Source organism: Dyadobacter flavalbus (assembly GCF_006149045.1).
GTDB classification, from domain to species: Bacteria; Bacteroidota; Bacteroidia; order Cytophagales; family Spirosomataceae; genus Dyadobacter; species Dyadobacter flavalbus.
The window spans coordinates 1-93,086 of the sequence record NZ_VBSN01000024.1 but is presented as its reverse complement, the minus strand read 5'-3'; the positions used below and the strand labels follow the sequence as shown (position 1 = coordinate 93,086).

The window sequence follows — 93,086 nt, the reverse complement described above, 5'->3', positions numbered from 1 at the left end:
CCCATTCCGAACAGAGAAGTTAAGCCCGGAACCGCCGATGATACTTGGATCAAACCCGGTAAAGTAGGTAGCCGCCACAATACCATTACAAAAAGACCATCCCAATCAGATGGTCTTTTTTTTGCATCACACCACGAAGCCCATCCGTATAGCTGGGCTTCGTGCGTTAACAGACCGATAAAAGAAAAGCATAACCTTTGTCCTTGATCAACTTCTGTCCTTTGTCAGACCCGTTCGGTTGTAATGCTTCCTGTTTTTTATCCACTTAACTTTAAGTGATTTCCAAAGCCAAACGAGGGCAATTTAGCTGTTTCTTATAATTCAGCTAGTGGAAGAAATTTCAGATATATAGCTATACAGTCAGCTAGGCTCAAAAGCCTTTAAAGAAGCATAATGCCTGTTCATCATTATCGTCACTTCTTTTTAATTCATTGAAGAATAGAAATTTATATTTCCTGCCTTGTTATACTATATTGTATAATAATTTGGTTTGTGAAGATCTTTAATGCTGAAATGATTTTAGATACAGATTAAATGCCGGATTGCGGCAGATTTGTATAAAGATTATCATTAAAAGTCCTGACAAATCTTTCCTAAACTCTTAAAGTATGTTTCTTTTAACTTCTCCAAGGAAAGCTTGCTGCATTCCAAAAATGCTGTACGCCTTCATTTTTTTCTTTATTTCCTTTGCTTCCGTCGCTCAGCAAATTGATCTTCTGCTAAAAGGCGGTCATGTGATTGATCCCAAAAATAAAATTGATGCAGACATGGACGTCGGCATTACGGCCGGAAAAATCGTTCAGGTTGCAGCCAATATTCCTGCGACGGATGCGAAAAAAGTCATTGATGTAAAAGGTTTGTACGTTACGCCCGGCTTGATCGACATGCATGCGCATGTTTTTAACGGCACGGTACCGGATGCATATATAGCTAACGGAGCTATAAGTCTGCCGCCGGATGGCTTCACTTTCCGTGCCGGCATAACAACGGTTGTAGATGCCGGATCCTCGGGATGGAGAAATTTTAAAGTTTTCAAAACACAAACAATTGATCATTCCCAAACACGCGTCCTTGCATTCCTTAATATCACCGGAACGGGCATGGCAAGCCGGTACGAAGAGCAGGACCTGACGGATATGAATCCGGTTATGACAGCCAATATGATCAAAAAACTTTTCCCCAACATCATTGTCGGTATTAAGGCAGCGCATTACTGGGGCGGTTATGCGCAGGTTGAGAAAGCGGTGGAAGCCGGAAAACTGGCAGACGTGCCGGTTATGGTCGATTTTGGCGAACACAAGCCGCCGCTTTCCATTGAAAAATTGTTTAAAGATTACCTTCGCCCGGGCGATATTTTCACGCATACTTATGCATACGGCCCCACTGAGCGGGAAGTTGTTGTGGATGAAAACGGCAAGGTAAAACCGTTTGTGCTGGAAGCGCAGAAAAAGGGTTTGATATTCGATGTCGGGCATGGAGGCGGTGCCTTTTCGTGGCGGCAGGCTATTCCGTCCATGAAACAGGGGTTCAGACCGGATGTCATCAGCACGGATTTGCATACAGACAGCATGAATGGCGGGATGAAAGGTCTGGACAATGTAGTTTCCAAATTTCTGAATATCGGCATGTCGCTGCCCGATGCGATTCTTCGTGTCACCTGGAATCCGGCAATGGCTATCAAGCGGCCTGATCTTGGAAGCTTGTCTGTTGGCTCCGAAGCGGATGTAGCCGTTTTTAATCTTAGAAAAGGTGATTTCGGTTTTCTGGATACAAGAAGACTGAAAATGAAAGGAGACAAAAAACTGGAAGCAGAACTTACGCTGCGTGCCGGTAAAATTGTTTGGGACCTGAATGGAATCAGCGCAGCATCGTGGGAAACAGAAACGGCAGGCAAATAAATGAAAACATTATACGAAAATCTGCTCTGTTTCTTTTGCAAAAGAAAGCAAATTCTTGCGGCCATACTGTTTATATGTAGCAATACGGTATTTGCACAGAAATATGATCTGATTATCAAAAGCGGCCATGTAATTGATCCTGCAAATGGCATAAACCGCATCATGGATGTTGCGATCAGCAAGGGAAGTATTGCCAGAATAGCCGATGTAATTACCGATTCATCAGAAAAAGTTATCAATGCAAAAGGCTTGTACGTCAGCCCGGGCTTTATTGATATGCATACGCATGTTTTTGTAGGCATGCAGGCGGGCCTTTTTGCAAATGGCGTCAACAGTGTTTCTCCGGACGATTTTACTTTTCGTTCGGGCGTTACTACGGTTGTGGACGCAGGCACGTCCGGATGGCGAAGTTTTCCTTTATTCAAAAAACAGGTTATTGATCAATCCAAGACGAGAATTCTTGCTTTCCTGAACATTGCAGGCGATGGAATGACCGGCTCTGAACGGGAAGAAAATACCGCCGATATGCATGCGGATTCAACTGCAAAAATAATCCGGCAATTTCCTGAAATCATCGTGGGTGTGAAAATCGGGCATTACAATGGCAAGGAATGGATGCCGTTTGAAACGGCGCTGAATGCTGCTGGAAAAGTAGACAAGCCTTTGTTTGTCGAGTGCCATTTGCCGGAATATTCTCTTCAGGAACAACTTGCCAGAATGCGGCCCGGGGATATCATCACGCATACTTTTGAAAATATTCCGGAAAGAATGCCAATTATGGGTGAAGACGGCAAAGTGAGGCCGTTTGTACTGGAAGCCAGAAAAAAGGGCATTTTGTTTGATCTCGGACATGGCGGCGCAGGATTCTGGTTTGATCAGGCGGCTCCGGCAGTAAATCAGGGATTTTTTCCCAATTCATTCGGAACAGACCTGCACCGTTTCAGCATGAATTCGGCCATGAAAGATATGATGAATGTAATGTCCAAATTTATGGCACTCGGAATGACGCTTGAAGAAGTTGTCCAAACGGCAACATGGAATGCTGCCAAGGCAATCAGACATAGCGATCTGGGAAATCTGAAAGAAGGAAATCCGGCGGATCTGGTTATTTTCAGTATCAGAAAAGGTGAATTCGGATTCATGGATTCTGCCGGAAAGAGCATTCATGGAAATAAAAAACTGGAAACAGAAATGACAATAAGAGCAGGCAAAATCGTGTGGGACCTGAATGGATTAAGTGCTAAAAAACCGGAACAGTAAAATATGGCTCGTCTTTACAAACAAAAACCAAGGCTTTTGAATAAATTATTGTGCTTCGGCATCATTGCATTCCTGACAACCGGCGCACATCAGTCTGTTAAAAATATGCTTCCGGCCGGCGATCCGGATAATGGCGGACTTACAACGCCGGACGGATTCGAAACCGTTGTTGTAGCCGACAGCACCGGACTTGCCCGCCATATTGCGGTAAATTCCAATGGTGATATTTATGTAAAACTCAGATATTATGGAAATGGCCAGCAAGGCGGAACAGTGGCTTTGCGGGATACGAACAACGACGGAAAAGCAGACATTATCAGGAATTTTGGTAATTATAAAGATCACAGCAGCCTTGCCAACGGCATTACAATCCGCAACGGATACCTTTATTACAGCTCGTCGCTGGCTGTTTACCGGAGCAAACTGATTCCCGGCCAGCTTTTGCCTGATGAAAAAACAGAAATGATCCTGAAAGATGACCATGAACACGGCGCACACTGGCATATTACAAAACCCATGGCTTTCGACAGCAAAGGCAATATGTATGTACCTTTCGGAGCGCCTTCCGATGCCTGTCAGGATATGGTGAATTCTCCGGGCGGACAGCCGGGAAGCAAAGGCCAGAATCCGTGTCCCGATCTGGAAAAGCATGGCGGCGTATGGAAATTCAGTGCCGACAAGCTCGATCAGACGCAGAAAGACGGCACCTTGTTTGCGACCGGACTGAGAAGTATTGTCGGTATGAGATGGAATCCGACCGATGAAAGCCTGTATGCCGTCGTGCATGGAAGGGATAATCTGCACCTTTTATTTCCGGATCTGTTTTCATCGTGGCAAAGCGCGGTACTTCCTTCGGAGGAGTTTGTGAAGTTAGAGCAGGGTTCCAATATCGGCTGGCCGTATTATTACTATGATCAGATAAAAGGGAAAAAAATGCTTAATCCGGAATATGGCGGCGACGGCAAAAAAGAAGGTGAAGGAAGCAAATACCAAAAGCCGGTTATCGGATTTCCCGGTCACTGGGCGCCCAATGATGTGTTGTTTTATCAGGGAAACCTGTTTCCGGAAAGATATAAAAACGGTGCTTTTATTGCTTTTCACGGTTCTACAAACCGGGGGCCGTATCCGCAGGCCGGTTACTTTGTTGCTTTTGTGCCTTTCAAGAATGGCGCTGCTTCCGGAGAATGGGAAGTATTTGCTGACGGATTTGCCGGCGTTGACCCGATCATCAATGTAAGCGATGCCAAGTTCAGGCCGATGGGACTTGCCGAAGGCCCGGACGGATCGCTTTACATCACCGATTCCGTAAAAGGTAAAATCTGGCGCATTATGTATAAAGGAGACAAAAAGAACTTTGGTGCCCAGCAACTTGCTGCAATGGAAAAGCACAAATTGATGGCGCATATCAGAACACCCGACGAAGTAGCGGATAATCTGGACATGAAAACCAAAGTTGCAGGTCAGCGCATTTACAATACTTACTGCACGCCTTGTCACCAGCGGAACGGCCTTGGCGACGGAAGCCGTTTTCCGCCGCTTGCCGGTTCCGAATGGGTTTCAGGAAATAAAAGAAGACTGATTGAAGTGGTTGCAAAAGGCCTGGAAGGACCAATTCAGGTAAAAGGCAAGCCGTATAATGATCTTATGCCGAAACACGATTTTCTCAAACCCGAAGAAATGGCGCAGCTGCTTACTTTCGTTAGACAAAATTTTGGAAACATGCCCGACCGGGTTACCGTAGATGACATCAACAAAGTATTGAAAAAATAAAGTAAAAAGTCTGCCCTGCGAAAATCCGGGCTGGAAATGCTTACAATTTTACATCAATGATCGTAATCTGTTCCGTTTCCAGTCCGGCTGTTATAGCATCATGATCTTTGAAATTAAAGACATGCCCGTCCTTTCTGACCTCATCAATTTTATCAAAATCAAGTTCCTGTACAAGCCAGTCTTCTTTTTGGGGTGTCATGGTGGAAATGATTCCTTCTTCGGGCAGGCCTTTGTCGGGCGTAGAATAAAATGCGGCATAACCGTAATTAACATCCACTGCCGGCGACCAGTGCGCTTCTCCGACCGTTTGGGAAACAACCGTATAAGCCTGATTTTCCAGTGCGCGGGCACGTGCGCCGACGTGGACCCGTGTAGCGCCGCGAATGGTTTCCGTACAGCTTGGCGCAAGGATCAGCGAAGCGCCTTCCGCACTCAGCAGGCGCGAGCCTAGTGAAAATTCCATATCGTAGCAAATCTGGATGCCGAACTTTCCCCAGGATGCTTCAAATACCGAAAGCACTTTGTCTGCACTTTGAATTCCCCATTCCTCCTTTTCAAAACGCGTCATGAAAAATTTATCCTGATACCCGGCCAGACCGGAAGGCGAAAAAACGTAAACGCGGTTGATGTTCTTACCCTGTTCAATAACCGGAATGCTCGGCGCAACAATAGTGACATTGTATTTTTTTGCCAGTTGTTCAAATGTCAGGCAGAAATCTGCTTTGAGCGAATCCATTTCCAGCACTTGCCGGCGGATGTCTTTTCTGATCTCGCCGGAAAAAATACTGACAAGCTCCATGGCTCCGTATTCCGGAAAAAGCAGCAGTTCCGCGTTTTTCTCAGCTGCCCCGGCAACCCATCGTTCCACATGCCGCCGCCATTGGCCAAATCCGCTGTGCGCCGTAATCGGGTATTGTGCAGATGCAATTGTTACGCTCATGCTTTTAAATATGTTTAATCCAGAAAGTCATTTTTTTTGCAGAGGAAACGGTTTCTCCAATATCCGGCCATTCCATTGCTGCATGGATTCCGGGTACATTTACATAGCCGCGCTTTTTCCAGAAGACTTCATTGGAACGGTAATCTGCGGGTTTTAAAGGATGATTTTCATCGCGTTCCACCGAGCAGAAACAACACATTTTATATTCCTTAAAACTTTGTGCATGTGCTTCCCGTTCATCGAAAAAGCGGTTTCCAAGCCCTTTTCCGCGGTATTCAGGCAACAGTATACTTTCGCCGAAGTAAAAAACAGCATGAACGTCAAAACCCGTCTCCGTAAATGGTTCCGAAATTTCCGCTGTTTCATCTTTCAAGGGAATACAGGTTGTTGCCCCGATCATTTTTTCACCGTCATAAACCGCAAACAAAAAAGACCTTTCAGACTGCGTGTATGTTTTCAGGTATTCTTTTTCATACTCAATCGATCCGTCGTACAGATAAGGGAATTCGCGGAAAACAGCAATCCGCAACGAAGCCAGATCGTCGAAAACAGACTCGATCTCAGCACCTTTTTTTTGTATGTAAGTCAGTTTTTCAGTCATTTTTTGGTTTGGAAACCAGCTCGATCCAGAGCGGAAGGTTATAATAAGTAGTCACACGGCTTATCTTTCCTTCTTTTAGTTCCAGAAAAGCGGCGGCAGGAAGCACATAAGTTTGACCATACGCCTCCGGCAGGCCTTCTTCTCCTTTTTTGTAAATTCCGTTTACGGTAAATTCAACGGCAATGCGGCTGTCTGTCGGCTCGGTAAAAAAGACCATATCCGTCAGGTTTTCTTCATAGGATTCATCCATTTTCTGAAGAAATCCGGTGAATTTCTCAATGCCGATCCGCACGTCGCCCTGATTGGCCTCATGCCTTACTTCCGGATGAAGCAAAGCAAGCATTCCGTCCCAGTTTTTCTGGTTAAAACTTGTATAATATTGCTTGGCGATTTCTAATGAACTCATTTGCAGTTAAATGATAAAAATGACAATAAATTCTGGTAAGTAATTGCTTAAAAATAGCTGAGATAATCAGTTCTTACAACGTGCCCTTTGTTAAATGTTCATATTCCTGACTGCATGAATCATATCCGGGTACTTTTCAGAACAGAAAACCAGAACTACAAATAACCTTGCCGCCCAGTAAATCAAACGCTCCGTTTATTGAATTTCCCTTGGGAGGCGTATCCTTGCCTTCTGCTCATTTGGAATGCCCGGTGGGTATAAGCCTCTTGCGATGAAAAAAGGAATTTGCTTGCTTGGAGCCAATTAAACTTTTTCATTCACCAAACTTAAATTTATTGCCATGGTAAAAATTACCAAAAACCTCTCTTTAATGGCCACTGCGGCATGTTTCTCCACCGTTCTCTTCATGAGCAGCTGCTCCAAAGATGAACTGACACCGACACCGGAATCCGCTGTTAACAAAGATGCGAATTTAAGAGTTGCAGTTCTTCCAACAGGAACACAAGCTAGTGATTTTAAAATAGTTACCGGTGGTATTCGTCATGGTTCAATAAATGCTCTAAATACCTTAGAGGGTAGTATTGATCAAATTGATCCTAACTATAAAAAATCTATAAGCTGGGGTTTTCTTGTAAGTTCAAGAATAGACATGAATGGGCCAATCAATAAAGACCCTAAACGGATTATTGATCCCCTGGTTAGAGAATATGTCGTTGGAGCATTTGACCCGAGCGATCCTTCTAGCAAACCAATCAAAACTGGAAAAATTGAAATATTAGAGCCATTCGCATATCGAGAAATATATTTCAGAGCTTTCATTGTTAAGGAAGATGGTACTACCATTTATGGAAATATATCTCATTATTTAAATGAAACGCCAATTATTACTCCTTGGGAATTAAAAGCAAATCCGGTAGATGCGAATGGTATGAATATAAGTATCATTAAACAAGGCTCCAGTCCGGCTGTTGAGTACGGAATTGCGTATAGCTACCAAAAAACCGCTCAGGACCCAATTAATCCTGTGCCGACCATAGCAGATAAAATAATAAATGCTTACAAGCCGAGCCTTGGCAGTTATATAAGTTATACACCGGGAAACTCGTTTTCTGCACCAATTGATTTCCAGTACTATCAATTGTACTATCGTCCATATGTAAAGTTGCAGAATGGTTCGATAGTCTATGGAAATGTAGCTTACTCCCATAAGAGACCTAAGATCGTTTTGAAGTGATAATGCATAAATCCCTGGAAAGTTAAATTTCTATGGTTTTACTATTTTAAATGTGAGGCTACAATCAGTTGGCCTCATATTTTTTATACAAAGACTGACTGTCAAGTCGTTTCTCACCGAATTATCCAATTGCCATAAGCCAATTGCCAAAAGCCAACAGCTAAAAGCCAGCAGCCAATAGCTATTTCTCAAAAGGATAACGTGAAAAAGAAATCTGACCGTTTGCATCTTTTGAGTATAAAGCAACACAGTTTGCATTGTAACGCGCATCAAAGTTCTGTTCTTCAGGAACTACTATTTCAGGAAATGCTTTGCCTTGATCAAAAAAATAGACTTTTGTACTTCCGTATTTTGTATACGGCATCAAATCCCCGTATTTCCTCATTTCTTCCCAAGGCGTATTTTCAACCGTAACAGCATAAATCCGCATAATCGGGCCCGTATTGTTTGCATTCCGGTAACTGGAAACTTCCTTGAAATTCCCTTTTAAATCATTCACGTTGGGCTGTGAAGTGGAATCGTAAATAATATAGCCGGCCAAAACAGCCAGTATGATCAGAAAAATGTATTTTTTATTCATTATGGTTATTTGTCAGTTAAAATTTTCAGGCACATAAACCCATCTGAAACTGCCGCTCCATTTCTTAAGGTAAGTTTTTCCATGATACCTGAATTCATTCCCTTCATCATGCTCTGAAATGATGCAATCGGGAACAAATGCCGGATTTTCCAGCTTCACGGAAGCATTTCTGACGGCAATATGCTCAAAATGCCGGTCCGGAGCACGCAGTGTATATTGATAACCGTAATCCAGACTGGCTTCTGTAAAATCAAAACCGATGTTTTTGGCCTGTAATGAATTCACAAATTTTTTCAGCGCACGAATTTCATGCCAGTCATCTCCCCAGATCATTTTTTCAGCATTGGAATAAAGAATACTTTCTTGTTTTAAGTTGAGTTGATTATGGGTATTAATATTTAAACGAAGGCCGGAATTGACAATCGGAAATATTTTTTCAAAAAACCATCTGGTGGATAAAAGCGGATGCGTGACGCTCAGCAATGCAAACGGCAATGCGCAGATCCAAAGCGTAATTAGTAAAAAACTCGTCAAGACGGAATTTAGAACGGAGCTGTAAACAAGACCGATAACAGGTGAAATCAGCAGGAAAAACGGAATATGAAGCCGCGAGCCGTAAACCTGATAACTGATGAAAAGACAGAAAACAAGAAAACTGGCAAAAGCAAGACCTGCATACCAACGCGCATTCCTGGGAAAATCTGTAAAAAACAACAACGGCAATGAAAGCAGGATCAGCAGCATGCCGATAAAATTATGCGCAAAATCCTCGTTGAAATTCAGCTTGTTCATCTTGAAATCCATGCCGTAGCCGGATTCATTGAGCGGAACGCCAACTGCTTCGTGTATACTTTTCAGCTGCGCTTCCATAAATGCATTGTACCGGTTTTGCGGCGATACAAAGCCGAGATGCAGAAATGTATGCTTGGAAACAGACGATATAAAACCGGACGGATTGCCGAAATCATTTTTATTCCCGTTTGCCATCGTCCCGATCGGAGTGCGGAACAGCTTGTACGTCCGCAACCAGAACGGTGCATTGATCAGTAAAACAGCCAGGATCAGGCAACAGCTTACAATAGCAAGCGTCTTTCTTGAATTTTGCCTGATAAGCATGAAGAAAAGCAGGTACAAACCAAAAGGCAGTGCATAAAAAACAAAAGTTCCTTTGGTCATCATACCCAGCGAAACAGAAAGGACAAGCAGAATCAATGCCGAACGGCTGCGGTTTTTTACATAGTCAAAAACATAAAATGCAGAGGCAAGAATAAAAAAGGCAACAACAAGATCGTTCTGCGTTGTCATGGATTCCAGCACGACGATCGGCAGGGTAGCGGCAAAACAAAGTGCCATGCGCATGGCAGAACGTGTTCCTGAAAATAGTTCGATCAGTAACGAGATATAAGCAAGAATCCCGGACAGACAAAACCATTGCACAAGCTGAAAAACACGTTCGCTGCCGAGCAGTAAGAAAGTATGCAAATGAATATATTCCGAAAACGGACTGAACGAAATGGCTCTTTCAATATGCGAGGCATAATGTTCCACGTTCCGGTTCTGTATCCAGTAACCAAGCCTGCTCAGATGATAACTCAGCGCATCCATATTATTGGGCGGGGCTACAACGGCAACAAGGAATGTAATTCCGGATAGCGTAAAAAGGATTACTTGCGTAAGTGCCCCAAGGTTTTTCAGGAAAGCTTTTGAAGATAAAACCCAGCTTTGGCCGGTTTGCCGGATGTCTCCTTTTTGCTTGGATTTTAAACTTTGGTACCAGAAAATCAAAAATACATTCAGAATAATCCATGCACCGGAAACGGAAGCCGTATGAATCTGATTTAAAGCGCTGAGCAGCTCTGTTGCAGCGGCAATAAAGAAAAAAATGCCGCTTGCGGAAGTTAATAAGGAACGCCGGAACGATTGCAGTGCATCTTTATAGAAAGCCAGATAACAATTGACGGTACTCAGCCAGATTGCCAGCGGAATAAGGAAAATCATCATGCGTTAACGTTGGATCTTATCGTTTTTATCAATGCCTCAATGCTTGTCGTTTGAGATACATTGTTGTTACAGGTTATTTCCCAGACAGGAATTCCGTTCACCTCGGCAGCCGCGATTTTGCAAAAAGCTTCCTGTACGCCTTCTGTTCCAAAGCCTTCCCGCTGCAACGCTCTTCCGGTCCAGAAAACCAGATTGGGTTCTCCGCTCAAAGAAACAGAATTATTTCCCGGCTGCGACTGAATGATAAAAGTACCGGTTGATTTATCAAAGAAAAATCCGGGCCTGGCAAAAGCAGCTTCAAAAGTACCGTTCAGCACCAGGTCTTCCGGCATTCCCGTTGTTAATCTGCCGTCTTTTTCCATTAACCATAATTTGTCCGCCGCCTGCAAAGCCAGATCCAGTTCGTGCGTGCTCAGTAAAATGGCTTTCTGAGTCTGCCGCGCAAGGTGATGAATCAAATGCATCATTTCCATTCTGCTTGGCAGATCCAGATGAGCAGTTGGCTCATCCAGCAAAATAATATCCGTATCCTGCGCCAGTGCGCGCGCCAGCATTACTTTTTGTCTTTCACCGTCACTCAGCTGATGCATTTTCCGATCAATGATTTTTCCGGCATCAGCCAAAGTAATGGCTTGCGAAATTTTTTCTTCATCCAGAGCGTTCAGGGTTCCGAGCCAGCCGGTATAAGGCGTTCTGCCAAGCGTGATTACTTCCCGCGCCGTAAGGTTGCCGGCTTCCATTCTTTCAGTAAGAACAAGGCTCAGTTTGCGCGCAAGATCGGCAGGTTTTAATTGTGCTGTTTTCTGATTAGAAATGTATACTTCTCCATTTATCGGTGCCTGAAGTCCGCCGAGCGTTCGCATCAGAGTAGATTTTCCGGCGCCGTTTGAACCCAGCAGGCACACAAGCTGGCCTTGCCATAAATTCAGGTTCAGGTTTTCCGAAATAATCCTGACCGTTTTTTTTGAACGGTAACCGATTGTCAGGTTTCTGGTTTCAAGAAGAGAAATGCCGCCGCTCATGAGAAAGAAGAACGAAGATTGTTACGGCTGATAATGATCCAGATCACAACCGGCGCACCAAACAGCGAAGTGACCACGTTGATCGGAATAACGGTCTGTGTGCCGGGAAGCTGCGCGATAATGTCACAGAAAAGCATCATGACCGTTCCGGCGAGGCATGTTCCGGGAATGAGTATGCGGTGATTGGAAGTTCCGAGCAAAGCGCGTGCAATATGCGGAATGGCAATGCCGACAAACCCGATCGGTCCGCAGAATGCCGTAATGCTTCCGGTAAGCAGACTGGTTCCGGCCATGATGATCAGTCTTGTACGTCCAATGGAAAGTCCCATGCTTCTTGCATAATTTTCTCCGAGCAGCATGGCATTCAGGGCTTTGGAAGAAATAAAAGCAAGCAGCAAGCCAAACGAAACAACGCCGGAAAGCGCATACAGATGATATTGCGTAACGCCGCCCAGCGAACCGAACGTCCACATAATGTATTCCTGAAGCTGTTCCGGCTGACTGAAATACTGCCAGATACTAATGACCGAAAGTGTAATGGTACCGATCATGACACCTACAATCAGCAGAATGACATTGTCCCGGATTTTGCCGGCAATCACTAAAATAAGAAATAAAACCAGCGCTGAACCCAGCGATGCCATGGTTATAATCAGCCAGCTTCCCGAAATCCCGAGCTGACTGATGGCATAAATTCCTGCGCTGCTTCCGCCGGCCAGCATAACAGCCGCCACGCCCAGACCTGCGCCTGCAGTAATTCCAAGTTCCGAAGGACCGGCAAGCGGATTTCGGAACAAAGTCTGCATCTGAAGTCCGCTTACAGAAAGACCGCAGCCGGCAAGCACGGCGGTAACAGCTTTCGGAATGCGGATTTTCTCAATGATAAAAAGCCAGGCCGTGTTTTCGGACTTGCGCTGAAAAATAATTTTAAGTACTTCATCAAAAGGAATTTCAACCGAGCCCAGCATAATATCCAGTATAAAAAACAGGACGGCACAAACGGCCAGCGTTACAAGAATCAACTTCTGGCTGCTTTCCGCGGTTCTTGGCAATGTTTTTACAGACTGAATATGTTCCGGCATGGCCATTATCTGAGCTGTTTGTAATACACCAGTTGATGATCCGGCAGTAATTCGGGATGCAGGATTTTAATGAGGTCTGAAAGGACAATGTGCGGGTTTACGGTTCCGGATTCAAAAAAATCATTGGAGCCGCGCTCGTTCACACGGTTATTATAGCTGTACATTTTCCCGGTTTTGAAAGCCTTGAAGTCACCGTAGCGCGAATCCATGGCCAGAATACCTTTTTTCGTGTCATTTTTATCAAAGCCCACATTCAGCCAGATATCAGCATCCAGTGCAACCGGATAAACGGCTTCAAAATTAAGCGGCAGACTTGCATCCGTTTTTACATCGTTCCAGTGATAATCCGCGCCGGCATCATTGAAAAAGCGGGCCATATAGCTGCCGCCGCCCGGCAGGAACCATGCGTCTTTGGTGTTCAGTCCGGAAATGATGGTGGGTTTGTCTTTCACCTTGGCTGCGAGCGAAGCAATGCGGTTGTATTCCTTCTCCATTTCAGCAAATTTTTTGTTAACCATTTCTTCTTTATTGAGCAAAGCCGCAACCACTTTTACCCATTCCGCGCGGGCAAGCGGCGTATTTTCTATCCATTCCGAATTCGTCAGTACCGGAATTCCGGCCTGTTCCAGCGTCTGATAATGCTGCGTTTTGGCGCCGGGGCTGCCCATGGTCATCAAAAGATCCGGATGCATTTCAATCAGTTTCTCATCATTTAAACCCTGATCGCGGCCAATCTCGGCAATTTTGCGGGCACCGATCATTTTAATGACTTCGGACGAATAGACATACTGAAGATTTGCAAGTCCGGTAAGCACATTTTCAGAGCCCAGAAACCCGAGCAAACCGACATGCATGGATGACATCACGGCCATGCTGCGTACCGGGATTTCGATCAGCTGTACCTCGGAGAATCCTTCCGGACGTGCAGTGCCGCGTTCCAGCAGGAGGTATTTGGCAGTGTCCGCAGCTTGTCCGGAAGTACCGAAGATGTTAACGATTTTATAGTGGCTGAAATAATCAATCGTAAAGCCTTTGGCATATTTTACCTCGGTCTTTTCATTGTAATAATTCTTTGCTTCTGCTTTGGAAATTTTTTGTTCAGACTGGGAATCAGAGGAATTACAGCCGTAAACTGTAATTAAAACCAGGGAAAGAAAAGCATTTTTTAACAGCAGCAAACGGATACGCGAGTAATTCATTCAGTTGTATTTATATTCTGCGTGGACCGGTTCCTTTCAGATTCCGGCCGGATTTGCCGGTTTAAACGCGGTTTCGGGAAAAGGTCAACTCAAAAATACATTAATTTTTACCAAAAGGCCCGAAGCTGTGCATTTAGTTATTTGGCACACTTTTATTGTTTTCCGGATTATGCCAGCACAGCCTCTTTTACAATTTACAGGAAAAAGTATATACTGCTCCGTAGCGGACGTACACATTGATCCGTGGATTCCAGTTGACCTTGCCATTATCACACACGCGCACAGCGACCATGCACGCGGAGGAAGCAGGCATTATCTCGCGCACAAAGACAGCGAGCCCATTTTACGTCTCCGGCTGGGCGCCGATATTTCACTTCAGACGGTTGAATATGGTGAAAAATTTGTGATCAACGGCGTTACTTTTTCACTGCATCCTGCCGGCCATATCATTGGCTCGGCGCAGATACGTGTGGAGCATAAAGGTGAAGTATGGGTTGCCAGCGGCGATTACAAGCTGGAAAATGATCTGGTTTGTACGCCTTTTGAGCCTGTAAAATGCAACGTGTTCATTACCGAATCCACGTTCGGGCTGCCTATTTACAAATGGCGGCCGCAGCAGGAAATTATGTCGGAAATTGATAACTGGTGGCGGCAGAACAAAAGGGAAGACAAAGCCAGCGTACTCATGGGTTATTCGCTGGGCAAAATGCAGCGGATACTCAAAAATATAGAATTGCAGGATAAAGTTCTTTATGCACACGGAGCTATTTACAGGCTGAACGAACGCCTGCGGGAAGCCGGTTTTGACCTTCCGGAACTTACCCTTGTAACTAAAGATACGGATAAAAAGCTGTTCCGCGGATCACTCATACTGGCTCCGCCTTCGGTGGACGGCAGCACATGGATCCGGAAATTTGCTCCGTATTCGCTGGGTTACTGTTCCGGATGGATGGCTTTGCGCGGTGCCAAAAACCGCCGGGCCGTGGATCAGGGTTTTGTGCTGAGCGATCATGTGGACTGGCCGGACCTGAACACAGCTGTAAGGGAATCCGGCGCTGAGAAAGTTTACGTCACACACGGCTATACCAGCATTTTTTCAAGATGGCTGAATGAAAACGGCATCGAAGCAGGAGAAGTACACACGATGTACGGCAACGAAGACGAAAACGAGGAAGAAGAAACAGTCCAGGACCAGACAGCCGCAGCACCGCAGTCAGAAGACGAAGATCTTATTTCCGGAACAAACAACTTAAACGCCCGTATCGGGGAAACAGAAGCATGAAGCAATTTGCAGAACTTTTCATGAATCTGGATCGCACCAACAAAACCAATGCGAAAGTGGAGCTGATGAAAAACTATTTTCTCACAGCTTCGGACGAGGACAAACTCTGGGCGCTTACCTTGTTTACCGGGCGCAGGCCGTCTTTCAAAGTAAACCGGACGCAGGTAAAAGAATGGGCTGCCGAAGAAGCCGGCATTCCGATGTGGCTTTTTCAGGAAAGTTATCACAGCGTAGGCGATCTGGGCGAAACGATCTCGCTGCTTTTGCCAAGAAGCCCGATACAGGGCTCCGACAAATCCCTGACCGAATGGTTTCATTATCTGAACATGCTTCCCGGCATGACGGACATTGAAAAACACGATCATATTATTCAGGCATGGATGCAGTTATCGCAGCATGAAACCTTTGTTTTCAATAAGCTGCTGATGGGCAGCTTTCGGATCGGCGTTTCGCAGACTTTGGTTGTAAGGGCGCTTGCAGAAGCTACCGAAACGGATTCGAATATCATTGCACACCGCGTAATGGGTCAATGGGACCCGCTGCAGACGACTTTTGAAACACTGATCCTGGATAAAGGGGAAGACGACAATGCTTCCCGGCCATATCCTTTTTTTCTGGCGTATCCGGTGGAAGGCGATGTGTCCGGTTTGGGAAATCCGGAAGACTGGTTTGCGGAATGGAAATGGGACGGCATCCGTTCGCAGATCATTTTCAGAAACGGCGAACTGTTTATCTGGACAAGAGGCGAGGAGCTTTCGACCGAGAAATTTCCGGAACTGCATTTTCTGAGTTCTGTTCTGCCTGAAGGAACCGTTCTGGACGGGGAAATTGTGAGCTATACCGATAACAGGCCGATGCCTTTCAGCGTATTGCAGACAAGGATCGGCAGAAAAAATCTGTCCAAAAAAGCTTTACAGGAAGCGCCGGTTGCATTTATCGCATACGATATTCTGGAAGTTGACCGAAAAGATATCCGCAGCCTGACGCAGCAGGAGCGAAGGGCACAACTGGAACAGCTTCATCACAGCCTGCCTGTCCAGCCGTTTTTCCTGTTATCGCCGTTGATTCAATTTAAGGAATGGAACGAATTGCACGATCTTCATCCGTTATCGCGGCAGCATGCGGCGGAAGGATTTATGATCAAACGAAAAAACAGTACGTATCAGGTCGGGCGGAAAAAAGGCGACTGGTGGAAATGGAAAATCAATCCGCTGAGCGTGGATGCCGTGCTGATTTATGCGCAGAAAGGCTCGGGCCGGCGGGCGGAACTGTTTACGGATTATACCTTTGCGGTCTGGGGCGACGACGGAAAACTGATTCCTTTTGCCAAAGCGTACTCCGGGCTTACGGACGTGGAAATCGGTCAGGTCGATTATTTTATCAAACGGAATGTACTTGAAAAATTCGGTCCGGTAAGAACCGTAAAGCCGGAGTTGGTTTTTGAAATTGGTTTTGAAGGAATCAATGAATCGTCCCGACATAAATCCGGGATTGCCGTGCGATTTCCGCGAATATTAAGGTGGCGAAAAGACAAAAAAGCAGAAGAAGCGGATACCCTGGAAAACCTGAAAGGAATTCTGGAAACGTACCGATAAACTAATAAATCTGGCAGAAATCAAAACTTATATTCAAACCTTTTGGCAAAATCCCGCGGACATATCATTGTAGAGCAATGGTTTAAATCAAAAAACTGGAAGTGGGCCGCTTTTCAGAAAGAAGCAAGTGCGGCATATCTGAACGGAAAAAGCGGTTTGATCAATGCACCGACCGGCAGCGGAAAAACGTATTCACTATGGATTCCGATCCTGATCCGGCATATCAACGCTCTTCCCGAAAAACCTTTGAAAACGCGCAAAGGGTTGCAGGTGCTCTGGATAACACCGCTGCGTGCCCTTTCCAAGGACCTGCTCCGGAATATGGAAACGGCCTGTCTGGAAATGAATTTATCGTGGGAAGTGGGCATACGTACCGGCGATACGGCAACGAAGGAAAGAACAAGGCAGAAAAAACAGATGCCGGATGCGCTGATCATCACGCCGGAAAGCCTACATCTGCTTTTCTCGCAGAAGAACAGTTCGGAGGTATTCAAGAACCTGCATACCGTTGTTGTAGACGAATGGCATGAACTTATGGGAAGCAAAAGAGGCGTACAGACGGAACTGGCGCTGGCAAGACTGCGTAATATCAATCCGGAACTGCAAACGTGGGGCATATCCGCAACCATCGGAAACCTGAACGAAGCCATGCAGGTTTTGCTTGGCATGAAGTTCAAGGAAGAAAATGCAGTCATTATCAAAGCAGATACGAATAAAAAAATTCTGGTGGAAAGCATCCTGCCCGAGAAAGTGGAGACACTTCCGTGGTCGGGATACATGGGCATCAGACTGGCAGATAAAGTCGTACAGATTGTAAACCAGAGCAATACGACGCTGATTTTTACCAATACCCGTGCACAATCGGAAATCTGGTACCGGACGATTATTGAAAAATACCCGGAATTTGCAGGCATTATGGCCTTGCACCACGCTTCGCTGGACCGTGAAATACGCGACTGGGTGGAAGAAGCATTGCATAATGAAAAGCTGAAAGTGGTGATCTGTACATCCAGTCTGGACCTCGGCGTCGATTTTCGTCCGGTGGATACCGTTATTCAGGTGGGCAGTCCGAAAAGCATTGCACGGTTTGTACAGCGTGCGGGAAGGAGCGGCCACCGGCCGGGCGTAACGAGCAAAATCTACTTTTGTCCGGCCAATGCACTGGAACTGATCGAAGCGGTGTCGCTGCGCGAAGGCGTTGTCAACAATGTGCTGGAAGACAGGCCGCCGGTCGTGCATGCATTTGATGTGCTGGCGCAATGGATGATTACGCTTGCCGTTGGCGAAGGTTTTGACGAACAACAGCTGTTTGAAGAAGTAAGCGATGCTTATGGTTATCAGTATATCAACCGGCAGGAATGGGAATGGCTGCTGGGTTACATTACGACCGGAAGCCCTTCGCTGACCGTTTACGACGAGTATAAAAAAGTGGAGCGGATTGACGGCCGTTATGTCGTGAAAAGCCGCCGCATTGCACTGCGACACGTGCTGAGCATGGGAACCATCGTTTCCGACACGACGCTACGCGTAAAGTTCCAGCATGGAAAATACCTGGGTGCTGTGGAAGAGTCTTTTGTAACAAAGCTGAAACCCGGCGATGTTTTTTTCTTTGCCGGCATGAGCGTGGAGTTCGTAAGAATACACGAAATGACAGTTACGGTAAAGAAAGCAGAAGGTAAGAAAGGATTTCTTGTAAGCTGGGCCGGAAGCCGCATGGCTTTGTCTTCTCAATTATCTTCTTTTATCAGGGAAAGGCTGGCATCATCGATCGAAAACCCCACGCATGAAAAAGAACTTGCCAAGCTGAAACCGCTGCTGGAATTACAGCAGGAACGTTCCATTATTCCGCAAACCAGTGAATTGCTTATTGAGCAATGCGAAACTCGGGAAGGATATCATATCTTTATTTTTCCGTTTGAAGGGCGTCTTGTACATGAAGGCATGTCTATTTTGCTGGCATATCGTCTTAGCCGGCTGAAACCGATCACTTTTTCACTGGCCATGAATGATTACGGATTTGAATTGCTGAGCGATCAGTATGTAGATATGAAGGAAATCATGAAAGAAACGGCTCTTTTCTCTACGGAACATCTTGTCGATGATATTTACCATAGTGTGAATGCGACCGAAATGGCCAAAAGGAAATTCCGGGAAATTGCATCCATTGCGGGCCTGATGTTTCAGGGTTATCCGGGACAGCATATTAAAACCAAACAGATTCAGGCATCAAGTTCTTTGCTTTTTACCGTTATGAGCAAGTATGAAGACAGTAACCTGCTTGTCAATCAGGCATATCAGGAAGTACTGACCTATCAGCTGGAAGAAATACGGATGCGCAAGGCGCTGGACCGCATTGCAACGCAAAAAATTATCATCCGGAAAACCATTAAACCAACACCTTTTTCGTTCCCGATTATGGTGGACAGGCTCAGAGAACAGCTTACGTCGGAAAAACTGGAAGACCGCATCCAGAAAATGTTAAAACAGTACAGTAATGCAGATTGAAATAAGAGGAAACCATTTCAGATTATTATCACAAAAAGCCGTTTTCTGGGAAGAAACACAAACATTACTGATCGGTGACCTGCACCTTGGCAAAATCATGCATTTCAGAAAAGAAGGCATTGCAGTTCCGGGGATCGCGGCAGAAAACAATTTTTTAAGGCTAAACCAGCTTGTACAGCATACCGGCGCCGTCCGGATTATTTTTTTAGGAGACCTTTTTCACAGCAAATACAATTCCGAGTGGGAAACATTCCGTGAATGGCGCGCCGGACATCATTACATTGAAATGATCATTGTAATCGGTAACCACGACATTCTGCCCGTCAGTCTGTTTCTGGAAAGCGATATGCAGGTTTATCTGGAAGATTTTGAGGAGGACGGATTCATTTTCACCCATCATCCCAAAACAGAACTGCGCAGCGACCGGTTTGTATTTGCAGGACACGTGCATCCCGTTTTTACTTCTTACGGAAAAGGAAGGCAAAGCGTAAGGCTTCCGTGCTTTGTCATTGACAAAAATCAGGCTATTTTGCCCAGCTTCGGCGTTTTTACAGGCGGTTATCCGGTCAATATCATTAACGGACGAAAAATTTACATCACAACAGAAACGACTATTTTTCCGGTTTGCTGAGGTTTTCCGGCCTGTTCTTTGCCGACTTCATAAAATCTTTAATTTCCTTGTAACGCCTGTTCAGCGGGTTTACAAATTGCAGGATCATGGCCACATGCTTCTTCTTTTTCTGGATACGGTAAATTGTTTCCGGTGCATAAGACTTTATGGAAGTTACAAACTTCAGATTGCTTTTGGAAATGGAAGGATACGTACGGCCTCCGCTGTAAATCAACATGGGCGGCATGGCCGGATGCAGATGAAAAACCGGCGAAGCTTCCTTCCACTTTTCCGGATCGGAAGTAAACGTATTCAGGTATGTATGTCCGCGCGGGAATTTTTCTTCTTTCAGGTATCCGTGCATGTCCAGCCCGGCAGCGTCAATGAGAATAGTTCCGGCAATTGGATTGCTGATTCCGAGCTTTGTAAAATACCGATCGTCCGTCGAAATAAGTGCGGCAAGATGGCCACCGGCAGAATGCCCGGACACAAATATCCTTTCCGGATTGCCTCCGTAACGACCGATATTTTCCTTCACCCATTTTACAGCTTTGGCGGCAGCAAAGGCCATATCCGAAAAGTCCGCGCCGGGACTAAGCGGATAGTCGGCAATGACGGCAACAACGTCTTTTCTGGCCCAATGCTTTCCAAAGATATTGTATTGCGATTTCCGCCCCGAATTCCAGTTGCCGCCGTGAAAGAAAACAAGTACGTTCTTCGGAGTTTTAATTTTCTTTGGTGCAAATACATTCAGCGAGTGCTCGGCTTGCGCTTGGTCTGCTTTCTGGTAAACAACATTTTTTGAAACGGCAATCCGCCTGAAAGAACATCCTGAAAACAACAGCAAAAACGAGCTGATTGCAAGCTGTAAAAGAATGAATGCAACTTTTAAACTATAATTCATAAAAAGAACCGGCACTTTTGGCAAAACATACGTGCATATGTAATGAAAAGATTATTCTGTCCGTTCCGTGCCGGTTCTTTCTGCCTGCTAATCAGTTGACAACAACCAGATGCCGGCTTATTTCCCTGATCAGATCTTCTGCTTTAAACGGTTTGGTGACAAATCCGCTGAAATTGCATGCGGCAATTTCCGGGGTTTTTTCTGCAAAAGTATCGGCGGTAAATGCAATCACAGGTATGTGCGCATATTGCTGAAACTGCGTCTGGATTTTTTTCATAGCCGTAACCCCGTCCATGATCGGCATTTGTATATCCATCAGGATAAGGTCAAAGTCACTTTCCTCCAATGCGGTAAGCACTTCCTTGCCATTGTTGCAGATTACAAAATCGGCTTCCCATTTCATCAGCAGATGCTTCAGTAAAACCTGATTGGCCAGAATGTCCTCGGCGGCCAGTATGCGGTACCCTTTGAGCGAAGGCACTGCGCGGCTGTCCGTTTTCTCTTCTTTATAGGAAGTATCGCCTTTTGCAAAATTCAGGATTACACTGAAAGTCGCGCCTTCGCCCGGCCTGCTGCTGACCGAAATGGAGCCTTTCATAAGCTCGGTTATCTTGCGGGTTATGGTTAGTCCAAGTCCCGTGCCGCCAAAAAATTTGGTTGCATTGTTGTTGTGGGCCTGTGAAAAACTGTCGAAAATAAGGCTCAGCTTGTCTTCCGCAATTCCGATGCCCGTATCCGCAACATCAATCCTGAGGTCCAGATGATCGCCGTGATCCTCATGCAGGAAAACAGAAATGCGCACAAATCCTTTTTCTGTGAATTTCAACGCATTTCCTACCAGATTGATCAAAATCTGGTTCAGACGGTAAGCGTCGCCCATCAGGATGTGCGGTACGTCGTCGTTCACATGAAATTCCAGTGCAATGCCCTTGTCTCTGGCGCTTACTTCAAAGGTTTTGACCAGATAACCCAGCTTTTCGCGCAGGTCAAATTCGAAGTTTTCCAGCTTGAACTTGCCGGCTTCTATTTTTGAAAAATCAAGAATGTCGTTCAGAATAACCATCAGGTTGTCGGCCGAATATTTGATCATTCTCAAATACTGGCCCTCTTGCTCCGAAAAATTGCCCGAAAGCAGCAGATCCGTAAAGCCGATAATGGCATTCATCGGCGTACGGATTTCATGGCTCATGGTGGAAAGAAAATCCGACTTGATCCGCGTTGCTTCCTCCGCATCTTTCTTGGCCTGTATCAGTTCCTGCTCCGCCTGTTTGCGGCTTGTGATATCAATGGCTGTTCCGAATACTTCCTTAACTGTTCCTTCACTGTTGCGCTTGAAAGGCACTTCGCGGGTAATAATCCAGACGTCCGAGCCATTTTTATGTTTCAGACGGAATTCCTTTTCCACAACCTGCGCGTCTTTCACGCAGCGCCGCATGAAATAGTAATGCTTGTAAAACAGCAGCTGATCCTGTTTGTTGATGATCTTGGAAAAGCCATTGTTGGCGTCTACGATCAGGTCATCATCCGAGTAACCGAGAATTTTCCATATCTGTTTGTTGTGAAAGATGTTGGTCCATTTCTCAATATCGATTACATACAGAATGTTGGGAGACAAAAGGGCTATTTTACTGATAAATTCCTCTTTTTCCGCCAGTTCATGCTGCGCCTCTTCCCTTCCTTTTTCCACCTCGAGCATCTGGCTCATGGTATGGAAGGTCTTTGTGAACTTCTCCGCATTGATTTCCGATTTCGGAAAATAATCGATGGCTCCGGCCTTCATCATTTCCACGGCAATCCTTTCGTCGCCTTGCGCGGTAAGTACGATTACCGGAATGGAAGGGGCAATTTTCTTGATTCTTTTCAGCAATTCCAGGCCGTTTGTCTTTGGCAACTGGTAATCAAGAAATATACAGCGCGGCGTCCAGCTGTCTAGTGTCGTCAAAGCATCTTCCGCATATTTGCAGGTACGGATTTCTTCGATTTCTACATCAGCTTTCTTGATAGCGCGCCTGAATTCCAGAGCGTCGATTTCGTCATCTTCAACCAGCAGGATAGTAAGTGGTGTCATATTGAATTATAAAGGTGTGTGTAAATCATTCAGGGTATTCGCAAAGTGTCCAGTAATTGTTCAAAGCTGAGACTGCCGCAATAAACCTGTCCATGGACAATGGTTTCAGGATATATCCCGCGACATTCAGGTTAAAGGCTTCAATCTTGTCTGCGTCTTCATTGGACGTGGTCATTACAAAAACAGAAAGTGCATGCAGGTTCGGGTCCTGCCTGATTTCCTTAAGGAATTCTATACCGCCCATTTTCGGCATGTTCAGGTCGAGCAGTGCAATTTTGGGTTTGGGTACAGAAGATGCAGGCGCACGCAATATTTCCAGCGCCTCAATACCGTTATGTGCCACTATAATCTGGTTGGAAATGTTGTTCTTTTTGAATGCGCGTTTTACATTCATGATATCTACTTCATCATCTTCAACCAGAAGAATGGACATTGGTAAAGGATTTGAAAGGGACATTTTAAGTTTTTTTTAAGTTGAGAATCTGTACGGCATGAGTTTATGTGGCGGTATCTTGTTGCTTTGATTCGTTTTTGGGCCAGGTAAAAAAGAAAGTCGTCCCTTCGGTCATCGTGGATTCTATTCTGATTACCCCGCCTTTTTCATCGATTATTTTCTTGACGATGGCCAGTCCTACTCCGGTGCTTTCCACCTCGTCTCTCGATTGCAGTGTCTGGAAAATGACAAAAATCTTTTCAAAATATTCCGGACTGATTCCCGGGCCGTTGTCGCTTACAGAAAATTCAAGTCCTGATTCCTGTTCAGTCCATCTGACTTTAATCCGGATTTGGGGCTTGTCATTGTATTTGATGCCGTTCGAGATCAGGTTCTGGAGAATCTGTGTCAGCGTAATTTTTTCGGAAACAATTTCAAGCTCCGGATTTCCTTCAATTACGAACTCGATCGGTTTTTTTGTGCTGAAAGTTTCGCAAAGATCATCTACAACGGGTTTTACAAAAAAGCGTTCGCTTGCCGTCTTGATCCTTCCGGCTCTCGAATACGATAAAATTCCGTTGATAAGCCCTTCCATGCGGTGAACCCTGCCGCGCAGCAGATTGAACTGGTCGCGCGTATCGCCGGCGAGAACATCGGCAAGGTCTTCTTCTATCCATTCGGAAAGGTTGTTGATGGCACGCAGCGGCGCTTTGAGGTCGTGGCTGACGACATATGCAAACTGGTCCAGCTCCGCATTGATCCTTTCCAGATCGCGCATGTAGGATTTCAGTTTTTTCTCGGCATTGATTCTTTCGGTAATGTCCGCAAGTGTGCCTATATGCCCCGTAATCTGGTTGTCAAACGAATTGTGATGGCTCAGTGAAATGCCGAGCCATTTTCTGCTTCCGTCCGCAGTCGTTATCTCAAAAATTCCTTTTACCGCAGCTTCACTGGAATTTAATGTTTCTTCAATACTTTCCTTTGACTCCGGCGCAACCGGAAAATCCGTAAGCTTTTTGTCAAGGCTTTCTGCAACGGGATAACCCGTGATCGTTTCCCACGCATGGTTCAGATAAACGATTTTTCCCTGCTTGTCAAGCTGGATAAGCACTTCCGATATGCTGGCAGCCACGTCCTGCAATCGTTTGCTCGATACGGCAGCCTCGGCGGTTTTTTCCTGTGCAATCCTGCTCAGTTCCCGGTTCGCCTTGAACAGCTCGCCGGAACTTTGTTCCAGAATATGTTCCACTCGGACCAGATCGTCCTGAAATTCTGCATAAGCCTGATGTACAGACAAAAGAAAGTCCTGCAGAGCAGGATCAGCGGCCAGTTTTTCAGGAAGGAATTTCCTGATTTGCCGTTTCAGCAGCCGGTGATAATTGATTTCGGATAGTTCAGCTGATTGCATCGGTTATTCCCGGAAAGTCGTAATGGTCATCGTCTGGTTGTGCAGTTCGCAGGAAGAATGCCGGTTGAACGGAGCGAGTTCTCCATAGGAATAAAAACCGGTAATCACGGGCTTGCCAAGTACATGCGAAACGCATTCCACTTCTTCTTCGATCATTTGCTTCAATACGAGCTTGCGGCCTACGCAACTGACAAGCAATGCAAATTCGGGTTGATCAAAAAGCCCGTCCGCAGCGGCATATGCAGCTTCTTCCGCGCCGGTGATCAGTCTGTCGTTATTGGCTTTCATAAGCCTTACAAAGGAGCCTTCCGGAATATCGCCCGCAAACGTCAGGCTTTTGTCTTCTTCACTGATTCCCAGGATTGTTCTTACAACGGGTGCCCTTTCTTCATTGTCGCGCATGCTTAGCGGGAACAGCAGTCCCGAAGCGGGAAGGTCTCTGGCTTTTTCGCCGAGAAACGATTTGTACAGATCCAGCGCAGGCTGTCCGTCAATCTCATACAGTACGTTTTCCTTTGACTTTGTTACAAGCCGGTCAAGCCCGAAGCTGTCCCAGCCGCCTTTCGAACCGAACCCGATGGACAGCGATTCACCGTAAAAACCGATTGCCGCCACACTTTCGCTTGCTACGGTGCCGTCCGGCTCCACAACAACCGTTTTTGCAAAATTTGAACCGTCACCGGCCAGGCCGCCGGTCAGCATGACGTCAGGTGCCAGAAATTCCCTCATGCCTTTTACGAGGTCGGTACCATTTACTTTCAGGCCGTCGGAAACTACAAAAACATGTTTCAGCCCCTGGGAAGGAAGCTGCAGAACGAGCTGCTTTCCGGCTTCCATACTGCTGAAACCAATGTCTTCCAGCTTTATTTTTGAACTTTTGACCGTCGTGTTTTTAAACAGAATGCCGGTAATGATCACTGTATTGTCCCTGACCGACTCATTGACAATTTCTCCGGCCGTAGAACAGCCCGAAAAAATGGCATCCGGGTATTTTTCAGCCAGTTGGCTGGTAATATCCGCATTTGTCAGTAACGCACGGCTTCCGAAAACAAACAGCAGATGAGGGTCAAATGAGAACGAAACAGCAGTGATGTCATTGGTGTAAACAAACTGTTCTATGTGCATGTGTATAAAGAATTGATATAAAAATTACCGACTCTAAATTTACATAAAAGTTTTATTTAAGCGAATTAATTTTACGTGATGTAATAAATGATTTGTAATAAGTGTAAATTATCCGATAGCCGGAAATGAAATGCCTTTGATCTTCCTGAACAGCTCAACGGCATACAGATCCGTCATGCCGGAAACAAAATCCAGAACAGTCTGGATTTTCGAAAATTCATCCGTTCTGGACGTGATGAACTGCTTGGGGATCAGCTCAACGAGCTTTCTGGTGTAATGCGAATTATTATGAATGTAGGCAGGAATAAATTCTTCCAGCAGCCCGCCCATAACTTTGTAACCGGCCACTTCAATCTGCACAACGGAAGAGTAATTGTAGATTTTGTTAATGGAAATTCTCGTGATTTCCTGCATGACCGATCGGTAAGGCTCGCGGATCATTTCCAGCAGTCCGTAGTTGAAACTGCCTTCCAGAATGGCTTCCTGTTCATTGTAAAAAAGCTCGGAACACGAGCCGATAAGCGTACTGATGGATTTGGCACGCAGGAAACTGATCCGGGCATCGTCATCCTCAATTTCAGCCAGCCGGGATTCCATTTTCGGATCATTGCAAAGCCTGAGCAGCAAGTTTTCAACTTCCTGATACGACAGGATTTTAAGCCGGTGCGCATCTTCCAGATCAATGATGCTGTAACAGATATCATCGGCTGCTTCCACAAGGTACACGAGCGGATGACGTTTGTAAACCAGCGGCGAGTCGCTTACTTTATTCAGTCCGAGTTCGGATGCTATTTTCTGAAAACCAGTCATTTCAGACTGGAAGAAGCCGTATTTTTTGGTATAAATATGCGTTTTGTCATGGCCTGCAATGGACTCGCACGGATACTTGGCAATAGCCGCCAGTGTAGAATAGGTAAGCGCAAAGCTGCCGTAACCTTTTCCGGCATACGGATGCGTCAGAATGCGGAATGCATTGGCGTTTCCTTCAAAGTTCGCAAGATCGGCCCATTGCGCTTCGCTGACCTTACTTTTATATGCAAGTCCGGGGCCGTTGGTAAAATAATGTGAAATCGCCGCTTCTCCGGAATGCCCGAATGCCGGGTTGCCGAGATCGTGCGCAAGGCATGCCGCCGAAATGATGTTCCCGATTTCACTGATCAGCGGAAGCTTTTCGTCAATGTTCGGATTGTCTGCTTTCAGTTTGTTGTAAAATATCCGTCCCAGCGACTTTCCCACGCTGGCGACTTCCAGGCTGTGTGTAAGTCGGTTATGAACAAAAATGCTTCCGGGCAGCGGAAAAACCTGCGTTTTGTTCTGAAGTCTGCGAAATGGCGAAGAAAAAATGAGCCGGTCGTAATCCCTTTGAAATTCGGAACGCGCCTCGGCCGGATCGGCATTGTATTTATCTTCACTTCCCCATCGTTTGGCAGAAAGTAGTTTTTCCCAGATCATTGTCAGAATAGTTAGCTAAAAACAAATCTAAATGCTTTTTATGATATTCTGGCGATTGAACATATGCGGAAAGGTAGTTTCCTGAAATACAATTCTTTTGATTTTGTCAAGAACAAATTGGGTTATTTTAAATCTGAAATCATATGAAAATTTGGAAATATCTGCTTTTTGTTGGCTGTTTAATAAGCAGTTCTTTTGTCGCGCCTGCGGAAAAGATTTTTGAAAAAAGGGTTGTTAAAGATGAACAACTGGCAAAGCAGATGTCGGAAGCAGCCATTTCATTTCTCGGAACACTGGGCGAAGACCAGAAAAAAACAGCCGTTGTGCCTTTTACGGATTTGTCCAGATTTGACTGGCATTTTACGCCGCGTACAAGAAAAGGACTTCCTCTTAAAAATATGTATGCCGCACAGCGCCGCTTGGCCATGGCTATGGTGCAGCTCGTTCTGAGCCCGGAAGGATACAGCAAAGCGGAGCAGATTATTGATCTGGAAAATGTACTGCGCGTTGTGGAAAACCGTCCGCCAAATGATACCTACCGCGATCCGGAGAACTTTGCATTTCTGATTTTCGGAAAACCTGGCGGCAGCGATCCGTGGGGCTGGCGCGTGGAAGGGCATCATTTGTCACTTCATTTTTCATCCATTGATGGCGAAGTTACTTATACGCCGAGCTTTATGGGCAGCAATCCCGGCAAGGTGCTGGCGGATGTGCCGCAGAAAGGCAAAAGGATTCTGAAATCGGAACAAGACTTGGCGTTTGAACTTTTACACAGCATGAATGCATCGCAGCATGAAAAAGCCGTACTCGGAGAACAGTCGCCCAATGAAATTTTTACATCCAACAGCAGGAAAGCTTCTCTTGACAAAATGGAAGGAATTCCGATGAGCGAATTAAACGGCGAGCAGAAAGACCTTTTCCGGCAACTGATCATGGCGTATCTGAACCGTTATCATGTCACGCTGAAAAACCAGCAATGGGACAAACTGGAAAAAGCGGATATCAATAAAATTCATTTTGCCTGGATGGGCGACAAAGAAGCCGTTATCGGAGCAAACCACGGGCAGTATTACCGCATTCACGGACCGGGATTTCTGATCGAATACGACAATACGCAAAACGGCGGCAACCATATTCATACCGTTGTAAGGGACTTGACAAATGATTTCGGTGAAGACCTGCTGAAAATGCATTATGAAAAAGCGCATGCAAAATGATTTAATACATGTACTTTAGATATTATTTCACATTCAGGAAATCATACCTAAAGTAAAAGAATGCCCGATCCGTCCGAGGAAAATACAATTTCGCAGCCTTACCGTTACTTTATCATCAACAAGCCGGCCCATATGGTTTCGCAGTTTGTAAGTCCGCACAATGTCGGCTTGCTCGGTGACCTTGCATTTGACTTTCCTGAAGGCACGCACGCAGTCGGAAGGCTGGATAGTGATTCGGAAGGGTTGCTGATCCTGACGACAAACAAAAAAGTCACAAACCTGCTGTTTCTGGGGGAAATTCCTCACAAAAGAACGTATTGGGTCAATGTTGCGCATGAGGTCCGTCCGGAAACACTGGAACGGCTACGGAACGGCATCCATATCGAAGTAAAAGGCGGAGTTCAGTACCTTACCGCGCCATGCGAAGTGGAAATTATCCCGAGACCCGAAATGCTGTCGAAGCTCAGAAATGAAGAACGGGAAAATGTATCCAATACATGGCTGCGGATTTCACTGACGGAAGGAAAATATCATCAGGTCAGAAAAATGGTGCGTACCGCCGGGCATCGCTGCAGGCGTCTGGTACGGACAAGCATAGAAGATCTTCAGCTCGACGGACTTGAACCCGGCGGCGTAAGGGAAATAGAAGAAGATGCATTTTTTCGTCTGCTCAAAATCCGTAACTGGAAATCCGGCGTTTCCTCCGGTGATCTTGCGCTCGCACCGCCGGTATAAAACGCGGTTCTTCATCCTCCGATAAATTTAAATTCATGCATTGGTTTATATCATTTCGGACATCAAACATTTAACGGCATGAACCTGATCGGAAACATTATATGGCTTGTATTTGGCGGATTTATCGTATTTCTTGAATACATGATCGCAGGATTTCTGCTTTGTATAACCATCATCGGGATTCCGTTCGGCATCCAATGTTTTAAAATCGGCATGCTTACTTTATTTCCCTTCGGACAGCAGGTTCGTGAAGTTCCCGGTGAAACCGGCTGCCTGTCTACACTGTTCAACATTATCTGGATCTGCATCGGCGGTATCTGGATCGCGCTTACGCATCTGATCTTTGGAATACTTCTTGCAATAACCATTATCGGATTGCCTTTTGCCAGGCAGCATTTCAAGCTCATGAGCCTGTCATTTACACCTTTCGGCAAAGAAATCTATTAGTTATTGTACCAAAATCCAAAGCATGAAAGCTGTTGTAATTACGAATCCGGGCGCGCCCAACGTACTGGAAATTCAGGAGCGGCCCGTTCCGGAAATCGGTGCCGATGAAGTTTTAATAAAAGTGTATGCAGCCGGCGTCAACCGCCCGGACGTGTTTCAGCGAAAAGGAAATTATCCCGCGCCTCCGGGTGCGCCGCAGGATATTCCCGGGCTGGAAGTAGCCGGTATTATTGAACAAACGGGCAGCGATGTTACGGGCTGGAAAATGGGTGATAAAGTCTGCGCATTGCTTGCGGGCGGCGGATATGCGGAATTTGTAAAGGTAAATGCACGACATTGTTTGCCCATACCGGCCGGGTTCAGCTTTGCCGAGGCGGCATCTTTACCGGAAACCGTTTTTACCGTCTGGCATAATGTATTTCAGAGAGGCAGTTTGCAGCAAGGCGAACATTTTCTTGTGCACGGCGGAAGCAGCGGCATCGGGATCACGGCTATACAGCTTGCAAAGGCTTTCGGTGCAAAAGTATTTACAACGGCCGGCTCAGACGAGAAATGCAAGGCATGTGATGAACTCGGCGCCGATTTGAGCATTAATTACAAAGCCGCCGATTTTGAAACAGAACTGAAAAACCATGGCGTTGACGTCATTCTGGATATGGTCGGAGGCGGTTACATTCCAAAAAATATCCGCTTGCTCAACACGGACGGAAGACTGGTTTTTATCAATATGATGAACGGAAGCACGGTGAAATCTTTGGAAGATCCGCTGGATTTCAGTCTCGTTATGCGCAACCGGCTCACTATTACAGGCAGTACTTTACGCAACAGGAATGCTGCTTTCAAAGCAGCGCTGACCAAAGAAATCAGAAAAAATGTATGGCCCGTCATGGAAAGCGGCCGGTTTAAGCCGGTTATTTTTGCCCAATTCCCGCTTGCCGAAGCTTCCATGGCGCATGAATTGATGGAAGACGGAAGCCATATCGGGAAAATTGTTTTGCTGGCTATTAGCGATTAGCGACTAGCTATTAGCTGTTGGCTATTAGCGATTAGCTGTTGGCAACTAGTTGTTAGCTATTATACTTTTAAATCGTTAACCGCTAATTGCTAAAAGCTAACCGCTAAAAGCTGAACGCTAACTGCTAAAAGCTAATCAATACTGAATTTCAACCCGCCCATCAGCCAGCGTCCCGGCATTCGGGAACCCAGCAAGTCGCTGTATTGGGTATCAAATGCATTGTCTGCCTGCACAAAAGCTGCCAGTTTTCTGCTGTAAAATGCATATTCTGCTCTGGCGTTCAAAACAAAATATTCCTTTGTAATGGCAGCTTCGATAGCAGATGCTTCGCGCGCAGCTCTTGCTTTATAAATGCCATTGATACTGAAAGAAAAGTTTGAATGCTGGTAAATCGCTGAAAAATTGGTCAGAAACTTGGCATGTGAGGAAATATAGAATGAAGTTACTGCCTCGCCGCTTTCACTGTCGAGCCACGTCAGTCCGGAATTCAGGATCAGTTTCCGGTTTTCACTGAAAGCATTTACAAGCTGCATATCCAGTTCCAATCCGGTCGTATTTACATTTGCGATATTTCTGGCCAGACCGAATGTTCCCGTCGGTGAAAGATTGTCTTTTCTCGGCATTTGTGCATAGGGCGTAATTACATAATCAATGAGATCGTTTTGCAGTCTTTGAAAAAAGGTGCCCGAGATTTTGAGCTGCGTTGCATTGCTTTTGGTCAGGAACCAGTCGGCTCCTGCTTCGTAACTGAACGACTTCTCCGCGCTCAAATCCGGATTTCCGACGTTGCCGCCTGTTACAATGGCTTTGTTGTAATTGTTGAACCTTTCCGTAAAATCGGCATCGCGGATTGTTTTTCCGGCACTTCCGCGCAGTTGCCAGCTTCCTTTTTTGTAGGACACATTAATCTGCGGCACGAGCTCCGTACCGATATTTTCACGCCAGTCCAAGCGAACGGACGGACTTACCGTAACGTTTTCACCAATGTTCTGAGACAATGAAACAAACGGTGCCAGTTGATTGATTGTATGGTTTCCGCGGTCGTTGGAAGAAATTTTCCTGTTCTGGTAATTGATTCCGCTGATAAGACTTGTATGCTGGCTTAATGTCTGCTGCCATGTCAGCAAACCCTGCCATAACTGCGACTTGCTGTTGTTTGCAATGGCATGCGGATTAAACTGATACCGGTCATTTACAGCTTTGTAACCGCCGCTAAAAGAAACATTTGTGCTGCTTTTTTTATAACCGATCCGGAACTGGTTCCAGGAAGTTTTTACGATTTCACTCGCCGTATCCGATTTAATGACGGTATAAAAATTCTGTGCGGCAAAATCGCGGTGGTCGTAAGAGCTTCGCACGGCTGCTTCCCAGTTTGGCGAAATGGCGTAAGAAAGCGAAAGAGACGCCGTATTGTTGTTGAAATAGCCTTTAATCCCGCGCTGCTGCACGCCGGAAGCATTATTTGTGATCAATCCGCCGGAAAGGGCCAGTTTGTTTCTTTGGATAAAAGCGCCTGCATTCACATTGAAAAGTCCGTATTGTCCGCCGGTTACGGCTGCATTAACCGTCGTTTTCCGGATATTTTCCTGCGGATTTTCAGCATGCAGTCTGGCCGAGAAAGTTTTGGTAATCACATGGATAACGCCGCCCACGGCATCCGAACCGTAAATGGCGGACGAGGCACCTTTCAGAACCTCGATACGGTCAATTTCAGAAGCGGCAACGGGAATGTAGCTGTTAAAATGGCCCGTATTCGGATCGTTCAGGCGAAGCCCGTCCAGGATAACCAGCACCTGCTGGAACGTACCGCCACGCAGTACAATATCGCTTTGGGAACCCATTGGCCCGCGTGCCTGCATTTCCACACCCGGCACATAGCGCAGAAGTTCATCAATACTGTTTACCGGAAGATCCTGAAAGTATTCGCCTTTGATCACGGCAATGTTGCGGCCCGTTTGTGACGCCCTTTTTTCTGTTATGGAAGAAGTAACCGTAACCGGGTCCAGCGAAATTTCCTGCGCTACGGCTTTCTGACAACCAAGCAGGAAAATACAGAAAAAGAAGATTTTTGAAAGAACTGAAATATGCATAGAATGCATTGAAACGTGACTTTTCAAGTCGGAATTAAGTGTTTTATTAAACATCATTTCACTGTAACATTTCACTGTTTTCTTCAAAACTAATACCTTGCCGGACTGTTCACATACTCCGGTTTTGATATAATGAGTAGTCCGGTTGAAATTCCTTTTAAAAGTGTCATTCTGCTGGAACGCGGAACGGCAACGCCCGTTTACCTTCAGATTGCACGGCAAATGATCAATGCCATTCAGCGCGGGGTGCTGAACAAAGGCGTAAAACTGCCCGGCACGCGTACACTGTCCGAAATACTGGAGGTGCACCGTAAAACCGTCGTTGCTGCGTACAACGAACTCGATGCGCAGGGCTGGATTGAAATGCTGCCGAACAAAGGCACATTTGTGACCGACAAGTCGCCGGTTCCGAAAGCGGGTTCATTGCCTTTCAGTGCAGAAAATCTGGTCAGTTATCCTGAAAAAACGGGTTTTTCATTTGAGCAAAGCATGCTGCTCGACAGGCCGGTATCGGTTTCAGGAACGGGACTGGAATTTACAGACGGGCTGCCGGACGTTCGTCTTGCGCCGATGGACAAGCTGGCAAAAGCGTATTCCAGCGTTCTGAAAAGGAGCAACAACCGCAAGTATCTGAATTATGCGCATGTGGAAGGCAACACGTATTTCCGCGACAAACTGGCCATTTACCTCAACAATACGCGCGGCCTGCATATCAGCAGGGAAAATATCATTACAACCCGCGGTATTCAGATGGGCATTTACCTCGCTTCCATGCTGCTGATCCGAAAAGGCGATCATGTAGTTGTGGGCAATCTCAGTTACTATACGGCAAATATGATTTTTCAGCAGGCGGGTGCCAATATTATTTCCGTTCCTGTGGACGATCAGGGGATTTCAGTAGAGGCAGTCAGGAAGCTATGCCTGACAAAGTCCATCCGGATGCTTTACATTACACCGCATCATCATTATCCCACAACGGTTACCCTCAGTGCCGGCCGTCGTGTGGAACTGCTGAACCTCTCGGTGCAGTACGGATTTATCATTCTGGAAGATGACCATGATTATGATTTTCATTACAACAGCAGTCCGGTGTTACCTTTGGCAAGCGCAGACAGTGCGGGAATGGTTGTTTATGTCGGGTCATTCTGCAAGGCACTGGCGCCCGGCCTTCGTAGCGGGTACATTGTGGCGCCGCAAAACCTGATTTCAGAACTCGGTAAATTCCGGCGCATCATTGACCGGCAGAGTGATCTGTTGATGGAACAGGCTTTGGCCGAGCTTCTGGACGAAGGCGAAATACAGCGGCATATCAAAAAAGCGCAGAAAGTTTATCACCAGCGCAGGGATTTGCTGAGTACATTGCTGACGCGGCATTTGAGTGAATACCTGAATTTTACGTCGCCGCCGGGCGGACTGGCGATCTGGACGGAATGGCAAAAGGACATTAATCTCATGCGGCTCAGCAAAGCTTGTCTGAAAAAAGATCTGCTGCTTCCGCAAACGCTGCTTTTCCAGACCGGCCAGCTGAGTGCAGTGCGGCTCGGGTTCGGAAACCTGAATGAACACGAACTGAATGAAGCCATCGGTATCATGAAAGAAGCGCTTGAAAACAAAACGTGAACATCGCCCGGAATGGAATTGAAATCAGAAATTATTAAACTAAATTAGGATTTCAACTTGCAGCTGACGGCAGCTATGTTTTAATCCTGCTTATGAAAAAAAGAACTTTTATAAAACTATCTTCAGCATTAATGGCAGCTCCTTTATTTTCACCGCTGACCGGCTGGGCAGCAGGCACCAAACTGAAAAACTGGGCAGGAAACCTGGAATACAGTTCAGACAAGCTTGAAAACGCCAAGTCGATCAATCAGGTCAGGGAATTTGTAAAAACGCACGACAGATTCAAAGTGCTGGGTACGCGCCATTGCTTCAACAACATTGCGGACACAAAGAATGAATTTGTTTCACTTGTTGAAATGGAAGACGAAATCCGGCTGGATACCGCAAAGAAAACAGTGACCGTCAACTCGGGCATGAAATACGGACGGTTAAGCCCGTATCTGCACGAAAAAGGTTTTGCGCTGCATAATCTGGCTTCCTTGCCGCATATTTCCATTGCCGGTGCCTGCGCAACAGCCACGCACGGTTCAGGCGCAAAAAACGGGAATCTGGCCACGGCTGTATCGGCAATGGAAATGATTCTGGCGAACGGCGAAATCCTAAATCTCAGTCATGAAAAGGACGGTGAAAAGTTCAATGCGGCTGTTGTGCATCTGGGCGCACTGGGCGTCGTAACCAAAATCACACTCGATCTTCAGCCTACATTCATGATGGGCCAGTACGTTTACGAGCATCTTTCGTTTGAACAGCTGAAAAACAATTTTGAAAGGATACAGGCCAGCGGATACAGTGTAAGTCTGTTTACAAACTGGCAAAGCAGGGATATTGCCGAGGTGTGGATCAAGCAAAAAATTGAAAACGACCAGCCCTTAAAAGCGGAACCGGAGTTCTTCGGGGCAAAGCTGGCGACCAAAAACCTGCATCCCATTCCGGAGCTTTCAGCCGAGAACTGCACGGATCAGATGGGTGTTGCCGCGCCGTGGTACGACCGCATGCCGCATTTCAAAATGGGCTTTACGCCCAGCAGCGGCGTGGAACTGCAGTCGGAGTATTTTGTGTCTTCCCAAAATGCGGTCGATGCCATTATGGCAATTTCCCGGCTTGGCGACAAAGTCGGGCCGCATCTGCTTACTTCCGAAATCCGGACGATTGCAGCGGATAATTTCTGGATGAGCCCATGCTACAGGCAGGACAGCGTTGCCATTCATTTTACGTGGAAACAGGACTGGCCGGCCGTCAGCAAACTGCTTCCCGTAATTGAAAAGGAACTGGCACCTTACAACGTGCGCCCGCACTGGGGAAAGCTGTTTACAATTCCGCCGGACGAGCTGGAAAAGAGATATGTGAAAATGCAGGAATTCAGGCAGCTTGCAAAGGAATATGACCCGAAAGGAAAATTCAGGAACGAGTTCCTGAACCTGAATATTTTCAGATCCTGAATTACGCTGAAATCTTACGTAAAATACAGCCGGAAAATGAATATTCCGGCTGTATTTTTTGTTGTATTATAAATACGCACACCGGTTATTTGATGATTGAATCAGGAATTTTCATTAGTCCGTAAATCTTTCAGAAAAATGCCTGAGTGTAAGAAAAAAGCCCTCTTCAGCGTTTGAAATTTAAGTAAATCATCCAGTTTGCTAAACCAAATTAACATAATGGCAACAAAAATAATAGGTGTTACTTCTGAGCCGGAGCCACTCACTTCGGAAAAGATAACCGAGTTATATATGCATTACTGCCTTGAAAATAACAGAAAGCCCGAGTCGGTTTATCTGTTCTGCAAGCAGAACGGAATTGTTGAAAAGGAGTTTTACAGGTTTTTTTCTTCCATTGATTCCATTGAAAAAAGCGTGTTTGTAAGCTTTCACAAAATGGCTGTCAATCTGATCAATCAAAGCGGTGAAACGGAAACGCTTGGTTTCCGGGACAAGCTGCTTACTTATTATTACACGTATTTCGAGATTCTGACCGCCAACCGGAGCTACGTTGTTTTTGATCTGAAAGATGAAAAAACAAGGCTGCATAACTCCGCGAAACTGCAGGAATTTAAAAAGCATTTCAAAGCCTTCATTGCCGAAATAAGCGCCGGTTATCTTAAACTGACAAACGACCGCATCCGCAATGCGCAGCAGAAAGCGCTGGAAGAAGGAGCCTGGGTTCAGTTTCTGGTTACATTGCGTTTCTGGCTGGACGATGAGTCCATCGGTTTTGAGAAAACGGACCTTTTTATAGAAAAATCGATTCGCGCTACTTTTGATCTGATTGATATAACGCCATTTGAAAGCGTGATCGATTTTGGTAAATTTTTAATCAAAGAAAAATTAAAGTAGGAATGGAGACCATAGACAGCATACCTACTTCCAAAATCCAGCGTGCAGGCAAACTGATTTCAACAGGAGTAAAAATAGGAGGGAATTACCTCAAATATTACGGCGAGAAAATCACCAATCCGGAATCGGCAAGGGATAACCTGAACAGTAACAATGCCGAGGATATTTATGACGGTCTGAAAAACCTGAAAGGCAGTGCTTTGAAACTGGCGCAGATGCTGAGCATGGAAAAGAACTTCCTGCCGCAGGCGTATGTGGAGAAGTTTTCATTGTCACAGTTTTCCGTACCGCCTTTGTCTGCACCGCTGGTTGTCAAGACATTCAAAAAATATTTCGGCAAAGCGCCGCTCGATCTGTTTGATTCCTTTGACGCCAACGCGATCAATGCGGCAAGTATTGGTCAAGTGCATAAAGCTACGCTGAACGGAAAGGAACTGGCGGTGAAAATCCAGTATCCCGGCGTTGCGGAAAGTATTTCAACAGACCTTGCGCTTGTGAAACCCATTGCCATGAAAATGTTCAATATTCAGGCAAAAGACTCTGACAAGTATTTCAAGGAAGTAGAAACAAAGCTTACCGAAGAAACCAATTACATTCTGGAAATTGCGCAGAGCAACGAAGTGGCGCAGGCTTGTGCACACATTCCGAACCTGAAATTTCCGGATTATTATCCTGAATTTTCCTGTGAACGTGTAATTACAATGGACTGGATGAACGGAAAACATTTATCCGAATTTTGCAGGTCCAGCCCGGATCAGGAAACGGCCAACAAAATAGGGCAGGCGCTTTGGGATTTTTATATGTTTCAGGTTCATGAATTGCGCAAGGTGCATGCCGATCCGCATCCGGGTAATTTCCTTGTCGACGAACAGGGAAATCTGATTGCGATTGATTTTGGCTGTATGAAAGAAATTCCCGAGTCGTTTTATGTTCCTTATTTTGAACTTGCCGAGCCGGAAAACCTGAATGACAAAGCGTTTTTCCATTCCAGACTGACTGCGCTCGAAATACTGACGAGCAAGGATACACCGGCAGAAACGGTTTATTTTTCCAATCTGTTCAGGGAAATTCTGATGCTTTTTACGCAGCCTTTTCAGTCCGAAACATTTGATTTTGCGGATGAACAGTTTTTCGGAAAGCTGGCGGCACTGGGTGAAAAGTATGCGAATGACAAGGAGCTGAGGAAAATGAACGTGAACCGCGGTTCGAAGCATTTTATTTACATCAACCGTACTTTTTTCGGTTTGTTCAGCCTGCTTCACGACCTGAAAGCCAATATTGAAACCAGACAGGTTCTGGTGTAAAGTATTTTTTTATAGCTGTTGAAAATTCTGTGAATTGCAATAAATTGTCATTCTGAGCCATGCTCAGAATGACAATTTTTATATTAACTGCACAGTTTTAAGATTTACATCAACAAAGCTCATGCTTCCGCTTCCGGCTTTGGTTTCTTCTTTTTTACCAGCCTGAATATATCGTTGCTTGCCTGTTTGGGCGTCTGGTCGCCAAGCAAGATTCCCCATGGTTTAAGGTTTTCTACCCGGTCAAAAATGGCCTTCATGATTGCGATGGCCGGAATGGACAGAAACATTCCTGAAAAACCTGCAAGTGCGCCGCCGACCAGAACACCAACTATGGAAACCAGCGCATTGATTTTTACCTTGGAGGCAACAATAAGCGGAACCAGAACATTATTATCAATAAGCTGAACGGCTATAAAAACCCCGACAACGCCAAAAATAACATTGATTTCCGGATGACTGATGAAAGTGACCATAACCGCCAGCGCCGTAGCCACCAGTCCGCCGATATAAGGGATCAAATTCAGAATAGCGGCCATAATGCCCAGCAAAATGGCATACTGCACATGCAGGATCAGCAAACCGACTGAATTAAGAACTGCCACAACCGTGGTTTCCAGCAACAATCCAACCATATAGCTCTGGATAATCGACTTGATTTCCGCGAGCACTTCCAGCACCTGCGCTTTGTGTTTTTCTGCAAACAGAACCACCATGAAGTGCAGCAGCATCGTGCGGTAATACAGCAGTAAAAAGGTGTAAATCGGAATCAGGATCAGCGTTCCGAGCGGACCGGTTACAATGCCGAGCGTATCAGCGCCCTGAAAGTTTTCCAGTGTTTTGGATTGTGCATTTTTCAGGTATTGTTCCTGCTGCCGGTAACTTACGCTGTATTCATTTCTGATCCAGCGCCTCGCATCCCGGTAAAAATCATTGATGTTTCTTTTGAGTTTCGGAAGTTCTTCTGAAAAATCGGAAATCTGCATGGAAAGCAAAACACCGATGGCGGAAACAATGAGTACGGCAAGCAATACCGCCAGACTGATGGCTATTAATTTGGGTAATCCGATACGGACCAGCATGTTTTCAACAGGCCGCAGCAAAACAGCGATCAGTCCGGCAAGTGCCAGCGGAACAAGAATATCCTGACCGAGATAAATTCCCAGCATCAGGATGCCGATTCCAAGTAATGAAAGTGCGAATTTCTGATAAAACGGAGGAGGGTCCAGTGAAGTCATTACTTGATTTGAGGTTTAAATTTTATTGAATAAGTGGGTGCCGGCTTTTAGCTGTCAGCTGATTGGTGCATTGCTGTAATTACAATTTCTTTTTCATGCACACGCTTCTTTCTGAACTGGCCGAATCACTGTCATCAACAATTGAATAGCCCAGTTTGCCGTACATGGCAATGGCTTCCGGCTGTCCTTTCCCGGTCTCCAGTATCGCATGTTCATAACCGGTTTCTTTTGCCCAGTTTTCAAGTTCACGGACGATAGCCGATGCAATTCCCTTGTTTCTGAAAGCCGGGTCTACAAACATGCGCTTTAATTCTATTGTCGAATCGCCGGCAATTTTAAAGCATCCGCATGCAACGGCAGCATTTCCTTCCATGGCAAGCACCACAGTCGGTAGTCCGGTAATGCGATTGTACTCTTCATAATCTTCCTTACGGGTGTTATAAATCATGCACAATGCATCGTCCAGCAAGCTGGTCAGTCTTGTAAATTCGGGATGTTCACTGTTTGTTCTGTAAAGTTGAATCATAAATAATGGTCTTAAAACGACTTAATTTACACCGTCTTTCCGGATTACAAAGCAAGCCCGTTGTCAAGTTTTTTCAGGAATGAATCGGCATGCAGCAGATGTTCCTGCTGTTTTTCTTCCGGCATATTGTCGAAAGTGTTGAGCAGCATGCCGATACGCGGGTTCTGGCCGAAAAACTTTCTCTGTTTGTCCATAAACCGCCAGAACAATCCGTCCCAGATCTGCTGCCATTCGCCTTTCTGGAAATCACTCATTTTCATCAGATAATTGCTGCTGCTGATGTAAGGTTTGGTGGCCATTAAACCGCCGTCGGCAAACTGGCTCATGCCGTAAACGTTGGGAACCATCACCCAGTCGTACGAATCGATAAACAGCTCCATAAACCATTTATAAACCTCATCGGGATCAAATTCACAAAGCAGCATAAAATTTCCCAGCACCATCAGCCGCTCGATATGGTGGCAATAGCCGATTTTCAGGACTTTTTTAATGACAACATCCACAGGTTCAATGCCCGTTGTTCCATTCCAGAACGCTTCCGGGATTTTCCGGGTAAAGCCCCAGTAATTGCGTGTACGTTCTGCCGTTCCTTTTACTTCGTAAACGCCCCGCATGAACTCACGCCATCCGATAATCTGCCGGATGAAACCTTCCACGGAATTCAGCGGAACATTCCTGTCTGCTGCAAACTTCAGTGTTTTTTTAACGACATAACGCGGCGTCAGCAAACCCGTATTAAGCATGGGCGTAAGCACGCCGTGATGCAGGAAATGCTCGGTCATCACCATGGCATCTTCATACCTGCCGAATTCTTCAAAACGGTTTTCAAGAAACTGTTCCAGCCATTTTTCACTTTGCACAGCACTGACCGGAAACCTTGCATTTTCAGGAATCCGGCCGTAATTGTCTTTGTAATGCGTGTCGATGTATTTTACAGCTTCGGTATAAAATGCATCTTCTTCAGGAAAACGGATTTGCGGCGGTACCTTTTTTCTCGGGTATTTGACTCTGTTTTCCGTATCAAAACTCCATCTGCCACCTTCCGGCTGCTCATTTTCATCCAGCAGAATGTTCAGTCTTTTGCGCTGTACCGTATAAAAATCAGCCTGGAAATATCGCTTCTTGTTCATGAAATATAATTCCAGGTCTTCCTTTGTATTCAGGAACATCGGCGTGGCATGTTCTACGAGCGTGATATCCGCTTTTTTTGCAGCGTTGCTCATTCTTTTAAGCAGCCAGTTGTCGGTCACATCCACATAATGAATTTCTGAAATGCCTTTTTCTTTAAGAAACGGGATCAGCTTCCGGATGTCGGCATGTTCTTCTTGCGCTTCAATGTATTCGACCTGATGATTATTCTGAACAAGCTGGGCTTTGTAGCATTGCATGGACGCGCGGTGATGAAACAGCTTTTGTCTGTGAAAATTGAACTGGTTAAAAAACAGGAATTCCTCAACGAGAACAATGCTTCTTTCTTTATCAACAGCGGGATTGTCCTTGAACAACTGATGCGGGAACAACAACGTAACGGCTTTCATTGAACAGCTTTGTTTTTATTTGAGCGGCATTTATCACTGCAGTATTTTACTTCGTCCCACACTTTTTCCCATTTCTTGCGCCACGTAAAACTGCGATTGCAAACCGGGCACATTTTAACGGGCAAATCCGATTTTTTGATCATATTTGAAAATTCACCCGCAGTTAAAGATTAAACAATAATTTTAAGATCATAAATAATCATTCCCGGCAAACGTGCCCAAATCTGTTCAGCGTATATGAGTCGATTCAGTTCCGTATTTCTATTGATATTCCTTTTTTCTGTTGCTGATTCTTTTGCCCAGCAAGGCTTTAAAGTAGTTCCGCTTGGTGTAAAAGGCGGGGTGGAAGACGGGAATTTATCTGCTTACATGCTTGCTCCGCTGCAATCCGAAGCCTATGTCTGTCTGGATGCGGGTACAATTAATGCAGGAATTCAAAAGGCTGTTTCAAATGGTGCATTCAAGGTTTCTGCCGAAGAGGTTCTTAAAAAATACATCAGGGCGTATTTTATTTCACATCCGCATCTGGACCATATTTCCGGTATGATCATCAATTCTGTGGAAGATACGGCTAAAAATATTTATGCTTTTCCGGATTGTATCCGCACCATAACCGATCATTATTTCAACTGGAAAAGCTGGCCGAATATGGGAAATGAAGGAAACAGCCCGGCTTTGAAAAAGTACACATATAAAGTCCTGAAACCCGGAATTGATACAAGGGTTGAGCAAACGGAAATGACCGTAAGAGCATTGAAGCTCAGTCATTCAAAGCCGGGTGAAAGTGCGGCCTTTCTTTTTGAGAATAACGGAAATTATGTGCTCTATTTTGGCGATACGGGCCCGGACGAGATCGAGAAAACGGATTATATGCAGCAAATCTGGAATGCAGCCGCTCCGCTGATCCGGTCGGGAAAACTGAAAGGGATTTTTCTGGAAGTTTCCTATGCCAATGAGCAGCCGGATGAAAAGCTGTTCGGGCATCTGACTCCAAAATGGTTTATGCAGGAAATGAACAAGCTGGCTGAACTGGCCGGCAAAGACAAAATGCGTAATCTGAACGTCGTTGTCACGCATATAAAACCGGCAGGAAACAGCGAAGAAAAAATCAAAGAGCAACTCGCATCGGAAAACAAGCTCGGACTGAACCTGATTTTTCCGGAACAGGGGATTGGGTTTGAAATTAAGTAGTTTTTGTCATTTGCTGCGCGTTATGGGTTGCTGGGTGCTGAGATTTTAGCGGTTGGTTTTTTTGTCATTTGCTGCGCGTCATGGATTGTTAAGGGTGAAGTTTTTGGAATTTTTGTCATTTGCTTCGCGTCATGGGTAGTTGGGTTTTTAGCCAATATCCTAATCGCTAAAAGCTGGCGGCTAATAGCTAATCAAAAAAGCTCCATTTGCGTGTTTGTACTTTGGATGATCGGGATTTTCAGGTTTGTGCCCAGTTCTTCATTCAGTTTTTTGATAAAATAGCCGGATAGTAAAGGCATTGGTTTTTCAAGGTCCTGATGTACGAAGAAGTAAATATTTTCGAGTCCGTTATCAACCCATGATTTCAGGCGTTTTACCCAGTCGTTCAGCCTTGCATAATCGGCCTCTGCATTGATGCTGTTGAACCGGACGAACGTATTTGCCGTGCTCAGCCGCATATGCAGTACATCCCTGCGGCCCGGTGTGTCGGTAATCAGCTGCGTTATGTTGTAGTTTTCAAGTACTTCATAGAGCGGTTCCGTATTCCATGAGCCGTCATACCAGCCGGAATGCCTCAGTTCAATGGCAAGCGGAAATCCCGACGGCCAGTCTTTCAGGTAATTTTTCAGCGTTTGAAAGTTTGCCGGACTGAAATTGTCGGGCAGCTGAAGAAACAGCATGCCCAGTTTTTCCTGCAGATGCGCGATTCCGTCCAGATACAAATCTGTTATTGCCTTGGCGTCATACAACCTTTTAAAGTGACTTACACTCTGATGAACTTTCGGGAAAAAGCGGAAGTCAGCGGGTGTTCTGTTGTGCCAGCCTTCAATGATATGAGGCGTGAAGTTGGAGTAAAATGTAGCGTTCATTTCAATGGAGTTGAAACGGCTTGCATAATACGTCAGTTCATCGCGGGTTCCTTTGGGATAAAAATTTTTCAGATCCGCCCGGTTCCAGCTTGGGCTGCCAACATATACGTTTGGTTTGCCTTTGAGTCCTTTTTTCTGCAGAAGGATTTTATTTTCGGGTAAATCCGCAGGCATTGTAAAATCAATATTGCCCGGATGCTCTACTTTGCCGAATTTCATATCAAAACAGTTTTAAATAAAAACTGCCTCAAAAATCAGTCCGGCACATGTCCGAAGCGTTCAGAATGGGTTACAGTCAACAAATTTCTTTATACTGACCGGTTCTGAACGGCAATCTGATTTTTGAGACAGCTATTTAAACGGCGTTTCATTCCGGAAATCTATCTTCCGAAATCATCCTGAACGCGTACAATATCATCTTCGTCCGAAGGATTGGACGGGTCGGTATGCTGCCATATTTCAGCCACAATTCCCCATTCGTCCACACCGACAAGCCTGTGGCGTTCTCCTTTTTTGAGGTCGATAACCGTTCCGATCGGAAGCTGCTGCAATGCTGTTTCCTCGTCTGTATCACTGATCACGATTCCTGCATTTCCGCCGATTACTTTCCAGATTTCAGCACGGCGATGGTGATACTGCCATGATAAACGCTTGTTGGGCGCTACAACCAGTATTTTCGGGCTGAGTTTTTCGTAGCCGGCAAAATCCTGAATGGAAAGATGCGGGAAAAAAGTAGCAATGAACTTGGGCGCTTCACTTTCCTCGAGCACAAAAAATCCGCCCCAAGGCCGCGAATGATCTTTACTGACAACCGTAAATCCCTGTTCATCTATAAACTGCTGAACTTTTTCAAAAACAACTTCCTTATCGGCCGTTTCTGTAAATGACTGTATCATACCAATTGTATTACAAATGTGAAAATGTAGAATTTCAAAATTAGAATAAAAAACAAAAAGATGCCCCAAAATATTCAGGGCACCTTTTGAATTATATCTACTAATTTATACTTATTTGTCCCACCAGACACGGGTCAGGAAATCATCTTTGCCCATTCTGGCAACGCCTTCCTTGTAATTGGCTTCATTAACGGCCAGCTCGCTGATCGGAAATATAAGTCTGCGCGGAATAACGCCGCCCGTCAGGTTTCCCGGATAGTTGGTCGGTGTCAGTGCAGGAATACCCGTTCTGCGCCAGTTCGACCAGCCTTCATAATGATTGAAAGTGGAGGCGGTAAGAATGAACATTTCAGAATGGATCTGCGTCAGTTTATCAGCCAGCGTTCCGGCTACGGGATACGGGTTTGCAGTAACATAAGCCTGCGCATTCGCCGGACTTACAACTCCCGCTGTTGCATCAAAGGCAGCAAGTTGCGTTACGGCCGCTTTCTGGCCAGCTTCAAAAGCATCCTTGGCAGTTCCGGCTGTTGCCCATCCTCTTTCAATGGCTTCGGCAGTAAGGAATTTGGTTTCTGCAAAAGTCAGAAGAATATTCGGATCATCGTCGTCATACATCAGGTCGGTCGGACGGGAATAGTTCTTGATATTTCCGTCGCCTGTTTTTGTAACCAGCCCGTTTGGCCCGCTGCTTTTGTCAAGGCCATTCGGCAAACCTTTCTGATTGGCAACTGTTTTGTCGCCGTTTGCAAGCTGGGAAATAATGCTGATACGCGGATCTTTTCGGGCCTTCATCATGTCAATCAACGTTTTCGACCACTGGAAATTATCACCTTTGATCAAACCGCGGCCAATGCCTAGGTTATAGGAATTCGGGTTGCGGCTGGCCGTTGATCCTTCGGTATGGATGAATTTGAAAGTATCATCGTTGGAAGCCATTAACCCGCCGTCGATTGCCTTTTTAGCCCAGGTCTGAGCCGCAGCCGGATCTGCTTTCTGCATGCGCATGGCGAGGCGGAGCATAAGCGAATTGGCAGCCTTTTTCCATTTTGAAATATCGCCCTTATACACAAAATCGGCTGCGGTAGGAACATAAGCGGATGCATTCAGCGCAGTGCCGGCTTCGTCCAGTTCTTTCAGCATGTCGGCATAAATAGCCTGCTGCGGGTCGTATTTAGGTTTATAGATCTGACTGATGAATCCCTTTCCGGCTTCTGAATAAGGAACGTCGCCATACAAATCTGTAATGATATGCATTTGAAGTACCTTTAATATCCTTGCCATGGAAAGAATGTTGACATCGGCAGGATCTTCGGATGCCTGTGAAATGATATCTGCAAGGCTCTTTACTGAATTAACATAGGAATCAGCAAAATACGCTCCGCTGTTGTCTGCATTGTAAGTGTATTTGTCACCAGCGTAGTAGTCATCTACCGATGCAAGCTGCTGAACGATAGTCCCTGAGTAAATGAAATTGCCGCGCCATACTTTATACCCCGGATCGCCCGCCGAGCCCGAAATCTGCAACTGGGCTTGTCCAAGCAAGTAATCCAGCGGAACTTCTGAAGGAGAAGTAGGATTTACGTTAATTTTTTCAAAATCTTTTGTACATGCACCGGCTCCGAGCGTAAGGGCAAGCACAACTGCTATTTTTCGTATCATAAGAATCTTTATAGTCATGTTTTTATAATTTCCTGAAAAGGTCCGGATCAGAATTTCAGGTTAAGGTTAACACCAATGCTGCGAGTTGTAGGCACACCGGCAAATTCATAGCCTTGTGCGTTACCGTTTCCGTAAGTCGATTCCGGATCGATATTCGGCGTTTTCTTCATCAGGATTGCAAGGTTTCTTCCTACAAGCGAAACGGAGATACCTCTGAACGGTGATCTGCCCAGTACTTTGGAAGGAATGCTGTAATCAAGAATTACCTGACGAAGCTTGATGAAATCCGACTTATAAATGAAAGGCTCACCAAAATTGTATAGGTTTTCATAATACTGAGTAGCCGGTACGCTTACCGTATTGATTTCTCCTTCTTCATTTACACCTTCGCCCACAACGCCTGTTTCACGACCGACAAGTGACTCTTTGGACAAGCCGTATCTTGTTGCCAGTGCATTGGTACCGGAGTAGATATGGCCGCCAAAGCGTCCGTCAAACAAAACAGAAAGACCAACGCCTTTGTATCTGAAATTGGTAGTGAAGCCCATTGTATAAGGAGAGATTCCGGTTCCATAAGGTTTCAGGTCGCCTTTCAGCGGCATACCTTGTGCATTGTATACAATTCTTCCCTGCTCATCCCTTACAAAAGAAGCTGCTTTAATCAAGCTGAAAGGCTGGCCAACTTCCTGAAATACATAAGCAGTCTGAGAACGCGGATTGTCAACTTGTATATTGTCCAGGCCATCGCCGAGAAATACTACCTTGCTCTTGTTGTAGCCCAGATTGTAGGAAATATCCCAGGTGAAGTTGTTGGTTTTGATCAGATCGTAATTCAGCATTAATTCAACACCACGATTGGATATTTGTCCGATATTAAGCAGTACGCTTGTAAATCCGGATGTTCCCGAAATGGAGGCAGCAACGATATCATCCTTGGTCTGGCGATCGTAATAAGTGAAATCAACACCAAGCTTGCTGTTGAAAAGCCTGCTTTCCAGTCCAAATTCGTAAGTATAACTTCTTAAAGGCTGAAGACCTGCATACGGAACTGTGCTTCCACTGATTTGTGCCAATGGAGATCCTATGTGCGCACCGGAAAGTCCGTAGTAAAGTGAAAGTCTGTAAGGATTGGTATCGCCGCCGGCTTTTGCCCACGAACCTCTCAGTTTGGCATAGCTTATTGCAGACGGCAATCTTACCGCTTCTGACAGTACAAAACTACCTGCTATGGAAGGATAAAATAAACTGTTTTTCCCTCGTGCTAATGTTGAGAACCAATCATTTCGCCCAGTTACGGTCAGGTATGCATAGCTTTTGTATGAAAATTCAGCCGATCCGTAAACAGAATTGATCCTTTTTTCGATGTAATTGTAAGATGCGTTGCGTGATGCCGGACTGATGTTGGTTATATCGTAAAAAAACGGAATGTTGAAGCTGGAACCACTGATGTAATCCTGACGAATAACTTGCTTCATCAGGTTTCCTGCAACCAGCATATTTAGATTCAGGTCACCAACAAGCTTTCTGTTCAATCCGAAAAGAAGTTCGGAGTTTACCTCTGAAAACGACTGAACGTTTTTATCATATCCGCCCAGCGGCTGATAAGGAACTCCGGTTGGCGTAATGGCTGTATAGTTGTAAAAATACTTGTCAAAACCTACACGTGCCTTTGCATACAACCAGTCCGTGAAATTATACTTGGGTTCAAAAGATACAATAAAACGATCTTTATTATCATCCTGCTTGAACTGGGTCGCTGCATAATATGCATTGTCTACGTAAATATTGTCTCCCCATACCATTTCATAACCGCGGTCATCCAACATGCTTTGCTTCATCGTTTCAACACTAAGTGAAGTCGGCATGTTAATCAGCGTGTAATTGGCATTTCCCGGAGAATCGGAAACTTTCGGCCTGTTGTGATTCTTCTCATGCGTATACTTGACATTCCCCAGCATAGAAAGGTTCTTGCTCAGGTTTGCGTTTAAGTTAACTGCATAGTTCTGTCGGTCCAGTGTATTGTCCGGAACCAGACCTTTGTTGCTCAGGTTGGCAAGCGATACGCGGTAAGTTACTTTTTCAGTTGCACCGGTCAGGGCAACCGAGTTATTGAAAGTATTTCCCGTCTTGTAAAATTTGGTAAGATTGTCTTTTACAGCAGAGTAGGGCCTTGAAACACCATCATACTGAATAACACTTGATCCGTCCAGTTTGGCACCAAAGCTGGATGAACTCATGGCCTGCTCCTGTGTAGTTGGTTTTACACCATTTCTTCCCATTCCATATTCATACTGAAAATCCTTGAACTTAGTAATCAGCAAATTATCGGTAGTGAAATTGGAGTTGATCTCTACGCCGATCCCTTTACCGGCAACACCGCCTTTGGTTGTTACCAGAATGGCGCCATTGGATGCACGTGATCCGTAAAGTGCAGCTGCCGTGGCACCTTTCAGTACGCTGATATTTGCAATTTCAGAAGGGTTAAGGCTGGAAATTCCGTCGCCGCGGTCGCCGCCACCCCACATACCGGCTGCTCCAAGGTTGTCATTGTTGATGGGAATACCGTCTACAACAATCAGAGGTTGATTAGTGCCGTCAATGGAGCCGTTTCCGCGCAGTGTTATACGCGTGGATCCACCCGGGCCAGTTGCTGTTCCTGTAATATTCAGACCGGCCACTTTTCCCACAAGCGTATTGGCAATATTGGTGGAGCGCGCCTGAACCAGTTCTTCGCCTTTTATTTCCGAAACAGAATAACCCAGTGCTTTTTTCTCTTTTTTGATACCCAAAGCAGTTACCACAACTTCATTTAAAGCTGTTGCTTCCGGTGTGAGTGAAACGTTTATTACGGACTCACTGCCAACTGTTACTTCCCTGGAATTGAAACCAATAAAACTGAAGGTCAGGATTTTGCCTTTTTCAACACTGATACTGTATTCGCCTTTGTCGTTTGTAGTTGTACCGCGGCTGGAACCTTTTACCACTACGTTGACCCCGGCCACTTCTCCTCCCGCTTCTTCGGTTACTTTACCTGTTACTGTCATTTCCTGGGCATAACTGTGCATTGAAAGCATGGAAAGAAGTAACAATACCATAAACAGTATTTGTTTTTTCATACGCATTATTGAATAAGTAAAATGTAGATAAATGGACTACCTGATAACAGGTTATTGTTATAAAATTTGATCAAATATACCAATTTTCATATGTTCTGTATATAGTTATTTTTTATCTGAAAATAACACATTTTTAGCACTTTAATGATTTAATTATGAAATTATGCCTTTGAAAAATGGGATGATTCGGTGTAACTTAAAGTAGTATACGCTTTGTGGCCGAAATAGGTTGCGAAAAGCAGATGTGCAAATTTGATGCAGCATATACGCTTTCAGGTATAATCGGAATCTGTACTATTTTTTCAGGTAATGACCGGCTGAATGCTGCTGAGGTAAGTTTTGTTCCGGTCAATAAGGGCATTTAATGTCTGCAGTGAAGTGGCTGATCTTAATCCGTCTTCCGGCGTGTTGATTACATAATCGCAGAGTTTGTCCAGCGTAGAAGTGGCAACATGAAGCCTTGTGTCGGAAGACGCATAATAAATGTATATATTTCCGTCATCATCCGGAATCCATCCGTTGCAGAAAACAACATTCGGTACATCACCGATGCGTTCTTCGTCTTCCGGAGCTAAAAAGTAACCGGCCGGCTTATGCGTTATTTTTGTAAGATCCTGCAAGTCAGTCATAAAAAGATAAAGGACATACCGCAGCCCGGCAGCCGTTTTCCTGACGCCGTGCGCCAGATGCAGCCATCCTTTGTCCGTTTTGACAGGCGCCGGGCCCAGTCCGTTCTTGGCTTCATAAATGGTATGATACTTTTTCTGATCTATGATATATTCTTTGTCAATTACTGCATTTTCAATGCTTGCCGATAAGCCCAGTCCGATGCCGCCGCCTGTTCCTGCTTCTATAAAACCATCCTGCGGACGTGTGTAAAAGGCGTATTTGCCGTCAACGAATTCCGGATGCAGCACCACGTTCCGCTGCTGTGCGGACGGCGTTACAAGATCTTTCAGCCTTTCCCAGTTTTTCAGGTTTTTTGTACGGGCAATCCCGCACTGCGCTATGGCAGCCGACTCGTCGCCGGGCATTGCGCCGGGATCTTTGCGTTCGGTACAGAAAAGTCCGTAAATCCATCCGTCTTCATGCGCAGTAAGCCGCATGTCATAAATATTGCCGTCGGGAACTTCGGTTTCCGGCATGTTTACCGGGTATTCCCAGAACCTGAAATTGTCGATGCCGTTCGGGCTTTCGGCAACGGCAAAGAACGATTTCCGGTCATAGCCTTCTACCCGCGCTACTACCATATATTTACCCTCAAACCGCATTGCCGCCGCATTGAATACCGAATTGATCCCGAACCGCTTTGTGAAGTAAGGGTTGGTTTCCGGGTTCAGGTCGTACTCCCAGATAAGCGGTGCATGCGCGCTGGTAAGAACCGGGAATCTGTACCGGTCGTAATTTCCGTTTCCCGGTACGACCCGGACATTCGGTCTGAGCAGCAATTCTTCCTTTACGGCTGTAATCTGTGCGAGGCGATTCTGAAATTCAGTCATCACGTTTTTAAGGTAAGGGTAAATAAAAGTCAGTTCAGCGGCAGTTTCCGGTACCACGTTTTCCAGAGCACAAGTATGCAGACCACCAGCACCAAAGCAGCAATGCAGGTTTGAACAGGCATCATCAGTATAAAAAATACAGGTAATACGGTAATGGCAGTCTGCGCAACAACTCCGACTGCTACGTTGAACAGATCTTTCCTGAAATTCATATCGGGAGCAAAGGAGTGATCTTCCCGCTGAATGGCCTCCCGCACAGGCTTCCAGAATCCCCACGGCATTACATTTCTGTAAAACTTGGTGAGTACTTCCATATCCGTCGCGGGTGTCAGCAAGGATCCCGCAATAGCGCCGGCAGCAGAAACAAGCAGTATGGCCGGAAAGTAGAACAATGGCAAAGCGCCCGGAAAAAGATACGGGAAAATCATGGCCGACACGATGCCTGCCAGCATTCCCCAGAAAAAACCGGTACTGTTCAGCCGCCACCAGTGCCATTTCAATACGTTTGAAGCAATGTAGCCGCCAAACAGCGCGGAGACAATCCATTGCAGGATGCTGTTCACATCCTTTGCCAGAAAACCGAGCAGGATACTGATGAGAACAACGGCCATTCCGAGCATGTAATTCATTCTTGTAACCTGTTTGTCGCTGGCATCCGGATTGACCGATTTCAGGTAAATATCGTTGACGAGATAAGCCTGTGCCGCATTGAAAGTACCCGCAAAAGTGCCCATAAAAGCACCCATCAAGCCGATGAGTACCAAACCAAGCAGTCCCGGCGGAATGTACGTGTTCAAAACAGCCGGCAGAATGCGTTCGAAATCCGTCCCGTTTGCAGAGGAAATGTTGAGGTCACGGTAAAAAAGCAAACCGATTACGGTAACTCCGATGATGAAAAGATAGCGCGTCGGCAGCAGCACAACGTTCACGATCATGCTCATCAGCGCGGCTTCGCGCGGCGATTTTGTCGAAAGGATCTTCTGCATGTCATAATTCGGCGCCGGACCGGCAAGGCTGGCCAGAATCCCTTTTGCCGACATCAGTGCAAAGAAATAGCCGAAAGGTGAAAATCCGTCCGTTTCAATTTTCCTGTTTACATCCGAAATATACCCGTTCCAGTTCAGCCCCAGTTCCTTGCCGAAAAACAGATGATGCCATCCGTCCGGAACCGGCAGGCTTCCGGCTTTATGCAATGCATTCATGGCAATGCCGGCAACGCTAACGGATACAATCACCATGATGATATAATGGATCAGATCCACCCATACAATGCTTTTCATCCCGCCCAGCAAAGAGTAAAAAACGGTAAACAAGGTGAACACAATTCCGTAAACATGCGGTACGTATTCCGGTGCAATGTGTATAAATGAAACGTAAGGCTGAACCGATTGCCAGGGAATGAATATTTCAAGGAATTTTCCCAAACCGATAAACCCGTAAGTCATAAAACTAAGACAGCTCAGCAATGCAAATGCAACGATTACCCGGTGCGCCGGCTGCGCGTTACGCTTGTTGCCGAAACGGGTAAGCATCCATTCGGCCCCGGTGGAAACATTGGAACGGCGCAGCCATATGGACAGATAAACCATCATGAAAACCTGATTGAAAACGGGCCACAGCCACGGAAGCCAAATGCTTTTAAGACCGTAAACAAACATGATTGCAACCATCCATACCGTCCCTGAAATGTCGAACATTCCCGATGCATTGGAAATGCCAAGCATCCAGTAAGGCATTGATTTTCCGCCAAGCAAATAATCATTCTTGCTTTTTGTCGCCTGCTTTTTAAGTATGACACCGATGATGGTTACCAAAATGAGATATAGGATAATGACTAGCAAATCAATGGATTGTATCTTCATGCGGTTGTGTTTTCCGGAATCAGCCACAAACATCTGCAAAAGTATCTGCTGATTCCGTATTTGTATAATACTATCTTATCTAGGATTAAAGTAAAAATGACTATTTAGTAAGTAACATATTGCGAAATTGGAGGATTAATTTGTCTTATCTCAATAAATAACTTAAAATTTTGTAATATTTAATTGATTTATATTCTTAATGCAAGCTAATTTTGTATGATACTTTACTTGCTCCCGGTTACCGTACCTGTATATACCTATAATCTGAATGTCTATGAGTGAAATTTACCGCGAAATTACCCCTTTGACCCAATACGACTGTTTTACGATCTTTGCCAGAAACAAAACGTTCTTTGACTTTCCGCTGCATAATCATGATGAGTTTGAGCTGAATCTCATTATCGGCGGCAAAGGTGTGAAGAGAATTGTAGGCGATCATACCGAAGTTATTGATAACGAAGAGCTTGTGCTTGTAGGAAATAACCTTTCGCATTGCTGGATGAATCATAATTACAAGTGGCAGGAAGGAATGCCCGAAGTTTACGAAATCACCGTACAGTTTCACCGCGATCTTTTTGATGATAAATTCCTGCGCCGCAACCAGTTGTTTTTTATACGTTCACTGCTGGAAAAGTCTGCGAAAGGAATTTCATTCTCCAAGGAAACCATCGAACGCATTGTTCCACGGCTGAAAGCGCTTGTACAGAAAAGCGGATTTGACTCCATTCTGGAACTGATGTCGATTTTGCATGATCTGTCCGTTTCCAGAAACATGCGCACCTTGTCCAACAGTACTTTTATTGATGAAAAAATCAATTACAACAGCCGCCGGATCGAAAAGGTATTCGCCCATATGCGCGACAATTACGACAAGGAAATAAATCTGGAAGTCGTATCCAAGCTGGCGGGAATGTCGGAAGTTTCTTTCAGCCGGTTTATCAAAAAAAGGACAGGCAAAACCTTTATTGAAAGTCTGAACGAAATCCGACTTGGCCATGCTTCCCGGTCGCTGATCAATACGTCCAATACGATTTCGGAAATTGCATACAAGTGCGGGTTCAATAATCTTTCTTATTTCAACCGGATTTTCAAGAACAAAAACGGCTGCACGCCAAAAGAATTTCGCGATAATTATTCCGGCACAAGGACATTTATATAAAACAGAAAAGTTCAAAGCCGGAAACTGCAAAAAGCTGTCAATCCGTGCTTTGAACTTTAAAGTATGAACTTCCGGTCTTTTTCAGACTACACTTTCAGCATCCAGCCAAAAACGTCTTCTTCTTTTCCCGTACGAAGGTCGGTCAGGTATTTTTTGATCTTGTTAACAAAAGAATCTTCCTTGATTTCCGGCAATGCATAATCCACGCCTTCATAAGCAATGCTTGCGAACGGAGAAATCACAACCGCCGTTCCTGCGCCGAATGCCGCTTCAAGGCTTCCGTCTTTCAGGCCATCAATAATTTCCTTGACACTTACCCTGCGTTCCTCAACCGGAATTCCCCAGTGCTGTGCAATGGCAACAATGCTTTTACGCGTAACACCGTCAAGCGTTGTTTCGGAAACGTAAGGCGTAACCAGTTTGCCGTTCAGTATGAACATGATGTTCATCGTGCCCGATTCTTCAATATAGGCATGCTCGCGGGCGTCCGTCCAGATCAGCTGGTCGTAACCTTCCTGCTGTGCAAGTTTGGCAGGATAAAGCGAGCCGGCATAATTTCCGGCACATTTGGTTGCGCCCACGCCGCCTTCCGCAGCACGGATAAAATGAATTTCCACTTTTACGCGCGGAGGCTTGGCGTAATACGTTCCAACCGGGCTTGTGAAAATGATAAAATAGTACGAATCCGACGGCTTTACGCCAATGTAAGGATCCGTTGCAAACATATATGGACGAATATACAGCGAGCAGCCGTCCTGAGAAGGAACCCATTCCGAATCCAAGCGCAGCAGTTCTGTCAGTCCGTTCATGAAAATTTCCTCAGGAATTGTTGGCATGCAAAGCCTTTCAGCCGATTTGTTGAGCCTTTTCCAGTTATCGATGGCACGGAAGAGCAGCACTTCATTATCCTCATTTTTATAGGCTTTCATCCCTTCAAAAATAGCTTGTCCGTAATGAAGGGCCGCAGTTGCTGGGCTTAGCGAAAGGTCGCCGTAAGGGACGATCCGGAGATCCTGCCATTGACCCTCGCGGTATTCTGCGATAAACATGTGGTCGGAAATATTCCGTCCGAAAACGAGATTGTTGAAATCAACCTCATGCAGACGTGACTTTGACGTCTGCTGAACCTCAATTTGTACTGTGTCGGCTGTCATGGTGCCAAAAATTTAATATTGATTTTTCATCTTGCCTGATTTCCGCAATTTACTGAATTATTTCAATAAGTTCCTGATATTTAGTACAACAATTATTTTTATGCCTAAATGCGTGGTTTCCAGGTAACTTCTTCAATATTCAATTCATAAGTCATGGCGCGGCAAAGCATGAAAAGATAGTCGGAAAGACGGTTGAGATAACGGATCACAATTTCTTCTACTTCTTCGCCCTGCTGCAGATGAATAACGGCGCGTTCGGCCCGGCGGCACACCGTTCGGGCAATGTGGCCGAAGGAAACGGACGGATGTCCGCCCGGCAGGACAAATGCCCGGAGCGGCGGAACCTGTGAGTCAATAAAATCCATTGCACTTTCCAGTATTGTAACATCATTTTCGGACAAGTCCGGAAGAATGCGCTTGGTCTGGTCCGACTCTGAAGCAAGGTGTGACCCGATTGTAAATAGCCGGTCCTGAATTTCTTTCAGGAGATCCTTTCGGTTTTCATTTACGGGCTGGTCGCGCAGCATTCCGATGTAACTGTTCAGCTCATCAACGGTTCCGTAGGCATCGATCCGGACGTGTGCCTTGCTCAGGCGTGTGCCTCCGATCAGGGAAGTGGTGCCTTTGTCACCTGTTTTGGTGTATATTTTCATGATGGTATTTGAAATAAACTTTAAGGTTTTCAATTAGGTTTTGGAAACTCCCGGGCCTAATTTTGCACCCTATTTTTTATACGGCGAAAAACCTGTAACAGGTTACTGACTCATGAAAGTTACAACATTTGCAATAAAAGTCTGGCGCTGGTTATCCGTTGTGCTGGTAATCGGGGCTTTGGTATGGACGTATTCGGTATTTCCGCAAATGGTTGCGGTCGATTTTTCAGACAGCGGTCTGGCGGAAATTTATCTGCCCAAAGAACATATTTTTTACATTGTCATGGCCTTGTTTCTGGTCAATAACGTGCTGATAGCGAGGTTTGCAAAGTTGGTGTCCAGTGCCGATCCGATGCATCTTCCGATCCCGAAGAAGAGAATATGGGCGCAGCACCGCGAAGCGCTGAACGAACACCTGGTCAACTGGTTCAATTGCCTTGTGGCCGCTATCAATACGGTTATCGGTTTCAGTCTTTTTTCTCTGGCAACGATCAACAGCACAAATTACAAAGTAGACGTTTTTGATTTTTCCTGGCTGTATTACATAGGCATTGCCTTGCTTGTAATCGTGCTTCTGCTTCCGTTTCGGCTTTTGTCAACGCCTGTTCCCGAGGACAGGCTGTAATCTGTTAAAGGATGGAAGAATCAAACTTGCAGGAAGCGTCCATGAAAAGCGACTGGCTTTCAGATGCAGAATCGATCCGGCTGGAAGAATTTACATACAACCTGCCCGATGAACGCATTGCGCGTTATCCGCTGGAAAAAAGGGATGAATCCAGGTTGCTTGTTTACAAAAACGGACTGATTCAGCACCGGCATTTCTTTGAACTTGCTGAGAATCTTCCGGCAGAAACGCTGCTTGTGTTCAACGATACGAAAGTAATTCCCGCAAGAGCTTACTTCAGAAAAGAAACGGGTGCCGTTATTGAAATCCTGCTGCTTCATCCGGAGCTTCCTTCGCGGATTATCAATGATGCGATGCTTGTAAAACATTCCTGCGTATGGGAATGCATGATCGGCAACAAAAAACGCTGGAAAATAAAGGATGCCCTTTCGACTGAAATCCAAGTGAACGGAGAAGCTGTTCACCTGGAAATAACTTATGCGGATTACGAGCGGAACCATGTAAACCTTTCCTGGGACAAGGATATTGTTTTTCTGGATATTGTAAAGGCACTTGGTGAAATTCCGCTGCCGCCTTACCTGAACCGCGATACGGAAGAACGGGATGTTTCCAGTTATCAAACGGTTTATGCCAATCAGGACGGAGCAGTGGCGGCGCCGACAGCCGGGCTGCATTTTACCGAAAATGTATTTGAAACACTGAAATCCAAAGGAATCAGGAAATCTTTTCTGACGCTGCATGTGGGCGCAGGCACTTTTCAGCCGATCAAGGTTGATTCGGTGACAGAACACCGCATGCATTCGGAACAGGTGGTATTTTCCAGAGATTTAATTCAGGATTTACTGAAAAGCACTGATCATATTGTTGCAGTCGGCACAACTTCGCTGCGTTCGCTGGAAAGTCTTTACTGGTTTGGCGTCAAGCTTTTCAGGAATGAAACAACCGGTTTTCACATTGAAAAACTGTATCCGTACCCTTTTGAAGATAATGAACTTCCGTCTGCCGCCGAATCGCTGACCGCCATTGCAGATTATATGAATGCAGAAAAGCTGGATTCCATTACAGGTGAAACAGAAATCTTTATTTTTCCAGGCTACAAATTCCGCTTGTGCAAAGGACTTGTCACCAATTATCACCAACCCGGTTCCACGCTGATTCTGCTTGTTGCTGCTTTTGTCGGCAACGACTGGAAACGGATTTATTCCGAAGCCATGGCGCAGGATTACAGGTTTCTGAGTTACGGCGATTCTTCTTTGCTCTGGCGGCCTTGATTGGAAAGTTCTTGTATTCCGGGTTAAGCCTTTGCTTAAAACTTGCAGGAATTACCGGTTTTTACATGGACTCTTTTTTCAATACGTATTCTAAACAGCTTAAAGCGGATTGCCAGCAGCAACGTATTTAAAAATGCATTAACTTTCATGTAAACTGTAAAACTGCAACTCGAATTTATGGGCCACGCACAGGTTTCCGAACATAAATATTCTGTTAAAGAATACTTCGAAATGGAAGAGAAAAGCGAAGTTCGCCATGAATATTATGATGGCGAATTATTTGCAATGGCAGGAACAACGATGAACCATAATGACATTGTGGATAATATCCGAACGCTTTTCAAAAGCTTTTTTCGTCCGCAGGGTTGCAGGGTTTTTGCAGAAAACATTAAAGTGGAAGCGATTGTAAATCTTTATTATCCTTATCCGGACGTTGTTGTAACCTGCTCGGAAGAAGACATTTCCGGAACGTATGTTGTGAAAAATCCGGTTATTCTGGTTGAAGTGTTGTCCAAATCCTCTGCGAATTATGACCGGGGTTTTAAACTGAGACAGTATAAAAACATTGCTTCGCTTCAATACTTCATGCTCGTTTCACAAAATGAATTTTACGTCGAACTTTACACACGTACCAATCAAAAGGACATCTGGAATTATCAGACTTTCGATAACAAAGATGATGTCATCCATTTTGAATTGCTGGATTTTGAAATGCCCTTATCTGCAATTTACGACAGCATTGTATTTATTCCGGAAGAAGATCCCATTTGAACAAAACTTACTTCACGCCCGTGACGGCACTCATTTCTGAAACGCCGTTTTCGTTAAATGCTTCAATGGCAAAATAGTAAGGTACGCCTACATTCAGCGCCCGGAGCTCAAACGTATTCGGATCGTCATGCCAGAACTGATAAGTCTGATAAAGCTTGTCCGGCGCAATGCCCCAAAGTACGTTGTAGCCGATGGCACCGGGAACTTTGTCCCATTTCAGATCTGCATTGCGCGTATCTTTCTGTCTTGTGGCGGTAAAGTTTCCCGGCGTTTGCGGGGCTTTGCCGCTTCCGTTTCCAAAAACCCGGAATTCACTGATTGCCAGAACCGGCGAAGCCACATGCATGTGTTCGTAACGCACATAACGCGCACGGATCGGACGAGGAAGTTCAATGTACGCGCACGGACGGTCGCGTTTTGGCTCTTTGGAAAGATCATAAGCAACGTCCCATTTTTTGCCGTCTATTGAAGTCAGGATTTTAAACTGCGTATAAACCTTTGCAGGATTGTTATCAAAAATATCCGACTTGTAATCCGTGTAATTTACCTGAACTGCCTTCACATCAAGTTCCGCCTGTAAATCAATCGTAAGCGTTTCGCCCGGCTTGTTCTGCTTTGCTGCCCAGAATGTTCTAGGGTTTTCATCCGTAATTTTTGCCGCCGACATTGTATCCAGAACCGTAGAAGCCGTTACCGGCTTTTTATAGGAAAGCAGCACCCAGCCGGTAAACAGTTCATCCCCTTTTCCCTGCCATGTTTTGGTCGTCATTTTATGCGGAAAATCACCAAAGCGCGTGTTGGAAAACATTTGTCCGTCTTTATCAAAACCCGCCGGGTACATAACAATCCTTCTTTCCATAGCCCAGTTCAGGCCGATCCACGAAGTGCCCGTGTTCCAGTAATTGCCGTAATTATCCTGAAAAGTATTGCCATGACCGGCTCCGGTTGCAAATCCGCCGGGTTTGTAGGAAATCGGATTGTACGGCGCATAAGTAAAAGGCCCGAGCGGGTCGTCAGCGGTATAAGTGCCGTTTGCATACACATTGTATTCCGTTCCCGGCGCACCGTACTGAAGATAATATTTTCCTTTATGTTTGGTCATCCAGGCTCCTTCGGTAAAAGGTTTGAACGGATCGGAATGATTCGGGCCGAAGCGTTCCCAGCCGTGCGCATAAGGGTCAAGCCAGAACATGGCCTTGTATTCGCCTTTGAAAGCAAGCCTTTTGGAATAATCCAGCTCCGATCCGAAAATGGGATAAACATTGGAAGAACCCCAGTACATATACCATTTGTCCGTTTCCGCATCATGAAAAAGCGCCGGGTCCCAAGGGCCGATGTCTTTGGGCAAACGCGGCGTCCAGCGGTTGTAAAATTCCCAGATTCCTTTTTCCGGTGCTACGGAGTATAAGATAGGCCGTGACTCAAAAGTAGACTGAAACAGAAACAGCGTATCGCGTACGGAAACGGCTGCGGGCGCGCACATGTCTTCAAACGGCCAGCGGTTTGCTGTAATATATTTCCAGTTGAGCATATCTTTGGAATGCCAGTATCCGCCTGAAATCGTTACAAAAAGGAAATATTCATTGCGGCCTGCCACTTTATGATTGATGATAACCGGATCGGCACCCGAACGGTAACTGATCTTTTCATTCAGCTGCTCAAAGTTGTACTTGTAATCAATGTCCATTGGGTTACAATAAGTTGTCTGCGCATTGCTTAATGCCGGCATCAGCAAAATCAGCATATATAAACTTAAAACCTGCAATTGCTGAACAAGTCTGTATGTGTTAATTTGATTCATATTAATCTTATTATTATGCAAGTTTAAGTAGTTTTGAAGTAATAAATCCAACAGATTTCCAAATCCTGTATGGATTGCCGGATTTTAAAACGGATAACCTTTACCTTTGCGCTTCCATTTTTGAAATAAGCAACAGTATTTAAAATGACGATTGATTTTACAGAAGAACTGCGCTGGCGCGGCATGCTGCACGATATGATGCCGGGCACGGATGAGCAGCTCAGAAAAGAAATGACTTCCGGCTATATCGGTTTTGACCCGACGGCTTCTTCGCTGCACATCGGGAATCTGGCGACGATCATGCTGCTTGTGCATTTTCAGCGTGCCGGGCACAAGCCTTATGCACTGATCGGCGGTGCAACGGGAATGATCGGCGATCCGTCTTTCAAGGCGGCGGAACGTACTTTTCTGGATGAGGAAACTTTGCGCTTCAATCAGGAAGGTATCCGGAAACAGCTGGAACAATTCCTGGATTTTGACTGCGGTGCGAATTCTGCTGAAATGGTCAATAATTACGACTGGTTTAAAGACATCGGGTTTCTGCAGTTTCTGAGAGATGCGGGTAAGTTTTTGAGTGTCAATTACATGATGTCCAAGGATTCGGTGAAAAAACGGCTGGAAACGGGCATTTCCTTTACTGAGTTTTCGTATCAGCTTTTGCAGGGCTACGATTTTTACCATTTATATAAAAACAAAAACGTTCGTCTGCAGATGGGCGGCTCCGATCAGTGGGGAAATATCACGACCGGAACTGAAATTATCCGTCGCAAGGAAGGTGATGAAGAAGGCTATTTCAAGGCATATGCGCTGACAACGCCGCTCCTGACCAAATCGGACGGTTCCAAATTCGGCAAAAGTGAAGGCGGGAATATCTGGCTGGATGCCACCAAAACTTCTCCGTATGAATTTTACCAGTTCTGGCTTAACCAGAGCGATGAAGATTTGCCTCGTTATCTGAGGGTATTTTCTTTTAAAAACAAGCAGGAAATTGAAGCACTGGAAAGCAGCCATGCCGAAGCGCCGCATTTACGGATCATGCAGAAAGCGCTGGCCGAAGAACTGACTTCCCGAATCCATTCCGAACGTGCATTTCAGCTGGTTCTGAAAGCAACCGAGGTTTTGTTCGGAAAAGCCACGCTGGAAACGTTGCAGAGCATTGCGGCGGATGAATTTGAAACGGTGTTTAACGGCGTGCCGCAAACTGAAATCACTTTGCAGGAATGGAACGACTGCACCAATATTACAGATCTGGTTTCAACCGTTACGTATTCGGAAATCTATGCTTCAAAAGGGGAGGCCCGCAGGGCCATTCAGCAGAACGCCGTCAGCGTGAACAAGGTCAAAGTTACTTCCGCAGAACAGCCATTAACCGATTTCAGCTTGCTTCAGGAGCGTTTTTTGCTGATTTCAAAAGGCAAGAAAAATCACTTGATTAAATTGAAAATGTAGCTGTTGGCCGTTAGCTTTAAGCTGTTAGATTACCGAGTTACAAATATTGTAAGGTTGTAGAAAGCTTTCATCTGAATTTCTTTCAGTCAATTCCTTATAAGTTTTTCAAAGACTCTGTTAAAGCATTCTTGTGTTGACAGAGTCTTTTTCTGTTTTTGATGATTTAGTCCTGTTAAGTTTCAACGAAGCAATAGTATTCAGAATTTGTAAAAGTTATCTTTGGATCCGAAGCTTCATTTTAAAATCGTATATTATGAAAATCGTCAAAAAATCATCTTTATTTGAGGATATTTCAGCTTCTGATAAGGCATACTGGCGTTCAAAAACGCCTGAAGAGCGCATGAATGCTGCTCTTAAACTAATTCAGTTTGCCAAAAAAATTTATAATGCCAATCCGAACAACAAGCCTTTAACAAATGGAAGCGGAGTACTTAAATCTGATTCGCCTATTGAACGAAGAAAACGTTGAATATGTCATTCTTGGAGGGCATGCTGTAATTGCACACGGATATCTTCGGACAACAGGCGACATAGATATTTTCGTTAATCCAAGTGAGGAAAATGCTGAACGATTGCTTAAAGCCATGTATCGATATGGATATACCAATAATGAATTTGAAAAAGAGGACTTTACCAAAATTCCAAGTTACTTATCATTCGGCCGTTATGATGGCTGGATAGATATTATGACTTTTACGCTTGGAGTGTCATTTCAGGAATGTTACGAAAATCGCTATATTCTGAATTTACAGGATGTTGCAGTCAACATTATTGGATTAAAGCAACTACTTGAAAATAAAAGAGCTACGGGCCGTCCGCAAGATCTTCTTGATCTTGAAAATCTGACGAATGAAGACCAGTAATCATCCGTTAGCTTTTCCCGGAAAAAGTGTTCAAAATCGGTGATGCGGCGGGATTGTACTGATACGATTGCCAGGTGTGATCCTCATATATTTCCACGATCCGATACCCTTTGTAAGCCGTTCCCCAGTTTCCTCCGAAATGCCCATCGAAGAAATAGGGCTTTTTGCCGTACATTTTGGTGCTGTCCTGATCGTGGTCGTGGCCGTTGAAAATGGCTTTTACATTCGGCGTATTTTCAAACAGATCAATTACTTCCTTGCATTCGATTCCGTTCACCGTCCATTTTGCCGGCGTGATATGCAGGAAAACAAAAATTCCTTTCTTATCGGAATATTTGGCAATTTCAGTTCGCAGCCACGCAGCATCCGGACAAACGTATTCGCCTTTTTCATTGGAAGTATCGCCTACGACAAATGCATATTCGCCTTTTGCAAAACTGTGGTTCGTTGCATAGCCCCACGTACTTTGCCAGACGTCCAGCCCCACTTTGTCATGATTTCCGCGGCTTACATAATACGGTACCCGCAGGTTTCCAAGCGTACTTTTAAAATCATACAGTAAAGTCGGATCGTCATGGATCAAATCGCCGTTGAAGAATATAAAATCAACGCCTTTCTGCAGTTTTTCACGATTCACCCAGCTGATCAGATCGGAATGGAAAGTTTTGAAATCCGTATCCGCCTGACCGTAATGGCCATCTGAAGCAACGACAAACCGCATGGAAATTTTTGCAGCGTTACGGTTTTCATCTTTCTCAGACAAATAGGGAATGGCCGGCAATGCAGGAAGCAGTTTCAAAAAAGACCGTCTCTGGAAATTCATGGTTCGTGAGGTTACGTTAGTTTGGGCTCAGGATGTTTTATAATTTCAAAAATAGTTATTCATCACTGATATTTTCTTTATTCTTGCATCATGTTAAGGATATTTAATATTAAATAAAACAGAATGGACCGGCTTATTCTGCAGAAGGCGGCATCGTACTGCGCTTATCAGGAGCGGACGCAGGATGAGGTAAAACAGCGCCTTAAAAAATGGGATGTATGGGGCGAAGAAGCGGATGAAATCATTGCCGAGCTGATTTCCATGAATTATCTCAGCGAAGAGCGTTTTGCCAAAACATATGCCGGAGGAAAGTTCAGGGTGAAAAACTGGGGAAGAATGAAAATCCGGCAGGAACTTCACCGCAGAGGGCTCAGCGAATACAGCATTCAGAAAGGCATGAATGAAATTCAGGACGAAGCCTATATTTCCGGTTTGAAGGAATTGCTGGGTAAAAAGAAAATGCTTCTTGCAAAAACCGAAACGGACCCTTTCAGGCTGAAACAGAAACTGGCAAGATTCGCGTTGGGAAAAGGCTATGAAAGCGAGCTGGTCTGGAAGGAAATCGAGAATCTGTAGCTTGTTGAGCCGGCATTTCCCATCAATAAAAATGTCATCCCGAACAGCCGTTCAGAATGACATTTTTGAGTAATCTTTATGAACGGATTTTTTAAAAATCCGAATCGAAGGAAATTTTATGTCCTGAATCTTTGTCTTTTACGCCGCTCATTACGCCGGCTTTCTGGTATTCACCGACACGCTTTTCAAAGAAATTGGTTTTGCCCGGAAGCGAAATCAGTTCCATGAAATCAAACGGGTTTGCCGAACCGAACTGCTTCGGGCAGCCAAGCCGTTCCAGCCAGAAATCGGCAATGTACTCAATGTATTGATTCATCAGGTCCGCATTCATCCCGATCAGTGAAACCGGCAGTGCTTCAGTAACAAATTCCTGCTCTATTTTGACGGCATCCAGCATGATTTCGATGACTCTTTCCTGCGGAAGCTGATTGATGATATGCTTGGTATAAAGCAGACATGCAAATTCGCAGTGCAAGCCTTCATCTCTGGAGATCAGCTCGTTGGAGAATGAAAGGCCCGGCATCAGACCGCGTTTCTTAAGCCAGAAAATAGAGCAGAAAGAACCCGAGAAGAAAATGCCTTCTACGGCTGCAAATGCAATGATCCGTTCGGCAAAAACAGGGCTGTTGATCCATTTAAGTGCCCATTCCGCTTTTTTCTGAACACATGGAATGGTGTCGATAGCGCGTAACAAACGGTCTTTTTCAACCGGATCTTTAATGTAAGTATCGATCAGCAGCGAATAGGTTTCGGAATGAATGTTTTCCATGGCAACCTGAAAGCCGTAAAAGCATTTTGCTTCGGCATACTGCACTTCACTCAGGAAATTAACCGCAAGGTTTTCATTTACAATGCCGTCCGATGCAGCAAAGAAAGCAAGAACATGCGAAATAAAATGACGCTCGCCATCATTCAGGTTTTCCCAGTCTTTTTGATCCTGTGATAAATCTATTTCTTCTGCTGTCCAGAAAGAAGCTTCATGGCGCTTGTACATTTCCCATATATCGGAATGTTTGATCGGGAACAAAACAAACCGCAGCGGATCTTCAATCAACAGGGGTTCCTGTCTGGTAAGTTCTTGTGACATAATTAATTTGACTATTTACGAGGACCAGAATTCATAACGTTTGACAAGCCATGGCCTGAAAGGCAGGTTTGAAGGAAAACAAATCTACACGCTTTGTGCTGAATATTCAAGGAGAAACGAATCAAATTGAAATTCTTATTTAGAAAAATTCTTGTACTGAATCAGTTAACTTTGAAGGTTCCGAATGGCTGCCTGCCATGTAGAACAGCATTCAAAAAAGTTCATTTAACACGTACAAAATTGAAGATTTCCGGATTTACAATCATCAGAAATGCGGTTATAAACGACTATCCGGTTGTAGAAGCCATCCTGTCCATACTGCCCGTTGTGGACGAAATGCTTGTCAGCGTCGGCAAAAGCGATGACGATACGCTGGCTTTGATCCGGTCTATTCCTTCTGAAAAGATCAGGATTGTGGAGTCCGAATGGGATATGTCGCTGCGGGCCGGCGGCAAGGTGCTGGCCGTGGAAACCGACAAGGCGCTGCGGCAGATTTCACCGGATACTGACTGGGCTTTTTACATTCAGGGCGACGAGGTGGTTCATGAAAAATATCATCCTGCCATTCTGGAATCCTGCAACCGCTATGCGGATGATTTGGCGGTGGAAGGGCTGATATTTGATTACCTGCATTTTTACGGTACTTACGATTACGTTGGCGACAGCAGAAAATGGTACCGCCGGGAAATCAGGATTATAAGAAATGAGAACAAACTTCCGAATCCGCAGATTTCGGCATTTCGTGATGCGCAGGGTTTCCGGAAAGGACATACCAAACTGAACGTCAAGCATTCCGGTGCGGCCGTTTATCATTATGGCTGGGTAAAAAGTCCTGCGCAGATGAAAACAAAAATGAAAAATGTGAGCCGTTTCTGGAATGAAGACAAGGAATGGGGAAAAATCCTTCAGTCCGAAGATTTCTTCAATTACGAAGAATTTGATTCCATCAAGCTTTTTGACGGAACGCATCCGGCCGTTATGCAGGAAAGGATCAAAAAGCAAAGCTGGAAAGTGCAGCTGGATATTTCCAGAAAAAAATTCCGTCTTAAAGATGCCTTGCTTTACTGGTATGAAAAGAAAACAGGCAGGCGCCTGTTTGAATTCAGGAATTACAGAATGATATAAGCCTCAGACCATAATTCAATATATATTTTACTCAAATACGTTTATAAAAAGCACATCAGATCCAGCGTTTCCTTCTGAAAAACCATAAAACGATCAGTGAAGAAAAAAGCATAAGCAACAGGGAAATCCAGAAGCCCCAGGGTTCGGCTGTTGTAGGAATATGGTTGTAATTCATGCCGAAAATACCCGCAATGAGCGTTGGCGGCATAAAAATGATGGTTACAACCGTAAAGATCTTGATAACCTGGCTTTGTTCCAGATTGATAAGACCCATAAACGTATTCTGAAGATATTCGAGCCGTTCAAAATTGAAGGTCGTGTATTCAAGCAATGAATTGATATCTTTCAGGATAATGCGCAAATGTTCCTTGCGGTCTTCCGGGAAATACTGGCTGCGCAGAATGCCGGAAAGTACGCGCTGCTTGTCAATGCTTGTTTCGCGGAGCACCATGGTGATTTCCTGCAGTGCACTGATCCGGATCAGCACTTCCTGCCTTGCTTTCTGTTCGTGCGTAAGGTTTTTGCTGATGGTCGAAATTTCACGGGAAATCCCTTCCAGATAATCCGCGTCTGCCTCAATCCGGGTTTCGAGCAGAAGCAGCATAAAATCCACACCGCCTTGCACGCCTTCCGGACTGACTTTCATTTTCTTTACCGTATCCGCAAAGGTCTTTGAGTCGCCGCGCCGGTAAGTAAAAAGTACATTCTGATTAAGAATGAAAGAAACAGGATACGTTTCATAGCCTTCCCGGTCAATGCGCAGAAAGTTGGAATTGGCATTGATCGTATCATTCTGTTCGAAAAAGCGGGAACTGCTTTCGATTTCCACGATTTCCTGCGGCGTCTGAAAACTGATATTGCACTTGTTCTCAACCCATTCCTCTTCTTCGGCCGTTGGTGACTGCAAATCCACCCAAACCAGGTTTTTTACTTTGCCCAGTTCACGGATATCGTTTTCGCGTTTGATTAATCTGCCCTCTTTGTAAAATATGCGTACCATTTTTTAAAATTGGGAAAAAAGAAACAAGGAGGAAAGCGGCCGGATGAAATATCTCCTTTTTTGCCAAGTTAATTGTAAATTTGCACGATGCAAAATACCGCTTCCAAAGGAATATTCACGACACAATTCTGGTTACTGGGCCTAAGTTCGTTTTTGTTTTCTTCCAGTTTCAACATGCTCATTCCCGAACTTCCGGGTTATCTTACCCAAATGGGCGGTGCCGAATACAAAGGTGCAATCATCGGGTTATTTACATTAACGGCCGGCCTGTCGAGGCCGTTTAGCGGAAGGCTTACAGACCGGATCGGCAGAGTCCCGGTAATGGCATTCGGCTCCATTGTATGTTTTGTATGCGGGTTTTTGTACCCGATTTTCACGACGGTTATGCCTTTTCTGCTTTTGCGTCTTGTGCATGGTTTTTCAACGGGTTTCAAACCAACGGGAACTTCGGCTTACGTTGCGGACATAGTTCCGGCCAACCGGCGCGGAGAAGCCATGGGCATTCACGGCATGTGCATGGGCGTCGGATCGGCGTTCGGGCCGGCAGTCGGCAGTATGATCAGCATTAACTTTTCGCTGAATGCCCTTTTTTATACTTCATCGCTGTTTGCATTTCTTTCCATTGCTATATTGCTTAATATGAAGGAAACGCTCAAACAAAAAGAACGCCTGTCTGTCAAAGCTTTTCAGATTACCTGGCGGGACATTTTTGAGCCGGAAGTTTTCAGCCCGGCGCTGATCACTTTCCTCTGCTACTTCGGATACGGCGCGGTTTCAACGGTAACACCCGATTTCAGCGGTTACCTGGGTCTGCAGAACCGTGGATATTACTTCATGTTCTTTACCCTTTTCTCGATTTTGATAAGGCTTTTTGCCGGAAAAATTTCGGATAAACACGGCCGTGCGCCTGTCACCATTGCCGGATGCGCCATGCTGATTATGGCCATGCTCATTACAGGTTATGCCGATTCAGTTACGACATTTCTGACCGGCGCTGCATTTTTCGGCATGGCTATGGGCATCCTTTCACCCGTTCTTTCCGCCTGGACTGTGGACCTCAGCCGCGAAGACAACCGGGGAAGAGCGATTGCAACGATGTTTATTTCGCTGGAAGCAGGCATTGGGCTGGGCGCATTTCTGTCGGCAGCACTCTTTGCAAATCAACGCCAGAATTTGTCGCTGGTATTTTTCAGCATGGCAGGTTTTGCGGCGGCCGCATTGGTTTACGCCATATTTATTTATCAGTTTAAAAAGCGACGAACCCGTGCTGTTTGACGATACTTACCAAACGATAACAAAGCCTTCGGAAGGTTTTTTCAAAGACAAAGGAAGTAAGTTCCTGGCTTATGCATTTCCGATTGACAATGAACTGGATGCAAAATTTCATCTTGCTGCATTGCACGAGCTTCACCCGAAAGCAGTTCATCATTGCTATGCATACCGGCTGGGCGCTGATCGCATGAGTTACCGGATGAGCGATGACGGCGAGCCTTCGGGAACGGCCGGACGGCCCATTCTCAATACGCTTTATTCCAGAAATGTTACCAATATTCTGGTTGTGGTTGTACGGTATTTCGGGGGAACATTATTGGGAGTTCCCGGGCTTATCAATGCATACAAGCTGGCAACGGAGGATGTTTTAAATCAGTCTGAAACCGTTACAAGGCATTTTTTCAGTTTGTATGAACTGACGTTTTCCTACGTTCAGATGAATGATGTCATGCGCATTGTAAAAGAAATGGAACTGCCTGTCAGAAGCCAGAACTTTGAAATGGAATGCAAAATGGTCGTTGAAGTGCGGGTTACTTTAACCGAGCCATTCATAACGCGAAGCGGGAAAGTGGAAGGGTTGGATGTGCGGTTGCTGGGGCAGTAGTTTTTGGCTTACAGCTGTTAGCTAGTCGCTTTTAGCGGTTAGCTATTAAAAAGTGTGTATTTGCAAGCAAAAGCCTCATTCCATATTTTTCAGCATTTTTACAAAGTCATCTTCGTATTCCTTGATCGCTTTCAGAAGTTCCTTCAGTTCTTTTTCTTCCGGCGATCCTTTTTTTGCTCCGTAAATTTCATCTGCTCTTTCAGAAGCTTTTTCATATTCACTTTCGTTGCTGATTTTCATAGTTGTAGTCTTTGCTGTTGAACCAATTTTATCAAAGTTATTTTATTGATCAGTAAAGCACAAAAAAACCGGCTGTTTCCAACCGGTTTTTTTTACCAAAATGAAAAAATCTAGTAGCCGTTATTTTGTGTCAGCGTTGCTTTTCCTCCAACCTGGCTGTTCAGTATTTCCTGAATCGGAATCGGGAAATATTCATGTTTGCCTTTAATGAACTGAGAACCTTTCAGATAGGCTCTTTTGGTGCTTTCTACAGCATAATATGCGTTCATGGTTTCGGCGGCGATTCCCCAGCGAACAAGGTCAAACCGGCGGTTGCCTTCCATTCCGAGTTCAAGGCGTTCTTCAAACCGTACTGCTTTGCGTGCGAAAGCCTGATCGGTCCACGGCGTTGTATATTCTTTGATCACGTAATTGGCCGCAGGCGTGCCGTCCGCATTTTTTACAAATCCTTCCGGTTTTGCTGCTCTTGCCCGGATCTGGTTTACATAAGCACGTGCCTTTTCAAGCGATCCGATCTCCACTTCGATTTCTGCAAGCCACAATAAAACCTGCGCGTAACGAATCATGCGGAAGTTGTTGGCATTTAAACGGTTATTGGATGCAAAAGAAGGATCGGATTTATGCGAAACGTGCTTTTTCGGTGAATAAGGCCCGCCATACGTCTGATCCCGGATGTACGCTTTGCCCGGATGTACGCCCCAGTCCAGAAAAGGAATTCCGCGACGGCCGACTGTCCAGTCCAGACGAGGATCCAGATTTCCCTTGTAAGGAGTAAAATTCGGATCTGTAGATTCGATTCCCTGATCATTCGGAATATCGGAATCATTGAAAGTATCCAGAAGCGGCAATCCGTTTGCATCCGTTTTAAATGCATTAACAAGGTTCACAGAAGGCTGGAAAAAACCGCAGCAGGTTGTAAATGCACCGCCGCCGTAAGGATAATTCAGCGTAGAGCCGATGTTCCCGTTTTCACCACCGGCAGCACCGTCGTTTACAGAATACTGAACCTCGAAAATTGATTCCGCATTGTTGTTGGTCGATGCCTGAAAGTTGTCGTGATATTTGTCCACAAGCCTGTATTTACCGCTCGCTACAATGGCTTCCAAAATTGTTTTTGCCTCAGCGTATTTTTTCTGGAACAGATAAACTTTTGAAAGCAAAGCGCCGGCAGCCCATTTGGTAGGACGGCCCGGCTGCGACTGCGAAGTGGGAAGCACGTCATAAGCGGCTTTCAGGTCTTCTTCTATTTTGGGGTAAATATCTGCGTTGTTCGGCAGTTTGGTACTTTCCAGATTGTTCGGATCGTACGTTTTTTCATCAATATAAGGAACCATATTGAACATCTTTTTCAGTTCAAAATGATAATTTCCTCTCAGAAAACGGGCTTCCGCAATGACCTGTGCGCGTTCTTCGTCTGTAAAGTCGGTGGCTTTTTCAAGATTCTGAAGTACATCGTTCGTACGTGCGATACCGTCGTACATTCCCCGCCATTTTCCGCGGAAGTAAATGTTGTCGGCTGCAATATTGCCCTGTTCGATCAGGGAAATAGGCGGCTGGTCACCGGCATTGGTACCTTTGTAGGCATCGTCGGAAGCAACGCTTCCATAAACCCAGTTATCCGCACCGACGTTGTAGGAACGGTAAGCACCCTCGGCCGTTGCCCAACCGTCGAGCAGGGCATAGGCGCCTGTCAGTAACGCGTTTACACCTGTTTTGTTCTGTAAAATAGTGGAGCTGAGCGCCGCTTTGGGTTGTACATCCAGAAAGGAATCCGAGCATGAGCTTAATATGCCTAGCGCTACGGATGAGAATATTAATGCAACTTTTTTCATCTCTTGTAAAATTGAATTTCTGTTTTTAAATGATCTTTCTCAGTTAAAGCCATATTGCTTAAAAACTGATGTTCAGGCCAACGATATACTGTTTGGAAGCAGGATAAGAACCGCCATCAACACCGATCTGCCGGTCATTTCCTGCGCCATAATTACGCAGGTTGATCTCAGGGTCCATTCCGGAGTATTTGGTGAACGTAACCAGGTTTTGTCCCTGAACATAAATCCGGCAAGGCCCGAGTCCCATTTTGGAAAGCAGTTCTTTCGGGAAAGAATAAGTAAACTGAATGTTTTTGAAGCGGAAATAAGATCCTTTTTCAAGATAATAGTCTGAAGGAAGAATACTCACCTGATCGCTTGAATTCAGCTGCGGAAGAATGGCGTCCGTTTTTCCGGGCCTCCACGATTCGTTCAGCATGCGCGTGCTCTTGTTTCCAAAGAATGTCGGGAAATCGGTCCAGTATTTGGTATAATTGAAAATTTCGTTACCCTGAACACCCGCACCGAAAAGGGCAAGGCCAAAACCTTTGTAATTCACATTCAGGTTAACGCCGTAGGTAAAGTCAGGGTGCGGATTGCCGATAATGCTCAAATCTTTGGTATCAATGACATTGTCTCCGTTCACATCCACAAATTTGAAACGTCCCGCTCTGTTTTCATTGGAACCCAGATTGTTTTTTGGTGCTTTCTGCGCTTCTTCATCGGTCTGGAAAATACCGTCGTGTTTGTACCCGAAGAATGAAGAAATCGGATGGCCCTGCTGCGTTACGACGAAATTCTGGATACGTTCGTCATTGATCCCGAAGTATTGCGTGTTCGGATCGCCGTTTGTTCTGGTTACAACGTTGCGGTAAGTACTTACATTGACACCAAGCGTATAGGTCAGATCGCCGTTTGCAGCATTTCCGTTGTAGTTCAGACCAAGGTCAATTCCGCGGTTGCGCATGGAACCGATGTTCTGGAAAGGCGAAGCGGCTACGCCGGAAGTCAAAGGAGGTGAAACAGGGAACAGCATGTCAGTTGTTGTACGTGTGTACCAATCCAGCGCAAGGTCAAATGCTCCTTTGAAGAAAGCAGCGTCCAGACCGATGTTGGTGGAAGTCGTTGTTTCCCATTTCGCTTTCTGGTTGCCAAACTGAATCAGCTCGTAACCTGCAATGGCGGAAGTTTTGGCACCGTTCAAATCATAGAATGACAAAGCAGGGTTCGTAGCAAATTGTGTAAAAGAGTTATAGTTACCAATTTCCTGATTTCCGGTTTGTCCCCAGCCCACTCTGAACTTGGCATAGGAAAGCCATGAAGCAGCGGATTTTACAAAACTTTCATCCGAAACAACCCAGCCTGCGCTCAATGCCGGAAAGTAGGCAACGCGGTTGGCCGCAGCAAAACGGGAAGAACGGTCGCGGCGAATGGTGGCATCAAAGAGATATTTGCTTTGGTAACCATAGCTGGCGCGTGCAAATTCGGAAGCTAGGCGCCAGTTGGCAGCACCGCCGTTGTTGGTCTGCACGCCTGTTCCTGCGCTCAGATAACGGTTATCCAGCGCATCTACAAGATAATTGGTACGTGTTGCATCAAAGTTTTCATAATAGTTTTTAATGGATTCTGTACCGGCAATGATATTCAGTTTATGCGCATTGTTCAGTGCAATGTTGTAAGTAAGGGTGTTATACCACGTCCATGTCCATTCGTAATTGTTGGTTGTGGTCAGGCTTTGCGTACTTCTTGCTTCTGCCGATTCAATGTCTCTCGGAACGTAATTGCGGTAATTGTAAAGGTTATAGTCAATACCGAAGCTGGTTTTTGCAGTCAGGTTTTCAAGTATGTCCACTTCTGCGTAGGCATTTCCGAACAGCCTTACTTCCTTCTGCTGATTATCCTTGTTTCTGTACAGCAGCGAAACCGGGTTCACCGAATTGTCCACATCGGCCCCGCGGGTTCCTGCAAAATTTCCGGCTACGTCATAAACCGGCACGATCGGCGGCACGCGATAACCGAAAGAAGTAGGGTTGCTTTCCGCATTGTTGCCATTTGGCTGACCAACCCTTGACGCATAACCCACCTGAAAGTTCTGGCCTGCACGAATGCGCTTGTTGATGTTGAATTCGGTATTGGAGCGCAAGGTGTAGCGTTTGAAGTTGGTGTGGATCATCAGACCCTGCTGGTCGAAATAATTCAGCGACATGGCATAACGGCCGCTTTCGGTTCCGCCGGAAACCCCGATCTGGTGGTTCTGGATAGGAGCGGGCTGGTAAATTTCTTTAAGCCAGTTGGTCCCCTGCTTGTTTGCTTTGGTAATCAGCCATTTGGTTTTGTTGAAATTGGCATTGTTAACGTCCGTACTGTAATTGATGTAATTGCCGTTTGCATCCTGCGCAACTTTCGGATCGCCTTCATAAACGCCCGACGGGAAAATATAATCCGGAATTTTCGGCGTTTGGCCATTTCCGAACTGGGCATGTGTCGGATAAGTCAGTGTGGTGCCATCAGGAAATGCGCCGTTTACCATTTTGCTGAGGTTAAGCGTGTTGGTCCTTGCTTCCCAGGTCAGGTCTGCATATTGCTGTGTGTTGAGCATGTCCAGCAATTTTCCCGGACGCTGGGTGCCATAGTAGGTGTCATAGGTGAAAACAGGTTTGCCGATCTTTCCTCTCCGGGTGGTTATGATGACAACCCCGTTACCGGCGCGTGATCCGTAAATAGAAGCAGCAGAAGCATCTTTCAGGATTTGCATGGATTCGATATCGTTCAGGTTCAGCGTATTCAGCGTATTGGAAACGCCATTGGCGCCAACACCTTTTGTAGGAACGCCGTCCACAACATAAAGCGGCGAGTTGTCATTGATGGTACCGAACCCGCGGATACGTACCGAAACGCCGCCGCCGGGGCTGTTTTCATTTCCGATCACCACACCCGCTACTTTTCCCTGCAATGCCTGGCCAAGGTTGGTTGCCGGTGTTGTGAGCAGCTGCTTGGCATCCAGCGTGGCAACGGCACCCGTTATTTCCTTTTTGGACTGGGAGCCATAACCGGTTACAACCACTTCGCTGAGGCTTTTAACATCGTCCGTCAACGATACGTTAACCGTGGACTGCGTGCCTACAGTCACTTCTTTTTTCCCGAAACCGATGGAAGAAAATACGAGTACCGCGTCATTTGCCTTCACATCAATGGAGTAATTTCCGTCTGCGTCCGTCACAGTACCGGTAGTTGTGTTTTTTACCTGAACATTGACTCCGGGCAATCCCATGTTATCTACAGACGAAGTTACTTTACCGGTAACCCAATGTTCCTGTGCATGGACGGACATACTGCCTAATAAGCCAACCAGAAAAATCAAGGCATACAATACCCTGAAGCGTAGATTTTGTTTCATAAACGAATAGGTAAAATGTGAACAAACAAAAAATTAAATAATGACAATATTAGCAGCAAAAATACAAAAAGAGATGACTGTTGATGCGACTACTTGTATAATTTCATGAATAAATATTAATATATTGCCGGTTACATAGCCTGTAATTTGACCGTTGATACGCTTCGGACGTTACTATGAAAATTAAGGAACACCTTTTAAACAATTAACCCTGATCACTATACGAGTACCGATCAAGGCATAAAAATTTGCAACTCTTAGCGTATTCTTATCGTTAGACTATATATTCACATCATTCAGGAATCAACCAACATCACGAACCATTATTTTGGAACCATTGAATATAGCTGAACTCGCAGGTCAGGACTTAATTGAAGTAGAAGGTGCCCGCGAGCATAATCTTAAAAATATAGATGTCAATATTCCGCGCAACAAGCTTGTTGTTGTAACCGGAATAAGCGGAAGCGGGAAATCGTCCCTGGCTTTTGATACCATTTATGCGGAAGGCCAGCGCCGTTATATGGAAAGTTTTTCTTCGTACGCACGCGGGTTTATCGGAGAAATGGAGCGGCCGGATGTTGACAAGATCAGCGGATTGTCGCCGGTAATCAGTATAGAACAAAAAACCACTTCCAGAAACCCGCGGTCCACAGTTGGGACGGTTACGGAAATTTATGACTTTCTGCGCCTTTTGTATGCGCGTGCAGGAGAAGCCTATTCCTATGTAACGGGAAGAAGAATGGTGAAACAGTCGCAGGACCAGATTGTAAACCAGCTTCAGAGCCAGTTCCTGGGCCAGAAAATCATGCTGCTTGCGCCGGCAGTAAAAGGAAGGAAAGGACATTATCGCGAACTTTTCGTTCAGATTGCACGAATGGGTTATACCAAAGTCAGAGTGGACGGTGAAGTGCAGGAAATCACGCCCAAAATGCAGCTCGACCGCTACAAGGTCCACGATATCGAGATTGTGATTGACCGTGTTATCCCGAAAACTGAAGAAGAAGATCCGCAATCAAGATACCGGCTCAGCCAGTCGGTTGCCACATCCATAAAACAGGGAAAAGGCGCATTGATGATTCTGGACGAAAAAGGAGAAACCTATTATTTCTCGCAAAATCTGATGGACCCGGAATCGGGCATCAGTTACGATGATCCGGCGCCAAATGCATTTTCCTTCAATTCACCTTACGGCTGGTGCCCGACTTGCCAGGGATTGGGCGTGATCGAGGAAATTACGGAAGAATCCATTATCCCGGACAAAGCGTTGAGTATCAATAAAGGCGGTATTGCGCCAATGGGCGAATACCGCGATGCATGGATTTTCAAGCAGCTTGAAGTTATTCTCAAGCCATTTAAAATCACGCTTGCAACGCCGATTGAGAAATTTCCCGCAGAAGCTATCAAAGTAATATTGTACGGAAGTGAAGATGCTGTTCCCGTTGCATCCAAAAAGTACCCGGGTACGGAATGGGAAACCAAGTTCGACGGGATTGTCAATTTTCTGAAACGCCAGCAGGAAACGGGCAATGATAAAATACAGGATTGGTTAAAAGATTTTATGACCATCCAGACCTGTCCGGAATGTAACGGAAAGCGGCTCAGAAAAGAATCGCTGCATTTTAAAATAGATAAAAAAGACATTGCCGAACTGTCCAATATCGACATTAAAGATCTCGCCGCCTGGCTTGTAAATCTGGAAGACAGGCTGGAAGAACGGCAGCGCGTTATCGGGCATGAAGTTCTTAAGGAAATCAGAAAAAGGGTTGGTTTTATGCTGGACGTTGGATTGGATTATCTGACACTCAACCGTGCATTGCGCACGCTTTCGGGCGGTGAAGCACAAAGAATCCGGCTGGCAACGCAAATCGGAACGCAGCTTACGGGTGTGCTTTATATTATGGATGAGCCGAGCATTGGTCTGCATCAGCGCGATAATGTCCGGCTGATCAATTCACTTAAGAGCCTTCGCGATCTTGGAAATACGGTTCTGGTGGTAGAACACGATAAAGATATGATGCTTGCTTCGGATTACATCTTGGATATCGGGCCGGGCGCCGGACGGCATGGCGGAAATGTCGTTGGCGCCGGAACGCCGGAGCAGTTTCTGGAAAACGGATCGCTCACGGCCGAATATCTAAGCGGCAGAACAGCCATCGACATTCCAAAAAAACGCAGAAAAGGAAGCGGAAATGCGATTGTACTGAAAGGGTGCACAGGACATAACCTCAAAAACGTAAATATGTCTTTTCCGCTCGGAACCATGATCTGCGTTACGGGCGTAAGCGGAAGCGGAAAATCTTCACTGATTCATGAAACGTTGTTTCCGTTGCTGAACCATCACTTTTACAAGTCGAGAAGAGAGCCTTTGCCGTACAAATCCATTGAAGGGCTGGAACATATCGACAAGGTTATTGAAGTGGACCAATCGCCCATTGGCCGTACGCCAAGATCCAATCCGGCGACTTACACGAACCTTTTTACCGACATTCGTTCCTTATTTGCCGAGTTGCCCGAAGCCAAAATCCGTGGGTACAAACCGGGTCGTTTTTCATTCAATGTAAAAGGCGGGCGCTGTGAAGATTGCGAAGGTGCGGGAATGAAGAAGATAGAAATGGATTTTCTTCCCGATGTTCATATCAATTGCGAAACGTGCAAGGGAAAAAGATTTAACCGAGAAACACTTGAAGTGCGGTTTAAAGGAAAATCAATTGCAGATGTACTTGATATGACTGTGGAAACGGCACTGGAATTCTTTGAAAATATGCCCCGCATTCTAAGGAAAGTACAGACTATGAACGATGTGGGACTGGGTTACATCACGCTTGGGCAGCATGCCACAACGCTTTCAGGAGGAGAAGCACAGCGCGTTAAACTTTCGGAAGAATTATCAAAGCGCGATACGGGAAAAACGCTTTATATCCTGGATGAGCCGACAACAGGGCTGCATTTTCAGGATATACGGCATTTGCTCCATGTCCTGCACAAACTCGTGGATAAAGGAAATACCGTACTGATTATCGAGCACAACCTGGATGTAATCAAAGTAGCAGATTACATTATTGATGTAGGCCCGGAAGGCGGCGCACAAGGCGGTCGGATTATCGCTGAGGGTACGCCGGAGAAGGTTTCCAAAGTGAAAGGAAGCTATACGGGGTATTTCTTGAAGGAAGAGTTAAAGTAGAGGCGAATTTTGCGTGTAGGAAGATGTTGTCACTTGTAGTCATGGGTTGTCAATTATAGTCATGGATTGTTGTTTTTGGTCATTTATAGTCATGGATTGTTAGTTATAGGCATTAATTGTTATGCATGGTTATTTTTTAGTCAATGTTTGTCAATTATAGTCATAGATTGTCAGCTATAACACTAAATGGCCAACAATGACAATAAATGACAATCCCTAACTACGAATGACTAAAAATGACAATCCATGACAATCCCTGACTACGTAATGACAATAAATGACAATCATCTGACAATCCCTGACTACGAATGACAATCCATGACCATCAGTGACAATCCGTAACTACACGTTACAATCCTGCACTTACATCCATTTACTCAAAAACTGATTAAAGCCTTCCTTATACTGATCACTGACCGGAATGGTTGTAGTACCGATCTGGATTGTGTTTCTGGTTACGGCACTGATTTTGTCCAGATTTACGATAAAAGAACGGTGCACGCGCATGAACCGGGAAACAGGAAGTTTTTCTTCAAGTGCTTTCAGGCTTGTGAGTGAAAGTACCGGCTTTGAATCCGATTTCAGATGGACTTTTACATAGTCTTTCAGCCCTTCCATATATAGAATATCATCGTATGCAATGCGTAAAAGCTGATATTCAACTTTCAGGAAAAGGTATTCATCCTTGGATTCTGCGGGTCCGGATAATGAAGCTTTTTGCAGAAGTTCCACATACGCCTGCGCTCTGGACGCAGCGCGCAGGAACTCTTCATAATTAAAGGGTTTCAGGAGATAGTCAAGTGCGTCAACTCTGAAGCCGTCGAGTGCATACTGATTGAAGGCAGTTGTAAAAATGATTCTCGGCGCGCGCGTTCCTGATTTTTCAAGAATTCTTGCCAGTTCGATTCCCGTGAGATCCGGCATCTGAATATCCAGAAACAGAATGTCCGCCGGCTGGTTCTGAATGTATTGCAATGCTTCAACGGCACTTGAATAACGGCCTTCGAGCGAGAGAAAAGGTGTTTTGTCAATAAAAGCACAGACAAGGCCCAGCGCAAGCGGCTCGTCATCCACCGCAATGCATTTCAGTATACTCATGCCGTTTCCAGTTCCAGATGTACTTCAAATTCTTTATCTTCCTTGTTTTCAGTTACTTCAAGCTGATATTTTCCCGGATACAATAAATCCAGTCTTCGCTGTGTATTCACCAGCCCGATTCCGTTGCTTTCATCCAGAATGGCTCTTTTATCTGTAAACAAGGTATTTCTCACTTCTACATGAATCTTATGGTTATCCTGACGGATCTGAATGTCGATCCTGCTCGGCTGAACCGCGCTTACACCGTGTTTGAATGCATTTTCAATAAAAGGCAAAAACAGCATGGGTGCAATGGAAACGTCATGAAGCGGATTGGGCGGATCAAGGTGGACGGTGACTTTGTCCGTAAGCCTCAGCTGCATAAGCTGGATGTAATCCTGCGCAAAAGCGATTTCCTGGCTCAGCAAAACAGTTCCGTGCTGCGTTTCATATAACACATAGCGCATCATGCGCGAAAGTTTGTGCAACGCTTCCCTTGCAGCTTCCACGTCAATGACGGTGAGTGCATAAATATTATTGAGCGTGTTGAAAAAAAAGTGCGGATTGATCTGTGCTTTCAGAAATGAAAGTTCTGAATTGATCTTTTCCTTTTCAAGGTTCTGGCGATATTGTTTGTCAAGCTGTGTGCTGCGGACGGCTGCTATGCTCGTACTTAACCCGATGATCATCAATGCCGTGAGCAGTGCAAAATAATCAAGTTTGTCATGCTGTTTTTTATCACCGTTTGCTTCTCGGGCAATGCGGAAAGCACGGTCCATCTGTTCGCCGTGATTGATAAGGATTTTGACCTGTTCAATCACAACCGCAAGCATAATGACGGAAACGATATTGAACAGAATGAAGCGTACATACCTGTTTTTTGACAGAAACCGCGGAAACCAATAGTAATAATTAAGGTAAAATATAGTGATCAGCAGTGCAAAAAGCACAGTCTGTTTTATCCAGAAAGACATGGGAAACTGAATTTGCCAGCTTAGCGGCTGCCACATCAGAAACATTACCAGAAAACTCCATCCCAGAAGATGCAGGACAAACGGAGGATACTTTTTAACGTTACGCGAGTTCATTGGAAATTAGTTAGTTTCAATGTGCTTAAACGCAGCATACATTCACAATCTTACACGGAATATATCAAAGTGCCTAGCCAAATCGATCAAAGGAACTTAAATACCGACTGATTAACGGCTGAAATCTATAAAGCTCATTTGGCAAAATGGATGCATTCCATATGTAATGAAGTACGCTTTGCCGCTATATTACTGTTTTCAAGGAGTAATTCAACATCTTAATCGTGTAAAATCACCCGTTGATCGGCGTATCCGTCGTTTCTGTCTATTGCCTTTTCATATCACTTAAAATGGTGGTTATTTTGAACTTCGATAATAACATCATTAGAGAACAGAAACCATGCAATCCTTTTTACGACACTCGCTCTTCATTGTTTTTATAGGTTTGACATCAACAGCTTATGCGCAGTTTCCGGGTGGCGGAGGCGGCGGCAGGTCGGGCGGCGGAGGTGATTTTCAGCGCGGTGGTGAAAGGCAGCGACAGACCGTCATTCCCGGAACGGCGGAAGATTCACCAAAAGGCAACGGAAAGATCCGCGGTATTCTGGTTGATTCCGTCAGTAAAAAACCCGTTGAATTTGCAGCACTTGCATTGGTTGATACCAAAACAAATAATCCCGTCGACGGCACGACAACGGATGAAAAAGGGGAATTTTCATTGACCAAAGTGGCTTCCGGAAATTTCAAGATCCTGATTTCATTTATTGGCTATAAAACAAAAACCATCAGTGATATCAAAATAGACCGCAAAACAGATCTGGATCTGGGTTCTGTTGTACTGAGTCCGGATGTGGTGCAGCTGAAAGAAGTGGAAGTAGTCGGGATGGCGCAGATGGTGGAAGAAAAAGTAGACCGTCTGGTTTACAACGCCGAAAAAGACATTACAAGCAAAGGCGGCGACGCTTCCGACGTCATGAAAAAAGTGCCGATGCTTACGGTAGACCTTGACGGAAATGTTTCTCTGAGAGGAAGTTCCAACGTCCGGGTTCTGATCAACAACAAGCCTTCGACCATTATCGCCACGAGCGTAGCAGATGCTTTGAAGCAGATTCCTGCGGATATGATCAAATCGGTGGAAGTCATCACGTCTCCGTCGGCCAAGTACGATGCGGAAGGTTCTGCGGGGATTATCAATATTGTTACCAAAAAGAGCACCATTCAAGGCGGAACGCTGAACTTGGATACGGGCATAGGAAACAGAGGTTCCAACCTTGGTCTCAGAGGAAATTACCGGGTTGGGAAAATGGGATTCAGCCTCGGCGGCTTCGGAAGGTTCAATTACAACATGCCGGGCAAATATGAAAACCTGCAGGTTGGTAAACTGGATCGGTTCTCTATCCGTCAGACCAGCGATACGGACAATAAAATGGCTTTCGGTTCTTACAATTTCGGCTGGGACTATGAAATTGACTCAAAAACTTCGCTTTCTGCCGGCGTACGCTACGGAATGAGAAATATGAGAAATACACAGGAACTGTCTACATTCAATACACAGAGCAGCGGCGAAACAACTACCAATTTCAGGGATGTAAGCACAAAAGACCTTTCCGGAACGTGGGATGTAAATGTGGATTATATCAAAACACTGAGCAAACCGCAGCAGGAACTGAGCATATCGACACAGTACAGCCGCAACAACCGTACAAATGACTATGATACCGATGTGTATTCATTGAACAACAATCAGCTGCGCGAACTGCTTGGGATACAGGGAAACAACAATTCAAGCCATAACCAGGAAAGTACCGTTCAGCTCGATTATCAGACGCCGATCAAGGATAACCAATTGATTGAAGTGGGAGGTAAAGGAATTTTCCGTCAGGTGGTGAGTAACTACGATTATTATAATACGATCACTACGCCGCAGGCAGCCAGTAACCTGAACTACGATCAGAATGTGGCGGCCGGATATTTTTCCTATACTTATACTACCAAAAACAAATTTACGATCAAGGCGGGATCAAGGTACGAGTATACCAGTATCGATGCATCGCAGGGAGAACAAGGCGATCTTAATATTCCGTCGTACAGCAATCTGGTTCCGAGCCTGAACCTTTCCAAAACATTTGCCAAAGGGCAGACATTCAAACTCGGCTATAACCGTCGTTTGCAGCGTCCCGGCATTCAATTCCTGAACCCTAACAGAAATGCAGCCAACCCGCTGAATGTCACCGTCGGAAATCCGCAGCTGAGACCCGAGCTGACGGATCAGGTGGAACTGGGAACAAGCTTTTTCAAAAATTCCCTTTATGTGAATGTTTCCACGTTTGCCCGTTTCACAAACAATTCAATCGAAAGCATCCGTACAACCAGCGAACAAGGCGTTATTACAACGACTTACGGCAACATCGGTTCCAAGAAGAATTACGGTGTAAACGTGTTTGGAAATATGACGTTTTTCAAAAAATGGCAGATTGGCGGCGGATTTGACGCATACTACGCAGATCTTTCCAATAACAGCCCGGACCCTTCTTTATCTGCTTCGAACACCGGTTTTGTGTTAAGCGGCCGTTTCAGAACAAGTCTTACGATCCGGAATGGCTGGGGATTGCAGGGCGGCGGATTTATCAGAGGCCGGGATGTTCAGTTGCAGGGAAGTCAGGCCGGTTTCCGTATGTATGATCTGGGTATCAAGAAAGATTTTACCAACAAGCGCGGAAGCATCGGTTTCGGAATGGAAAATTTCCTGGCACCTTCTTTCAAAATGAAAACCAGTCTGGAATCCAGCACATTTACACAAATGAATACCAATTATTTGTTCAACAGAGGTTTCCGGATCAATTTCTCGTATCGTTTGGGTAAAATGACATTTGTGGAGCAGAAAACACGCAGAAGGAAATCGGTTAACAATGATGATCAGAAAAGTGAAAGCGGCGGAATGGATGCCGGCGGCGGAGGTGCACAAAACGCTCAGCCTGCGATTACAGTACCTGCAGTAAGGCCCGGTGCTCCGGCAATGGCACCAAGAACAGACGGAGCAGGAAGGCCGGCAGCCCCAATGCAGCAAGGAACGCAAGGTGTAAAAACAGATTCAACGGTAACGCCAAATGCAACATTTACGCCGGACTCTACGGCGAGACCAGCTGTTATTCCTGCAACTTCGGATTCTACTGCAAAGCCGGCCGTCATTCCGGCAACGCCGGATTCAACCGCAAGGCCGGACAGCACCGCAAGACCCGTGTTGCCTGTGTCGCCAGTAAAGTCGGATTCGACAGCACTTCCTGTAAAACCGGCTACGCCTGCGGATTCATTGCCAAAAAGAGATTAAATCATCAATATTCCTAAATAACCGATAACCAGAAAGCCCGGCGTTTGATTGCCGGGCTTTTCTTATTTTACATAGAATTTTGATTAATGAGTTCAAAAGTCTTGTTAATTGGCGAATCTTCTGCTGACTTCAAGTTAATGTCACTTACAAGCCTGTTGCCAAATAAATGCGATTTGCCTTTTAAAATTTGTATGTTAGAGCCTTGTACTTTAGCTTTTGAGAAGTCCAGAATCAATGTATCATTTTCACTAATTTTATTATCATTTAGTTTAACCAAAACATTTTCATATACTGCTTTTTGCTCTTTTACAAGACCATTTTCATCCAGAATTCCTTCATCAAAAACAGATTCAGCAATATTCACTTCGGTAGCACTTTTCCTTGTAATAACCCAAGTAATCGCTCGATGTTCCGTCGTAACCTTTAATAAAGATGACTTGTAAGTTCCGGCAAAAGCTGTTGCGTAATCTGTTGAAGGTTCAACTTCTACACGAGAAGACTCTTTTGAACAAGAGCTTAAAAAACATGAAACTAAAGAAACAAACAAGATGATTTTTTTCATAGCAATGCAAGTTTTAGGATTTTCCGCAATGCTAGAAACTTATAATTTTATAATTTTTTATAATGATCAATTGGCAGTACTCAATGAATATCCGGTTATAGCCAGCCTAAATAACCGCCGAGCCGTTCTTTTCACGAATTTCTTTCAATATCCTTTCTGCGCCGGCTTCTAGCAGTTCATCCGCCAATGCCGTGCCCAGTTCTTCGGGAAATTGAGAAGAGCCGGTTTGCGTTTTCCGGATTAATTCCTGGCCATCCAGGCTGATGATTCCGCCTGTAATATTAATTTGCTCGCCGTCCAGCGTTGCCATGCCAAAAACCGGAATGCTGCATCCGCCCTGAAGCTGTTTCAGAAATGCCCTTTCAGCGCGTAAACAGGTTTCGGTATGTTTGTCATTCAGCAGTTCTTTCAGGATGGATTTCTTTTCTTCGGATAGATTAACAGCGCATTCAATGGCAACGCTGCCTTGCCCCACAGCCGGTGTAAATTCATCCAGCAGCAAATGTTCCGCAATTTTATCGTCATATTCCATTCTGTGAACGCCGGCATAAGCGAGAATCAATGCATTGCAATGGCCTTCGTGCAGCTTTCTCATGCGCGTCTGAAGGTTGCCGCGCATATCCACAATTCTGATATGCGGATAAAAATGTTTCAAAACAGCAATCCTTCTCGTCGATGAAGTACCGACAACAAATGCTTCTCCGCTTTTCAATGAAAGATTGGTGTCAAAGCTGACCAGCACGTCGTTGGCTTTCTCTCTTTCCGTATAAGCTATAATTTCAAAGGCTTCATCCAGCTGCGACTGCAGATCTTTGGCGCTGTGTACGGCGATATCAATGCTGCCGTTTTTCAGCTGATCTTCCAGTTCCTGTGTAAAAACGCCTTTACTGCCGATTTTGGATAAGGACCGGTCGAGGATTTTATCCCCTTTTGTTTCAATAATGACGATTTCAGTATCAATTCCGCCTTTTTGCAACTGCGCTTCAACATAATGTGCCTGCCAAAGAGCCAGTTTACTTCCGCGTGTTCCTATTTTTATATGCATGATTCAATCTTTTTACTTCAGACACCCACGGTATCATTTTCGTCTGTAACAATTTTATCTTCAATATAAGCAACAATAAGTGCGGCAATATCAATCCCGCTGACTTCCTCAATTCCTCTCAAACCCGGCGAAGAATTCACTTCCATAACCAACGGTCCGCGGTCGGACTGAAGCATATCTACGCCTGCTATTTTTATTCCCAGTGCTTTGGCCGCAGAAATGGCCGTATGTTCTTCTTCCGGCGTCAGCTCGATCATATAACCTTCTCCGCCGCGATGCAGATTGGAACGGAAATCGCCTTCGGCTCCCTGCCGTTTCATGGCCGCCACCACTTTGTTGCCAATCACAAAGGCGCGAATGTCGGCGCTTTTTGATTCTGCAATGTATTCTTGTATCAGGAAATTGGCCCTTAATCCGTAAAATGCCTCAATCGTGGATTTTGCAGCTTTGATGGTTTCTGCCAGAACAACGCCTACGCCCTGCGTACCTTCCAAGAGTTTGATAATGACCGGCGGACCGCCCACCATATGGATCAGTTCGTTTACCTGTGAAGGGTTCTTTGCAAAAACGGTTTTGGGAATATCAACGCCGGATTTCGCCAGCACCTGCATGCTCCGCAATTTATCACGCGAACGCAGAATGGCCTGCGATTTGACGGTTGTGAAAATTTTCATCAGCTCCATCTGGCGGACAACTGCGCAGCCGAAAGCCGTTACGGAAGTTCCTATTCTGGGAATGACAGCATCTATTCCGGTTACGGGTTTCCCTTTGTAAATAACGCTGGGTTTTCCTCCTTCAATCATTACAAAACATTTTATATGATCAATAACGACTGCCTGATGGCCTCTTTGTTTTATTGCCTCCACCAAACGCCTTGTGGAATAAAGGTCTGGATTGGTGGATAATACGGCGATTTTCATATAAGTTCTGAGTAATGGAATTGCGTTGAAGGCAAAAGCAGTAAATCTGCCATTTTGATAAGTTTATTTAGAATGCTTTTTAGCCGAAAGGTCTTGCTGCGATACATCGATGATAAAACGGTTTTTCAGGAATTTTCTTCCGAGAAGCACGGGATATCTCATTTTGCGGCGGTTGGCAAGTGAAAATTCGGCCCGTATCTTTTTTCCGAAAATCCGGATGCCGGTTTTGATCACATACCGTTTTTCCTCTTTTCCGAAAGAATTGCGGATGACCGTTTCCTTAAAATCTGTAACAGAAAACAATTGCTGCGGCGCACCTTTTCGGATATCCAGATAAAAATGCAGCTTCACCGTTTCTCCTTCTTTGACCAGTTTTACTCTCGAACAATGAATGGCAGAAGTAGCAGCACCGGAATCGATACGTACGGGCACTTCGTTCCAACCAAGGTCAGGAAAGTCTACAACATCCGTAGCTCCGATCGTTTCCAGGGGATTTTTCATCAGCGTTGAAAGAATTGAGCAACGATAAGCGACAGGTCAAGAAAAACCATTTTGGCCCTTACGTTTCGCTCGACATGATAATAGGAAAGGTTTACTTCTTCAATCATTCTTTCCAGCGCTTCAAAGCTGACGGTTTTGGAAAAATTCTGAACGAAAGTAAGTTCTTCCTGCGGAACACGCAATAACTCGCCCGCACCTGCCCGCCAGACGAGCATATCCCTGAAAAGCCGCAATCCGTATTCCAGCAGTCCTTTCTGTCGTTCCTTGTTCATTACGTCAAAGTTATCCGCCAGCTTTACAAGATGTGAGATGTCGTATTTGTAGCAGGAACGCATCCATGCGGCAAACCAGCCGGAACGGTCATCTTCGGTTTCCTGAACAAGTTTCAGCGCTTCGGAAAGATTGCCGTCGCACAAGTATGCGATCTGGACTGCTGTTGTTTCATTTACATGTTGCCATTTCAGGAAAGTGCGGACTTCATCGTCGGAAAATGCCGGAACTGCAACGCGCTGCGTACGGGAAATAATCGTAGTAAGGAGTTTGTCCGACTGATCGCTGACGAGCAGAAACAGGGTTTTCGCAGGCGGCTCTTCCAGGATTTTCAAAATGGCATTGGCCGACGATGCGTTCATAATATCGGGTTTCCAGATCAGCAGGATTTTGTATTCGCCTTCGTATGACTTGACAGAAAGTTTGCCAAGAATCCCGCGTGCTTCTTCTACCGAAATATTGCCCTGCCTGTTTTCCGAGCCGATAAAATCCAGCCATTCCGGAAGTATGCGGTAAGGATTTTCTATCAGGAATGAACGCCATAAATTTAAAAAAGCCTCGCTGTTTTTGCCGTCTGCTTTTTTGGAAGCAGCAACGGGAAAGATGAAATGGAAATCCGGATGGATCAGTTTGCCCATTTTGGAGCAGGAAGCACAAACGCCGCATGCATCTTCTTCATTCCGGTTTTCGCAGTTGATATAAGTGGAAAAGGCAAGCGCCAGAGCCAGTCCGCCTCCGCCGGGAGCAGAATCAAAAAGCTGTGCGTGAGCGAGATGACTGGTGTTCACCGAGCGCCTCAACGTGGATTTTATATGTTCAAGTCCCGGAATATCTTTAAAAAGCACGGTTTGGTCAGATTAGTCTTTTATAGATCAACGCAGCAGCCGGTCAGAATATCCGCTGATTTCGGGTTTGTTCAAAAACGGTCCGCAAAATATTTTCATCATCTTCTTCAAAATCAATGTTCCGGCGGTTTACAGTGTCTTTTGCAACGGCCAGCGCTTTTTCCAGGCGGTATTCTGAAATTCCTTCCGCATGGCCGCCCCATGAAAACGAAGGCGTATGCTTCGCCTGAAACCCGGAGCCAAATACATTGACATTTACGCCGACAACCGTTCCGGTGTTGAACATGGTGGAAATTCCGGCTTTTGAATAATCGCCCATCATCAAACCGCAGAAAGTCAGGCCGGTATCAGCCAGCGAACCTGAAACGTAACTATGCAGTTTTACAGGGCTGTGGTCATTTTTCAGGTTTGAGTTATTGGTATTTGCGCCCAGATTGCACCATTCGCCAAGCACCGAATTGCCTAAATAGCCGTCGTGGCCTTTGTTGCTGTACCCGAAAAATACACTGTTGCTTACTTCACCGCCAACTTTACAAAAAGATCCGATGCTTGTACCGGGCCGTATTTTGGCACCTTGCGCAAGTACGGAACTTTCACCCATGGCGAATGGCCCCTGAATAAGCGATCCTTCCTGGATCAAGGCATTTCGTCCGATGTAAACAGGGCCGTTTTCCGCATTGATCACCGCCGCTTTGATCACCGCCCCGGTTTCAATGAAAATCTGCTCTTTATGGTAACAATGCGTAAAAGGATCTGTAACCGGTTCGGATTTTCTGTTTGCCGTTATTCTCTCAAAATCAGCTTTTATCTGTGCGCCGTTGAATGTAAAAATATCCCATACATTTCTGATCATTGTAAACGGACCGGAATAGGTCAGAGCAGTGATATGGGTATATTCAATGGATGGCTGCCAACCGGCGGAACTTCTGACGGCAAGTATTTCGCCGTTTTCCGAAGTCAGAGCTGTATTTACAGCTAAATCCTGAATGGCTGCAACCAGCTTTTCATCCGGGCATAAACCGCCGTTTATAAAAAGGTTGTCATCAACAACGGTCAACGGAAATTTACGGCTTAAATAAGGTTCCGTATGAAAAGAAACAGCCGTTTTCAGCCAGTCATTCCACTTTTCGTATATTTTTTCAATACCGCAGCGAATGGCTGCAACCGGTCGGGTGTATGTAAATGGTAAAAGCTGCGTACGAATTACAGGATCGTCAAACAGAATGGTATGAAGCATATTTTACTTAAGTATGTGCAGCCAAAGTTCGTCCATTTTTCGGACAGGACAAAAAAAGAAGCAGTCTCCTGTGACTTTTATCAGGAGACTGCTTCTTTGTAAATATTTTAGAACGGATCAGCCAAAGTTTTTAATTCAATAACCCGAAGCTGAAAAGAAGATCTTACGCTTCTTTTTGTTGTCCGTAACGTTTTCTGAACTTGTCAACACGTCCGGCTGTATCTACAAGTACATTTTTACCTGTATAGAAAGGATGTGACTGAGAAGAAACCTCGACTTTATAAACCGGGTATGATTTGCCATCTTCCCAAGTAATGTTTTCGTTGGTTTCTATTGTAGAGCGCGTAATGAATTTATAATCGCTTGATAAATCCCAGAAAACTACTTCTCTGTAATTGGGATGAATATCTTTTTTCATTGGTATATAATATTATGTGTTTCGATACAATTCTCAAAAAGGATTGCAAAAGTAGAAATTCTAATCTTGTAAACCAAGTAAAAGAAGGCTATCTTTTTTGATGTTAGTACGATACGAACAAAAACGTTTATTTAAACTTCACTCAATTGCTGTTTAAGTACTTGAATCCCTCTTCTGGCTTCTTTTTCAAAATCGTTATAAACGAAGCATTCTATGGATAATCCGCCTTTGTAGTTTATTTTTTTCAAAGCGTTGAGATACGGCCGGAAATCATCGCCCTTTACGCCCGGCGGCGTACGGTTTTCCTTTTCTGCAATGTGACAATGCACAATATGCTTTCCGTATTTGACAATTTCAGCAGGCGGTTCGTCTTCTTTCAGCATATGGTAAATGTCGCATAAGAGCTTGACTTTCGGACTTTTCACGGCTTCCACGATTTCAACGCCTTCGGCCAGGCTGTTGATAAAGTTGGTCTCTCCGCGGTTGAGAGGTTCAACGGCTATGGTCACGCCATATTTTTCGGCAAGCGGCGCCATTTTTCTTGTAAGTTCAATATGCTGGGCTTTTGCCTTGTCGCGGTCATAGCCTTCGGGAATAATCCGGGAACCGCCGCTTCCGAACACAACATATTGCGAACTGCATTCCTTTGCACGTTTCAGCACAAGTTCCGTACGCTGCAGAATGGCTTCATGATTGGCATCCGGCCCAAGCGTTTTCAGGCTTCCGGGAAGCAGGATTACATATGATCTGATCGGAAAGTTTTCAGATCGCAGCTGTTCCAGGTTTTTTGCATACTGCGTGTCTCCGTTGTCGGGAATGAGGAAGCCGGTAACCGACTCTTCTATATAACTGCACCCGGATTCTCTCAGAAAATCAGCTTTTTCATAAGCGGCAAAAACACCAAGCTGCAGGGAGTATAGCGGGTCCAGTTTTTGTATTGTCAAAGCCTGAACGAAAGTGGGGCCGGCGGCCAGGCCTGCAATAAGCCCGGCACTCTTTTTTACAAAATTTCTTCGGGAGGAAACGGCAGTTGTTTTATCCATAACAGGGGGAATATTAATGCTTTATTTTAAAATAACAGGGTTCGTTGAGACAAAAAGTTTTGCAAGTAAATTACCGGCCTGAAAAATAAAGTTTACAAAAAATAATTTTCATAAACATTTTTTATCATTATAACTTATTGATCAGTAGATGTTAATGTAAAATATTTGATCGGAAAAATTAGGTTGTTACTGAAAAAAGTTTACAAATTTTTAAGCTGAAAAAAATAAAAAATATTTTTTGTGATCAATTTACGGGAACTGTATCCGTAACCGGCTAGCTATAAGAATCTTACTTGAAACTTAATTTGCATTATCCCTATAACACAAATTTTGCGCCCGAAACCGGGGTTGCTAATCATGTTAATTTAATGTTATTTCAAGGGATTTTAAGGCTTCACCGACTTAAAATTTCAATAATATACATCACTTACTTCCTTTTAACAATCTACTCATATGTCAATGTATGTAATAAAGCGTGACGGCCGCCGCGAATCGGTAAAGTTCGACAAGGTGACAGCACGCATCGAGAAACTGAGCTACGGGCTTGATATCAATTATATCCAGCCGATCGAAGTGGCCAAGAAAGTTGTATCGGGCATTTACGATGGCGTTACTACCGCTGAACTGGATAATCTGGCTGCCGAAACTGCGGCTTCCATGACCACAAAACATCCGGATTATGCTATTCTTGCTGCCCGGGTTGCAATCTCGAACCTTCATAAAAATACATTGAAGTCGTTTTCAGCTACGATGAAGCGGCTTTACACTTACGTAGACTCCAAAACGGGAGAAAATGCATCACTTATTTCAAAAGAAGTTTATGATGTAATCCGCCAGAATGCTTCCCTGCTTGATTCCACTATTATATATGACCGTGATTATGCCTATGATTATTTCGGTTACAAAACACTTGAAAAATCTTACTTACTGAAGGTAGACGGTAAAATCGTTGAAAGACCCCAGCATATGCTCATGCGTGTTGCTGTCGGGATTCACCAGGACGATGTTCAGGCTGCGATAGAAACGTATCATTTGCTTTCGGAAAAATGGTTTACACATGCAACGCCTACTTTATTCAACGCAGGAACGCCAAAGCCGCAAATGTCTTCGTGCTTTCTGCTGACGATGAAAGAAGATAGCATCAATGGAATTTACGATACGCTTAAAAACTGTGCATTGATTTCGCAGTCTGCCGGCGGTATCGGGCTCAGCATTCATGATGTGCGTGCTACGGGTACTTATATTAAAGGTACGAATGGACAATCGAACGGTATTGTTCCGATGCTTCGCGTATTCAATGACACGGCAAGATATGTTGATCAGGGCGGCGGAAAGCGTAAAGGTTCTTTCGCCATCTATATGGAGCCGTGGCATTCGGATATATTCGATTTTCTTGATCTTAAAAAGAATCACGGAAAAGAAGAGCAGCGTGCCCGCGACCTTTTCTATGCTTTGTGGATTCCGGATTTGTTTATGAAGCGCGTAGAGGCAAACGATACGTGGTCATTGTTCTGTCCGCACGAATGCCCGGGACTTTCGGATACGCACAGCGAGGAATTTGAAAAGCTGTATGAAAAATACGAGCTGGAAGGCAGAGCGCGTAAAACCATCAAAGCGCAGGATTTATGGTTTGCAATCATGGAATCGCAGATTGAAACGGGCACGCCTTATATGTTGTACAAGGACCATGCAAACAGCAAATCAAACCAGAAAAATCTGGGAACGATCAAGTCGTCGAACCTTTGTACCGAAATTATCGAGTACACAGCGCCGGATGAAGTGGCGGTTTGTAACCTTGCTTCCATTGCATTGCCAAAGTTCGTTGAACAGGGTGCGGACGGATATATGCGTTTTGACCATAAGAAACTCTATGAAATTACAAAGGTCATTACACGCAACCTGAACAAAATCATCGACCTGAATTATTACCCGGTACCCGAAGCAGAAAAAAGCAATAAAAGACACCGGCCAATCGGAATCGGCGTACAAGGACTTGCCGATGCATTTTGCATGATGCGGATGCCTTTTGATTCTGATGAAGCGCGTCAGCTGAATAAAGATGTGTTTGAAACCATTTACTTTGGTTCCATGGAAGCATCCATGGAGTTGGCCATGCAACACGGACCATATGAAACATGGGCGGGAAGTCCGATTTCAAAAGGAATTTTTCAGTTTGATATGTGGGGCGTGACGCCTGAAAGCAATCGCTGGGACTGGAACAAGCTGAGAAAAGAAGTGATTCAGTACGGTGTTCGCAATTCATTATTGCTGGCGCCGATGCCGACGGCTTCAACAAGCCAGATACTTGGAAATAACGAATGTTTTGAGCCATTTACATCCAATATATATGTAAGGCGCGTCCTTTCAGGCGAATTTGTTGTTGTAAACAAATATCTGCTTAAAGATCTTGTAAGATTGGGTCTTTGGAATGAAGAAATGAAAAATAACCTTGTCCGTGCAAGCGGTTCGGTTCAGCCCATTCCGAACATTCCTCAGAATATCAAAGATCTTTATAAAACGGCATGGGAAATCAAGCAGCGTAGCTTGCTGGATATGTCAGCCGATCGCGGCGCATTTATTTGCCAGTCTCAGTCGCTGAATATTTTTATGGAAGAAGCGAATTTCGGAAAGCTTACTTCCATGCACTTCTATGCATGGAAAAAAGGGCTTAAAACCGGAATGTATTATTTGAGAACCAGAGCGGCTTCCGATCCTGTTCAGTTTACAGTAAGCAAGCAGGCAGAAGTACAGCTTGAGCCTGCAACCGCTGTTGTCGCTGAAAAAGAGCTGAATTACGTTCAGTATGCCGAAGAGCATGCAAAGCCGATTGTACCGCGCGACAACCGATCCGACATGCAGTGTTCATTGGATGATCCGGAAGGATGTGAAGCTTGCGGATCATAATCATAGTATACAAAGTTTAAGAATCAGGTCCCTGCCAGCAGGGGCCTTTTTTTGTTTCTGTATTTAGAAGAGGGGTATCTAGAAGCTGCCTGATGCATACTGCTCGTGGTACTTGCCGGGAGAGTCAGTCGGAGGAAGTTTTCTGGAACTATTTTCCGTTAGCTAATATTGATTATCAACCGGTTAAGGAGATTTGGGGAAAAATGCGATAAATATTTTCATTCTGTGCTTGCGTATAAAAAGTTAATGTTGCACTTTTGCACTCCCAATCGGGAATAATGGGTTTTGCAGTTGGCAAGGCCACCAGTTCTGAGGCAATCAGAGCCCAGTTCTTTGACATGATGAAGAGAGCAAAACAAGGAGATTTGTTTAGGAGAATTCGGCTCTGTGGCTGCTGTCTGTAATGGGCAGGGGTTTACAGAAGCCACAACAACATTTACAATGGAGAGTTTGATCCTGGCTCAGGATGAACGCTAGCGGCAGGCTTAATACATGCAAGGCGAAGGGGCAGCAATGTCA

The 93,086-nt window shown here is 45.2% G+C and carries 77 protein-coding genes and 1 rRNA gene; 33 read left to right on the top strand and 45 right to left on the bottom strand.

The window, feature by feature from the left end; all coding sequences use genetic code 11:
- From FEM33_RS26615 to FEM33_RS04435, 4 genes are all read left to right on the top strand, one after another.
- Positions 1–207 (top strand): hypothetical protein (locus FEM33_RS26615; RefSeq protein WP_229214083.1); only part of this gene is annotated, 207 nt, incomplete at its 5' end.
- Between the two features lie 401 nt (positions 208–608).
- Positions 609–1,898, top strand: coding sequence for an amidohydrolase/deacetylase family metallohydrolase (locus FEM33_RS04445; RefSeq protein ID WP_139010900.1), 1,290 nt, complete (start codon positions 609–611; stop codon positions 1,896–1,898).
- Positions 1,899–3,158, top strand: a complete 1,260-nt coding sequence (locus FEM33_RS04440) for an amidohydrolase/deacetylase family metallohydrolase (protein ID WP_139010899.1) — start codon at positions 1,899–1,901, stop codon at positions 3,156–3,158. It abuts the gene before it with no gap.
- A gap of 36 nt (positions 3,159–3,194) precedes the next feature.
- A complete protein-coding gene (locus tag FEM33_RS04435) occupies positions 3,195–4,928 on the top strand; it encodes a PQQ-dependent sugar dehydrogenase (RefSeq protein WP_374756420.1) in 1,734 nt (577 codons plus the stop codon).
- Positions 4,929–4,968: 40 nt separating this feature from the next.
- Here FEM33_RS04435 and FEM33_RS04430 read toward each other — a convergent pair whose 3' ends face one another.
- From FEM33_RS04430 to FEM33_RS04420, 3 genes are read right to left on the bottom strand one after another with little or no spacing between them, the layout of a single operon-like run.
- On the bottom strand, positions 4,969–5,868 hold the full coding sequence (locus tag FEM33_RS04430) for a carbon-nitrogen hydrolase family protein (RefSeq protein ID WP_139010897.1): 900 nt from the start codon (positions 5,866–5,868) through the stop codon (positions 4,969–4,971).
- A 4-nt stretch (positions 5,869–5,872) separates the two neighbouring features.
- Positions 5,873–6,469: a GNAT family N-acetyltransferase gene (locus FEM33_RS04425; RefSeq protein ID WP_139010896.1), complete on the bottom strand. Its 597-nt coding sequence runs from the start codon at positions 6,467–6,469 to the stop codon at positions 5,873–5,875.
- Positions 6,462–6,875 carry a nuclear transport factor 2 family protein gene (locus FEM33_RS04420; protein ID WP_139010895.1) on the bottom strand — a complete coding sequence of 138 codons (414 nt, stop codon included), beginning with the start codon at positions 6,873–6,875 and terminating at the stop codon, positions 6,462–6,464. Before FEM33_RS04420 ends, FEM33_RS04425 begins: the two co-directional genes overlap by 8 nt.
- A gap of 340 nt (positions 6,876–7,215) precedes the next feature.
- Here FEM33_RS04420 and FEM33_RS04415 point away from each other — a divergent pair, with 340 nt between their 5' ends.
- A complete protein-coding gene (locus FEM33_RS04415; RefSeq protein ID WP_139010894.1) occupies positions 7,216–8,109 on the top strand; it encodes a hypothetical protein in 894 nt (297 codons plus the stop codon).
- A 181-nt stretch (positions 8,110–8,290) separates the two neighbouring features.
- Here FEM33_RS04415 and FEM33_RS04405 read toward each other — a convergent pair whose 3' ends face one another.
- From FEM33_RS04405 to FEM33_RS04385, 5 genes are read right to left on the bottom strand one after another with little or no spacing between them, the layout of a single operon-like run.
- A complete protein-coding gene (locus tag FEM33_RS04405; protein WP_139010892.1) occupies positions 8,291–8,689 on the bottom strand; it encodes a RagB/SusD family nutrient uptake outer membrane protein in 399 nt (132 codons plus the stop codon).
- A gap of 12 nt (positions 8,690–8,701) precedes the next feature.
- Positions 8,702–10,690 (bottom strand): glycosyltransferase family 39 protein, encoded by a 1,989-nt coding sequence (locus tag FEM33_RS04400; RefSeq protein ID WP_229214082.1) that lies wholly within the window; start codon positions 10,688–10,690, stop codon positions 8,702–8,704.
- Positions 10,687–11,712, bottom strand: a complete 1,026-nt coding sequence (locus FEM33_RS04395; protein WP_139010891.1) for an ABC transporter ATP-binding protein — start codon at positions 11,710–11,712, stop codon at positions 10,687–10,689. Before FEM33_RS04395 ends, FEM33_RS04400 begins: the two co-directional genes overlap by 4 nt.
- Positions 11,709–12,800 carry a FecCD family ABC transporter permease gene (locus FEM33_RS04390; protein ID WP_310588807.1) on the bottom strand — a complete coding sequence of 364 codons (1,092 nt, stop codon included), beginning with the start codon at positions 12,798–12,800 and terminating at the stop codon, positions 11,709–11,711. Before FEM33_RS04390 ends, FEM33_RS04395 begins: the two co-directional genes overlap by 4 nt.
- Positions 12,800–13,993, bottom strand: a complete 1,194-nt coding sequence (locus tag FEM33_RS04385; protein ID WP_139010890.1) for an ABC transporter substrate-binding protein — start codon at positions 13,991–13,993, stop codon at positions 12,800–12,802. Before FEM33_RS04385 ends, FEM33_RS04390 begins: the two co-directional genes overlap by 1 nt.
- A gap of 169 nt (positions 13,994–14,162) precedes the next feature.
- Here FEM33_RS04385 and FEM33_RS04380 point away from each other — a divergent pair, with 169 nt between their 5' ends.
- The 4 genes from FEM33_RS04380 to pdeM are packed head-to-tail and all read left to right on the top strand — an operon-like array spanning position 14,163 to position 20,006.
- On the top strand, positions 14,163–15,275 hold the full coding sequence (locus FEM33_RS04380; RefSeq protein WP_139010889.1) for a ligase-associated DNA damage response exonuclease: 1,113 nt from the start codon (positions 14,163–14,165) through the stop codon (positions 15,273–15,275).
- A complete protein-coding gene (locus FEM33_RS04375; RefSeq protein ID WP_139010888.1) occupies positions 15,272–16,870 on the top strand; it encodes an ATP-dependent DNA ligase in 1,599 nt (532 codons plus the stop codon). Before FEM33_RS04380 ends, FEM33_RS04375 begins: the two co-directional genes overlap by 4 nt.
- Before the next feature lie 42 nt (positions 16,871–16,912).
- Positions 16,913–19,375, top strand: a complete 2,463-nt coding sequence (locus FEM33_RS04370; protein ID WP_139010887.1) for a ligase-associated DNA damage response DEXH box helicase — start codon at positions 16,913–16,915, stop codon at positions 19,373–19,375.
- Positions 19,365–20,006 (top strand): ligase-associated DNA damage response endonuclease PdeM, encoded by a 642-nt coding sequence (gene pdeM / locus FEM33_RS04365; protein WP_139010886.1) that lies wholly within the window; start codon positions 19,365–19,367, stop codon positions 20,004–20,006. The genes FEM33_RS04370 and pdeM overlap by 11 nt, the downstream gene beginning before the upstream one ends.
- On the opposite strand, the gene FEM33_RS04360 is transcribed toward pdeM, so the two are convergent.
- The 6 genes from FEM33_RS04360 to FEM33_RS04335 all read right to left on the bottom strand — a co-directional run bounded on the left by FEM33_RS04360 (position 19,987) and on the right by FEM33_RS04335 (position 27,375).
- Positions 19,987–20,889 carry an alpha/beta hydrolase gene (locus FEM33_RS04360; RefSeq protein ID WP_139010885.1) on the bottom strand — a complete coding sequence of 301 codons (903 nt, stop codon included), beginning with the start codon at positions 20,887–20,889 and terminating at the stop codon, positions 19,987–19,989. The two genes, pdeM and FEM33_RS04360, sit on opposite strands and share 20 nt — an antisense overlap.
- 91 nt (positions 20,890–20,980) lie before the next feature.
- On the bottom strand, positions 20,981–22,957 hold the full coding sequence (locus FEM33_RS04355) for a response regulator (RefSeq protein ID WP_139010884.1): 1,977 nt from the start codon (positions 22,955–22,957) through the stop codon (positions 20,981–20,983).
- Between the two features lie 25 nt (positions 22,958–22,982).
- On the bottom strand, positions 22,983–23,390 hold the full coding sequence (locus FEM33_RS04350; RefSeq protein WP_310588806.1) for a response regulator: 408 nt from the start codon (positions 23,388–23,390) through the stop codon (positions 22,983–22,985).
- Between the two features lie 64 nt (positions 23,391–23,454).
- The gene (locus FEM33_RS04345) at positions 23,455–24,798 is read right to left on the bottom strand and encodes a sensor histidine kinase (RefSeq protein WP_139010882.1); all 1,344 of its coding nucleotides are present in this window, start codon (positions 24,796–24,798) and stop codon (positions 23,455–23,457) included.
- 3 nt (positions 24,799–24,801) lie between these two features.
- Positions 24,802–25,923, bottom strand: coding sequence for an FIST signal transduction protein (locus FEM33_RS04340; RefSeq protein WP_139010881.1), 1,122 nt, complete (start codon positions 25,921–25,923; stop codon positions 24,802–24,804).
- A gap of 108 nt (positions 25,924–26,031) precedes the next feature.
- On the bottom strand, positions 26,032–27,375 hold the full coding sequence (locus FEM33_RS04335; protein ID WP_139010880.1) for a deoxyguanosinetriphosphate triphosphohydrolase: 1,344 nt from the start codon (positions 27,373–27,375) through the stop codon (positions 26,032–26,034).
- Positions 27,376–27,518: 143 nt separating this feature from the next.
- On the opposite strand from FEM33_RS04335, the gene FEM33_RS04330 reads away from it, so the two are divergent.
- The 4 genes from FEM33_RS04330 (at position 27,519) to FEM33_RS04315 (ending at position 30,789) form a co-directional block, all read left to right on the top strand.
- Positions 27,519–28,592, top strand: coding sequence for a DUF3500 domain-containing protein (locus tag FEM33_RS04330; protein WP_229214081.1), 1,074 nt, complete (start codon positions 27,519–27,521; stop codon positions 28,590–28,592).
- A 60-nt stretch (positions 28,593–28,652) separates the two neighbouring features.
- Positions 28,653–29,327 carry a pseudouridine synthase gene (locus tag FEM33_RS04325; protein WP_139010879.1) on the top strand — a complete coding sequence of 225 codons (675 nt, stop codon included), beginning with the start codon at positions 28,653–28,655 and terminating at the stop codon, positions 29,325–29,327.
- Between the two features lie 78 nt (positions 29,328–29,405).
- Entirely contained in the window at positions 29,406–29,774 is a 369-nt protein-coding gene (locus tag FEM33_RS04320) for a YccF domain-containing protein (protein ID WP_139010878.1), read from the top strand.
- Positions 29,775–29,796: 22 nt separating this feature from the next.
- On the top strand, positions 29,797–30,789 hold the full coding sequence (locus tag FEM33_RS04315; RefSeq protein ID WP_139010877.1) for an NAD(P)H-quinone oxidoreductase: 993 nt from the start codon (positions 29,797–29,799) through the stop codon (positions 30,787–30,789).
- 131 nt (positions 30,790–30,920) lie between these two features.
- On the opposite strand, the gene FEM33_RS04310 is transcribed toward FEM33_RS04315, so the two are convergent.
- Positions 30,921–32,879, bottom strand: coding sequence for a TonB-dependent receptor plug domain-containing protein (locus FEM33_RS04310; RefSeq protein ID WP_139010876.1), 1,959 nt, complete (start codon positions 32,877–32,879; stop codon positions 30,921–30,923).
- A gap of 132 nt (positions 32,880–33,011) precedes the next feature.
- Here FEM33_RS04310 and pdxR point away from each other — a divergent pair, with 132 nt between their 5' ends.
- From pdxR to FEM33_RS04290, 4 genes are all read left to right on the top strand, one after another.
- Positions 33,012–34,499, top strand: coding sequence for a MocR-like pyridoxine biosynthesis transcription factor PdxR (gene pdxR / locus FEM33_RS04305; RefSeq protein ID WP_139010875.1), 1,488 nt, complete (start codon positions 33,012–33,014; stop codon positions 34,497–34,499).
- Positions 34,500–34,591: 92 nt separating this feature from the next.
- A complete protein-coding gene (locus FEM33_RS04300) occupies positions 34,592–35,938 on the top strand; it encodes a D-arabinono-1,4-lactone oxidase (protein ID WP_139010874.1) in 1,347 nt (448 codons plus the stop codon).
- Between the two features lie 219 nt (positions 35,939–36,157).
- On the top strand, positions 36,158–36,832 hold the full coding sequence (locus FEM33_RS04295; RefSeq protein WP_139010873.1) for a TetR family transcriptional regulator C-terminal domain-containing protein: 675 nt from the start codon (positions 36,158–36,160) through the stop codon (positions 36,830–36,832).
- Between the two features lie 2 nt (positions 36,833–36,834).
- A complete protein-coding gene (locus FEM33_RS04290) occupies positions 36,835–38,136 on the top strand; it encodes an ABC1 kinase family protein (protein ID WP_139010872.1) in 1,302 nt (433 codons plus the stop codon).
- A gap of 119 nt (positions 38,137–38,255) precedes the next feature.
- Here FEM33_RS04290 and FEM33_RS04285 read toward each other — a convergent pair whose 3' ends face one another.
- The 4 genes from FEM33_RS04285 to FEM33_RS04270 all read right to left on the bottom strand — a co-directional run bounded on the left by FEM33_RS04285 (position 38,256) and on the right by FEM33_RS04270 (position 41,578).
- Positions 38,256–39,371 (bottom strand): AI-2E family transporter, encoded by a 1,116-nt coding sequence (locus FEM33_RS04285; protein ID WP_139010871.1) that lies wholly within the window; start codon positions 39,369–39,371, stop codon positions 38,256–38,258.
- Positions 39,372–39,450: 79 nt separating this feature from the next.
- Positions 39,451–39,897: a GNAT family N-acetyltransferase gene (locus FEM33_RS04280; protein ID WP_139010870.1), complete on the bottom strand. Its 447-nt coding sequence runs from the start codon at positions 39,895–39,897 to the stop codon at positions 39,451–39,453.
- Between the two features lie 44 nt (positions 39,898–39,941).
- The gene (locus FEM33_RS04275) at positions 39,942–41,435 is read right to left on the bottom strand and encodes a cryptochrome/photolyase family protein (RefSeq protein ID WP_139010869.1); all 1,494 of its coding nucleotides are present in this window, start codon (positions 41,433–41,435) and stop codon (positions 39,942–39,944) included.
- Positions 41,432–41,578 carry a DUF2256 domain-containing protein gene (locus tag FEM33_RS04270; protein ID WP_138284024.1) on the bottom strand — a complete coding sequence of 49 codons (147 nt, stop codon included), beginning with the start codon at positions 41,576–41,578 and terminating at the stop codon, positions 41,432–41,434. Before FEM33_RS04270 ends, FEM33_RS04275 begins: the two co-directional genes overlap by 4 nt.
- Positions 41,579–41,672: 94 nt before the next feature.
- Here FEM33_RS04270 and FEM33_RS04265 point away from each other — a divergent pair, with 94 nt between their 5' ends.
- Complete coding sequence (locus FEM33_RS04265; protein ID WP_139010868.1) at positions 41,673–42,626, top strand: MBL fold metallo-hydrolase; 954 nt, start codon at positions 41,673–41,675, stop codon at positions 42,624–42,626.
- Between the two features lie 191 nt (positions 42,627–42,817).
- Here the strand turns inward: FEM33_RS04265 and FEM33_RS04260 are convergent, their stop codons facing one another.
- The 6 genes from FEM33_RS04260 to FEM33_RS04235 form a co-directional block, all read right to left on the bottom strand.
- Entirely contained in the window at positions 42,818–43,714 is an 897-nt protein-coding gene (locus FEM33_RS04260) for a DUF72 domain-containing protein (protein ID WP_139010867.1), read from the bottom strand.
- Positions 43,715–43,875: 161 nt separating this feature from the next.
- Entirely contained in the window at positions 43,876–44,391 is a 516-nt protein-coding gene (locus FEM33_RS04255; RefSeq protein ID WP_138284013.1) for a cupin domain-containing protein, read from the bottom strand.
- A 111-nt stretch (positions 44,392–44,502) separates the two neighbouring features.
- Positions 44,503–46,050 (bottom strand): SusD/RagB family nutrient-binding outer membrane lipoprotein, encoded by a 1,548-nt coding sequence (locus tag FEM33_RS04250; RefSeq protein WP_139010866.1) that lies wholly within the window; start codon positions 46,048–46,050, stop codon positions 44,503–44,505.
- 47 nt (positions 46,051–46,097) lie between these two features.
- Positions 46,098–49,166 (bottom strand): SusC/RagA family TonB-linked outer membrane protein, encoded by a 3,069-nt coding sequence (locus FEM33_RS04245; protein ID WP_139010865.1) that lies wholly within the window; start codon positions 49,164–49,166, stop codon positions 46,098–46,100.
- 302 nt (positions 49,167–49,468) lie between these two features.
- Positions 49,469–50,665 (bottom strand): glycoside hydrolase family 130 protein, encoded by a 1,197-nt coding sequence (locus tag FEM33_RS04240; protein WP_139010902.1) that lies wholly within the window; start codon positions 50,663–50,665, stop codon positions 49,469–49,471.
- A 29-nt stretch (positions 50,666–50,694) separates the two neighbouring features.
- Complete coding sequence (locus FEM33_RS04235; protein ID WP_139010864.1) at positions 50,695–52,527, bottom strand: sodium:solute symporter family protein; 1,833 nt, start codon at positions 52,525–52,527, stop codon at positions 50,695–50,697.
- Between the two features lie 274 nt (positions 52,528–52,801).
- Here FEM33_RS04235 and FEM33_RS04230 point away from each other — a divergent pair, with 274 nt between their 5' ends.
- Entirely contained in the window at positions 52,802–53,686 is an 885-nt protein-coding gene (locus FEM33_RS04230; protein WP_139010863.1) for an AraC family transcriptional regulator, read from the top strand.
- Between the two features lie 86 nt (positions 53,687–53,772).
- Here the strand turns inward: FEM33_RS04230 and FEM33_RS04225 are convergent, their stop codons facing one another.
- Positions 53,773–54,840 carry a branched-chain amino acid aminotransferase gene (locus tag FEM33_RS04225; RefSeq protein ID WP_139010862.1) on the bottom strand — a complete coding sequence of 356 codons (1,068 nt, stop codon included), beginning with the start codon at positions 54,838–54,840 and terminating at the stop codon, positions 53,773–53,775.
- Positions 54,841–54,944: 104 nt separating this feature from the next.
- Positions 54,945–55,493, bottom strand: a complete 549-nt coding sequence (locus FEM33_RS04220) for a cob(I)yrinic acid a,c-diamide adenosyltransferase (protein WP_139010861.1) — start codon at positions 55,491–55,493, stop codon at positions 54,945–54,947.
- A gap of 112 nt (positions 55,494–55,605) precedes the next feature.
- Here FEM33_RS04220 and FEM33_RS04215 point away from each other — a divergent pair, with 112 nt between their 5' ends.
- From FEM33_RS04215 to FEM33_RS04205, 3 genes are all read left to right on the top strand, one after another.
- Positions 55,606–56,118: a hypothetical protein gene (locus FEM33_RS04215; protein ID WP_139010860.1), complete on the top strand. Its 513-nt coding sequence runs from the start codon at positions 55,606–55,608 to the stop codon at positions 56,116–56,118.
- An 11-nt stretch (positions 56,119–56,129) separates the two neighbouring features.
- Positions 56,130–57,389: an S-adenosylmethionine:tRNA ribosyltransferase-isomerase gene (locus FEM33_RS04210; protein ID WP_139010859.1), complete on the top strand. Its 1,260-nt coding sequence runs from the start codon at positions 56,130–56,132 to the stop codon at positions 57,387–57,389.
- 177 nt (positions 57,390–57,566) lie between these two features.
- Complete coding sequence (locus FEM33_RS04205; RefSeq protein WP_139010858.1) at positions 57,567–58,160, top strand: Uma2 family endonuclease; 594 nt, start codon at positions 57,567–57,569, stop codon at positions 58,158–58,160.
- 7 nt (positions 58,161–58,167) lie between these two features.
- Here the strand turns inward: FEM33_RS04205 and FEM33_RS04200 are convergent, their stop codons facing one another.
- Complete coding sequence (locus FEM33_RS04200; protein WP_374756421.1) at positions 58,168–59,904, bottom strand: discoidin domain-containing protein; 1,737 nt, start codon at positions 59,902–59,904, stop codon at positions 58,168–58,170.
- A gap of 207 nt (positions 59,905–60,111) precedes the next feature.
- Between FEM33_RS04200 and tyrS the strand changes: the two genes are divergently transcribed.
- The 3 genes from tyrS (at position 60,112) to FEM33_RS04185 (ending at position 62,273) form a co-directional block, all read left to right on the top strand.
- Positions 60,112–61,410 (top strand): tyrosine--tRNA ligase, encoded by a 1,299-nt coding sequence (tyrS, locus tag FEM33_RS04195; RefSeq protein ID WP_139010901.1) that lies wholly within the window; start codon positions 60,112–60,114, stop codon positions 61,408–61,410.
- 253 nt (positions 61,411–61,663) lie between these two features.
- Positions 61,664–61,879, top strand: coding sequence for a hypothetical protein (locus FEM33_RS04190; protein WP_139010856.1), 216 nt, complete (start codon positions 61,664–61,666; stop codon positions 61,877–61,879).
- On the top strand, positions 61,827–62,273 hold the full coding sequence (locus FEM33_RS04185) for a DUF6036 family nucleotidyltransferase (protein ID WP_161597065.1): 447 nt from the start codon (positions 61,827–61,829) through the stop codon (positions 62,271–62,273). Before FEM33_RS04190 ends, FEM33_RS04185 begins: the two co-directional genes overlap by 53 nt.
- 7 nt (positions 62,274–62,280) lie before the next feature.
- Here FEM33_RS04185 and FEM33_RS04180 read toward each other — a convergent pair whose 3' ends face one another.
- Entirely contained in the window at positions 62,281–63,096 is an 816-nt protein-coding gene (locus tag FEM33_RS04180) for a metallophosphoesterase family protein (protein WP_139010854.1), read from the bottom strand.
- A 123-nt stretch (positions 63,097–63,219) separates the two neighbouring features.
- Here FEM33_RS04180 and FEM33_RS04175 point away from each other — a divergent pair, with 123 nt between their 5' ends.
- The gene (locus FEM33_RS04175) at positions 63,220–63,672 is read left to right on the top strand and encodes a regulatory protein RecX (RefSeq protein ID WP_139010853.1); all 453 of its coding nucleotides are present in this window, start codon (positions 63,220–63,222) and stop codon (positions 63,670–63,672) included.
- A 91-nt stretch (positions 63,673–63,763) separates the two neighbouring features.
- Here the strand turns inward: FEM33_RS04175 and FEM33_RS04170 are convergent, their stop codons facing one another.
- Positions 63,764–64,759: a ribonucleoside-diphosphate reductase small subunit gene (locus tag FEM33_RS04170; protein WP_139010852.1), complete on the bottom strand. Its 996-nt coding sequence runs from the start codon at positions 64,757–64,759 to the stop codon at positions 63,764–63,766.
- Positions 64,760–64,999: 240 nt separating this feature from the next.
- Here FEM33_RS04170 and FEM33_RS04165 point away from each other — a divergent pair, with 240 nt between their 5' ends.
- Positions 65,000–65,884, top strand: a complete 885-nt coding sequence (locus FEM33_RS04165) for a glycosyltransferase family 2 protein (RefSeq protein WP_139010851.1) — start codon at positions 65,000–65,002, stop codon at positions 65,882–65,884.
- 55 nt (positions 65,885–65,939) lie between these two features.
- On the opposite strand, the gene corA is transcribed toward FEM33_RS04165, so the two are convergent.
- On the bottom strand, positions 65,940–66,884 hold the full coding sequence (gene corA, locus FEM33_RS04160) for a magnesium/cobalt transporter CorA (protein ID WP_139010850.1): 945 nt from the start codon (positions 66,882–66,884) through the stop codon (positions 65,940–65,942).
- An 87-nt stretch (positions 66,885–66,971) separates the two neighbouring features.
- Here corA and FEM33_RS04155 point away from each other — a divergent pair, with 87 nt between their 5' ends.
- Positions 66,972–68,159, top strand: coding sequence for an MFS transporter (locus FEM33_RS04155; RefSeq protein ID WP_139010849.1), 1,188 nt, complete (start codon positions 66,972–66,974; stop codon positions 68,157–68,159).
- Entirely contained in the window at positions 68,149–68,760 is a 612-nt protein-coding gene (locus FEM33_RS04150) for an IMPACT family protein (protein ID WP_139010848.1), read from the top strand. The genes FEM33_RS04155 and FEM33_RS04150 overlap by 11 nt, the downstream gene beginning before the upstream one ends.
- 75 nt (positions 68,761–68,835) lie before the next feature.
- Here the strand turns inward: FEM33_RS04150 and FEM33_RS26515 are convergent, their stop codons facing one another.
- The 3 genes from FEM33_RS26515 to FEM33_RS04140 form a co-directional block, all read right to left on the bottom strand.
- On the bottom strand, positions 68,836–69,000 hold the full coding sequence (locus tag FEM33_RS26515; protein ID WP_201747694.1) for a hypothetical protein: 165 nt from the start codon (positions 68,998–69,000) through the stop codon (positions 68,836–68,838).
- Between the two features lie 110 nt (positions 69,001–69,110).
- Entirely contained in the window at positions 69,111–70,832 is a 1,722-nt protein-coding gene (locus FEM33_RS04145) for a RagB/SusD family nutrient uptake outer membrane protein (RefSeq protein ID WP_139010847.1), read from the bottom strand.
- Between the two features lie 58 nt (positions 70,833–70,890).
- Complete coding sequence (locus FEM33_RS04140) at positions 70,891–74,208, bottom strand: SusC/RagA family TonB-linked outer membrane protein (protein ID WP_139010846.1); 3,318 nt, start codon at positions 74,206–74,208, stop codon at positions 70,891–70,893.
- Between the two features lie 328 nt (positions 74,209–74,536).
- Here FEM33_RS04140 and uvrA point away from each other — a divergent pair, with 328 nt between their 5' ends.
- A complete protein-coding gene (gene uvrA, locus FEM33_RS04135) occupies positions 74,537–77,389 on the top strand; it encodes an excinuclease ABC subunit UvrA (protein WP_139010845.1) in 2,853 nt (950 codons plus the stop codon).
- Between the two features lie 363 nt (positions 77,390–77,752).
- On the opposite strand, the gene FEM33_RS04130 is transcribed toward uvrA, so the two are convergent.
- Together FEM33_RS04130 and FEM33_RS04125 are read right to left on the bottom strand one after the other, a co-directional pair.
- On the bottom strand, positions 77,753–78,487 hold the full coding sequence (locus FEM33_RS04130) for a LytR/AlgR family response regulator transcription factor (RefSeq protein ID WP_139010844.1): 735 nt from the start codon (positions 78,485–78,487) through the stop codon (positions 77,753–77,755).
- A complete protein-coding gene (locus FEM33_RS04125; protein ID WP_139010843.1) occupies positions 78,484–79,554 on the bottom strand; it encodes a sensor histidine kinase in 1,071 nt (356 codons plus the stop codon). Before FEM33_RS04125 ends, FEM33_RS04130 begins: the two co-directional genes overlap by 4 nt.
- Positions 79,555–79,894: 340 nt before the next feature.
- Here FEM33_RS04125 and FEM33_RS04120 point away from each other — a divergent pair, with 340 nt between their 5' ends.
- Complete coding sequence (locus FEM33_RS04120) at positions 79,895–82,822, top strand: TonB-dependent receptor (protein WP_139010842.1); 2,928 nt, start codon at positions 79,895–79,897, stop codon at positions 82,820–82,822.
- A 67-nt stretch (positions 82,823–82,889) separates the two neighbouring features.
- On the opposite strand, the gene FEM33_RS04115 is transcribed toward FEM33_RS04120, so the two are convergent.
- The 8 genes from FEM33_RS04115 to FEM33_RS04080 form a co-directional block, all read right to left on the bottom strand.
- Entirely contained in the window at positions 82,890–83,384 is a 495-nt protein-coding gene (locus FEM33_RS04115) for a hypothetical protein (RefSeq protein ID WP_139010841.1), read from the bottom strand.
- A gap of 106 nt (positions 83,385–83,490) precedes the next feature.
- Positions 83,491–84,429 (bottom strand): hydroxymethylbilane synthase, encoded by a 939-nt coding sequence (gene hemC / locus FEM33_RS04110; RefSeq protein ID WP_139010840.1) that lies wholly within the window; start codon positions 84,427–84,429, stop codon positions 83,491–83,493.
- Positions 84,430–84,446: 17 nt separating this feature from the next.
- Positions 84,447–85,349 (bottom strand): 30S ribosomal protein S6--L-glutamate ligase, encoded by a 903-nt coding sequence (rimK, locus tag FEM33_RS04105; RefSeq protein WP_139010839.1) that lies wholly within the window; start codon positions 85,347–85,349, stop codon positions 84,447–84,449.
- 63 nt (positions 85,350–85,412) lie between these two features.
- Entirely contained in the window at positions 85,413–85,850 is a 438-nt protein-coding gene (locus FEM33_RS04100; protein ID WP_139010838.1) for an ATP-dependent zinc protease family protein, read from the bottom strand.
- A complete protein-coding gene (locus FEM33_RS04095) occupies positions 85,850–86,965 on the bottom strand; it encodes a DNA polymerase III subunit (RefSeq protein ID WP_139010837.1) in 1,116 nt (371 codons plus the stop codon). Before FEM33_RS04095 ends, FEM33_RS04100 begins: the two co-directional genes overlap by 1 nt.
- Positions 86,966–87,008: 43 nt before the next feature.
- Complete coding sequence (locus FEM33_RS04090) at positions 87,009–88,202, bottom strand: putative sugar nucleotidyl transferase (protein WP_139010836.1); 1,194 nt, start codon at positions 88,200–88,202, stop codon at positions 87,009–87,011.
- Between the two features lie 163 nt (positions 88,203–88,365).
- The gene (locus tag FEM33_RS04085; protein ID WP_139010835.1) at positions 88,366–88,620 is read right to left on the bottom strand and encodes a type B 50S ribosomal protein L31; all 255 of its coding nucleotides are present in this window, start codon (positions 88,618–88,620) and stop codon (positions 88,366–88,368) included.
- 131 nt (positions 88,621–88,751) lie between these two features.
- Positions 88,752–89,663: a sugar phosphate isomerase/epimerase family protein gene (locus FEM33_RS04080; protein WP_139010834.1), complete on the bottom strand. Its 912-nt coding sequence runs from the start codon at positions 89,661–89,663 to the stop codon at positions 88,752–88,754.
- Positions 89,664–90,122: 459 nt separating this feature from the next.
- Here FEM33_RS04080 and FEM33_RS04075 point away from each other — a divergent pair, with 459 nt between their 5' ends.
- Positions 90,123–92,567 carry a ribonucleoside-diphosphate reductase subunit alpha gene (locus FEM33_RS04075; RefSeq protein WP_139010833.1) on the top strand — a complete coding sequence of 815 codons (2,445 nt, stop codon included), beginning with the start codon at positions 90,123–90,125 and terminating at the stop codon, positions 92,565–92,567.
- A gap of 175 nt (positions 92,568–92,742) precedes the next feature.
- Here FEM33_RS04075 and FEM33_RS26275 read toward each other — a convergent pair whose 3' ends face one another.
- Positions 92,743–92,907 (bottom strand): hypothetical protein, encoded by a 165-nt coding sequence (locus FEM33_RS26275; protein ID WP_161597064.1) that lies wholly within the window; start codon positions 92,905–92,907, stop codon positions 92,743–92,745.
- A gap of 98 nt (positions 92,908–93,005) precedes the next feature.
- On the opposite strand from FEM33_RS26275, the gene FEM33_RS04070 reads away from it, so the two are divergent.
- A 16S ribosomal RNA gene (locus FEM33_RS04070) occupies positions 93,006–93,086 on the top strand; the annotation flags it as partial.

Bases quoted from the DNA above. Each gene is read 5' to 3' on its own strand.
- FEM33_RS04085 (WP_139010835.1), bottom strand. From the start codon at position 88,620: ATGAAAAAAGATATTCATCCCAATTACAGAGAAGTAGTTTTCTGGGAT.
- FEM33_RS04075 (WP_139010833.1), top strand. From the start codon at position 90,123: ATGTATGTAATAAAGCGTGACGGCCGCCGCGAATCGGTAAAGTTCGAC.
- FEM33_RS04385 (WP_139010890.1), bottom strand. From the start codon at position 13,993: ATGAATTACTCGCGTATCCGTTTGCTGCTGTTAAAAAATGCTTTTCTT.
- FEM33_RS04315 (WP_139010877.1), top strand. From the start codon at position 29,797: ATGAAAGCTGTTGTAATTACGAATCCGGGCGCGCCCAACGTACTGGAA.
- FEM33_RS04405 (WP_139010892.1), bottom strand. From the start codon at position 8,689: ATGAATAAAAAATACATTTTTCTGATCATACTGGCTGTTTTGGCCGGC.
- FEM33_RS04285 (WP_139010871.1), bottom strand. From the start codon at position 39,371: ATGACTTCACTGGACCCTCCTCCGTTTTATCAGAAATTCGCACTTTCA.
- FEM33_RS04140 (WP_139010846.1), bottom strand. From the start codon at position 74,208: ATGAAACAAAATCTACGCTTCAGGGTATTGTATGCCTTGATTTTTCTG.
- FEM33_RS04120 (WP_139010842.1), top strand. From the start codon at position 79,895: ATGCAATCCTTTTTACGACACTCGCTCTTCATTGTTTTTATAGGTTTG.
- FEM33_RS04225 (WP_139010862.1), bottom strand. From the start codon at position 54,840: ATGACAGCCGACACAGTACAAATTGAGGTTCAGCAGACGTCAAAGTCA.
- FEM33_RS04200 (WP_374756421.1), bottom strand. From the start codon at position 59,904: ATGCTGATTTTGCTGATGCCGGCATTAAGCAATGCGCAGACAACTTAT.
- FEM33_RS04270 (WP_138284024.1), bottom strand. From the start codon at position 41,578: ATGATCAAAAAATCGGATTTGCCCGTTAAAATGTGCCCGGTTTGCAAT.
- FEM33_RS04360 (WP_139010885.1), bottom strand. From the start codon at position 20,889: ATGAATTATAGTTTAAAAGTTGCATTCATTCTTTTACAGCTTGCAATC.
- FEM33_RS04180 (WP_139010854.1), bottom strand. From the start codon at position 63,096: ATGAATTTCCAGAGACGGTCTTTTTTGAAACTGCTTCCTGCATTGCCG.
- FEM33_RS04280 (WP_139010870.1), bottom strand. From the start codon at position 39,897: ATGATTCAACTTTACAGAACAAACAGTGAACATCCCGAATTTACAAGA.
- FEM33_RS04265 (WP_139010868.1), top strand. From the start codon at position 41,673: ATGAGTCGATTCAGTTCCGTATTTCTATTGATATTCCTTTTTTCTGTT.
- FEM33_RS04210 (WP_139010859.1), top strand. From the start codon at position 56,130: ATGGAAGAATCAAACTTGCAGGAAGCGTCCATGAAAAGCGACTGGCTT.
- FEM33_RS04205 (WP_139010858.1), top strand. From the start codon at position 57,567: ATGGGCCACGCACAGGTTTCCGAACATAAATATTCTGTTAAAGAATAC.
- FEM33_RS04350 (WP_310588806.1), bottom strand. From the start codon at position 23,390: ATGTCCATTCTTCTGGTTGAAGATGATGAAGTAGATATCATGAATGTA.
- pdeM (WP_139010886.1), top strand. From the start codon at position 19,365: ATGCAGATTGAAATAAGAGGAAACCATTTCAGATTATTATCACAAAAA.
- FEM33_RS04115 (WP_139010841.1), bottom strand. From the start codon at position 83,384: ATGAAAAAAATCATCTTGTTTGTTTCTTTAGTTTCATGTTTTTTAAGC.
- FEM33_RS04340 (WP_139010881.1), bottom strand. From the start codon at position 25,923: ATGCACATAGAACAGTTTGTTTACACCAATGACATCACTGCTGTTTCG.
- FEM33_RS04355 (WP_139010884.1), bottom strand. From the start codon at position 22,957: ATGACACCACTTACTATCCTGCTGGTTGAAGATGACGAAATCGACGCT.
- FEM33_RS04125 (WP_139010843.1), bottom strand. From the start codon at position 79,554: ATGAACTCGCGTAACGTTAAAAAGTATCCTCCGTTTGTCCTGCATCTT.
- FEM33_RS04380 (WP_139010889.1), top strand. From the start codon at position 14,163: ATGCCAGCACAGCCTCTTTTACAATTTACAGGAAAAAGTATATACTGC.
- corA (WP_139010850.1), bottom strand. From the start codon at position 66,884: ATGGTACGCATATTTTACAAAGAGGGCAGATTAATCAAACGCGAAAAC.
- FEM33_RS04310 (WP_139010876.1), bottom strand. From the start codon at position 32,879: ATGCATATTTCAGTTCTTTCAAAAATCTTCTTTTTCTGTATTTTCCTG.
- FEM33_RS04220 (WP_139010861.1), bottom strand. From the start codon at position 55,493: ATGAAAATATACACCAAAACAGGTGACAAAGGCACCACTTCCCTGATC.
- FEM33_RS04335 (WP_139010880.1), bottom strand. From the start codon at position 27,375: ATGATCTGGGAAAAACTACTTTCTGCCAAACGATGGGGAAGTGAAGAT.
- FEM33_RS04190 (WP_139010856.1), top strand. From the start codon at position 61,664: ATGAAAATCGTCAAAAAATCATCTTTATTTGAGGATATTTCAGCTTCT.
- FEM33_RS04420 (WP_139010895.1), bottom strand. From the start codon at position 6,875: ATGAGTTCATTAGAAATCGCCAAGCAATATTATACAAGTTTTAACCAG.
- FEM33_RS04290 (WP_139010872.1), top strand. From the start codon at position 36,835: ATGGAGACCATAGACAGCATACCTACTTCCAAAATCCAGCGTGCAGGC.
- FEM33_RS04390 (WP_310588807.1), bottom strand. From the start codon at position 12,800: ATGGCCATGCCGGAACATATTCAGTCTGTAAAAACATTGCCAAGAACC.
- FEM33_RS04090 (WP_139010836.1), bottom strand. From the start codon at position 88,202: ATGCTTCATACCATTCTGTTTGACGATCCTGTAATTCGTACGCAGCTT.
- pdxR (WP_139010875.1), top strand. From the start codon at position 33,012: ATGAGTAGTCCGGTTGAAATTCCTTTTAAAAGTGTCATTCTGCTGGAA.
- FEM33_RS04240 (WP_139010902.1), bottom strand. From the start codon at position 50,665: ATGACTGAATTTCAGAATCGCCTCGCACAGATTACAGCCGTAAAGGAA.
- FEM33_RS04430 (WP_139010897.1), bottom strand. From the start codon at position 5,868: ATGAGCGTAACAATTGCATCTGCACAATACCCGATTACGGCGCACAGC.
- FEM33_RS04415 (WP_139010894.1), top strand. From the start codon at position 7,216: ATGGTAAAAATTACCAAAAACCTCTCTTTAATGGCCACTGCGGCATGT.
- FEM33_RS04245 (WP_139010865.1), bottom strand. From the start codon at position 49,166: ATGAAAAAACAAATACTGTTTATGGTATTGTTACTTCTTTCCATGCTT.
- FEM33_RS26275 (WP_161597064.1), bottom strand. From the start codon at position 92,907: ATGTCAAAGAACTGGGCTCTGATTGCCTCAGAACTGGTGGCCTTGCCA.
- FEM33_RS04235 (WP_139010864.1), bottom strand. From the start codon at position 52,527: ATGAAGATACAATCCATTGATTTGCTAGTCATTATCCTATATCTCATT.
- hemC (WP_139010840.1), bottom strand. From the start codon at position 84,429: ATGCATATAAAAATAGGAACACGCGGAAGTAAACTGGCTCTTTGGCAG.
- FEM33_RS26515 (WP_201747694.1), bottom strand. From the start codon at position 69,000: ATGAAAATCAGCAACGAAAGTGAATATGAAAAAGCTTCTGAAAGAGCA.
- FEM33_RS04445 (WP_139010900.1), top strand. From the start codon at position 609: ATGTTTCTTTTAACTTCTCCAAGGAAAGCTTGCTGCATTCCAAAAATG.
- FEM33_RS04080 (WP_139010834.1), bottom strand. From the start codon at position 89,663: ATGGATAAAACAACTGCCGTTTCCTCCCGAAGAAATTTTGTAAAAAAG.
- FEM33_RS04375 (WP_139010888.1), top strand. From the start codon at position 15,272: ATGAAGCAATTTGCAGAACTTTTCATGAATCTGGATCGCACCAACAAA.
- FEM33_RS04185 (WP_161597065.1), top strand. From the start codon at position 61,827: ATGGAAGCGGAGTACTTAAATCTGATTCGCCTATTGAACGAAGAAAAC.
- FEM33_RS04255 (WP_138284013.1), bottom strand. From the start codon at position 44,391: ATGATACAGTCATTTACAGAAACGGCCGATAAGGAAGTTGTTTTTGAA.
- FEM33_RS04425 (WP_139010896.1), bottom strand. From the start codon at position 6,469: ATGACTGAAAAACTGACTTACATACAAAAAAAAGGTGCTGAGATCGAG.
- FEM33_RS04395 (WP_139010891.1), bottom strand. From the start codon at position 11,712: ATGAGCGGCGGCATTTCTCTTCTTGAAACCAGAAACCTGACAATCGGT.
- FEM33_RS04325 (WP_139010879.1), top strand. From the start codon at position 28,653: ATGCCCGATCCGTCCGAGGAAAATACAATTTCGCAGCCTTACCGTTAC.
- FEM33_RS04130 (WP_139010844.1), bottom strand. From the start codon at position 78,487: ATGAGTATACTGAAATGCATTGCGGTGGATGACGAGCCGCTTGCGCTG.
- FEM33_RS04100 (WP_139010838.1), bottom strand. From the start codon at position 85,850: ATGAAAAATCCCCTGGAAACGATCGGAGCTACGGATGTTGTAGACTTT.
- FEM33_RS04260 (WP_139010867.1), bottom strand. From the start codon at position 43,714: ATGAAATTCGGCAAAGTAGAGCATCCGGGCAATATTGATTTTACAATG.
- FEM33_RS04320 (WP_139010878.1), top strand. From the start codon at position 29,406: ATGAACCTGATCGGAAACATTATATGGCTTGTATTTGGCGGATTTATC.
- FEM33_RS04155 (WP_139010849.1), top strand. From the start codon at position 66,972: ATGCAAAATACCGCTTCCAAAGGAATATTCACGACACAATTCTGGTTA.
- FEM33_RS04295 (WP_139010873.1), top strand. From the start codon at position 36,158: ATGGCAACAAAAATAATAGGTGTTACTTCTGAGCCGGAGCCACTCACT.
- FEM33_RS04170 (WP_139010852.1), bottom strand. From the start codon at position 64,759: ATGTCACAAGAACTTACCAGACAGGAACCCCTGTTGATTGAAGATCCG.
- FEM33_RS04215 (WP_139010860.1), top strand. From the start codon at position 55,606: ATGAAAGTTACAACATTTGCAATAAAAGTCTGGCGCTGGTTATCCGTT.
- FEM33_RS04145 (WP_139010847.1), bottom strand. From the start codon at position 70,832: ATGAAAAAAGTTGCATTAATATTCTCATCCGTAGCGCTAGGCATATTA.
- FEM33_RS04440 (WP_139010899.1), top strand. From the start codon at position 1,899: ATGAAAACATTATACGAAAATCTGCTCTGTTTCTTTTGCAAAAGAAAG.
- FEM33_RS04400 (WP_229214082.1), bottom strand. From the start codon at position 10,690: ATGATGATTTTCCTTATTCCGCTGGCAATCTGGCTGAGTACCGTCAAT.
- FEM33_RS04275 (WP_139010869.1), bottom strand. From the start codon at position 41,435: ATGAAAGCCGTTACGTTGTTGTTCCCGCATCAGTTGTTCAAGGACAAT.
- FEM33_RS04345 (WP_139010882.1), bottom strand. From the start codon at position 24,798: ATGCAATCAGCTGAACTATCCGAAATCAATTATCACCGGCTGCTGAAA.
- FEM33_RS04230 (WP_139010863.1), top strand. From the start codon at position 52,802: ATGAGTGAAATTTACCGCGAAATTACCCCTTTGACCCAATACGACTGT.
- FEM33_RS04175 (WP_139010853.1), top strand. From the start codon at position 63,220: ATGGACCGGCTTATTCTGCAGAAGGCGGCATCGTACTGCGCTTATCAG.
- FEM33_RS04300 (WP_139010874.1), top strand. From the start codon at position 34,592: ATGAAAAAAAGAACTTTTATAAAACTATCTTCAGCATTAATGGCAGCT.
- FEM33_RS04250 (WP_139010866.1), bottom strand. From the start codon at position 46,050: ATGATACGAAAAATAGCAGTTGTGCTTGCCCTTACGCTCGGAGCCGGT.
- FEM33_RS04330 (WP_229214081.1), top strand. From the start codon at position 27,519: ATGAAAATTTGGAAATATCTGCTTTTTGTTGGCTGTTTAATAAGCAGT.
- rimK (WP_139010839.1), bottom strand. From the start codon at position 85,349: ATGAAAATCGCCGTATTATCCACCAATCCAGACCTTTATTCCACAAGG.